Source organism: Celeribacter ethanolicus (genome assembly GCF_001550095.1).
Taxonomy (GTDB): Bacteria; Pseudomonadota; Alphaproteobacteria; order Rhodobacterales; family Rhodobacteraceae; genus Celeribacter; species Celeribacter ethanolicus.
In genome coordinates this window covers 55801-171143 of record NZ_LRUC01000052.1, presented here as the reverse complement: position 1 = coordinate 171143, position 115343 = coordinate 55801, and the positions used below count along the sequence as shown (strand labels likewise).

97 protein-coding genes and 1 tRNA gene (2 of these 98 only partly in view) are annotated in these 115343 nt (G+C 61.5%); 46 read left to right on the top strand and 52 right to left on the bottom strand.

All coding sequences use genetic code 11. The features are described 5' to 3' along the window. The 6 genes from NH195_RS20295 to NH195_RS20270 all read right to left on the bottom strand — a co-directional run. Nucleotides 1-60: the beginning of a formylglycine-generating enzyme family protein gene (locus tag NH195_RS20295; RefSeq protein WP_066705418.1), read on the bottom strand. The gene continues 930 nt to the left of window position 1, outside the view; only the first 60 of its 990 coding nucleotides appear in the window; it begins with the start codon at nt 58-60; the stop codon falls past the left edge of the window. Continuing rightward, complete coding sequence (locus tag NH195_RS20290; RefSeq protein ID WP_066705415.1) at nt 57-1874, bottom strand: hypothetical protein; 1818 nt, start codon at nt 1872-1874, stop codon at nt 57-59. The genes NH195_RS20295 and NH195_RS20290 overlap by 4 nt, the downstream gene beginning before the upstream one ends. After that, nucleotides 1871-2887, bottom strand: coding sequence for a DUF4123 domain-containing protein (locus NH195_RS20285; protein WP_066705413.1), 1017 nt, complete (start codon nt 2885-2887; stop codon nt 1871-1873). The genes NH195_RS20290 and NH195_RS20285 overlap by 4 nt, the downstream gene beginning before the upstream one ends. A gap of 296 nt (nt 2888-3183) precedes the next feature. Further along, complete coding sequence (locus tag NH195_RS20280) at nt 3184-4215, bottom strand: Ldh family oxidoreductase (RefSeq protein WP_066705411.1); 1032 nt, start codon at nt 4213-4215, stop codon at nt 3184-3186. A gap of 407 nt (nt 4216-4622) precedes the next feature. Next, nucleotides 4623-5552 (bottom strand): dihydrodipicolinate synthase family protein, encoded by a 930-nt coding sequence (locus tag NH195_RS20275; protein ID WP_066705408.1) that lies wholly within the window; start codon nt 5550-5552, stop codon nt 4623-4625. A gap of 284 nt (nt 5553-5836) precedes the next feature. Further along, nucleotides 5837-6553: a GntR family transcriptional regulator gene (locus NH195_RS20270; RefSeq protein ID WP_066705406.1), complete on the bottom strand. Its 717-nt coding sequence runs from the start codon at nt 6551-6553 to the stop codon at nt 5837-5839. Between the two features lie 170 nt (nt 6554-6723). Between NH195_RS20270 and NH195_RS20265 the strand changes: the two genes are divergently transcribed. The 10 genes from NH195_RS20265 (at nt 6724) to NH195_RS20220 (ending at nt 20306) form a co-directional block, all read left to right on the top strand. Beyond that, nucleotides 6724-7971, top strand: a complete 1248-nt coding sequence (locus tag NH195_RS20265) for an NAD(P)/FAD-dependent oxidoreductase (protein ID WP_066705404.1) — start codon at nt 6724-6726, stop codon at nt 7969-7971. Then, nucleotides 7968-8981, top strand: a complete 1014-nt coding sequence (locus NH195_RS20260; RefSeq protein WP_066705403.1) for a 4-hydroxyproline epimerase — start codon at nt 7968-7970, stop codon at nt 8979-8981. The genes NH195_RS20265 and NH195_RS20260 overlap by 4 nt, the downstream gene beginning before the upstream one ends. A gap of 48 nt (nt 8982-9029) precedes the next feature. Beyond that, nucleotides 9030-10544, top strand: a complete 1515-nt coding sequence (locus NH195_RS20255; protein WP_066705402.1) for an aldehyde dehydrogenase (NADP(+)) — start codon at nt 9030-9032, stop codon at nt 10542-10544. 197 nt (nt 10545-10741) lie between these two features. After that, the gene (locus tag NH195_RS20250; RefSeq protein ID WP_066705401.1) at nt 10742-12493 is read left to right on the top strand and encodes an ABC transporter substrate-binding protein; all 1752 of its coding nucleotides are present in this window, start codon (nt 10742-10744) and stop codon (nt 12491-12493) included. Between the two features lie 127 nt (nt 12494-12620). Beyond that, nucleotides 12621-14486: a dipeptide ABC transporter ATP-binding protein gene (locus tag NH195_RS20245; RefSeq protein WP_066705399.1), complete on the top strand. Its 1866-nt coding sequence runs from the start codon at nt 12621-12623 to the stop codon at nt 14484-14486. Beyond that, nucleotides 14483-15469 (top strand): ABC transporter permease, encoded by a 987-nt coding sequence (locus tag NH195_RS20240; protein ID WP_066705396.1) that lies wholly within the window; start codon nt 14483-14485, stop codon nt 15467-15469. The genes NH195_RS20245 and NH195_RS20240 overlap by 4 nt, the downstream gene beginning before the upstream one ends. Next, a complete protein-coding gene (locus NH195_RS20235; protein WP_066705394.1) occupies nt 15466-16419 on the top strand; it encodes an ABC transporter permease in 954 nt (317 codons plus the stop codon). The genes NH195_RS20240 and NH195_RS20235 overlap by 4 nt, the downstream gene beginning before the upstream one ends. A 7-nt stretch (nt 16420-16426) precedes the next feature. Beyond that, complete coding sequence (locus NH195_RS20230; protein WP_066705392.1) at nt 16427-17710, top strand: alpha/beta fold hydrolase; 1284 nt, start codon at nt 16427-16429, stop codon at nt 17708-17710. Continuing rightward, nucleotides 17707-19524: an aminopeptidase P family protein gene (locus tag NH195_RS20225; RefSeq protein ID WP_066705390.1), complete on the top strand. Its 1818-nt coding sequence runs from the start codon at nt 17707-17709 to the stop codon at nt 19522-19524. Before NH195_RS20230 ends, NH195_RS20225 begins: the two co-directional genes overlap by 4 nt. A 377-nt stretch (nt 19525-19901) precedes the next feature. Then, complete coding sequence (locus tag NH195_RS20220) at nt 19902-20306, top strand: acyl-CoA thioesterase (protein ID WP_198403470.1); 405 nt, start codon at nt 19902-19904, stop codon at nt 20304-20306. Nucleotides 20307-20316: 10 nt separating this feature from the next. Here the strand turns inward: NH195_RS20220 and NH195_RS20215 are convergent, their stop codons facing one another. From NH195_RS20215 to NH195_RS20170, 10 genes are all read right to left on the bottom strand, one after another. Further along, a complete protein-coding gene (locus NH195_RS20215) occupies nt 20317-22188 on the bottom strand; it encodes an FUSC family protein (RefSeq protein WP_066705387.1) in 1872 nt (623 codons plus the stop codon). Beyond that, on the bottom strand, nt 22185-22646 hold the full coding sequence (locus tag NH195_RS20210; RefSeq protein WP_066705822.1) for a MarR family winged helix-turn-helix transcriptional regulator: 462 nt from the start codon (nt 22644-22646) through the stop codon (nt 22185-22187). Before NH195_RS20210 ends, NH195_RS20215 begins: the two co-directional genes overlap by 4 nt. A 100-nt stretch (nt 22647-22746) precedes the next feature. Next, nucleotides 22747-25380, bottom strand: a complete 2634-nt coding sequence (locus NH195_RS20205) for a Hint domain-containing protein (protein ID WP_066705385.1) — start codon at nt 25378-25380, stop codon at nt 22747-22749. A 280-nt stretch (nt 25381-25660) separates the two neighbouring features. Continuing rightward, a complete protein-coding gene (locus NH195_RS20200; RefSeq protein WP_066705382.1) occupies nt 25661-26599 on the bottom strand; it encodes an AEC family transporter in 939 nt (312 codons plus the stop codon). After that, nucleotides 26599-27399 (bottom strand): MBL fold metallo-hydrolase, encoded by an 801-nt coding sequence (locus NH195_RS20195; protein ID WP_066705380.1) that lies wholly within the window; start codon nt 27397-27399, stop codon nt 26599-26601. The genes NH195_RS20200 and NH195_RS20195 overlap by 1 nt, the downstream gene beginning before the upstream one ends. After that, entirely contained in the window at nt 27396-28184 is a 789-nt protein-coding gene (locus NH195_RS20190; protein ID WP_066705378.1) for a TatD family hydrolase, read from the bottom strand. The genes NH195_RS20195 and NH195_RS20190 overlap by 4 nt, the downstream gene beginning before the upstream one ends. A gap of 45 nt (nt 28185-28229) precedes the next feature. Then, nucleotides 28230-29390: a DNA polymerase III subunit delta' gene (locus NH195_RS20185; RefSeq protein WP_081423839.1), complete on the bottom strand. Its 1161-nt coding sequence runs from the start codon at nt 29388-29390 to the stop codon at nt 28230-28232. Continuing rightward, nucleotides 29387-29998: a dTMP kinase gene (gene tmk / locus NH195_RS20180; protein WP_066705376.1), complete on the bottom strand. Its 612-nt coding sequence runs from the start codon at nt 29996-29998 to the stop codon at nt 29387-29389. Before tmk ends, NH195_RS20185 begins: the two co-directional genes overlap by 4 nt. Before the next feature lie 30 nt (nt 29999-30028). Then, the gene (locus NH195_RS20175) at nt 30029-31198 is read right to left on the bottom strand and encodes a D-alanyl-D-alanine carboxypeptidase family protein (protein WP_066705374.1); all 1170 of its coding nucleotides are present in this window, start codon (nt 31196-31198) and stop codon (nt 30029-30031) included. A gap of 74 nt (nt 31199-31272) precedes the next feature. Continuing rightward, on the bottom strand, nt 31273-32118 hold the full coding sequence (locus tag NH195_RS20170) for an SPOR domain-containing protein (protein WP_066705372.1): 846 nt from the start codon (nt 32116-32118) through the stop codon (nt 31273-31275). A gap of 285 nt (nt 32119-32403) precedes the next feature. On the opposite strand from NH195_RS20170, the gene NH195_RS20165 reads away from it, so the two are divergent. Then, nucleotides 32404-32491: transfer RNA gene (locus NH195_RS20165), tRNA-Ser, on the top strand. Between the two features lie 1082 nt (nt 32492-33573). On the opposite strand, the gene NH195_RS20155 is transcribed toward NH195_RS20165, so the two are convergent. The 5 genes from NH195_RS20155 to NH195_RS20135 are packed head-to-tail and all read right to left on the bottom strand — an operon-like array spanning nt 33574 to nt 36747. Beyond that, entirely contained in the window at nt 33574-33888 is a 315-nt protein-coding gene (locus NH195_RS20155; RefSeq protein ID WP_066705370.1) for a hypothetical protein, read from the bottom strand. Continuing rightward, nucleotides 33885-35378: a DUF3987 domain-containing protein gene (locus tag NH195_RS20150; protein ID WP_066705369.1), complete on the bottom strand. Its 1494-nt coding sequence runs from the start codon at nt 35376-35378 to the stop codon at nt 33885-33887. Before NH195_RS20150 ends, NH195_RS20155 begins: the two co-directional genes overlap by 4 nt. A gap of 2 nt (nt 35379-35380) precedes the next feature. Next, a complete protein-coding gene (locus NH195_RS20145) occupies nt 35381-36265 on the bottom strand; it encodes a DUF7146 domain-containing protein (protein ID WP_066705366.1) in 885 nt (294 codons plus the stop codon). Next, complete coding sequence (locus tag NH195_RS20140; protein ID WP_066705364.1) at nt 36262-36567, bottom strand: hypothetical protein; 306 nt, start codon at nt 36565-36567, stop codon at nt 36262-36264. The genes NH195_RS20145 and NH195_RS20140 overlap by 4 nt, the downstream gene beginning before the upstream one ends. 3 nt (nt 36568-36570) lie before the next feature. Further along, on the bottom strand, nt 36571-36747 hold the full coding sequence (locus tag NH195_RS20135) for a helix-turn-helix transcriptional regulator (RefSeq protein WP_081423838.1): 177 nt from the start codon (nt 36745-36747) through the stop codon (nt 36571-36573). A gap of 757 nt (nt 36748-37504) precedes the next feature. Here NH195_RS20135 and NH195_RS20130 point away from each other — a divergent pair. Beyond that, nucleotides 37505-38005 carry a hypothetical protein gene (locus NH195_RS20130; RefSeq protein ID WP_066705359.1) on the top strand — a complete coding sequence of 167 codons (501 nt, stop codon included), beginning with the start codon at nt 37505-37507 and terminating at the stop codon, nt 38003-38005. Nucleotides 38006-38151: 146 nt separating this feature from the next. Here the strand turns inward: NH195_RS20130 and NH195_RS20125 are convergent, their stop codons facing one another. The 4 genes from NH195_RS20125 to NH195_RS20115 all read right to left on the bottom strand — a co-directional run bounded on the left by NH195_RS20125 (nt 38152) and on the right by NH195_RS20115 (nt 40904). After that, nucleotides 38152-38643, bottom strand: a complete 492-nt coding sequence (locus tag NH195_RS20125; protein WP_066705356.1) for a hypothetical protein — start codon at nt 38641-38643, stop codon at nt 38152-38154. After that, nucleotides 38643-39044, bottom strand: coding sequence for a helix-turn-helix domain-containing protein (locus tag NH195_RS20120; RefSeq protein WP_066705352.1), 402 nt, complete (start codon nt 39042-39044; stop codon nt 38643-38645). The genes NH195_RS20125 and NH195_RS20120 overlap by 1 nt, the downstream gene beginning before the upstream one ends. A 2-nt stretch (nt 39045-39046) precedes the next feature. Continuing rightward, nucleotides 39047-39481 (bottom strand): hypothetical protein, encoded by a 435-nt coding sequence (locus tag NH195_RS21385; RefSeq protein WP_155846113.1) that lies wholly within the window; start codon nt 39479-39481, stop codon nt 39047-39049. Nucleotides 39482-39698: 217 nt separating this feature from the next. Beyond that, nucleotides 39699-40904 (bottom strand): tyrosine-type recombinase/integrase, encoded by a 1206-nt coding sequence (locus NH195_RS20115; RefSeq protein ID WP_066705349.1) that lies wholly within the window; start codon nt 40902-40904, stop codon nt 39699-39701. 633 nt (nt 40905-41537) lie between these two features. Here NH195_RS20115 and NH195_RS21490 point away from each other — a divergent pair. Continuing rightward, nucleotides 41538-41912, top strand: a complete 375-nt coding sequence (locus NH195_RS21490) for a hypothetical protein (protein WP_066705347.1) — start codon at nt 41538-41540, stop codon at nt 41910-41912. 241 nt (nt 41913-42153) lie between these two features. Here the strand turns inward: NH195_RS21490 and NH195_RS21380 are convergent, their stop codons facing one another. Then, a complete protein-coding gene (locus NH195_RS21380; protein WP_155846112.1) occupies nt 42154-42318 on the bottom strand; it encodes a hypothetical protein in 165 nt (54 codons plus the stop codon). On the opposite strand from NH195_RS21380, the gene NH195_RS20105 reads away from it, so the two are divergent. The 6 genes from NH195_RS20105 (at nt 42317) to NH195_RS20080 (ending at nt 50962) form a co-directional block, all read left to right on the top strand. After that, entirely contained in the window at nt 42317-44062 is a 1746-nt protein-coding gene (locus NH195_RS20105; RefSeq protein WP_155846111.1) for a hypothetical protein, read from the top strand. The two genes, NH195_RS21380 and NH195_RS20105, sit on opposite strands and share 2 nt — an antisense overlap. A gap of 246 nt (nt 44063-44308) precedes the next feature. Continuing rightward, nucleotides 44309-44983, top strand: a complete 675-nt coding sequence (locus NH195_RS20100; protein ID WP_066705344.1) for a BapA/Bap/LapF family prefix-like domain-containing protein — start codon at nt 44309-44311, stop codon at nt 44981-44983. A 20-nt stretch (nt 44984-45003) separates the two neighbouring features. Then, nucleotides 45004-46269 carry a TolC family protein gene (locus tag NH195_RS20095; RefSeq protein ID WP_066705343.1) on the top strand — a complete coding sequence of 422 codons (1266 nt, stop codon included), beginning with the start codon at nt 45004-45006 and terminating at the stop codon, nt 46267-46269. Between the two features lie 22 nt (nt 46270-46291). Next, nucleotides 46292-48430 (top strand): type I secretion system permease/ATPase, encoded by a 2139-nt coding sequence (locus NH195_RS20090; RefSeq protein ID WP_081423837.1) that lies wholly within the window; start codon nt 46292-46294, stop codon nt 48428-48430. Beyond that, nucleotides 48427-49605, top strand: a complete 1179-nt coding sequence (locus tag NH195_RS20085) for an HlyD family type I secretion periplasmic adaptor subunit (RefSeq protein WP_081423836.1) — start codon at nt 48427-48429, stop codon at nt 49603-49605. The genes NH195_RS20090 and NH195_RS20085 overlap by 4 nt, the downstream gene beginning before the upstream one ends. A gap of 37 nt (nt 49606-49642) precedes the next feature. Continuing rightward, on the top strand, nt 49643-50962 hold the full coding sequence (locus tag NH195_RS20080) for a BamA/TamA family outer membrane protein (protein WP_066705340.1): 1320 nt from the start codon (nt 49643-49645) through the stop codon (nt 50960-50962). On the opposite strand, the gene NH195_RS20075 is transcribed toward NH195_RS20080, so the two are convergent. Continuing rightward, a complete protein-coding gene (locus tag NH195_RS20075; protein ID WP_066705337.1) occupies nt 50959-52194 on the bottom strand; it encodes a glycosyltransferase in 1236 nt (411 codons plus the stop codon). The genes NH195_RS20080 and NH195_RS20075 overlap by 4 nt on opposite strands. A gap of 165 nt (nt 52195-52359) precedes the next feature. Here NH195_RS20075 and NH195_RS20070 point away from each other — a divergent pair, with 165 nt between their 5' ends. Then, nucleotides 52360-52803 carry a hypothetical protein gene (locus NH195_RS20070; protein ID WP_066705335.1) on the top strand — a complete coding sequence of 148 codons (444 nt, stop codon included), beginning with the start codon at nt 52360-52362 and terminating at the stop codon, nt 52801-52803. A gap of 162 nt (nt 52804-52965) precedes the next feature. Here NH195_RS20070 and NH195_RS20065 read toward each other — a convergent pair whose 3' ends face one another. Together NH195_RS20065 and NH195_RS20060 are read right to left on the bottom strand one after the other, a co-directional pair. After that, complete coding sequence (locus NH195_RS20065; protein ID WP_066705333.1) at nt 52966-53604, bottom strand: response regulator transcription factor; 639 nt, start codon at nt 53602-53604, stop codon at nt 52966-52968. A 119-nt stretch (nt 53605-53723) separates the two neighbouring features. Beyond that, a complete protein-coding gene (locus NH195_RS20060; protein ID WP_066705331.1) occupies nt 53724-55787 on the bottom strand; it encodes a hybrid sensor histidine kinase/response regulator in 2064 nt (687 codons plus the stop codon). A gap of 334 nt (nt 55788-56121) precedes the next feature. Here NH195_RS20060 and NH195_RS21375 point away from each other — a divergent pair, with 334 nt between their 5' ends. From NH195_RS21375 to NH195_RS20045, 3 genes are all read left to right on the top strand, one after another. Beyond that, the gene (locus NH195_RS21375) at nt 56122-57984 is read left to right on the top strand and encodes a BapA prefix-like domain-containing protein (protein ID WP_066705328.1); all 1863 of its coding nucleotides are present in this window, start codon (nt 56122-56124) and stop codon (nt 57982-57984) included. A 214-nt stretch (nt 57985-58198) separates the two neighbouring features. Then, complete coding sequence (locus tag NH195_RS21370) at nt 58199-59776, top strand: BapA/Bap/LapF family prefix-like domain-containing protein (RefSeq protein WP_066711271.1); 1578 nt, start codon at nt 58199-58201, stop codon at nt 59774-59776. Nucleotides 59777-60024: 248 nt separating this feature from the next. Then, nucleotides 60025-60240, top strand: coding sequence for a hypothetical protein (locus NH195_RS20045; RefSeq protein WP_066711269.1), 216 nt, complete (start codon nt 60025-60027; stop codon nt 60238-60240). Between the two features lie 218 nt (nt 60241-60458). Here the strand turns inward: NH195_RS20045 and NH195_RS20040 are convergent, their stop codons facing one another. The 5 genes from NH195_RS20040 to cyoA all read right to left on the bottom strand — a co-directional run bounded on the left by NH195_RS20040 (nt 60459) and on the right by cyoA (nt 65314). Next, nucleotides 60459-61166 carry an SURF1 family protein gene (locus tag NH195_RS20040; protein ID WP_066711267.1) on the bottom strand — a complete coding sequence of 236 codons (708 nt, stop codon included), beginning with the start codon at nt 61164-61166 and terminating at the stop codon, nt 60459-60461. 66 nt (nt 61167-61232) lie between these two features. Beyond that, the gene (gene cyoD, locus NH195_RS20035; protein ID WP_066711265.1) at nt 61233-61649 is read right to left on the bottom strand and encodes a cytochrome o ubiquinol oxidase subunit IV; all 417 of its coding nucleotides are present in this window, start codon (nt 61647-61649) and stop codon (nt 61233-61235) included. Continuing rightward, nucleotides 61649-62254 (bottom strand): cytochrome o ubiquinol oxidase subunit III, encoded by a 606-nt coding sequence (gene cyoC, locus NH195_RS20030; RefSeq protein ID WP_066711263.1) that lies wholly within the window; start codon nt 62252-62254, stop codon nt 61649-61651. Before cyoC ends, cyoD begins: the two co-directional genes overlap by 1 nt. Next, nucleotides 62251-64248 (bottom strand): cytochrome o ubiquinol oxidase subunit I, encoded by a 1998-nt coding sequence (gene cyoB, locus NH195_RS20025; protein WP_066711261.1) that lies wholly within the window; start codon nt 64246-64248, stop codon nt 62251-62253. Before cyoB ends, cyoC begins: the two co-directional genes overlap by 4 nt. Further along, entirely contained in the window at nt 64241-65314 is a 1074-nt protein-coding gene (gene cyoA, locus NH195_RS20020) for a ubiquinol oxidase subunit II (protein ID WP_238379817.1), read from the bottom strand. The genes cyoB and cyoA overlap by 8 nt, the downstream gene beginning before the upstream one ends. 404 nt (nt 65315-65718) lie before the next feature. Here cyoA and cyoE point away from each other — a divergent pair, with 404 nt between their 5' ends. Continuing rightward, on the top strand, nt 65719-66675 hold the full coding sequence (cyoE, locus tag NH195_RS20015) for a heme o synthase (RefSeq protein ID WP_081424043.1): 957 nt from the start codon (nt 65719-65721) through the stop codon (nt 66673-66675). Nucleotides 66676-67079: 404 nt separating this feature from the next. Here cyoE and NH195_RS21000 read toward each other — a convergent pair whose 3' ends face one another. Continuing rightward, a complete protein-coding gene (locus tag NH195_RS21000; RefSeq protein ID WP_066711260.1) occupies nt 67080-67268 on the bottom strand; it encodes a hypothetical protein in 189 nt (62 codons plus the stop codon). Between the two features lie 136 nt (nt 67269-67404). Here NH195_RS21000 and NH195_RS20005 point away from each other — a divergent pair, with 136 nt between their 5' ends. The 8 genes from NH195_RS20005 (at nt 67405) to NH195_RS19970 (ending at nt 81384) form a co-directional block, all read left to right on the top strand. Further along, nucleotides 67405-68070 (top strand): NnrU family protein, encoded by a 666-nt coding sequence (locus NH195_RS20005; protein WP_066711258.1) that lies wholly within the window; start codon nt 67405-67407, stop codon nt 68068-68070. Nucleotides 68071-68329: 259 nt separating this feature from the next. After that, complete coding sequence (locus NH195_RS20000) at nt 68330-70720, top strand: glycogen/starch/alpha-glucan phosphorylase (RefSeq protein WP_066711256.1); 2391 nt, start codon at nt 68330-68332, stop codon at nt 70718-70720. Between the two features lie 63 nt (nt 70721-70783). After that, nucleotides 70784-72988: a 1,4-alpha-glucan branching protein GlgB gene (gene glgB, locus NH195_RS19995; protein ID WP_066711254.1), complete on the top strand. Its 2205-nt coding sequence runs from the start codon at nt 70784-70786 to the stop codon at nt 72986-72988. Nucleotides 72989-73047: 59 nt separating this feature from the next. After that, a complete protein-coding gene (gene glgC / locus NH195_RS19990) occupies nt 73048-74310 on the top strand; it encodes a glucose-1-phosphate adenylyltransferase (RefSeq protein WP_066711252.1) in 1263 nt (420 codons plus the stop codon). A 10-nt stretch (nt 74311-74320) separates the two neighbouring features. Continuing rightward, nucleotides 74321-75775: a glycogen synthase GlgA gene (glgA, locus tag NH195_RS19985; protein WP_066711250.1), complete on the top strand. Its 1455-nt coding sequence runs from the start codon at nt 74321-74323 to the stop codon at nt 75773-75775. A 2-nt stretch (nt 75776-75777) separates the two neighbouring features. Further along, nucleotides 75778-77868: a glycogen debranching protein GlgX gene (gene glgX, locus NH195_RS19980; protein WP_066711248.1), complete on the top strand. Its 2091-nt coding sequence runs from the start codon at nt 75778-75780 to the stop codon at nt 77866-77868. Then, on the top strand, nt 77861-79738 hold the full coding sequence (gene malQ, locus NH195_RS19975; protein ID WP_066711246.1) for a 4-alpha-glucanotransferase: 1878 nt from the start codon (nt 77861-77863) through the stop codon (nt 79736-79738). The genes glgX and malQ overlap by 8 nt, the downstream gene beginning before the upstream one ends. 14 nt (nt 79739-79752) lie before the next feature. Next, nucleotides 79753-81384 carry an alpha-D-glucose phosphate-specific phosphoglucomutase gene (locus NH195_RS19970; protein ID WP_066711245.1) on the top strand — a complete coding sequence of 544 codons (1632 nt, stop codon included), beginning with the start codon at nt 79753-79755 and terminating at the stop codon, nt 81382-81384. Between the two features lie 53 nt (nt 81385-81437). On the opposite strand, the gene NH195_RS19965 is transcribed toward NH195_RS19970, so the two are convergent. Further along, complete coding sequence (locus NH195_RS19965) at nt 81438-82727, bottom strand: Nramp family divalent metal transporter (protein WP_066711244.1); 1290 nt, start codon at nt 82725-82727, stop codon at nt 81438-81440. Between the two features lie 186 nt (nt 82728-82913). Between NH195_RS19965 and mntR the strand changes: the two genes are divergently transcribed. Beyond that, nucleotides 82914-83330 (top strand): manganese-binding transcriptional regulator MntR, encoded by a 417-nt coding sequence (gene mntR / locus NH195_RS19960; RefSeq protein WP_066711243.1) that lies wholly within the window; start codon nt 82914-82916, stop codon nt 83328-83330. A gap of 81 nt (nt 83331-83411) precedes the next feature. Here mntR and NH195_RS19955 read toward each other — a convergent pair whose 3' ends face one another. Both NH195_RS19955 and NH195_RS19950 read right to left on the bottom strand, forming a co-directional pair. Then, nucleotides 83412-86519 carry an efflux RND transporter permease subunit gene (locus tag NH195_RS19955; RefSeq protein WP_066711241.1) on the bottom strand — a complete coding sequence of 1036 codons (3108 nt, stop codon included), beginning with the start codon at nt 86517-86519 and terminating at the stop codon, nt 83412-83414. Between the two features lie 21 nt (nt 86520-86540). Then, nucleotides 86541-87707, bottom strand: coding sequence for an efflux RND transporter periplasmic adaptor subunit (locus NH195_RS19950; protein WP_066711238.1), 1167 nt, complete (start codon nt 87705-87707; stop codon nt 86541-86543). A 208-nt stretch (nt 87708-87915) separates the two neighbouring features. On the opposite strand from NH195_RS19950, the gene NH195_RS19945 reads away from it, so the two are divergent. The 3 genes from NH195_RS19945 (at nt 87916) to eutC (ending at nt 90848) form a co-directional block, all read left to right on the top strand. Then, the gene (locus tag NH195_RS19945; RefSeq protein WP_066711232.1) at nt 87916-88611 is read left to right on the top strand and encodes a TetR/AcrR family transcriptional regulator; all 696 of its coding nucleotides are present in this window, start codon (nt 87916-87918) and stop codon (nt 88609-88611) included. Between the two features lie 96 nt (nt 88612-88707). Further along, complete coding sequence (locus NH195_RS19940; protein WP_066711230.1) at nt 88708-90090, top strand: ethanolamine ammonia-lyase subunit EutB; 1383 nt, start codon at nt 88708-88710, stop codon at nt 90088-90090. An 8-nt stretch (nt 90091-90098) separates the two neighbouring features. Beyond that, the gene (gene eutC / locus NH195_RS19935) at nt 90099-90848 is read left to right on the top strand and encodes an ethanolamine ammonia-lyase subunit EutC (protein ID WP_238379815.1); all 750 of its coding nucleotides are present in this window, start codon (nt 90099-90101) and stop codon (nt 90846-90848) included. A 31-nt stretch (nt 90849-90879) separates the two neighbouring features. Here the strand turns inward: eutC and NH195_RS19930 are convergent, their stop codons facing one another. Further along, complete coding sequence (locus tag NH195_RS19930; protein WP_066711226.1) at nt 90880-92253, bottom strand: aminotransferase family protein; 1374 nt, start codon at nt 92251-92253, stop codon at nt 90880-90882. 195 nt (nt 92254-92448) lie between these two features. Between NH195_RS19930 and NH195_RS19925 the strand changes: the two genes are divergently transcribed. Continuing rightward, a complete protein-coding gene (locus NH195_RS19925; protein WP_066711224.1) occupies nt 92449-93939 on the top strand; it encodes an aldehyde dehydrogenase family protein in 1491 nt (496 codons plus the stop codon). Between the two features lie 308 nt (nt 93940-94247). Next, nucleotides 94248-94832, top strand: coding sequence for a hypothetical protein (locus NH195_RS19920; RefSeq protein WP_066711223.1), 585 nt, complete (start codon nt 94248-94250; stop codon nt 94830-94832). Nucleotides 94833-95058: 226 nt separating this feature from the next. On the opposite strand, the gene NH195_RS19915 is transcribed toward NH195_RS19920, so the two are convergent. Then, nucleotides 95059-96543 carry an aminotransferase-like domain-containing protein gene (locus NH195_RS19915; RefSeq protein ID WP_066711221.1) on the bottom strand — a complete coding sequence of 495 codons (1485 nt, stop codon included), beginning with the start codon at nt 96541-96543 and terminating at the stop codon, nt 95059-95061. Between the two features lie 277 nt (nt 96544-96820). Here NH195_RS19915 and NH195_RS19910 point away from each other — a divergent pair, with 277 nt between their 5' ends. The 4 genes from NH195_RS19910 (at nt 96821) to NH195_RS19895 (ending at nt 101230) form a co-directional block, all read left to right on the top strand. Further along, on the top strand, nt 96821-97960 hold the full coding sequence (locus NH195_RS19910) for an extracellular solute-binding protein (protein WP_066711219.1): 1140 nt from the start codon (nt 96821-96823) through the stop codon (nt 97958-97960). Nucleotides 97961-98025: 65 nt separating this feature from the next. Further along, nucleotides 98026-99129: an ABC transporter ATP-binding protein gene (locus NH195_RS19905; RefSeq protein ID WP_066711217.1), complete on the top strand. Its 1104-nt coding sequence runs from the start codon at nt 98026-98028 to the stop codon at nt 99127-99129. Further along, nucleotides 99126-100049 (top strand): ABC transporter permease, encoded by a 924-nt coding sequence (locus NH195_RS19900; protein WP_066711215.1) that lies wholly within the window; start codon nt 99126-99128, stop codon nt 100047-100049. Before NH195_RS19905 ends, NH195_RS19900 begins: the two co-directional genes overlap by 4 nt. Then, nucleotides 100046-101230 carry an ABC transporter permease gene (locus NH195_RS19895; protein ID WP_066711214.1) on the top strand — a complete coding sequence of 395 codons (1185 nt, stop codon included), beginning with the start codon at nt 100046-100048 and terminating at the stop codon, nt 101228-101230. The genes NH195_RS19900 and NH195_RS19895 overlap by 4 nt, the downstream gene beginning before the upstream one ends. Nucleotides 101231-101330: 100 nt before the next feature. Here NH195_RS19895 and NH195_RS19890 read toward each other — a convergent pair whose 3' ends face one another. The 9 genes from NH195_RS19890 to NH195_RS19850 all read right to left on the bottom strand — a co-directional run bounded on the left by NH195_RS19890 (nt 101331) and on the right by NH195_RS19850 (nt 109692). Next, complete coding sequence (locus NH195_RS19890) at nt 101331-102119, bottom strand: creatininase family protein (protein ID WP_066711213.1); 789 nt, start codon at nt 102117-102119, stop codon at nt 101331-101333. After that, on the bottom strand, nt 102116-103042 hold the full coding sequence (locus NH195_RS19885; protein ID WP_066711212.1) for an isopenicillin N synthase family dioxygenase: 927 nt from the start codon (nt 103040-103042) through the stop codon (nt 102116-102118). Before NH195_RS19885 ends, NH195_RS19890 begins: the two co-directional genes overlap by 4 nt. Continuing rightward, nucleotides 103043-103663 (bottom strand): NAD(P)H-dependent oxidoreductase, encoded by a 621-nt coding sequence (locus NH195_RS19880; RefSeq protein ID WP_066711208.1) that lies wholly within the window; start codon nt 103661-103663, stop codon nt 103043-103045. Then, complete coding sequence (locus NH195_RS19875; protein WP_066711206.1) at nt 103663-104253, bottom strand: NAD(P)H-dependent oxidoreductase; 591 nt, start codon at nt 104251-104253, stop codon at nt 103663-103665. The genes NH195_RS19880 and NH195_RS19875 overlap by 1 nt, the downstream gene beginning before the upstream one ends. After that, entirely contained in the window at nt 104250-105656 is a 1407-nt protein-coding gene (locus tag NH195_RS19870; RefSeq protein WP_066711204.1) for an FAD-binding oxidoreductase, read from the bottom strand. The genes NH195_RS19875 and NH195_RS19870 overlap by 4 nt, the downstream gene beginning before the upstream one ends. A 4-nt stretch (nt 105657-105660) precedes the next feature. Continuing rightward, nucleotides 105661-106950 (bottom strand): cytosine deaminase, encoded by a 1290-nt coding sequence (locus NH195_RS19865; RefSeq protein WP_066711202.1) that lies wholly within the window; start codon nt 106948-106950, stop codon nt 105661-105663. Between the two features lie 8 nt (nt 106951-106958). Further along, nucleotides 106959-107813: an ABC transporter permease gene (locus tag NH195_RS19860; RefSeq protein ID WP_066711200.1), complete on the bottom strand. Its 855-nt coding sequence runs from the start codon at nt 107811-107813 to the stop codon at nt 106959-106961. Further along, nucleotides 107810-108589, bottom strand: coding sequence for an ABC transporter ATP-binding protein (locus NH195_RS19855; protein WP_081424042.1), 780 nt, complete (start codon nt 108587-108589; stop codon nt 107810-107812). Before NH195_RS19855 ends, NH195_RS19860 begins: the two co-directional genes overlap by 4 nt. A gap of 95 nt (nt 108590-108684) precedes the next feature. Continuing rightward, nucleotides 108685-109692 carry an ABC transporter substrate-binding protein gene (locus NH195_RS19850; RefSeq protein WP_066711196.1) on the bottom strand — a complete coding sequence of 336 codons (1008 nt, stop codon included), beginning with the start codon at nt 109690-109692 and terminating at the stop codon, nt 108685-108687. 252 nt (nt 109693-109944) lie between these two features. On the opposite strand from NH195_RS19850, the gene NH195_RS19845 reads away from it, so the two are divergent. Next, on the top strand, nt 109945-110340 hold the full coding sequence (locus NH195_RS19845; RefSeq protein ID WP_066711194.1) for a RidA family protein: 396 nt from the start codon (nt 109945-109947) through the stop codon (nt 110338-110340). Between the two features lie 94 nt (nt 110341-110434). On the opposite strand, the gene NH195_RS19840 is transcribed toward NH195_RS19845, so the two are convergent. The 3 genes from NH195_RS19840 to NH195_RS19835 all read right to left on the bottom strand — a co-directional run bounded on the left by NH195_RS19840 (nt 110435) and on the right by NH195_RS19835 (nt 111977). After that, the gene (locus tag NH195_RS19840; protein ID WP_066711192.1) at nt 110435-111064 is read right to left on the bottom strand and encodes a ParA family protein; all 630 of its coding nucleotides are present in this window, start codon (nt 111062-111064) and stop codon (nt 110435-110437) included. Nucleotides 111065-111067: 3 nt separating this feature from the next. Further along, nucleotides 111068-111232, bottom strand: coding sequence for a hypothetical protein (locus tag NH195_RS21620; RefSeq protein ID WP_198403472.1), 165 nt, complete (start codon nt 111230-111232; stop codon nt 111068-111070). A gap of 115 nt (nt 111233-111347) precedes the next feature. Next, nucleotides 111348-111977: a TetR/AcrR family transcriptional regulator gene (locus tag NH195_RS19835; protein WP_066711190.1), complete on the bottom strand. Its 630-nt coding sequence runs from the start codon at nt 111975-111977 to the stop codon at nt 111348-111350. 380 nt (nt 111978-112357) lie between these two features. Here NH195_RS19835 and NH195_RS19830 point away from each other — a divergent pair, with 380 nt between their 5' ends. The 3 genes in view from NH195_RS19830 to NH195_RS19820 are tightly spaced (at most 38 nt apart) and all read left to right on the top strand, a layout consistent with a single transcriptional unit that may run on beyond the window. Further along, complete coding sequence (locus tag NH195_RS19830; RefSeq protein ID WP_155846250.1) at nt 112358-113221, top strand: ABC transporter ATP-binding protein; 864 nt, start codon at nt 112358-112360, stop codon at nt 113219-113221. Between the two features lie 38 nt (nt 113222-113259). Then, nucleotides 113260-114540, top strand: coding sequence for an ABC transporter substrate-binding protein (locus NH195_RS19825; protein WP_081424041.1), 1281 nt, complete (start codon nt 113260-113262; stop codon nt 114538-114540). Beyond that, nucleotides 114537-115343 carry the 5' portion of an ABC transporter permease gene (locus NH195_RS19820; protein WP_066711188.1) on the top strand. It continues 27 nt past the right edge of the window, so only the first 807 of its 834 coding nucleotides appear in the window; the start codon lies at nt 114537-114539; the stop codon falls past the right edge of the window. The genes NH195_RS19825 and NH195_RS19820 overlap by 4 nt, the downstream gene beginning before the upstream one ends.

The window sequence follows — 115343 nt, the reverse complement described above, 5'->3', positions numbered from 1 at the left end:
ACCGGCGGCGAGCAGCACCGTGGCCCCGACAATGAGCAAAACGAGAGACTTGCGTGTCATGCGACATTCCTTACGTGGACAGGTTCACCGGCAATCAGTGTGTTGGTCGGCAAGGAGTTGATCGCCTGCACCAGCGTTTCGAATTTGCGGGCGGAGCCCCCATCGAGCACGGCACGCAGACGGGCATAGCCCGCGGCAGCCGAGGATTTCTTGCCTATCACGGTGATCCGCTCGACGACCTGCGCCCATTCGCGTTGGCTTTGCATCGTGCCGACAACTGTGAGAATTGCAGCTTCCTGATGTTCTTCGAAGGAGAAGAGATAGCGTTCGGAAAGCTTGTAGAGAATGGCGCCCTTGGCCTCCGGCGCCGCAAAGATCAGAGCGGCCGGGCGGGCCTTGACCTTAAGTGCAAAATCTTCTGCGGCATTGGCGCTTCGGATCGGTTCAAGCGCGGCCTCAAGCGCGATGGCCCCTTCGGTGATCAGGGAAATCGTGACCTGAACGAGCGCCTCCCATGCATCCTCGGCGACAAACCGCAGGAAGGCAAAGTCGTTGTCCTTGAGCTGGCAGTAGATGTATTTGATGAATTCCAGAATTTTCGCGAAATTCACCTCACCCAAGAGCCCGCCTTTAGCACCGACGCCGAGCACGGCACGGGCCTCGCAGCGGAACATGAATTTGCTACTCTCTTTATCATAGGTGATCTTGAGCACCCCTTCGAGACCGGCCCCGGCGTTTGCGGCCACGCTCGCCCCCACGGACACGAAGGCTGCCCATTTGGGGCTTTCGACCACTCCGCCTGCTTCGACAAGGCCCGGATTGTACCATTCGAAAGCGCCTTTGACACTGCCACCCGCCTCAAGCCCGGCAAACAGTCCGGCGGCCACTTCCCCTTTGCTGTCGGCGGCGGAGGGTTTGACGAGGACCTTCCCCGCAGGCTCGGTTTTAAATTCAAGACCTGCGGTGGCATAGACCGAAGCTCCCAACATGGCATTTGCGGACACCGTGGCATTGAACCGGAAATAGCCAAAATCGAGACGCGCCTGCGTGCCCGCCTCAGAGGCATCCTGTTCGGACAGCTCAATCAGAGCGTGCCAGCCATCCCTGTCGACGAAATAGCCGTTGAACGTCGCTTTTGCCTCTCCCAGAATGGCGCGCGCTTCGGCATTGCCTTTCAGAGAGTAAGCGCCTTTTTTCGGATCATAGCCCAGCTGCACGCCAAACCCGGCATAGCCACGCATCAGTTGCGCACCAGCGGAAAGATCGAAATGCGCCCCGCTCGCGGAATAGCTCAGGCTGTCGTTGACCGCATCGACCCATTTGAGCCAATTGGCGTCCCAGACGTCGGTGATCGACCCGGAGGCCTTGCCTTTTGCGATCTGTTGTTTGTAGGCGATCCCGTCCGAAAGATCGGATTTGATCTTGTCGCGCACCGAGGTGAAGGCCTGACGCAGCTTGCCGCGATCAAGCTCCGACGTGCCCGCGGCCCCGGTTTGGGCTTGCAGGAGGGATGTGTCGATTTTGTAGCTGCGCCAATGATTGCGCATCTTGTCGGACCGAATCCGGGTCCATTTTTTGCCCCGGATGGAATAGGCCTGCACCAGATGTTTGTCCGGCAGGCGTTCGGTGGGTCTGACATATCCTTTGAGCATATCGGCGAGATGCTCCTGCGCTTCGATGACGGCTTCGGGATCGCCCTCGACCTTGGCCCGATCCAGGGCGCCAAAGGCGGCATCCATATCGCGGATTTCCTGATTGAGCGCTGTCAGCTCCTCACCTGCGTAAAGGAGAACGTTGCTTTCACCGACAGCCGAGTCGCCGCAAGCCAGCACATAAAAAAGTTCGAATTCACCGCATTCAACACAAATACTCATACATTCTCTCCATCGAGAAGCTCAAGGCAACCATATCTATTCGCATAACGTAACAGCAAGGGGCGCGGAGAAAAAACACCGCTTTCCGCATCGGCCCAAAAGGCAGTGCGGGCCTCTTCAGGGAGGGCGCAAAGAAGCCGGTGCGTCTCCAAAAGACGCGGGGCATGATCGAAACCGGCCTGCATCATTCTGGCAAAGACATAATGGGCAAAGGGGCGCGCATCGGGGGCTGAAATGGCTTCGGCTGCAAGGTTTCGGGCACGGGTGTCATTGACGAAAAGCGCCAATGCGATCCGCGCCGGGCGATCAAGGCGGGGTATGGCCGCCCCCTCGGTTCCTGATCGACCGGCTGTCAGAGCGACGAACTCCCACAGGCCCGGTTCGAGCGCCGGGCGGGGATAGACAAGCTGCATCCCGGCCTGAAAGAATTTCGTCACTGCGGCGGGATCGCTGACACATAGAAGCGCATCAAGCATTCCCGGCTCCTGCAGACGAAAATACTGTGCGATCCCAGCTTCGTCCGACAGTTTGGTGTAATGTTTGAGATGACGTTTCATCGCGTCGGGCGGCAGCGCAGAGGTAAGGAAGATCCCGGCACCGAGCATTTTGCGGGGGTCGTCCCTTTCGGGGTCATGTGCAAAACAAGCGCCTGTAAACGCGGCCTCGCGCGTCAGTTCGACAAGCCATGGCGCGCCATCGGCAAGCTGGGGCGCATCCTTCAGATCGTAGAGACAGCTATGTGCAAGATCACTGCTGTCCAGTCGGGCGGGCAGCCCCTGTGAGCGCGCCGCATCCAGAAGGGCATAGACATGCCAGGTCTGGTCGGGATCAGCGGCCGAAGAGAAAAGCGCATCCAGCACATCTTCTATGGGCTGACGCTCCTCAGGCGCTTGCAGGCCGGTCAGAAGCGGCGGAGCTTCCGCCAGAATCCGGTGCGTCACGGTCTCGTTTTCTTCAGGGTGCAAAAGCGCTTGTGCGATTTGCCAAGGCTCAACCGTTTTTGAAAGGGCCATACCGCGCCTCAATTCGTCGTCTGAACAGGAAGGGTCTCGCCCTATCGGGCGGCACCTCGTTTGGGCGATAAAGTCTTCTGTCGTGCCCGGATTTGCAAACGGAAATCTCGGGGGCATTCGAGCGCCGCCGCTTGAGGTCTTCGGTGTGCCGGAGCTGCGGTTCGACGCTCCGCACCACGTCGAACCGCAAAGATTTCTTTCCGGCCTGTGGAACATTTCCGCGGGGAACAGCAAAGGTTGGGGGAGACAGCGGGAGGGGATCGTGTCCCGCGCCTTTCCATCGGATGTAGCCGGGCTTAGAGCGCGGCAAGCCCCTCGGCCTCGAACCGGTCGAGCTGTGCCAGTTCCGCCTCGCTCAGGAAAATACCGTCCCGCAAGGAGGAGACGCGTGCCTTGAACCGCCGTTGCGACGGAAGCCGCGCGCCCTGTCCGGCAATCGCGGTCAAAAGCCGTTCGCCCTCGGCCAGCGGATCGCGGCCGCTGCGCGCGGAGAAGGTCGCGGGATCGAGTGCCAGGATCAGCGCGCCATGGCGGGGCAACAGATGCGTGCCGCCGGAGAACTCAAGCGCCTCCTTGCTCATGAACTCGCCCAGAAGCGCACCGGCGAGCAATTCGACCATGGTGGAAATCGCCGAGCCCTTGTGCCCACCAAAAGGCAACATCGCCCCGGCAAGTGCGGCATCCGGGTCGGTCGTGGGCTTGCCGTCGCGGTCGATGGCCCAGCCTTCGGGGATTGGCGTGCCTGCGCGGCGGTGCAGCTCGATCTCGCCTCTTGCTGCCACCGAAGTAGCGAAGTCGAAGACATAAGGGTGGGGGCCCGGGCGCGGCCAGCCGAAGGCAAAGGGGTTGGTGCCCAGCAAAGGCTCGGTGCCGCCGGTGGGGGCGACCGAGGCGTAGCTCGGGCACATGGACAATGCGGCGAGGCCTTCTTCGGCCAGCGCCTCGACATCGTGCCACAGCGCCGAGAAATGCAGACAATCGCGGATCACCAGAGCGGCAATTCCGGTCTCTTTCGCCCGTGCCACAAGCGTGTCCTTGGCGGCAAAAAACGCTGGATTGGAAAACCCGGCATGGGCATCCACCTCGATCACGGCCTTGCCGCTGTCATGGAGCTCCGGGATGGCATCGGGTTTGACCATGCCTGCCTTGATCACGCGCAGACAGCCTTCGATCCGGTAAATCCCGTGCGATTTGCAATGGTCCCGCTCGCCCGCGACGATCACGTCGGTGACGGCACTGGCATTTTGCGGGGTGAGGCCGCAGGACTGGAAAATCGACTGGACACGTGTGTGCAGGGTTTCAACGGAAATCGGGGCAGGGGTGCTCATCTCATAGTCCTTTGGTCCGCAGGGCGAGGCCTGCTTATGTGGTGATGTCGGTGGCGGTGCAGGCGCGGACACTCCGTGAGACAATGTGCTGTCCGAAACAGGCGCAATCTTCAGACCCGGACCAGCGGCCTGTCGGGCGGTTTTGCTGCTGTTGTCGGGGTCGGCACGCAGGTGCTGCCGTTCCGCTTTCCGCCCGTCACCGGCGCTTTGATCCGTGGCTGTGTCCATGCGCACCGTATTTTTTACCATGTTTTCTCGTTAAAGCATGTATTTGTGTCCGCAACAATGAGAGCAATCCCTGACCGACAAGGGCGGGCACGATACACTCTTGATGACGTGCGCGCTGGCATGGAGAAGGCGGGCCACTCAAAGCGCCCGCCTTTGTCCTTCAGGGCGATGTCAGGCGATCAGGCCCAGGCGTCATACCAGGCGCGGAACAGCGCGTATTGGCTGTCGACATGGGCTTGCTGCGCGGGCGAGAGCATATCGGTTTCGTTGAAATGCAGCTCATATTCCGCATCGCCCGCGAGAACCATGAGGCGCTTGTAGAACAGGACAAGTTCCGGGCCTTCGTCGAAGGTCGACAGCACCATCAGCGCGTCTTCCAGCTCTTTGGCTTTCTTGCGGGCCTCGATGTCGCCGGTGGCGGCTTTCTTGCTCAGCGCGACGAGGTGCAGCACCTCTTTCGGAAGCGCGTTGCCGATGCCGGTGATCGCGCCCGTCGCGCCGCAGTTGATGAAACCATGGCAGACCTGAGTGTCGACGCCGACCATGAGGGTCAGGTCGTCATTGCCCGAGGTGATGGTTTCGGCCGCGTAGGTCAGATCCTTGGCGCCGCCGAATTCCTTGAAGCCGATGAGGTTCGGGTAGGCGGCGTTCAGCTCGAAGAACAAATCGGCGCGGGTGGCGAAGCCGTAATAGGGGCTGTTGTAGATCACCGCCGGGATGTCTTTGGCGGCGTCGAGAATGGCGGCGAAATGCGCCTTTTGGGCCGGAACGGACGCGCCGCGGGACAGGACGCGCGGGATCACCATCAGACCTTTGGCGCCGACTTTTGCGGCATGGGCGGCGTGGGCGACGGCGGATTTCGTGTTCACGGCGCCGGTGCCGACGATGACGGGCACGCCGGCCTCGACGAGGACTTCGACGCCCTTCATGCGCTGCTCGTCGGTCAAAAGCGGCCAGTCGCCCATGGAGCCACAGTAGACCACGGCGGACATGCCCGCTGCGATCAGCTCCTGACCCTTGCGGGCCAGAGCCGCGTAATCGGGCTCGCGCGCCTCTGTGCAGGGGGTCATCAGCGCGGGAATGCAGCCGGTAAAGATTGAGTCGCTCATCTGCGGTCCTTTCAAAATGTTCCTTGCAGAGATGCGGTCATGGGCCGGACCTCCTGCGGTGTCTTGTGATCCGTGGCTGGACGGTCCGACGTATTTCCCGGGTGCGTCCAATCGTGTCGATTTTTGAAATATCATTTGGATTAATAATTGTCGACAAATAAAATTTAAAAATGAAAACCGAAGTGAAAATGATTAAAAAGCAATCGGTTGTTGGTGATATTTGTGCCGGAAATGAAAAAGAGCGGCCCTGAAAGGCCGCTCTCGTAAAGGGGATGTGCTGCCGTTTAGAGCGACAGGGTCGCGTTCGGGCGCGTATCTGCGGAGATATAAGACTGGATCTGCAACACGATCTGGTCCGCATGGATTCGGGCCAGCTCATCCGCGCGGCTCACGTCCCGGGCGACAATGGCGGCAATCATGTCTTCGTGCTCGGTGACATATTGTTGCGGCAGCTTGTCGTTGAAAGAAGAATAATACAGCCGCAAGATGCGTCGGCCTTCGTCCAGCAGCCGGGTGAACAGTTCGATGTAATAGCGATTGCCACCCGCCCTGGCGATGGCGACATGGAAATCGCGATTGCTGGCAATCATCCCGAGCACATCCTGTTCGGCGACGGTCTGGGCAAAGGCGTCCTGAAACGCCTGAATTTCCGCGATATGCTCCGGGCGATGCTTCTGCGCGGCAAGGCGGGTGGTGACGCGGTACATCAGTGTGAGCGCGTCAAAGAAGTCGGCCAAATTCAGAAAGTCGATGTTGGAGACGATCGTGGCGCGGTTGGTCAGCGTGGTAATAAGCCCCTCGGCTGCCAGCCGCACAAGCGCCTCCCGGATCGGCGTGCGCGACAGCGAAAACCGCTCGGACAACTGAACCTCGTCGATCGGGCTGCCGGGGGTGAGTTTCAGCTCGATGATCTCGTTGCGCAGGGTCTCATAGACATGCGTGACCCCCGATCCACGCTTCAGCGGAGGGTGATCGGCTTTTTTTTCTTTGGTTTTTGTCATGAGTTGGATGTCCTCTGCTCAACGTGAAATATGTTTGCATAAACGGGGAATACGGCGCCATACCCTTTTTAAAATTTTTATTGTCGACAAGGCAAATGCAGGGTGTTAGCGTTCCGGCCATGAGATTAGGTCGTGAGATCTGGCCGTGAGATCAGGGAAGGGCTCTCTTCATGAAGGTTTGTGTTATCGGAGCGGGAATCATCGGCGCAAGCGCCGCGCTCGATCTGGTGCGTGACGGTCATGCCGTGACGCTGCTCGACCGTGACGGCGTGGCCGCCGGGGCCTCGCAGGGCAATGCCGGTGCCTTTGCTTTTGCCGATGTGATTCCGCTGGCGACGCCGGGGATCATGAAGAAGGCGCCGAAATGGCTGCTCGACCCGCTCGGGCCGCTCTCCGTGCCGCCCGCCTATGCTTTGACAATCGCTCCCTGGCTCATCCGGTATTGGCGCGCGAGCTGGCGGGACCGCTATGTCGCAGCACTCAAGGCGCAGTCCGACATGATGCGCCTGTCGCAAGAGGCGCTCGATGCGCTGGTGGTCGATTTCAATCTTTCCGATCTTATCCGTCCCGAGGGACAGATGCAGCTCTACGAAGGCGAGGCCGCGTTTCAGGTCAGCCAAAAGGGCTGGGACGAGCGCCGCAAGGCCGGGGTGAAATTCGAATTCCTGACAGGCCCGGAGGCGATTGCCGAGATTCAGCCCGGCATTGATCCGCGCTTTACCCATGCGGGGTTCACGCCCGAGTGGAAGAACGTCACCGATCCGGCGGTCTGGACCCGGCGCATCGCTGAAGAGGCGCAACGGCTGGGCACCACTTTCGCCCGCCGCGATGTCACCCGGATCGAACCGGCAGAGCAGGGGGCTGTCGTGCATTCTGAGGAAGGCGCGGAGCGGTTCGATAAAATTGTCCTGGCCGCAGGGGCCTATGGCAATCCGCTTCTCAAGACCCTCGGCCTCAAGCTGCCGCTCGAAACTGAGCGCGGCTATAACACCACACTGCCTGCCGGCGCGTTCGATCTGAAAACCCATCTGACCTTCTCCGATCATGGCTTCGTCGTCACGAAAATCGGCGAGGGCGTGCGGGTCGGCGGTGCGGTCGAACTGGGCGGGATGACCCTCGCCCCGCGCATGGCCCGCGCCGAGGCGCTTTTGACCAAGGCCAAGCGCTTCCTGCCGACACTCGACACCGAAGGCGGCACACAATGGATGGGGTTCCGCCCCTCCATGCCGGACTCCCTCCCTGTCATCGGCGCACATCCCGACACCTCTTCCGTGGTGTTCGCCTTTGGCCATGGCCACCTGGGTCTCACGCAATCTGCGGGAACCGCCCGGGTGGTCTCTGATCTGATCGCCGGGCGCACACCGTCCCTCGATCTTACCCCGTTCCGTCCCACCAGATTTGCCGGATATCGCGCATGAGCAATCACACCTTCACCTGTATCGACGGCCACACCTGTGGCAACCCCGTGCGTCTTGTGGCGGGGGGCGGTCCGCGTCTCGAAGGCGCGAACATGATCGAAAAGCGCGCGCATTTCCTGCGCGACTTCGACTGGATCCGCACCGGGCTGATGTTCGAGCCGCGCGGGCATGACATGATGTCCGGCTCCATCCTCTACCCGCCGACGCGCGAGGATTGCGATGTCGCCGTGCTGTTCATCGAGACCTCCGGCTGTCTGCCGATGTGCGGGCACGGCACCATCGGCACGGTCACAATGGCGATCGAGAACGGGTTGGTGACGCCGAAAGAGCCGGGCAAGCTCAGGCTCGATACGCCCGCCGGTCCTGTGGCCATCGACTACCGCCAGGAGGGCCGCTTTGTCGAAGAGGTGCGCCTCACCAATGTGCCCGCCTTTCTTTACGCCGAAGGCATGACCGCCGAGATCGACGCGCTTGGCGACGTCACGGTGGATGTGTCTTATGGCGGCAATTTCTACGCCATCGTCGAGCCGCAGGCCTGTTTCAATGATATGGCCGATTTTACGGCGGGCGAGTTGATCGAAATGAGTCGGGCGCTGCGTCGGGCGCTCAATGAGAAATACGATTTCGTGCACCCCGAAAAGCCCGAGATCAACGGGCTGTCGCATATCATGTGGACCGGCAAACCGACGATCGAGGGCGCGACGGCCCGCAACGCCGTGTTCTATGGCGACAAGGCCATCGACCGCTCGCCCTGTGGCACCGGCACCTCGGCGCGCATGGCGCAATGGGCCGCCAAAGGTCGGCTCAACGTGGGTGATGAATTTATCCACGAAAGCATCATCGGCAGCCTGTTCAAGGGCCGCGTCGAAGCCGCCGTCAAAGTCGGTGCCAAGGACAAAGAGCGCGATGCGATCATCCCCTCTATTGGCGGATGGGCGCGCCAGACCGGCTTCAACACCATCTTCATCGACGACCGCGACCCCTATGCCCACGGGTTTACCGTGGTGTGAGGTGTCGTGCGCGGCGTCGGCTGTTCTGAGATTCTGAAAGGATACGACATGACATTCACCCCGCATGGGAAACATTTGATTGCAGGCGCATGGGTTGCGGGCGCGGAGAGCTTTACCTCCACGCCGACGACCGGCGAGGGCCAGAGTTTTTCCAAAGGCACGCCCGCGCTGGTCGACCAGGCCGTGCAGGCCGCAGAGGACGCGTTCTGGACCTATGGCTACACGACGCGCGAAGAGCGCGCGGCGTTTCTCGAAACCATCGCCGCCGAGATCGAAGCCCGCGCCGATCTGATCACGCCCACTGCCATGGCGGAAAGCGGCCTGCCCGAAGCGCGTCTTGTGGGCGAGCGCGAACGCACCACTGGCCAGCTCAAACTTTTTGCCGATCACATTCGCAAAGGCGACTATCTGGACCGCCGCCATGACGAGGCCCTGCCGAATCGCGCGCCTCTGCCGCGTCCCGATCTGCGTCTGATGCAGCGCCCCATCGGGCCGGTCGCGGTGTTCGGCGCGTCGAATTTTCCGCTCGCTTTCTCGGTCGCGGGCGGCGATACGGCCTCTGCCTTGGCGGCGGGGTGTCCTGTCGTTGTGAAGGGCCACGAAGCCCACCCGGCCACCTCCGAGATCGTCGCCGACGCCTTCAAAGCCGCAATTGAAACATACGGCTTGCCTGCGGGCGTCTTCTCAATGGTGCATGGCGGCGCGCACGAGGTCGGCGCGGCTTTGGTCCAGCATCCTCTGATCAATGCCGTGGGCTTCACCGGCTCTCTCGCTGGTGGCCGCGCGCTGTTCGATCTCTGCGCCAAGCGGGTCAACCCGATCCCGTTCTTTGGCGAGCTGGGCTCGGTCAACCCGATGTTCCTCTTGCCCGAGGCGCTCTCGGCGCGCGGTGAGGAACTTGGCAAAGGCTGGGCCGGGTCGCTGGCGATGGGGGCGGGGCAGTTCTGCACCAATCCGGGGATCGTCGTGGTTATCGAAGGTGCCGAAGAAGAGGCCTTTACCAAAGCGGCGCTCGCGGCGCTCACCGCCACCGGGTCACAGGTCATGCTCACCGAGGGCATCGCCAGCGCCTATGTCAAAGGCGGCGCCAAGATCAAAACCCAGCCCGGCGTGCAGGAGCTTTTGACCCAGATGTGCGACCGCCGCGAGGCGAAGCCCTTCCTGTTCAAAGTGAAGGCCGAAGATTGGCTGGCGAATGAGACCCTGTCGGAAGAGGTCTTTGGTCCGCTCGGTCTGATCGTCACCGTGAAGGATGCGGCGCAAATGATCGAGGTGGCGAAATCCTTTGAGGGCCAGCTGACCGCGACCCTGCATATGGACGAGGCCGATATGGCGCTTGCGGGTCAGCTCATGCCCATTCTCGAACGCAAGGCGGGCCGCGTCATGGCAAATGGGTTCCCGACCGGCGTCGAGGTGTGCGACAGCATGGTGCACGGCGGGCCTTACCCGGCCTCGACCAATTTCGGGGCGACCTCCGTGGGGACGATGGCGATTCGTCGCTTTCTGCGTCCGGTTTGCTATCAGAACATCCCGTCTGCCGTTCTGCCGCTGGACCTCGTGTAACCATCACAGCCCGCGCCCTGATCTGTTGTTTTGACAGGTCAGGGCGTTTTTCGTTTCTGCTTATATTTTGCGCATATGTTAAAAAATGCGCATAAAACATTTTTAATCTACATTAAAAATACAAATAGTATTTTATGCTGGATTGCGAGCGATGCTGTTGCTAGCGTGGCTGCATAATGAACAAGCAGGGAAGTCACATGAAACTGATACAGCTCTCGGAGCACGCGTTCCGGAACACAGCGGTCTGCACGGCCATGACGCTTGCACTGGCGGGTGGAGCACTGGCCCAGGATGCGCAAAAGGGCGGCACGCTCAGGATCGTCGGCACAGCCGATCTGGATCACTTCGACCCGACGAGTGGGGCGCTGGTGACCACCAACAATTTCCTGCGTGCGACGCAACGCACGTTGATCAGCTATCACGCCTCCACCGACGAAGAAGAGCGCATTCGCCCCGTCGGCGATCTCGCCACCGAAGTGCCTCAGCCGACGAACGGGGGGCTGACCTACACCTTTCATCTGCGCGAAGGAGCGATGTGGAACACGCCGGGCGGCGCGCGTCAGATCACCTCGACCGATTTCGAGCGCGGCGTGAAACGCATGTGCAATCCGGCGCTGGGGTCCGCGATGCTGACCTATTTCGTGTCGCTGATCGACGGGATGGACACGTTCTGCGACGGCTTCGCCGAGGTGGAACCGACGGTCGAGGCGATGAAGGCCTATATCGAGGAGAACGACATCTCGGGCATCACCCAGCCTGACGATCTGACCGTGGACATCACACTGTCCGAGACCGCGGGCGATTTCATCTACATGGTGTCCCTGCCGACCTCCGCGCCCGCACCGATCGAAGTGCTCGACTATATGCCGGATGGGCCGGAGTATCGCGAAAACTTCATCGCATCCGGGCCTTACACGCCGGTGGATTACGTCCCCGACGCCTCCCTGACACTCGCGCGCAACCCGGCCTGGAGTGCCGAGGCGGATCCGCTGCGCGCCGCCAATGTCGACAATATCGAAATCACCTTCGGCATTCAGCCGGATGCGGCCATTCAACAGCTTCAGGCCGGCGACGCGGATATGGTCTATGACATCACCATCCCGCCCGCGATCCTGTCGCTTCTGACCGCGACGGCGGACGACAAGGTGATGACCATGTCGGCCGGGCGCACCGCGTTTCTGTTCATCAACACCGTGTCCGACAACAATGGCGGCGCCTTGAAGGATCTGCGCGTGCGCCAGGCTCTGAACTACGCCATCGACAAGACGGCTCTGGTGCAGCAGATGGGCGGGCCTGCCATGGCACAACCGCAAAGCGGCATCTTCGGCGCTGGTGTTCTGGGCTATCACGACTTCGATCTCTACCCCTCCGAGGGCGATGCCGGGGATCCCGAGAAGGCGCGCGCGCTTCTGGCCGAGGCGGGCTACCCGGATGGCATCACGCTTAAGATGCCATATCGCAATCAGAACAACCAACCGGAGATCGCCCAGACCATTCAGGCCGCTATGGCGGAGGCGGGGATCACGTTGGAGCTCACTCCGGTGACGGCCTCGGATTACTATTCCAAATTCATGACCAATCCGCGCAACACCGAAGAGGGGGCATGGGACATCGCGCCGGTCGGCTGGGCGCCGGATTGGGTCGGCGGCGCTGCGCGGTCGGTCTTCCAGCCGCAGTTCACCTTTGACGGGCGCCACCAGACCTACAACTACACCGACTACAACAATCCGGAGGCCAATGAGGTCGCCAAACAGGCGATCAACGCCACCACGCCCGAAGAGGCCGCGCGGCTCTGGGCCCAGGTCGACGAGCTGGTCATGGCCGATGCGCCGGTGGTGCCCTACTACTCGGAGCAGGTCGTGCTTTATCGTGGGCCCGCGGTCGAGAACTTCCAACCCTACGCGTTGGGCGGGCAGGGTGATTGGACCAATGTCTGGCTGAAACGCTGACACACTGAGCCATCGCTCTGAACACTGGATTGCAGCCGCTTCCCCTTGGCTGCAATCCGAACCGACTTCCAAATGCACAACAGAGTTCCGTCCGGCCATGGGCCGCGGGACCACAAATGGACCTGAAATGCCCCTGATAGAAGCGCGCAACGTCACCATTCGTATCCCAACCGAAGACGGGGGGATCCATGCCGCCAATTCGGTGTCCTTTTCCGTCGAAGAAGGCGAACTTTTCGGCATTGCGGGCGAGTCCGGGTCGGGCAAAAGCGTCCTGATGCAGGCCATCGCGGGGTTGTTGCCGGGCGCCGAGATCGAGGGCGAAGTGCTGTTCAACGGGCGCGACATGCTGACGATGAGCGAGGCGGAGCGGCGTGCCCTGCGCGGGGCGCAGATCGGCATGATTTTCCAGGACCCGCTCTCAAGCCTGCATCCGTTTTACACCATCGGATCGCAGATCGCCGAAATGATCCATGCCCATGAAAAAGTGGACAAAGCCGAAGCGAGACGGCGCGTGGTCGAGATGCTCGAACGGGTCGGCATTGCGGAGGCGGACAAAAGATACGATGCCTATCCTCACGAATTTTCCGGCGGCATGCGGCAACGCGTGATGATCGCCATGGCGCTGATCCTGCGCCCGCCGCTGATCATCGCCGACGAGCCGACCACCGCGCTCGATGTGACGGTTCAGGCTCAGATCGTCGAACTGCTGGACGAGATGCGTCGCAGTTTCGGCACGACGGTGATCATGATCACCCATGATCTGGGGCTTTTGTCGTCGGTCGCCGATCATGTGATGGTGATGTATGCGGGCACCCGGCTTGAGATCGGCGCGACGGAGGCGCTGTTTGCCATGCCGGCGCATCCCTACACGTTGGGCCTGTTGCGTTCTTCGCCCGCCGCCGACAGCAATGGCAGCCCGTTGATCCCGATTGCCGGCAAGCCGCCAAGCCTCTTGGCGCGACCCCGTGGATGTGTTTTTGCGCCGCGCTGTGCGCAGGCCAGCGACCTGTGCCACACGACGCCCCCGCCGCTGCGCCGCTATAGTGACGCGACTGAGGCGCTGTGCCATTTCACGGCCAGCCTTCCTGAGGATGAGCCTGTGACGGAGCAAACGACCCCGCCTGCCGCATCGCGCACATCCGCGCGCTATGTGGTCGAGGCCTCCGGCCTGTCGCTCACTTACCGCTCAAAAAAGGGCTTTGGCCGGGCAGTGGAGAACCATGTTTTGAAAGGCGTGGACCTGACCGTGCGCAAGGGCGAGACGCTGGGACTGGTGGGCGAATCCGGCTGTGGCAAATCCACGCTCGCCCGCGTTTTGGCCGGTCTTGCGGTGCCGACCGATGGCGAGGTCAAAATTCAGGGCGAACCCATCGCCAGCCTCACCGCCGCACGCTGGCGCGAGATGCGGCGGCGGGTTCAGATGGTGTTCCAGGACCCTTTCGGCTCGCTCAATCCGCGCCGTCGTGTCGGTGCGATCATCAGCGATCCGATGCGCATCCACAACATCGGTACGGCGGCCAGCCGCAAGGCGCGGGTGCAGGAACTCATGGAAACCGTCGGGCTGAACCCCGAACATTTCAATCGCTTCCCCTCGGAGTTTTCCGGTGGCCAACGGCAAAGGATAGGCATCGCCCGTGCGCTGGCTTTGGAACCCGCGCTGATCATCCTCGATGAACCGGTCTCGGCGCTTGATGTCTCGATTCAGGCGCAGATTCTGAACCTCTTGCAGGCGCTTCAGCGCGACCTGGGGCTGACCTATCTGTTCATCAGCCATGATCTCTCGGTGGTGCGCCACATCTGTGACCGGATCGCCGTCATGGACAAGGGCCAGATCGTCGAAAGCTCCACCTCCGAGCAGCTCTTCCGCGCACCCGCACATCCCTTCACCCGCGAACTTTTGGGGGCCACACATCATCCCCCGGCTCTGACTGGAGTGGACACACGCCATCTGATTTCGGAAACGCCCTTTATGACACAGGAGGCCCAGGCATGAGCAACGCCCCCTCTTCGACGTCCTCCTCGGATGCACCTGAGATCGTCCAGCGCGGTGCTTTTGCCCTCACCATGCGGCGCTTGTTGCGCGACCCGGCGACGCTGATCTCCTTCGCCTTTATCGTGCTGCTGAGCCTCTTCGCCATTTTTGCCCCGCTGACCGAGATATGGACCGGCCACAGTGCGATCGAGCAATATCGCGAGACCGGCATGACGCCGATGGGCCTGCCCGTCGGGCCGAACGGGTCTTTTCTTATGGGCACCGATCAGCTTGGTCGCGATGTCTTTGTACGACTGGCTTACGGTGCACGAATTTCCCTTGCCGTGGGTGTTTTGGCCTCGCTCGCTGCGGCGACGATTGGCGTGACCATCGGCATGTGCGCGGGGTTCTTCGGCGGTTGGGTCGATACGGTTCTGGGCCGGATCATGGATCTGGTGATGAGCGTGCCGTTCCTCCTCTGCGCACTGGCGCTGGTGTCGGTCTTCGGCCCGTCTCTGAGCCTGTCAGTCTCGGTCATCGTGTTCTTCAGTTGGACGACCATCGGGCGGGTGATCCGCGCCGAAAGCGCCTCTATTGCCAAGCGTGAATTCATTCAGGCCAGCCGCTCGATGGGGGCGTCGAACCTGTCGATCCTGATCCGCGATGTACTGCCCAATCTGGCGGTGCCGATCATCGTCTACACGACGATGATGATCCCGTCCTCCATCGTGTTCGAAGCGACGCTGTCCTTCCTTGGCCTTGGCATCGTGCCGCCGACGCCGAGCTGGGGCGGGATGTTGGCCGATGCGGGGGCGAATTCGATCTACCTCGTGGCCTGGTGGCTGGTGGTGTTCCCGGGCTTTGCGCTTTTGTTCACGACGCTTGCCTTCAACATTCTGGGTGACGGGTTGCGCGATGCTTTGGACCCGAAAGGGCGCAAGATCGTCCGCCGCCGTAAATCCCGCAAAAACCGCACTACAACTCGCAAGGAGACCGCGCAATGATCGCCTTTCTGACCCGTCGTCTGTCTTTTGGCGTTCTGGTGCTCTTCACGCTCAGCGCCTTCGTCTTCCTGCTGTTCTATGTCGCGCCGGGTGATCCCGCGCGGATGATCGCGGGCGAAAAGGCCACCGCGCAGCAGCTTGCGCAAATCCGCGAAAACCTCGGACTCGACCGCCCCATTCTGGTGCAATACGCGTCGTTTCTGGGCGATGCGCTGCGGGGCGATCTGGGGTTTTCCTATCGCAATCAACAGCCTGTCGTGGATCTGATCGTGCGACGTATTCCTGTGACCGTGTCCCTGGTCTTGGGCGGTGTCGTGGTCTGGCTTGCCATCGGCATTCCCATCGGCATCATGTCGGCGCGGTTTGCCGGCGGGCTGCGCGACCGTTTGGGGCAGGTGTTCATCCTGATCGGGCTGAGTTTCCCGACCTTCGTTTTGGGTATGCTGGCGCTTTACACGCTGTATTTCCTGCCGCGCAAAAATGGCTTCGTGCTGTTCCCGCCCGGCGGCTATGCGCCTTTGCTCGACGATCCGCTGAAATGGGCGTGGCATCTGACCCTGCCGTGGCTGACGCTGGCTCTGGTGACGGCGGCGATCTATGCCCGGTTGACCCGTGGCCAGCTTTTGTCCGTGCTGGGCGAGGATTACATCCGCACCGCCCGCGCCAAGGGGCTGAGCGAGCGTTGTGTGGTCTACAAACACGGCATGCGCGCGACCCTGACCGCTCTGGTCACGCAATTGGGCGCCGATATTGCCGTCATGCTGGGGGGCGTGATCGTCATCGAGCAGGTCTACGGGCTGCAAGGTGTCGGTTCCATGGCTGTCCAGGCGGTGCGCAATCAGGACCGACCGATCATCATCGGCGTCGTCCTTTTGGGCGGGCTGTTCATCGTTATCTCCAACATTCTGGTCGATCTGCTCTATGCGGCACTCGATCCACGCACACGCTGAGGGTTCCATGTCGTCTTTGTCTTATTCCATCCCCGGTCTGGTCCTCACGGATCACAGCCTTGCCGTGCCGCTCGATTGGTCGAAGCCGGAGGGCGAGACCATCACCTTGTTCGCCCGCGAGGTGGTCGATCCGATGCGCAAGCATGACGACCTGCCCTGTCTTCTGTTCCTGCAAGGCGGCCCCGGCGGCAAGTCCAACCGGCCTCAGGACGGCACGCCGCCCTGGCTCGACGTGGCGCTCAAACAGTTTCGGGTGATCCTGATGGATCAGCGTGGCACGGGCCGCTCCTCGCCGGTCGAGGGACGTCATATGGCGGCGTTTGCGACGGCGGAAAAAGGCGCGGATTTCCTCGCCTGTTTTCGTGCCGACAGCATCATTCGCGATGCCGAACACCTGCGCAAAACCCTTTATGGCGGGCGTAAATGGTCCACTTTGGGGCAGAGCTACGGCGGGTTTCTGACGCTCAGCTACCTGTCCTTCGCGCCCGAGGCGCTTGAAGCCTGTTACGTGACCGGCGGCTTGCCCGGTCTCACGGCCAGCGCCGACGATGTCTATGCCCGCACATTCCCGCGCGTGAAGGCCAAGACGGAGACCTTCTACGCCCGCTATCCGCAGGATGTCGAAACCGTTGCCCGCATTGCCGATCTTCTGACGCAAGAGGATGTCCGGCTGCCCGATGGCGACAGGCTGAGCGTGGAGCGGTTCCAGACGCTTGGTATGGATTTCGGCATGGCGCCCTGTTTCGAAAACCTGCATTGGCTGCTGGACGAGGCGTTCACTGCGGACGGTGTCCTCAGCGACACGTTTCTGTTCGAGGTCATGACCCGCACGGGCTTTGCCACCAATCCGCTTTTCGCCGCCTTGCAGGAGACGATCTATGCCCAAAGCGGCAATGTCTCCGACTGGGCGGCGCAGAGGGCGCGGGAGGTGCATCCGGAGTTCGCCACCGACCAGACCCCGCTGATGTTCACCGGCGAAATGATGTTCCCCTGGATGTTTGAGGACATCCGTTGCCTGCGCCCGTTCGCTGCGGCCACGGATGCGCTGGCCCGGCGCCGGTTCGATGCGCCGTTCTACGATCTGGCGCGGCTGCGGGACAATCAGGTGCCGGTGGCGGCGGTCGTCTACTACGACGATATGTATGTCGATGCCGGGCTGTCGCTGGACACGGCGGGTCGGGTTGGCAATCTGCGCGCCTGGGTCACGAATGAATACGAACATGACGGGTTGCGCCGCGATCCGCGCGTGCTTCAACGCCTGTTCGACATGGTGCAAAGGGGCCAGCAATGACACCCGCCGACAAACTCGCCACTCTGCGCGGCTGGATGGCCGATCATGGCCTTTCCGCCTATCTCGTTACCTCCGCCGATGCGCATCAAAGCGAGGATTGCCCGGAGCGCGACCGTTGTCTGGCGTGGCTCAGCGGGTTTTCCGGCTCTCTGGGGCGGGCCTTGATCACAGCGGATCGGGCGATCCTCTTCGTCGATGGCCGCTATCAGGTGCAGGCCACGCGGCAGGTCGATCCCACGCTTTGGCAGATCGCGCATTTGCACGATGCGCCCCCCGAGGCCGCTTTGCGAAGCTTCTCAGAGCCGCTGCGGGTCGGTTACGATCCGATGCTCTGGACCGTGTCGCAGATTGAGGAGATGACGGCGGCGATTGCGCCTGTCGGGCATGATCTCGTTGCGTTGAGCGTCGCCCCCTTCGCCTCGATCTGGTCGGACCGCCCCGCCGCGCCGATGGGGGCGCTGCGGCGGATGCCGGATGAGGTCGCCGGGGAAAGCGGCGCTGAAAAACGCGCGCGTGTGCGGGAGCATTTGCGCGAACAGGGCCTTGCGGCCTGGGTCGTGACGCGTCCCGATGACATCGCCTGGCTGACCAACACACGGGGGCGCGATGTTCCGATGCATCCGGTGCCGCTGTCCGTCGCGATCCTGCCGGTCGATGGTCCGATGATCTGGGCCATTTTCAAAGACAAACTGACAGCCGGTCAGATCGCCCCCGACCCGGATGTCGAGATCACGCCACCCGAGCGGTTTCTTGACCGTCTCGCGCAGATCGCCGAAGGCAATGCGATCGGGCTCGATCCCAATTTCGCGCCGCAGGCGGTCGAAGCGGCGATTCTCAAGGCCGGGGGCACGCCGGTGCGGGGCGACGATCCGATCACGGTTCTGAAGGCCGCGAAGAATGCGGTGGAGCTTGCGGGCTATCGCGCGGCGCATGTCAAAGACGGGGTCGCCTGGACCGGGTTCATGGCGTGGTTGGCCGAGACTGTGCCTGCGCGGTTCGCCACGGGAAATCCGGTGACGGAATGCGAAGCGGCGGATGAAATCCTTCGGCTGCGTCAGCAACAGGACGGGTTTCTGGAGGCCAGTTTCAACTCGATCTCCGCCGCCGGGACGAATGCCGCCATGTGCCATTATGCGCCGAAACGGGCGGAGAATGTGCCGATCACCCCCGAGGCGCTCTATTTGCTCGACAGCGGCGGGCAGTACGTCAACGGCACCACGGACGCCACCCGGACCTTGGCCTTCGGTCCCGTGTCCGAGGATGTCCGGCGGATCGCGACGGCGGTGCTCAAAGGCTTCATCGCCCTGTCCTCTGCACGGTTCCCGGAAGGCAGCTTTCCACATCATCTCGATGCTCTGGCGCGCGCGCCTTTGTGGCAGATGGGCTTGGATTACGACCACGGCACCGGCCATGGCGTGGGGCACAATCTTCTGGTGCACGAACATCCGCACCGCTTCGGCAAACGTGCCAATCCCTATCCGCTCTTGCCCGGTCATATCATGACGATCGAGCCGGGGTATTACCTCGAGGGGCAGTTCGGTCTCAGGATCGAAAATCAGGTCGAAGTGATCGCCGACCCGGAGGTGCCGGGGTTCTGTCGCTTTGCGCCATTGACCATGGCGCCGATCCCGCTCGGGCTGTTCGATATGGCGCTCCTGACGGATCGGGAGCGCGGCTGGCTCGATCAGTATCACGCGCAGGTGCGCATGCGCCTCGCCCCCTTGCTGTCAGGGATCGCGCGGGATTGGATGCTGGCTCAGACCGAGCCTTCTGCCAGGGTGGGTCATTCGCGGGGGCTTCCGCGCAATGAATGACCCAATCCGCAAAGCGGATGTCTCGGCGTGCTCTGGCTTTGGTCATGCCCGGGAAGCTCGCGCGCTGCGACGATGCCGCCATTCGGCGCAAGGCCGGGTGTGCGGCTTGTCCGGTTTGGGGGCGATGTCAGCGGGCGGACCGCGCTCGGATGGACGTCCCAAGCGGATCGGGATTGGTGATCCAGATCGCTTCCGGGCCATCAGAGGCGGCATGTTTTCCGGCAGACGCAAGGTTCTGTTGCGCTGCATCCGGGTTAGCGCATCGTGGCTGGCCAGCTTGCCATGCGATGTGGTGAAAGCGGCTTTGCTTTCCGGATCAAGGGGTTGAGGTCGTCTGTTTGCTGTGCCATCTGGAAGACAGGGGGAGCAGTCAGAGAATGGAAGCCCAGATCATGTCAGATGCACATACACCCGACGGCATGGAGCTCACGCTTCGTACCCTTGCCATGCCAGCCGATACCAATGCCGCCGGGGACATCTTCGGGGGCTGGGTGATGAGCCAGATGGACCTTGCCGCCGCGATCCGCGCCAATGAGCGCTGCAACGGGCGCACGGTGACCATTGCCGCGAATGAAATCGTCTTCAAGCAACCGGTGAAAGTGGGCGATACGCTTTGCGTCTACACCGCCGTCGATCAGGTCGGGCGCAGTTCCATGGTGATCCGCATCGAGGTCTGGGCACGCCGGGCCTATACCGCGCAGCGCGAGCATGTCACCCAGGCCCGCTTCACCATGGTGGCGGTCGATGCGGAAGGCAAACCGCGCCCGGTGGACGCCGTCTGAGGCCGCGCCATCAGGCGTTGGTGAGGGCCGGTTTCAGCGTGTCCAGCCCTTCGAGCGCCTCGCGAAACAGCGCCGCTTCGGGTCCCGGGCGCTGGCTCAGCCGTGTGAGTGCGGTGAGGGCCTGTTGCGGGGCCGGCCCCATTCTGGCCAGTTCCTTGAGCGCCTCGCGCGCGGCGGCGCGATCTTCCGCGCTTTGGGCCGGGTCGGCGGTGATCCGGTGACACCACATTGCCGCATGGCCAAGGTTCAACACCGCCAACCCCGCGTCCAGCGCCGCCAGATGCGCGCGGTTGGACCGTTCCGAGAGGCGCACCAGACGCAGGGTGCGGTGATACAGCCGGGCCTGCCAATGCGATCGCGCCCTGAGCGCTTTCGGATCGGCGGCCAGATCGCGCAGATCATGGATCATCGCCCGCATCACCGTGTCGGTGCGACGTTTGAGATTGGCGGGATAGACGGTAAGATAGGCGACCATCGCGGCAATCGGGGCGGCAACCACGGCCAGCCCCGCGGCGAAAGAGCCGCCAAAGCTGCCGGTGAGCGGCCAATGCGGCTGTGACATCAGCATCAGCACCATGTTGTAATCGAAACTCATCGCCACGGTGCGGCGGTGGCCGACAAAGACCGGGCCGATCAGGATGAAGGGCAGGGCGAGGAGGATCATCTGCGCCTCGCTCTGAGCCAGCGGCCAGACCAGCCAGCGCAGAGCCAGCGCACCGATGACCCCGGCGAGCTGGCCGTAGAACACCCATTTCATCATCTGCGCCGGGTTTTCGAAGGTCGAGAACAGCGAGATCATCACCGACAGCCCGAGCAACATGAACGGGCCGACGCTCCAGCCGGTGAACAGCCAGAGGCCGCCGAACAGGGCGATGGCGCCGAGTGCCCTCAAGCCGGCCTCGCGTGCGCCGACCCAGTCGCGATGAAGCACCACGGGCGGGGCGATCTCGCTCAGGCTGCGGCGTTTGTGCGATTGCGCATGCCAGTCGCCAAGCGCGGTTTCGACGGCGGTGAGTGTCTCGGAGAGGCGGGGGGAGAGGTCCTCGGTCGCGGCGGCCTGCGTGAGGGCGGCACGGGCGGCGGAAATGTCCTGATCGGCCAGTGCCTTGGAGGCCCCTGCGAGGCCTGCGCGGAAGGCGGGAGCCTGCGCGGGGCCGTGTTTCCAGAGCAGAAGCGGCGTGGCGGCGATCAGCAATGCGCGGGTGGCGCGAATGGTCTGGCGCGAACGGATGGACCCGGCGGCATGCGGGTCGAGCCCGTCCTCGACGGTGGCCAGCTCGTTCAGAAGAGCGCGTTTGTCGCTCTCGGTCGGTGTGGCGCTGGCGGCCTTGTCGAGCATATCGGACAGCAGTCGGCGCACCCGCTCGCGCAATTCTCCAGTGGCGGCGGCGGGAGCGAACAGAGACCCGACCAGCGTGGCGACGACCACCCCGGTGAGCACGGTGGCAAGCCGGTCGACGCCGAGGTGCAGCACCTGATCCGGGTGGGCGGCATCCAAGAGCGACACCATCGCCGCCGTGTAGCCGGCCAGCACCGTGCCATAGGCCACGAAGCCGCGTTGAAGATTGCCGATCCAGGTACAGGCGCTGACCCAGAGCGCCAACCCCACGACCAGAAGCGCCGGGTGGATCTGCATCGCCAGCACCAGAAGCACGCCGACGATTGTGCCGCTCACGGAGCCCAGAAGGCGGAACAGGCTTTTCTCCCAAAGCTGGCCACGGGTGGGTTGCGAGGCGGCCCAGACCGTCATCGCAGACCATTGCGGGTGTTCGAGCCCGATCAGCCATGCGAGGACGAAGGCGGCACAGGCGGCAAGCGCGGTGCGGAAGGCAAAGCCCATCCGAACAGTGTCGAAACCGCGGGCGGTCAACCAGGCATTCATGAGGATTTCTGCTCCAGAGTGGCCTCGACACGGGCCGAGATTTTCGCGAACCCGGCGAGCAGGGCGGTCACATCCGCCTCGCTCAAGCCGGTGAGGAGTTCGGCCTCGACCGCGCTCAGGTGCCGCTTGATGCGCTGCACTTCCGTGCGGCCCTGCGGCGTCAGGACGATCAGCCGTGCTCGCCGGTCCTGCGGGTTCACCCGCCGCTCGATCAATCCGCGCTCCGCGAGAATGTCCAGAAGCCGCACCAGCGTCGAAGTGTCGAGGGCGACGCGTTCGGCCAGTTCCGTCTGGCTGATACCGTCGCCATCGGCCTCGAGATGCACGAGCGGCGCCCATGTGGCGTCGGTCAGCCCGGCGCGGGCAATCTCGGCATGGATCACCTTGCGCCAGCGGCGGGAGAGCTGGATGAACTGAAAGCCGAACAGGGTTTTGGGGGAGGAGTCATCTTGCGCCATGATTTGCATGTGCATCAAAATGATTTGGTATTCAAATTAAATGCACGCAAGCCGGGATTGCACAGCATGCAAGCCTCGGCCCCGGGTCATGCCTGTCGGATCACGCCACCAGAAGCTCGGCCTCATGCGCCTTGAGACATTTGCGGGCGGTGTCGCCGTGGCGTGTCGGCATGGAGCGCAGCTCGGGGAAGAGACCGAAAAGCTCGTCCCGTGCCGCATCCGCCACGCCGGTCAGCGAGTGATCGGAGACGTGGAAGCTTTCGGTCGCCGCGCCCTCGGCAAAGATCACTTCGTGGCGGTCGAACATCAGGTGGTAATAGCTCACAAGCCCCCCCGGACGCGCGCGGATGGTGGTGCCGTTGACAAGATGCTTGGCGGCGGAAAACACCTCCGAGGCGCCGAACAGCATTTCGGAACGCCAGCCCTGCAACAACATGCGGTGCTGCGGCGAGACGATGAGATCGGCCTCATTGCCAAGCGCGCCTTTCGTGATCTCGATGGGCGCAAAGCGGCCCATGGCGGGCACGGTGCGCGCGCCGACCCAGCGCAGCGGCTGGATGCCGTTGTCCATGGTGATCACCAGATCGCCGGGTCTGAGATCCTCGACGGGGCGGGCGCCATAGGGCGTGGCGATCCGGGTGCCCCTGGCGAAACAGATGATGGTTTCGATGTTGGAGAAGGTTATGACGGTGCCATCCGTCAGCGTCAGCGTGCCGCTTTCCGGGTCGTTTTCGTCATAGACGATGGAGCCGCGATGGTAGAGGTCTTCGCCCAGAGCCGAGAGGTCGAGCACATCTCCCGTCTCGTCGCCGGTCTCTGAGCCGACGATGGTGATCGCATTGCCGTCGAGTTGGGAGGGGTCGATGACGATGGTGTCGTTGCCCTCGCCACCGGTGACCGTGTCGCTGCCACCCGCGTAGATCGTATCGTCGCCGTCACCGCCGTCGATGATGTCGGCGCCCGCGCCACCATAAAGCGTGTCATTGCCGGTGCCGCCGTCGATGACGTCGTCGCCGTCACCGCCATAGATGGTGTCATCACCTTCTTCGCCATAGAGCCGGTCATCGCCGCCCGCGCCGTCGAGGGTGTCGTTGCCCGCACCGCCGTAGAACACGTTGGTATAGGCGTCCGTTCCGGTGCCCTGACCGTCGAAACCGATCAGCGTGTCGTCGTAATCCGACCCGATGATGCCGTCGACGCCCGAGAGCGTGTCGCCCTCGGCATAGCCGCCCGAGGCCGTGCCATCGGCAAGATTGACGGAGACCGCCGCATCCGAGCCGGAATAGTCGATCATGTCCATCCCGGAGCCGCCGGAGTTGACGTCCGCGCCTTCGCCGCCGATCAGCGTGTCATCGCCTGTGCCGCCCGACAGCATGTCGTCGCCTTCGCCGCCGTCGAGCGTGTCGTTGCCGTCTTCGCCATAAAGCGTGTCATTGCCGGTGCCACCGTTAATCGTGTCATTTCCAGTGCCGCCATAAACCACGTCGTCGCCAAGCCCGGAGGCGACGATGTCGTCGCCGTCACCGGCTTCGACCATATCGTCGTAATCGGTGGTCTGGGCATCGAACTGGACATCGGAAATCCACACGCCCTGGGTGTTCACGCCTTCGTTGTCGTAATCGACGACGATTCTGGACACCGGGCCGGGGATCTCCACGAGAAGCGAGCCGCTGCCATCGGTGCTGGCCGTGGCGGTGATACCGGTCACGGTGTTGCCGTCGACGGTCATGGCGCTGCCACCGGTGAGCGTGACCGTGACTTCGTTGCCGTCGGCGTCATAGGCTGTGATCGTGATCACATCCACGAAACCGCCGGCGGCGTAATCGAGATCGTTGATCCGGAACGAGACGTTATAGACCTCGTCGCTCACCCCGCTGGTGCTGTCGGTGGCGGCGAAATCCATGGTCATGGTCATGGTGTCACTGCCCTGATCGGCGACACCGTCGTTGTTGGCGTCATTGTCGCCAAAGAGGAAGAACGAACTGCCGGAGTCGAAGGTCTCTCCATTCGCCGTGTCGACATAGACGCTGGCGTCGTAGCTCGTGCCCGTCGGGTCATAAGCCGGCCCCCCGGCACCATCGTCAGTGACGGTGAAGGTCATGGTGACGCCGGCATCCGACAGCGTGCCGGAGCCGTTCATGTAATCCTGACCGTTGCCCAGGTTGTCCCAATGCATCGTGCCGGAGGTATAGCTCTCCGTGTCGATCGTATCGCCGTCCGTGTCGCTATAGTTTGTGTCGATCGTATCATTGCCGGAGGTGCCGGAGACGATCCCGTCGGCCAGATCCGCAGTCGACACGTAATCGGCATAGGTGAAGCTCGGTGTCGTGCTGCTTCCGCTCGCGGTCCCCGGATTGCTGCTATAGGCGGTGACCTGATACTGGTGACCGTCGATCAGAGGCTGTTCGGAGAGCGTGTATTTGCCCTGGGCACCACCGCCCTCGACATCGAGCTGGACGATCTGAAAGCTTTCACCCGTGGTCAGGTCGGTGACGGTCCAGACCTGTTCGGCGTCGACATTCACCCCTGTCGAGCTGGTGCTGCCGATGGTGATGTTGCCGGTCGCGGTTTCACGATCGCCCTGAGCGCTGTCGTCGGTCAGGGCGCCATTGCTGTCGCTGATGGTGGCCGTGCCGGTCGGGCCGCCACCGGAATAGGTGAAGGTGGACCCCGTCGTGGTGCCGATGACTCCGGCAGGGTCGAAATCGTAAAGCTCAATATCGTAAACGGCCATGATCCTGCCCTCGTGTGACCAGGTCTGTCGCAGGGAACAGGAGACAGCCCGGGCGTCGGTTTTCTTGGTTAACGATTTGCCCGGGCATTGCGGCGGGATTGCGGCAAGAGCGGGTCGAAGCTGTGAAAACCCCTGCCGGGGCCGGGGCGGCTTTGCTGCGAGACAGGATGGATTTCCTTAAAATGCAACCTGAGACCTTTGCCGCAACGCTCTCCTGGGGGGGCGGGCAGGCAAGGCGGTGCCGGGTTCCCGGGCTTCGGTCGTGTGATACAGGCCCCGCTCAGGGCAGGAGTGCGAGCCAGCACCAGATGGTGAGAATCGACAGCCCGGTGCCGATCAGCACCGAAGAGGCGGCCACACGTTTCGCGACGCCGTACATATTGGCGAAGAGATAGGCGTTCACCCCCGGCGCCATGGCGGCGGTCATTGTGGCGGAGCGCAACGACGGGGTGGGCAGTTCGAAGACGAAATGCCCGAGCCCGTAGGCGATGGCCGGGTGCAGCACCAGAGAGGCGAAGACAGCCCAGACGATGATCCGCATGTCGCCCTCGGGTTTGTAGCGCAACAGCACGCCGCCGAGGCCGAAAAGTGCCGCCGGGATTGCCGCGCGGGTCATCAGTCCGACCGCATCCCAGACGGGGGCGGGCAGGGGGATATGAGCAAGATTGACGATCCAGCCCGCCGTGATGCCAAGGATCAGGGGGTTGCGCAGCACGGAACGCGCGATCTGCCGCATCAGGCCGAAGCCCGACAGGCCCAGCCCCCGCGTTCGCGCGATCTCCATCGCGGCGATACCGATGCCGTAAAGCAGGGGCGAATGGATCGAGATGATCGCGAAATTCCCTGCGAGCGCCGCCTCGCCATAGGCACGTTCGGTGATCGGAATGCCCAACAGAAGTGAATTGGAGAACAGACCGATGAAGCCGATGGCTACGGCATCCGTCAGGTCGCGGTCAAACAGATAGCGCGCGCCCAGAAAACAGAAAAGCCCGCCCGAGAGCGCGCCTGCGTAAAAGGAAATCAGGATCGGCGGGTGAAAATTCTGGCCGAGATCCATCTTGGCAATGCCGGAGAAGAGCAGGAGCGGCACGGCGAAATTCTGGGCGAATTTCATCACGCTGTCGACCAGCTCGTCGCTGACCCAGCCTTGCCGGCGCGCCAGATACCCATAGCCGATGACGAGAAAAACCGGAAGAATGACCTCGATCAGCGCCTGCATCAGAGCGCTCCTGTGATCTCGATCACCATCCCGTCGTAAGCGGGGGTGACGTGATCCGGGGTCTCCTCAGCCACGGTCGCGTAATCAATGTCGATATGCATATTGGTCAACACGCCCTGCCTTGGCGCGGCGCGTTCGATCCACTGAAGCGCCAACTCAAGATGCGCGTGCGACGGGTGCGGCTTGTAGCGCAAAGCGTCGATCACAAACGTGTCGAGCCCTGCCATGAGCGCCCAGGTCGGTTCGTAAATCTCCAACACGTCGGGGATATAGGCGAGATCGCCGACGCGGAACCCTTTGGCGTCGATCTGGCCGTGATTGACCTGCAAGGGCGTCAGCGTCACCGGCCCGCCGGGGCCGTCGATGGTGACCGGTCCGCGAATGGCATGCAAATCCAGAATGGGCGGGTAGTTCGACCCTTCAGGCTGGACAAAGGCATAACCGAACCGGGCGATCAGATCGTTTTCCGTCTCGCTGTCGGCATAGACCTTCACCCGCTCGCGCATGTTGAACACGATCTGGCGCAGGTCATCGAGCCCGTGCATGTGATCGGCGTGGGAGTGGGTGAACACCACCCCGTCGAGCCGCGACACGCCGGCGTTCAATAGCTGTTGGCGCATGTCCGGCCCGGTGTCGATCAACACGCTGGTGGTGCCGTTCGGGCCGTCGCGTTCGATCAGTGCGGAGCAGCGCAGGCGGCGGTTCTTCGGGTTCTGCGGGTCGCAATCGCCCCAGATATTGCCGATCCGCGGCACACCGCCCGAGGAACCACAGCCCAGAATGGTGAAACGTGCGCTCATAATTTGGCTTTCGTGAAGAGGCGTTCGAAATTCGCCTCGGTCAGCGCCGCGAATTCGGCATAGCCCATCTCAAAGGTCTCGGCAGCGCGCGCCGCTGTGTGCGCCGTATAGGCCGGTTCATTGCGTCGACCGCGATGCGGCGGGGGCGCAAGATAGGGGCTGTCGGTCTCGACAAGAATACGGTCGCGCGGCACGGCGCGGAAGATGTCGCGCAGCTCTTTTGAGCGCGGAAAGGCCGTAATGCCCGACATCGAAATGTAAAACCCCCAGTCCATTGCCGCCAGCGCAAACTCTTTCGAGGCGGTGAAGCAATGCAATACGCAAGGATAGGCGCCTTTGCGATATTCTTCGCCGAGAATCTCCATCGCATCTGCATCGGCGTCGCGGGCGTGGATGATCAGCGGCAACTGCGTTTCGCGCGCCGCTTCGATGTGGATGCGCAGGCTTGTCTTCTGAACCTCCGCGCTCTCGGCGGTGTAATGATAATCGAGCCCGGTTTCGCCGATGCCGACGAATTTCGGATGTTCGGCCAGCGCGAGCAACTCGTCCACCGTTGCCATCGGTTCCTCTGCCGCCGACATCGGATGCGTGCCCGCCGCCCAGAACACAGGACCGAAGCGCTCGGAAATCGCGCGCACCTGATCCACCTGCCGCAGCCGCGTGCAGATCGTCACCATGCGATGCACACCTGCGTCGACCGCGCGGCTGACCACCTCGGGGAGTTCGTCGGCGAAATCGGGGAAATCCAGATGGCAGTGACTGTCGGTAATGTGGGGAAGGCTCATCGGGTGGTGCTCTGTTCTGCTCTGGCCCTGCCCAAGATCGCCCTGCTATTCGCGCGCGATGCGGCTGGCCGTGTCGTTGATCTTGAATACCATATCGAGGATCAGCGCCGCAGGGTCAAGGTTGACCGCCTTGGCGTGCTGGGCGCGGGCCGACAATTCCTGTTGCAGAACCGCCCAGTCGCGCGCGGCATAGGTGTCGGGCGACAGCCGCAGCATCAACGCCGCCTCGCCGGGCGCGGCCTCGACGATCGGCGGATGCCCCGCGCCGGTGCGCGCCAGACGGGTGAGGAAACGGTCGATCAGCCCGAGAGTCAACTCATAGCGGTCGCTGTTCGCTGCACCGACACAGGCCTCGGCAAGCTTGAGCGCCTGCGAGCGGTCGAGCCGGGGCAGGGTGGCGAACAGCGCCACGATGTCATGATAGGCCTCAAGCCCGCCCAGATTGGTCAAACGCAATGCCTCCCCCACGGATCCGGCGGACAATTCCGCCAAAGCATCCGAGCGGTCTGCCGCATTCGAGCCCGCCGCGTCAAGGGCGCGACCGAGATCTTCGGGCGAAAGCGGGCCAAGGCGCAACTCGCGGCAGCGCGACCGGATGGTGGGCAAAAGCCGGGAGGGCTGGTGCGAGACCAGCAGCAGAAAGGCGTGTTTCGGCGGTTCTTCGAGGGTTTTCAAAAGCGCGTTGGCGGCCGAGACGTTCATCTCATCGGCGCTGTCGACGATGACGACGCGGCGCCCGCCATCGGTGGCGGACATGTGGAAGAAGGAGTTGAGCTTGCGCACCTCCTCGACGGAAATCACCGTGCCGAAGCGGGATTTCTTGTCGTCCCATTCGCGGCGAATGAGGCACAGACGGGGCTCGGCCAGTTGCGCGGAGCGGCGATAGACCGGGTGCTCATGACCTAGCTCCAGCGTGTCGTGGGCGGGGGGGGCCTCGCCGAACAACTCGCTGCCCTCTTCGATCGGCTGAGCGAGCAGAAACCGCGCGATGCGCCAGGCGAGCGTGGCCTTTCCGACGCCGCGCGGGCCGGTGATCAGCCAGGCGTGGTGCATCCGGTTCGAGTTGAACGCGTCGAGAAAGCTTTCCTCGGCGTGGTTCTGGCCGAACAGCGTGGCGGTCTGGCGCGGATGTGGCGCACCCGGGGCGCAATCCGCCTCCGGGCCCATGTCGATTTCGCCGAGTGCGGAGGGAGATCTCGGGCTCATGCCTTGAGCCTTGCGGTGACAAGTGTCGCGACCTCCGCGGCCACAGGCCCGATGTCGCGCGCTGCGTCGATCACGGTGAAACGCGCGTATTGATCGGCCAGAGCGAGGAAGGCGGCGCGGCATTTCTCCTGAAATTCCAGCCCGAAATCCTCGAAGCGCTCTTCTGAGGTCTGCCGCCCCTTGGCGCGGGACAGGCCGATCTGCGGGTCCATGTCGAACAGGAGCGTCAGATCGGGTTCGACCCCGATCATCTCGTCATGCAGCCGGTTGACCTTGTCCTGCAAATCGCCACGGGTGACGCCCTGGAACACGCGGGTACTGTCCGCAAACCGGTCGCAGATCACCACCTTGCCAGCGGCCAGCGCGGGGCGGATGGTTTTCTCAAGATGATCGCGACGCGCGGCGGTGAACAGCAGGATTTCGGTTTCCGCCGACCAGCGGTCGGGATCGCCTTCGAGTACGAGGGAGCGGATCTCCTCGGCGCCGGGCGATCCGCCCGGTTCGCGGGTGTGGATCACGTCCACGCCGTCCCTGCGCAGGGTTTCGGCCAGAAGCCGGGCTTGCGTCGATTTTCCCGACCCGTCGATGCCCTCGAAGCTGATGAACATGGCACTCCCGTCAGGCTTTTCAGCGGTTGGTCATTCGGACACGGCCAGACCCGTTTGTCCCTCCAGCTTGTCCTTAAGCACCAGAAACGCTGTGCGCAACCTCGGAGCGATGCCGCCACGGGCAATCGAGCGGTCCGCGACCAGCGGAATACGTGCTTCGGGAAGGTCCTCGCGCGGGATCACAAGTTCGGCCAGCGTGTCGCCCTGGGTGATCGGCGCTTCGAACGGACCGGTGTAGACCACCTCGCCTTTCAGCTCTTCGAGCTGGGCGCCGGGCAGCAGGATCGAGACCTCTTCGGGCGCGACGAGACCGACCTCGGTCTGATCGCCCATCCAGACTTTGGCGCGGGCGAATTCATGGCCTTTTTCCGCTACGGTTTTCTCGGCGAACTGGCGAAAGGCCCAGTTGACGATGCGCTCGCCTTCCTGGGCGCGGTCGGCATCGGTCGCCAGCCCGGAGATCACGAAAACGACGCGGCGCGTGCCCTGGGTGGCGGAGCCGACCATACCATAGCCCGCCTCCTCTGTGTGCCCGGTCTTGAGCCCGTCGGCTCCGATCCCGAGTTTCAGAAGCGGGTTGCGGTTGTGGCGGTTCTGCGGCGCGCGGTTGTCATAGGGGAACTCCTGCTCGCCGAAATAGCCGTAATATTCCGGGAATTCGGAGATCAGGCGCACGGCGAGGATGCCGAGGTCCTCGACCGACATGCGCTGGCCGGGGTTGGGCCAGCCGGAGGCATTGGCGAAGGTCGAGTTCTCCATGCCGAGCGCCTTGGCGCGTTCGTTCATCAGCCGCGCGAAATTGTCCTCGGTGCCCGCAAGCCCTTCGGCCACGGTGACACAGGCGTCATTGCCGGACAGCACGACGATGCCCTGAATGAGTTCCTCGACGGTCGGTCGGTCGGTCTCGTTGAGGAACATGGTCGAACCGCCCATGTTCTTGGCCCGGGTCGAGACGGAAAACCGGGTGTCGAGCGTCACACGCCCGTCGCGCAGGGCTTCGAACAGCATGTTGATCGTCATCAGCTTCGACATGGACGCGGGCGGCAGCGGCGTTTGTGCATCCTTTTCCATCAGCACCGTCTGCGTGGTCAGGTCATAGACCCAGACGGCCCGCGCCGCACTTTCAAAGGCGTTGGCGGGCAGGGCAAGGCCCAGCAAGGTGAACAGGAAGGCGAAGCGGAGGGCAAGAAGGCGCAGCATGGAAACGGGCAGGTCCTTATTCGTGCAGATGGTTCGGGCGATTCATGTGAAAAGGGGGCTGTGCGCCCCCTTTCTTAATGCGTGACGGCATAGGCGTCCGTGAAGCCCGCCTTTTTCACTTTTTCGAGAAGCGCTTTGCGCTCGGCACTCGATCCGGCGGGGCCGACGATGACGCGCCAGAAGGATTTGCCGTTCGAGGTGCCGGGTTTGACCATGGCGACGATGCCCTGCGAGCCGAGCATGTCGACCGTGCGCTTGGCATTGGCCTCGACCGAGAAGATGCCGATCTGGAGGAAGGGTTTGTCGAGCGCGGAAGCGGCTTTCGGCGCGGCGGGAGCGGCCGGTTTCGCCGCCGGGGTTGCCTGCGCGGCGGGGGCGTCCATCGCATCAAGCGCGGCGGCGGCATCGGCAATCGGATCGTCGAGCGGCGCTGCGGCGATGGTTTCGGTCTCCGCAATGGTCGCGACGGTTTCGGGCTCCTGCGCCACTTCCTCGCGGCGCAGCGCCGTGACGTTGAGTTCGACCGGCGATCCGGCCAGCATGCCGAGCGCTTCGGCGGCGTCCGACGACACCTGAATGCCCGGCCCGGGGGCCGTGGCTTCGCGTTTGAACAGCGCGCCGATGACGAATTTTCCATTGGTCTCGTTGCGGATGATCACACGTTCGGGGTCGGTCACGTCGGAATGCGCGACCCAGACCCCGCCGAGCGAGGGACGTCCGTCCCAGAGTCCCTTGTCGGTTACCTGGAACACATCCGGCGCCTCGACGTCACGCTCCACCAGCTTGGTCGACGTCGCCGTGCTGCCGCTTTGCGGTTTCTTGAAGCTGTCGAGAAAGGATTGTCCGTCCTGACATGCGCCGAGCGCGAGCGTGGCGGTCAGGAGAAGCGCGAGACGCTGTCCGGTCCCTGTCTGTCGCATGATCTTGCCCCTTCGTCGTGCCTTTTGGTGCGGCACGGATTTTATATGTGGTTTATTGGTCTGCTCATGGTTGCACCAAGGCGGAAGGGGCACATGGGCGAACCCGTTGGACACACCTTCCCCGGCGTCTTGCGGGCAGTCTAGCGTTTCGGTCGGAAACAGGAAAGCCCCGCGTGTGCCAGACGGCGAAAAACGGCAAATGCCGGGGCGTGGTCTGTCACATCCCGGGTTTCAGAATCGTAACAAGGGCGCTAAGGCTCTGCGGATCGCAACACATGCGCTCACGGAGGAGTGGCAGAGTGGTCGAATGCACCGGTCTTGAAAACCGGCGATGTGCAAGCATCCGTGGGTTCGAATCCCACCTCCTCCGCCACATATTTCCATTAACTCATTGTATTTGAGCAATTTTTCACGACTTCGCGAAATTTGTTCCCCCTTTTGATCCCCTTTTTGGATTCCATGCCTGAGTTTGGGTTTCTCAAAAACAACGCGCCGACCACGGGGTTTCGTGACGGCGCGTTGGGTGTTTTGGTTTTGACCTGAGATATTGAAAGACTGCCGATCTAGGAGAAAGCCGACATTCATCTGCTGATCTACCAACGATCACTATGCGGACGAAACTGCCGTTTGCAGCAATCGCTCGATATGTGCCGCATATGCGGGAGGTTTTGCTCGAAGGGCGGGAAACCGGACATTCGCTGCAGATGCATTCCACGAAATGCCACGGCATTTGGGAGCACGCGCTCGGATATCAAATTACCAATCCACATTTTGGACAGTTATTGTTTTGAATTTCACACGTAAAAAGCGTGCACGGGACCTTTCTTGGTGGCAAAGTGACCCTGAATATTGTTCGTGAGGTGCTGGATTGGTCAAAATCACAGGACGCGCATCTGGTGTTGTTCTATGTCAGCTCCGGGGAACATATCGCAAAGGCAGATCGGTTCTTTCGGAAGCTGGGAGCTGTCGGGTTGGGAGGGAATTATGGGTTTCAGCTTTGAAAGGGGTTTGATTTTATGAGGAAAATAATGAAGCCTTTCCGACAATTGGTTAAATGGTATATTAGGCAATATGACAGGCTACCATTCTTAGCTTCTCCAGTCGGCTTATTCTTAACCCTCTACGTTCAGGCTATGGCATTTCTGCTCTTAGATGAGGTGAGCCAGTACTTGGGGTGGGACATAAGCTTTGTGCTCATCCTCTCATTCCCTGTTTGGGGATTTTCGGCAGCAGCTTTTCTTATAACTTTTTTCCTAGCGAATGAGTGGTTGCTTACGAGTTTGCGCTTGGGGCGAATTACAGGATGCGAACATCGACCAGCGCGCGCGTTCATAATTAAATTTTTCAAATTGGACTTAACCAGAAATGGGGAGTAGCTCAGTCGCCGCACAATGAGCGTGTCGTTTCCACAAAATTGACGCTCATGCGCTGCGCAGCATCCGGTAATATGGGCTCTTAGTTCGCTTTCGCCGCACTCTCCACCAATGTCTGCATGTCAAACAGTGACAACCCGAGTCGCCTTGCCGCCTCGCTTTCTGCTCGCTCCCGGCTCATCCCGGCGTCAAATTGTAGGATTGCGGCGCCTTCTTCCCAGAGGTCGAATTGATCAGAGGGGGCAAGCCTTACCCCCTCTGACAAAACCGACTTAACTGACAAAACCTCCCCCGGAACGCCCGGACCGGCAGCCCGCCCGGACTTGAGTTTTGTCGGTTTTGTCAGTTTTGTCATCGCCCCCGGACCCTGCCGGGCGGCATCGAGCCAGACGCTCATGGCAGTCCTGCCAAGAGCGCCGGATTGACCGCGAAGAGCCGTGTGGGGCGACCTCCGTTGGGATTGGGCGGCGGTGCAATCGGGCGGATCGCGTCCCCGTCCTCCAGCACCGTCAGCGCCGCGTTGAGCTGTGCTACGGAGTTGAGGCCGGACAAATCAAGGCGCAGAGCCTCCCGGCTTGTAAAGCGCGGCCAGCCCCGCGCCCGGATCGCATCGAGCAAACGCCGCGCGCCGCGTTCGGCTTTCGAAGTCGCCGCATCCGCATAGGCCCGCCGTGCCATCGGCAGGGCGTAAAACTCAATGAAATGCGCCGCCCGTCCCAAAGCATTATGGCTGATCTCTTGCGGCTCCGGCTCATCGCTCATAGCCCAATCGAGATAGGACAGGATCAGCGACAGGCGCACCGCGAGACCGGACATCTTGCCAATGAAAGACAAGAGCAGCCCCTCCGCATCGCGCTCCCACGCCCGCACCGAGAGGCGGAAGGCGTCGAGCACATCCCGCGCCGGATCGGAGAAGGGCATGACCCAAGGCCGCTCCCTGTCGTTTTCGTCGCGATACATCGAGAGGCCGTAGAGACGCCGAAGGGCCATGGCGCAGCGTTCCGCCCCGGCCTGTGTGCGTGGTCTGCGCAGCGGCACCGGATCGGGCCAGATCGGGATGAACCGCGCCAGCAACCCGTCATCATCGCTCCGCAGCAGCAGGGACTTGAGCCGGTCCGGCTGAATGCCCCCGGTGACGGCGATGGACAGCCGGTCGATATGCACCGGCTCCCGCCCCATCCGTTCGACCGAATAGGCCCGCCCGCCATAGGCTTCCAACCAGAAAGGCCGGTCAGAGCCACCGCCGGAATAGCGCGTCATACCCTGTAACCACCCTGCCAGCTCATCGCGCGCCAGCAAGGTGCCACGCGGCTGTTTCGAGACGATCACCGCCAACCGTTCCACAGTTCCGTCTGCAATCGAAAAGCGCGGAAGGAATGGTTCAGGTTCGATACGTAGCGTATCGGGGCGCTCCGGTGGCTCGCTCCCGTCTTTCAGCGCGGCCTTTGCCGCCTCTTTCCACGCGCTTTCCGCCAGCTTGGCAATCTCGGCTTTCTCGCGCCACTCCGCCAGATCGCCTTCCATGGCCTGTCGCTTCTCGCGCTCAACTTCCTTGATCAGTCCCAGCACCGCGTCGAGGCCGGGCGATTTGTTCGAAGACGGCGACCCAATCGCCATGGTCCAGAGGATCGGCGGCTCTTGCCAGCCCTCCCATGGTGCAGCCCAACGGGTGTTGCCGATGGCCGAACCGACCGTGGCGAGCAGACCCGCCACGACATAATCCGGCGGGGCAGATTTGGCCTCTGCCGCCCGACTGATCCAATCGGCCCAGAGCGGCCCGAACACATCTGTGAGAGGCAATTCCGGCGCGGGCAAGGTCGTGCCCTGCGTGAGACGTGGTGAGGGTACGGGCCAGTCGCCGAGGAACGGGGTTTCTTGCGGCAGCATGTTCACAGCGCCCCCTCCCGTTCCCGCAGCACGTCATTCCAGTCTTTCCCTTCGGGGGCCGTCATGAGCGAGACCTGCCAGCCCATGTCCGAGGCCCGCCGGGCCAGTTGCTCCGCCGCCGCGCGTCCGGCAGGATCACCATCCCCGGCAATGGTTAGCAGGCCCGGTTGTTGCGGCAGGCGCAGGGAGATCATCCCGGACGCGCTTAAAGCGGCCCAGATCGACGGGCGATCTTTAATTAGGCCCGAGGCGAGGGAAAGAGCGGTTTCGATCCCTTCCGCGACCACCAAACGCCCGTAGCCCCTAATTAGGCGCGCAGCTCCGCCCTTGGTGCGCCCGAGCATGGCCTTGGCGGGCGTGACGGGGGCCTTACCGCTCCCATCGGTACGTAGGTAAGTGCGATGCACCGCAAACCCGGTCCCGCCCGATACGTAGCTCATAAGGGCTGGCAGCCGCTTGGCGCTCGGGTGCCAGCAATTCTCTACGTAGCGTAGCGTATCAGGTAGCGCGCAACTGATCCCGCGCCTACGTAGGTAGGTCTCCGCTACGCTACGGTAGATAGGTTGCGCGACCTCCCAAAGCCGCCGTGCCTGTTCCGAACGCTTACGGTGCTCCGCCTCCGCCTTGGCCCGCCGCGCCGCGTCTCGTTCGGGATCGATGGCCGGATTGCCCTGCAACGTGCTCCGATCCATACCGCCCACCTCAAGCGCCGCGCGAATGTCCGCGTAAGAGCATCCCGCGTGGCATTTGAGCAAAATGCGTCCGTCATTTCCTAATGCGATACTGAGACTTGGCCTGCGATCTTCATGTGAAGGGCAAAGTGCCATACCGTAATGGCCGTGCCAGCGCCCGCCGAGCTGACGGGTCAGGTTCTCCGCGCGGCTCATTCTTTGGTCTCCCGATTCATTCCCTCGGGAAGTGCGTCCAATTCCGGCCAATTCGCGCCCGTAGACCTGTGTTGGAGCGCGCGCAGCGCCTCGCGGGTGACGAAGTACCCGACCGTCTTCCAGCGCGCCCGAGCACAGGGTTTTTCGCGGGTGCATTTTTGAAACAGCCACTGCACCCCATCGCGACAGATCGCGACCCGGTAGCGGCCATGTGTGACAATGACGCAGCGATAGTTCGCGGCGGTTTCGCAATGGCCCTGATTGGCCGAGACATTGCCGGGCGTCGGGCTTGATCCCTCCATCGCTTACACCTCCCGGCTTGCAAGCCAGCGGCGCAAATCCGCCTCGCGCCACCCGACCGCTCGGCGTCCCAGCCGCACCGGCTTCGGGAAAAGCCCCTCGGCCATCATCGCGTAAATCGTCGAGCGGGACAGGCCCACCATATGTTCGACCTCGGGTCGTCTCAGAACACGGCTTTCCATTTTGGACAAACCTCCTCTGTTCCGCGCCAAGAGCTTTGACGCGGTCATGTTTCTGGCGATATGAGGGAGTGGGTCTTGCTGAGTCCCAACTCGTCGGGACCGATGTTAGCGCATCGGTTCCGACACAAGCCGCCTACCACCGGGAAGCGCCTCGCAAGGCCGAAATAAGCGCAAGACGGGGGCAGAATTCAAATGAAATCGACTTATGAACTCAGGCTTAAAGTACGTAAGTCAATATAGACGACATGCGCCCCAGAGGCGAAAATAAATACAATTTATCAATATGATAATCCTGTTTCGAGATTTCAAATTTGCCAATCAAGGGTATATAAGCGCGCCCTTCGTTATTTACCTATTCGGATAGTCATAGTTTCAAAACCCCTGCTTTTGAGAGCCATTGAGATTGCAAACCGTTAATAAGCTTATGAACCGATAAATACCCAGCTTATTTACTCCAAGCTGACGATTTCAGACGGCGTTTTCGGACAAATCAGATCGAAAACGGGTGCCGAAGCCGCCAAAACCTCGAATCAAAAAATACCCATTTTCAGAATGCGCGAACCTTTCGATGAGAGCTGTGGCTCCATTTCACAAAGGAATTCAGCAAATGTCCGATTTCTTCGTCTGCACAGATCAAAACATTTCTGCACTTTTCCACGCGTTTCTTTGACTATCATTGCACCTCAGAATTTGGGCGATATAGTTTCACGGCATTGGAGGAGCCTCATTGCTTAGATCAGTATTCAGAGGCCTTATTGTGGTGCAAACCGCTTTAGTTGCAGCGCCAATTTTCGCCGACCCGCTCTGGGAACCAAATGACTTTGATGGGGTCTATGTGCGGCTAAATGACGACGCAACCAACGGTTGCTGGACCAACATTCGCGAGACGAAAAAGTACGCAGAAGACCAACTGGCACTCGCAGGATTCAACGTAATAGACGAGCCCGAATTTAAAGCAGAACTTCCGCACGCTCCGCACCCTTTACTCCGCGAAAATATCGCAGAATACAACCTACACGTACGAGCCTCCCGCGAAGACAGTGGTGTTTGTATTGGCTACTTGAACTCGACATTTCGCGGCGCGATTGCTCCGGGCTACGACCAGAGCAAGCTCATCGTTGGGCAAATAGGATTTCCATATGTCTGGACGGTGTGGGACTCAAAAAACCTGAACGAATACATGTTCGATCAGGTGAAAGATACGATTGAGGCATGGATCAAGCTTGGGATCGACCTGGACATTTCAAAAACCAATTAGATTCTCGGCAGGAGAAAGTGAACATAAATCGTGCAGAAGCCATCCCGCGCTCCACGAAGCTCGCTCAAATGTCGAGTCCGATCCGACACTAAAAAACCGGCGCGATAGCGGCGCCGGTCACAACACATGGCAAATGCAGTATTCCTTCAGTCAACTCGCTCATTGAGAGACGGCAAAGGCGGCATCATAATGCCCGTTTCCGCAGTATGATGACTAAAGAGTGCCCGAAAGTAGGGGTAGGTCGCAAAGCGAACGACCTTATTGAAAAAGACAGCGACGTGATCACCATCCTTTCCTTCAAGCCCCTCATAAGTAACCAAATAGTTTGTCGATAGTTTGAGCACTTTCTTCCGGCCATACTTAATAGAAGCAGTCCAGCTATACTGCCCTATCGCGACACCTTCCTCTTCGATAAAGTCGAGAGCTTTGCATACACCAGAAAAATCATGAGCCATGTTACCAAGGTCTTCGAGTACACGGAAAATTTCTGGTTTCACGGAATACTCAGACCCGATCAGCCTGATTTCGGACAGTATCGCCGAAACGGAGATGTCAGCATAAACTTCATAGTCGAATTCGAACTTTTCGCTATGTGGTTTAACCTCGCTAGTTTCAGCTTTTGGGATTACACCAGCCATCACGCAGCTACTCTTTCGACCTTCGCATTGTGATTGGTCGGCGCTTGCTCTTTCCATACGGACGAATTTCCACGCGCCACATAAAGCCTGAACTCTTGGACACGTCGAGTGTTCACCGGGCGTCGAATGTCTTGTTTCGAGATCAACTCAAACTCTTCCCCCAGCGCTTCCTGAATGCGAGCAATCGTCTTCAGAGTCAGGTTTGCACCTTTCGTCGAGAAGATCTGTGAAACTCGCGCCGGCGTCATCCCCAAACGCTCAGCCAGTTGTTTGTTCGTAACGCCGTTGCGGTTCATTGCTTTCTGAAGCGCGACCTGAACCGAGAAAACGAGTGCCTCAATCGCGAACGCTTCTTTTTCGCCGTCATTTTGAGGGCCAAACAGCTCTTTATTGATCGCCATCTCTATTCTCCAAAATTGCGTGCTACTCGTTTTAGCACCTCTTGATCTGCCCTATTTTTTTTCTTGATTACGGCTTCTGGGCATTCAAATTGTCTGGGCGGGCCATCATTCCAACACCCGTACACGCGGAGTTGATACGACTTTCCAACATATATCATCACATTCTTGCTCTTTTGTCCTCCGGTCGGAAAACGACCTTCGGCCTTAAACTGTTCTTCATTCAGGTCTTCAGGACCTTGCTCACACAGGTGTTCGAAAATATTCCCAATACGTCCCCGATCTTTTGGCGGCGCCTTCTTGAGGATTTTGATCGCTTTTTTCGAAAGCCATACCTCACAATAGGCTCCTTCAGCGACTTTTTCGTACCCATCTTTCAAAGCAACCTGCCTGAATTTTGTTAAGCTATAACTAAACCGCTCGCGCGCACTGTCAACCAACTAGTGCTGACAGCAAAAGAACACCAAATATGTGTGCAGAAAAGACATAACTTATGCGCAGTATCCTTGCAGCAAGAATCTCATAACACACCAAGATCAACTCTCCTGCCGCTGAATTCATCCGGCGCGCGCTCCTGAAAAGCCCTAGCGTGTGGATCTCTCGAATGAAATCCTTGGAAGCTAGGCTGTGTCGTTGAGGCCAAGCCTCCTGCTCCTCCTACCCACCCACAAACCCCACCCACTTCTCCAAAAGCCCCCGTCTCTGCTCCACCATATCCGTGCGCCGGTACGCCCTTTCCACCTCGCTTCCAACAGTATGCGCCAGCGCCAACTCGGCTTGAATGTGATCAACGCCATTCTCTGCCGCCCAATCGCGGAAGGTGGAGCGCAGGCCATGCGGGACGGCTGGGCGGTTGGAGCGAGGGTCTAGGAAGCGTTTGCTGCCGGTTTCCTGTGCTTTCTCGTCAATCCGTCGCATGACCGCAGACAGGGACATATCCGAGAGTGGACCGTTGCGGGTCGAAAAGAACACATGGTCACAGCCCTTCACCCGGGGCACCGCCTTGAGTAGGCTCACCGCCGTATCGGGAAGCGGCACACGATGTTCGCGCCCGGCTTTCATCCGCTCTGCCGGAATGACCCACAGACGGTTGTCCAAATCCACCTCGTTCCAGACCATCCCGCGCACCTCGCCCGAACGCGCGAGCGTCAGGCACAGGAAGCGCAGCGCCATGACACTCATTCCGTCCCGCGCCAACAGCGCCTGCCAGAATTCGGGCATATCCGCGACACGCACCGCCGCATGGTGGCGCTTGCTGGCGACCTTGCCGGGCTTGGGCAGCAATTCCGAGAGATTGCCTTTCCAGATCGCCGGGTTTGCATCGGTGCGGAACCCCGACACGCTCGCCCATGACAGGACCGCTTCCATGCGTTGCCGCAGCCGGGTCGCGGTTTCGGTTTTCGTCGTCCAGATCGGCTCAAGCACCCGCAGCACGTCATGCACGGTCAGGCTATCGACCGGCAGCGCCCCGATGATCGGCACGGCATACGTGTCCAGCGTAGACCGCCATTGCTTTTGGTGTTTCTCGTTCCGAAGCTCCCGCACCTTCACGTCAATGTAGCGATCCACAGCATCCGCGAAACTCAGCCGGGCGCGTGTCTTGCGGCGTTCCTCAATCGGGTCCAGCCCGTCGATCACCATGCGCTTATTCTCAATCGCCTTGTCACGCGCCATGGCGAGGGTCACAACCGGGAAAGACCCGAGACCGGTCTCCCTGACCTTCCCGCGCACAGTGAGGCGCTGAATCCAGTTTTTCCGACCATCCGGTTTGACCCGCAGACGCAGCCCCATGCCGCCCATATCCGAATAGCTCCCCGGCGCTTGAATATTTCGCACGAAGGTCGCCGTGAGTTTCTTACCCATCCCGTTTCCCATAAAAAACTATACTATGTTCCCTCTTTTGTTCCCCCTTTTAAAACGGGAAATAGCAGGAATCCACAAGAATTAGTCGGAACGCGAAAATCGACTAATACGTTGTTATATTAGGAACAAAATGCAAATTTCAGGAATACCCCAGAATCTACGATGGGCGACACCTCCTCCGCCATCTCATTTTTCACATCATGCAAAAACAATGACTTAAGCGATTTTTGTGCACAAATTTGTGCTACAAATTGTGAAACGTCGTCGACTGTCTCTTACGGCGCCTCAATCGCTCCCATCTATGCGGATTTGAGAGGAGGGGCGGCGTGACCGGCGCCAAGACATTGACCCTGAAATACGATGGGCTCAGACAGAGCAAATCCTAGGGAGCAGAAGGTCACTGAGCCGCGGAAAAGTCTCCTTGAGGTACTTCGGCACGATCAACAAGTGGACTTGGACACGCGCTCTGAATCTTGCCGACGAGCTTCACAGCGTGGCTGAAAGGACCGGTCCACTGTCCATGTTGAAGGAAGTTCGGATTCGTCTGACAGCGCAAAATTATGAATTGCTTGAATATATACTTTAGTTGTAACATTTACTTTAGTTTATATCTTGCTGAGGCGGTGATCTTCGATGGCCTGGTTGAAGAGCGGTCTTTCCTCCCGGGATGATAGGGGGGCTGAGGGCCATGATGTTCTTGTGAAAGCGAAAATCCTTTACGGATGTATGGCGATAGGTCTTGTGATCCCGGTTTTCGCAATTGCCGGGGTGATATCGGCCTATTGGTCTCAAAGAGAAAATTCGATATCGGATGCCCATTTTCTCTATATTATTCGAACATTCTGGATTGGGGCGGCCTTGTTCGGACTCGTTGCGCTGGGGGCTTTCGGGGGCGCGCGATTTTACGTTGTGGCGGGCGCAATGGTCTGGGTGGTAACTCGTATCGTCGTGGGGTTTGTGGCGGCATGTTTGGGGCGATACCCATCGGGTGCTGTCGCATTTGCATGATAAAGATGACGTTTTCGGCTCTTCGTCTGTTTTCTCGAAAGGCACTAAGCTTTATGCGCTTGTGGTCTGGATATGCTCTGGTCGAGCATGATGTTGCAAAGGGATAGATTTATACATACTATCGGTGGTAATAGGTCTGCGTTTGCCGCTTTCGGATTCGTTCGTGGTGTGCAATTGCGCGTAGGCCCGGTCTTGTCTTCGTCGTGAGTGCGACAAGATGCGATCACTTAGCATGGAGAGCCTAGAGAGTGGCGAAGGATAAGACTGCGAGCGACGTTGGGGTGCGCAAGGGGGCAGGTGATATCGCCTCCAGTTTCAGCGCATCCATTCCGAGCGCTTCGAGCGTTTCTTCCTCGAATGGTTCCGGGCAAACCGGCTTTTCTGTCGCGGCCAGTGCGATCGGCATGGGCCTGGCTGCGCAGTCCGGCGGGCTTGGGGCTCAGGCGGCCCCTGTCGCGACCGGGGCTGGCGCGTCCAATGCAGTGATCTTTTCCACCGATCAGGGGGGCGTGTCGCCACTGTTCGCCTCTGACGTCACCGTGGAAGACGGTGTTCGTGTCCTGTCCGATTTGAGCGACGGGGCGCTGGTGGCGGGCTTCGAGAGCGACTTGTTCGATGAAGCGAGTCTGGCGGATGTTCTGGATGCGGCGGCAGATGGTGTTGCGCTGTCCGGAGGCGCGATCAAAACGGCCGCCGACATTCCCGTCGCGACCTCTTTGCCGGAAGATGCCAGCGAAGACGGGGTGGCGTCCACCCTGACCGCGGTCACATCCTTGACGCAGACTGCCACGGAAGAGGGTGTCGATCTGCTGGACAGTCTTACGGCGGATGACGGTGTCGTGGGCGGGTTGCTGGACGGCATTGTCGGCGAAGACGGTTTGCTGGACAGTCTGCTGGGCGATGAGGGGTTCATCGACGATCTGCTCGACGCGCTTCTTGGCGAAGATGGTCTTCTCGGCGGTCTCCTGGGCGAGGATGGGTTGCTTGGCGGTCTTGTCGGCGACGAAGGGCTTTTGTCCGGTCTGCTCGGTCAGGATGGCGTTCTGGATTCACTGGTGGGCGAGGGCGGACTGCTGGAAAGCCTTGCCGGAGAAGATGGGCTGCTCGACGCTCTGGTCGAGGTTCTCGTCGGGGACGATGGTCTGTTGGGCGGGCTCTTCGGCGATGACAGCATTCTGGACGATCTGCTCGGAGACGTTCCTCTTGTGGGCGATCTCCTTGGCGATGATGGTCTTTTGACGGGCCTTCTTGATCCGCTGCTTGGTGAAGACGGTGTCGTCGCCGGGTTGGTGGGGGAGGACGGCCTTGTGGCGGGCGTGCTCGATGAAATCGTCGGTGAAGACGGTCTTCTCGACGAGTTGGTCGATGATGTGCCGCTTCTCGATCCGTTGCTTGGCTCGGACGGCCTTGTCGGGACCTTGCTCGGAGAGGATGGGCTGGTCGGAACGCTTTTGGGTGGAAACAGTCTCTTGGGCGGTCTGCTTGGAGGCAGTGAAGACACCGCCGCCGTTGAGGACGAAGTCCTTGCCAGTGAAACGGCCGAGATCGCGAGCCCGGTCGACGAGGCTGTCGAGGCTGTACCCGAGGCCGTGGAAGCTGTTGTCACGGGGGTCGGGGAGGCGGTGGATGCCGTTGGTGACGGCGTTTCCGATCTGGTGGACGGCGATGACGGCTTTCTGGATGGCTTGCTTGGTGGGGGTGCCGTCGAGGGCGATCCGGGAGCGGAGGACCCGCTTCTGGCCGGGCTTCTGGGGGACGACGATCCCTTCGGCCTTGCGCTCGATGACGCAGCCGTGGGGGCAGGGGGTGTCGTTGACGATCTCTTTGCCGGGCTCGCCGGGATTGAAAGCCTTGCAGGGATGCTTGTCGATGGTGGCATCATTGATCCGACAGACACTCACGGTCCGGCTGTGGAATACGACCCGGAGGTTGACGGCCTGTTGAGCGACATCCTTGGGCTCGGCATGGGGGACATTCTCGGTGCGGATAGTGAATTTGGAGCGCTTCTCGATGGGGATGAGGGGGCTGGTGATGGCGGTTCCGACGGCATTCTGGGGGACGCGGTTGTGGAAGAGGCGCTTGGCGCGCTCTTCGGCGATGGCGACAGTTTGCTCTCGGGGCTTGGCGTCGGTGATGAGGGAGACGTTTGAGGGCTCTGAGTTAAACTTACGTATGGGAATATAGTTCGCATAGCTCTTATCGTGTTGCCTTCGGTGGGGTTTTTATGCCACTCTATACAAGGTGTTTGTATTCCATTCTTTAGAATAGTTTTCCTATCCCAAAAGTGGCGGAAAGCTGTTAATAGATGATTCCAAGATATACCTTTTATTTGTGCCGCATGGATGCGGGGTCGAGGATTGGGTGTGGCGTTGAAATTCTGGGGGACGGAGAAATAGATGCCCGTTGAGGTTGTGTTGCGCAGTTATGGCGATGAAGGGGAAGCCCAGCGACAGGTCGCGTCACACCTTTCTCTTGAGGTGCCGCAGCAACTCTTTCTGTCGGTATCCGCACAAGATATTTCCGGATATGAAAAAATCGGCACGGATCTGACGGTCGAATTCGCTTCGGGAGACTCTCTCTACGTCGACGATTTCTTTGTCATGGGCGAGAACGGAGATTACAGCCGTCTGGTCACTCAGGCCGGAGATGTCCTGGTGACCGGACTGATGGCCCCCGAGCCCGAGTTGCAGGCAGGTGCTGATGTCGCAAGCGAAATGTCGGTGTCTGACGCGCCTCAGGCGCCATCGGAGGCGGGCGAGGGGATCGCGCACGAGGGCACCGATCCGCTTTTGCTGGTGGGGGCCGGATTGGCCGGCCTGGCGACATCGAGCGCCGTGGACTTTTTCGACGACAGCTCCTCGCAGGGCGGCAGCCCGAAGAGCGCGGCTGTCGATGCGCTTGCGGCAAGCGAGCTTGAGGAGCGCCTGATGGCGATTGATGCCGATGAGGACGCTGTCGCGCTTGGCGAGGCGGATGTCGAAACATCACCTGAAATCAATGTTTTGTTTGGCAATCTCACGGATGCCGGTTCCGACCTGCTGTCTGATCTGTTCGCGGAAAATACCTTATGAAACGAGATAGCAGTTCCCGGATGTTCCGTTCCTTTCGCTTGCGCATTGCGCTCGGTGTGCTTGCATCGTCGACTGTTCTGTTGATGTCGAGCGCGGGGTCTTTCGCACAGATGTCGCTTCAGGAAGCCACCCTGATCGCGACCGAACAGGACCCGCAAGTGAATGCGCTGCGTCAGCAGGTCAGCCGCAGGACCATCGAGATTCAGGCTGCGCGAGACGCATATTTCCCTTCGATCAGCCTCTCGGCGGAGAGCAGCACGACCGATGGCGATGGGGCGGGCGTTTCGCTCACTGTCACGCAGGTTCTGTTCGACTGGGGGCTGATCCGCAGTGAGATCAAGGCCGCGTCTCATGTCCGGGTTCAGGCGATTTCCGATCTGAAAATGGCGGTCGAGGATCTGACATTCAACCTGGCGGGCTATTTCCTCGATGTCGAGGTGATGGACCGCAAGATCGCGCGCACCCGCGACTACCTGTCTTTTGCGCGCCGGATCGCCAAACAGGCCGAAGATCGGGCCCGCGCAGGTGTGAGCGATGCGGCGGAGGTTGCGCGCGCGCGTCTGGAGATTGTCCGCGCCGAAGATCAGATGGCACAGCTTGTCGCCAACCGTCAGATGGCGCTGTCGCAGCTCGCCTATCTCATCGGGCGCGATCCCGGCGGGGTCGCCGACATTCCCGCGCTCGGTTTCGCGGAGATTTACAAGGACCCCGCGCGACTGAAGACAGCCGTGCGTATTTCCCCTGATTATATTGCCGCCCGCGCTGCGGCGGATGAGGCCGAAGCCGGTGTCGAGACCGCAAAAGCCGCGCGTTTCCCGACGATCTCGCTTCAGGCGCAGGGGCGTGTCGATCTCGATGGTGGCAACAGCCGCACGGCGGTCGGGATTGCGACCAGCATGAATCTGAGTTCGAGCGGTCTGGGGCGGCGCGAAGTTCAGGCGGCGGAACTGGAGCTGGCCGCGGCCCAGTCGACGATGAGCGGGGTCGAGAAGGATCTGACCAATGCCGCGACCACCGCGCTGGTCAGCCTTGAGATGCTGCGTCGGAGCGAAATGTCCCGCGCAGCGCAACTGACGGAATCCCAGCGGGTCCTCGACACCTATGAACAGCAGTTCATCGGCGGTCAGCGCGAATTGATTGATCTGCTGACCACGGGGCGCGATCTCTACGATGCCGAGATTGAACAGATCGACAGTTATGATGAACGCAAACGCACGGAATACGAGACCGCGCGCGACCTTGGTGTGCTGGGGACATTGATCCTGTCGTCATCGGTCGGACAATGAGGGCTGGGAGAGGATTGGACCTTTGAAACAAGAACAATTCATATCAGACCCACTTGCCCTCGGGTTGATCGAGCTATGCCGGGTTCAGGGCGTTTCCACATCTCTGGCGCAACTCACCGACGGTCTGCCGGCGAAGGCCGGGGAGCGTATGAGCCCCGATCTGGCGCCGAGCGCGCTGCGGCGCGCCAATATGAGCTGCCGGATCAGCCGTGAAAGCCTCAGTGCCTTCCCGACACACAGCCTGCCGGTTCTGCTGTTTCTGAAAGAGGGGCACATTGTCGTCCTTGAGGCCCTGTCCGACACCGAGGCCAAGGTCATCCTGCCGGAAGCCGGCGGTGGGCGCGCGATCTGGGATCGGGCGACGCTCGAAGAGCGTTTTGACGGGCGCATCCTGATCTCGAAGCCGCTCGATATCGTGTCCAATCGACTGGACCAGAAGAAGAAGGACGGGCGTCACTGGATTTTCGGCCCGGTGATGGAAAACTGGTGGGTGTACCGCGATGTGATGCTGGCCTCTCTGGCGGCCAATATTCTGGCGATCGCGACGGCGCTGTTTTCCATGCAGGTCTACGACCGGGTGGTGCCGAACAACGCCTTCGACACGCTGTGGATTCTCGCCAGCGGCGTCGGCATCGCCATTGTGCTCGAAGTGGCGCTTCGGATCGTGCGCGCCTCTCTGGTCGACGTGTCCGGGCGTGATCTCGATCTGCGGCTCTCGGCGCAATTGTTCAACAAGGTCGCCAATATGCGTCTGGCGCATCAGCCCGGCTCGTCTGGCGTCTTTGCCAATCAGGTGCGTGATTTCGCGACGGTGCGGGAGTTTTTCACCTCCTCCACCGTGACCGCGATCTGCGATCTGCCTTTCGTGCTGATCTTTGTCGGCATCATCGCCTTCATCGGCGGGCCGATTGCCCTTGTCGTTCTGGCCGGTGTCATCCTGACCGTTCTGCCGGGGATTTTCCTGCAAAAACGTCTGGCGGCAGCCTCGCGCGAAAATACCCGTGAAGGGGCGGCGCTCAACGGACTGTTGCTGGAAACCATCTCGAACCTCGAAACCGTCAAGGCCGCGCGCGCCGAGGGCCGGTTGCAACGCGCCCATGCGCAGTTGACGGCCACCATGGCGACCACCGCCGTGCGCACCCGCGAGATCACCTCGCTGATGACCAACATGGTCAGCGCGGTGCAAAAAGTCGCCTATGCCGGGGTGATCATCACTGGCGTTTATCTGATCAGTGCCGGGGAACTGACCGTTGGCTCGCTCATCGCCTGTACGCTTCTGTCGAGCCGCACCATGTCGCCGATGGGGCAGGTCTCGGGCCTTCTGGCGCGTTGGCAACATGTGCGGGCCGCGATGGAAGGGCTCGACAAGATCATGTCGCTTCCGGTCGAGCGCCCGTCCGACCGCCATTTCGTGCGTGCGCCGAACCTCTCGGGGGCGTTTGCTCTCGAAGAGGTGACCTATCGTCACGATCCCTCCGCGCCGCCGGTGATCTCCATTCCCGCGCTCGAGATCAAGGCCGGGGAGCATGTCGCGCTTCTGGGCGGCAACGGGGCGGGCAAATCGACCCTGCTGCGTCTTCTGTCCGGTCTGACCGATCCGGCCACCGGCAGCGTTCTTCTGGACAATCTCGCGATGAGCCAGATCGACCCGATCGACCGGCGCCGCCAGATCGGCTATCTGCCGCAGAGCGTGGCCCTGTTCCAAGGGACGCTGCGCGACAACCTCCTGCTCGACCACGGCACCCATAGCGATGACGAGCTGCTTGAGGCGCTGGATGCCGTCGGGCTGGGCGAGTTCGTGCGCCGCCATGTGCGCGGGCTCGATTTGCAACTCACCGGCAACAGCAATGTTTCCGGCGGGCAAAGACAGTCGATCGGTCTGGCGCGCATCCTGTTGCAGGACCCGAAGATCGTTCTGCTGGATGAGCCCACCTCCGCCTTCGATCACGTCACCGAAGCCAAGGTGATTGCGCATCTCAAGGAATGGCTGCAAGGGCGCACGACGATCATTTCGACCCATAAACGGGAATTGCTGAGCCTGACCGAGCGGGCGATCGTCCTCAAGGAGGGCCGTGTGGCACGAGATGGCGATCTCTTGAAAATCCTCAATGCCGCCCGTGCGACTTCCGTACAGAAACATCCGGTTAAAGCTGTGACATGAGCACCAGTCATACAGACCTGATCGAAACCAGCTACATTGACGGCAGCTATCGCCGTCAGACGCTGAAAAAGGCCCGGCTTACGATCAAACTGATCGTTCTGTCCATTGCGATTGCGATCGGCTGGGCCGCTTTGGCGCAGGTCAACGAAATCACTCGCGGCGACGGTCGGGTCATTCCGCTGCGCCGGATGCAGACCATTCAGAGCCTCGAAGGCGGTATCCTCGCCGAGCTTCTGGTGCAGGAAGGGGACATCGTCGATGAAGGGCAGGTTCTGGTGCGGCTTGACCCGACGCGTTCCGAGTCCGCCTTTCTTGCCACCCAATCGGAAATCGTCGCCCTGAGTGCCGAAGTGGCGCGTCTGGAGGCGGAGGTGCTGGAACGTCCGGTGCTCGATTTCGGGGACGACCCGAATGAGGCGGAGGCGACCGAATTGCGCCTGTTCGAGGCGCGGCGCACCAAGCTGGAGGCGTCTCTTTCGGCGCTTGAGGCGGAACGGGCGACGATCCGGCAACAGATCGACATCACCAGCCCGCTCACGGCGCAGGGGGCGGTCAGCCGCATCGACCTTTTGCAGCTCGAACAGAAATTCGCGGAGCTGGACGGCAAGATCAACGAGACCCGCAATGTCTATGTGCAGGACGCTTACAAGGATCTGGCACAGCGGCGCGCCAAGCTGATGTCTCTGGAACAGGATCTGGTTCAGAAACGCGATGAATATCAGCGCACGGAACTGCGTTCTCCGGTGGCCGGGCGGGTGAACAATATCGAGGTCACCACGCTGGGCGGCGTGATCAAACCGGGCGAACCGATCATGGAGATCACGCCCACGGACGATCAGCTTCTGATCGAGACCAAGGTTCTGCCACGGGATGTCGCCTTCGTGGCGCCGGGCATGCCCGCGAGCGTGAAGATCACCGCCTATGATTTTTCCACCTATGGCGATTTGCGTGGCACGGTGACGCAAATTTCCGAGGACACGGTGGAAGAAGACACCGCGCAGGGGCCGCAGGATTTCTACCGGGTCATGGTGCGGACAGAACGCAGTTATCTCGAACGCTACGGCGAGCACTACGCCATCCGCCCCGGCATGCTCGCGCAGGTGGACATTGAAAGCGGCAAGCGCTCGGTTCTGAGCTATTTGACCCGTCCTCTGATCAAGGCGCGTCTGCGATAAGCGCCATTCCTGACATCTGACGAAGAGAGTTCCCAACGTGTTGCAGTTCAAACAAGGCCTTCGCTTTGGCCGTCCCGGTTCTTTCGGTGCGCTTGCCACCTGCTGCGCGGTGCTCAGCGGCACCGTGTTGTCCGGCCTGCCGGCCTGGTCGAACGTGGCTCAGGTCGTCGAGGTGCGGGGGGCGGAATTCATTCCCGCCGACGACATTCAGGCCACCTGTGGCGTTGAGGCCGGGGTGGCCTATTCCGCGCTTGAGTTGCGTGCCATCGAGGGCTGTCTGATGTCGACCGGGGTGTTCGAAACTGTGCGCCTTTATACCGAGGCGCAGACGCTGGTGATCGAGGTGCAGGAACTCAACACTCGTCCGGGCAAGATCGAAGCCATGCTGGCTTACGACTCGCAGGACGGGCTTCTGGGGAGCCTCGCTTTCGAGCAGTACAATTTCCTGCCGAAAACCTTCGCGACGCTGAGCCTCGATTACAATGACGAGGTGGAGCGGATTTCCGGTGCGCTCTATCGTGCGGATGCTTTTGACGCTCACACCGATCTGGGGCTGCGCTTCTCGGCGATGCGGCGCGAGTATGACGATGTCAGCTACACGCAGGAGCAAATCCTGGGCGAGGTCTTTGTCGCCTGGACGCCATCGGATGCGCTTCGGATCGAGACCGGGATCGGCTATCGCGACTATCGGCTTTTCGATGTCGAGGCCGGGGCGAGCGCGCTATTGGTTCAGGAGGAGACGGACAGCATTTCCGAGCCTTTCCTGCATATGTCGCTGTCCTACGGTGAGCCGATCTTCGGCGGGCAGGGGGCCTATCGCCTTCGGCTCGACCAGTACCTCTGGAATTACGGTTCCGATGAGCGCCTGTTCGACACCCGGGTTCAGGCCAATGCCACGCTGCCGCTCGCGGACGGGTTGAGCCTTCTGGTCGGGCTGAACGGCGGCAAGGTTCATGGGCTGGACGACAATGACACGCGGGGGATCGACCGCTATTTCCCCGGCGCGAACACCTTTCGCGGCTTTGCGCCGCGCGGGATCGGGCCGCGCGACAGCGGCGATGCCCTAGGCGGCAATCAGTTCTTTGTCGGGTCTCTGGAGCTGCAACAGGAATTCGGCGATGTCTGGAATGCCCCTCTGCGCGGCGGCGTCTTCCTCGACAGCGGGGCGGCCTGGGGGCTGGACAATACCCTGTCGGGAGGCATCGACGACGGTTGGCATCGGCGCACGAGTGTGGGGCTGACCCTGACGCTCGATGTCGGAAACACGCCCGTGTCGCTTTATCTGGCCAAGCCACTGGAACAGGAAGACGGGGACGAGACCCAAGCCTTCGGGTTCAGCATCAGCACCCGTTTCTAACCTGCCGAACGGGCGCGCCGGTTGTCCATCGCGAGGCGGAAGAGCCGCATGTAGCGCGGGGCGACGGCGGCCAGGCTGTAGGCCTGTCGGGCCAATTGGCGCGCCGCGGTGCCATAGCGGTAGCGGCGTGCCGGGTCGTCCATCAGGGCAAGGATTTCCGCGATCCACGCCGCATCGTCATCGGGCAGAAGCCGTCCGTTGACGTCATCCTGAATGAGCTCGGCGGCATAGCCGCGATCCGGGGCGATCACACAGCCGCCCCGTCCGAGGATTTCCACCAGCCCCCAATTCGCCACACCGTATTTGAGCGGATAGAGAAACAGGTCGATCCCGGAGATTTCGCGGACGAACTCATCGTAAGGCAGCTTGCCGGGGAAGCGGATCTTCTCTGCCGCATGAGGGTAGACGCGCAAAAGGTGATCGCGGAACGAGGCCACGGCCCCGTCGTAGTGACGCGCGACCCATTGCGCTTCAAAGCCGTAGGTTGTGGCCTCGGCGTCTCCCAGAGCGATGAACTCGGCCTCGACGCCGCGCGCGACAAGCTGGTCCACGAGGCGCACATAGGTCTCGAAGCCTTTCGCGCTCGACAGATCGCGCGCGGAAAAGCCGATGGTGAAGGGGCGCGGGGCGTCCGCAGGCTCCGGTGTCGGATCGGAGGCGAAATCGAACCCTTCGAGCTGCACTTCGATATTCGACCTCAGGGCCTGCGGGAACATGGATTTGGCGTGATGGCTCGGGCAGATCACCAGATCGCTGCACAGCGCCTGGTGGAAATGCAGCATTTCCATGTTGCGATCCCCGATCCGCTGCGCCTCGTCTGGCGGGTAGGACGGGTCCCAGCCATGCGCACGATAGCTCGGGAATTCGATATAGCTGACAATCGCTGCGTCGATTTCATCGTAAAGGAAATGCGGCGCGCCCCACAGAGAATGTGTGACCACGACGTCGATCTTCTTATGTGTCTCGAAGGTTTTGAGCGCCTTCAGGAGCCCGCGTGAAATACGCGCGGAACGCTCGACCTTTGCCGAATAGTAATAGCTTTGCGGTCCGACGATTTTGCCGTCGGGGGTAAAGCCCAGAATATGCGGCCCGTGGTGCAGATTCTTGTTTCGATACCCCGGTGTGGTCAGGAAATAGCTGTCTGCCAGGCCATTGCTGCGCAGATAATCGCAGAGCCCGCCGAATTGCCCGGGGTAGACGGAGCCGGCGAAGACGATTGTGGGCTTGGTCATGTCTGTTCTCTTTATGTGGCGGCTTCCAGAAAAGCCTGTTGGCAGAAAATATGCCACCCCAAAAGAGAAAAAAGTATACATACTTAAGATATGAACCTAACCTAAAGACATTATTTAGATGCGTGTGATTCGTCCCTGTCACGAACGAGAGAAATGAGATCCGGTATGTACCAGCCCCAGATTGTCATCCCGTCCGTCACCCAAGGCGCGCTTTTTGCGAAGGCGCCGAAAGAACGTCTCATGCTGGTTTTGGCAGACTGGCCGCATCTGCCCTATGAATTGAGCCATCCCGGCACCGGGTGGAAAGCATGCCTTTTACGGTCGCAAGAAGAGAGCAGAGCCCTGACTATGGTGCGCCAATTTGCAGGATGTCTTGAGGCGCTGGTGATTGATGAAGATTTCTTCGGGTCGCCAGAAGACACTGCGGACGTATGTTACCAAATTCGCCGGATGGTGCCCGGCATTCGTATTTTGGCCATCGCAACGGAAATGTGGGTGGATGGTGCCCGGCTTCAGGATCTCGGAGCCAGTGACGACACCCTCCTCAGCCGTTGCCCGATGGGCATACTCGAGACGTTGCAAGCCGATGATGATTCATCTCACCACTGAACAGGTCAGGCCCCCAGCCCGCAAAAGTTCGCCCCTCCGTGAACTTTAAGCCTGATCGTTTCCCCCTCATCGGCTTGCAACGGCCTGTGCCAGAAACAAAATCGTCCGCTGAGGCTCAACCTCCGCGGACGATCCCTGTTAGATCCTTGTCTGGCTGCGGTGTCAGATCAGGTTCATGTCGCGCGCCACAATCACCGCCTGTGTCCGGTTGTTGGCGCCCAGTTTCGAACAGATGGATTTGACGTGCATCTTCACGGTGGCTTCCGCGATGCCCAGAGTTTCGCCGATGTCACGGTTCTGCTTGCCCTCGGACAGAAGATCGAGCACTGCCATTTCGCGGTCGGACAGGGTGGCATTGCCGGTTTCGCGCGATTTGACTCTTTTCTGGTCGATCAGTTCGACGGGAACATAGCGTCCACCGGCGGCCATGAAGCGGATTTCATTGGCCAGGTCTTTCAGAGAGGCCGTCTTGAGGATCACACCGGCGCCGCCCAGAGACAGGATTTCCGAAACGACATGCGAGGAAGGGTTGCTGGTCAGGAGGCCGACGGGTTTGCCCGCGTTGTGTTCCAGAGCTTTCCCCAAGCCGGACACTCCGTTCATGCCGGGCATGTTGAGATCGACAAGCACGAGATCGAAAGCGCCATTGCGGTCGATTTCCGCCACGGCTGCATCGAGATCCGGCGCTGTGTGAGCTTCCATATCCGGCAGGTTTGAGAGGTATTGCTTGAACATCTCAAGGACCATTGCGTGATCGTCGGCAATCAGAATGCGAAGTTTGGTGGGTTCAGATTGTGTCATATCTCTCTGCGATGGGGTTGGGGCGCTGTTGCTGATATTATTTTTTTCACCAGGGGCGTGCGCAAGATCTCCCGGCAGAGAGAGTGCGCCGTGCTTTGTGTCAATGTTCAAAAATGTATTCACCCCTGTGCTTGTGGTCGTGAGCTTATTTCCTCAATCGCCTGAAAAGTCGAGTCCAAAGCGTTTTCAAAGGAAGCAGCCAGTGCGTTAAGATTAGAACGCCTTTCGTCGACGGCAAGTTCCAGGGCCCGCAAGTTTTTTTCTATGGCGGCCAGTCCGGTCAGACCACAGGCCCCCGTTGCCGCATGAAGGCGCCGACCGGTGTCCGCTGTGATGCCGTCTTCCCGAATGCTTTCGAGAATTGCGCGGGCTTCCTCATGCGCCCTGAGCATAAAGGATTTGGTGCCTTCAACCCCGAGTTGATCCGTCAGGTCGTGAACTGTATCCAGAGCCAGAATGCCACATGTGGAGGGCGGGCTGCTCTCCTGTGTCGGGACGGCAGGGGCGCATGTTCCGGTCTGAGATTTCGTGCTTTCGGTGACGTCCTTGAGGGCTTTCAGAAGTAGCTGTGGACGAATGGGCTTGTCGAGAACACGGACAATTCCGGCCTCCTGACAGGCTTTTCGGATGCGCGCGTCGATATGGGCCGTCAGCCCCACAATCGAGCCGGACCACTTTAGGCGACCGCTCCGGAGTTTTTCCCGGATGCGCCGGGCCAGTTCGACGCCGCTCATGAACGGCAGGGTCATGTCGGTGAGAATGAGATCAATGTCTTTCTGACGCTCCTCCTGGGCCAGCAGGGCCAGCGCCTCCATGCCATTGCCCGCAGCGTAGACGGTCGCGCCGCCCTTGCGCAAAATATGCGTGAGCCAGTCACGGCTTGAGGGGCTGTCCTCGACCAGCAGGACGGAGATGCCCCGCAGAAGTGTCGTGGTCGCGCCGGCCTTCTCGGGTTCGGTTTTGAGCCGCGGTTCGGCCCAGTTGAGATCGAAGCTCGCCGTGATCGTCGTGCCGATGATCTCCGCATGTTCGGCGGAATCTTCCGTTGCGTTCCGGTAGCGGTCCCGCACGGTGATGCGCCCTCCCAGTTGATGCAGGGCATGGGCGAGAACATTCAGGCCAGCAGAGGTGCGTTCCGGGGGCGTGCTGGGCGGTTCGCCGGTTTCCTCTTGGCCTTTCAGATCAATGCTTTTCGGGCCGAGCGCGCGACGCAAGCGGAGCTTTTGGTCATCCGGCAGGCCGCCACCCAAATCCTGGACGTCCAGAACGATGCGCCAGCCCGTCTGGGCATCGGGGGCGGGCGTGGCAAAAAGGGCCTCGCAGCGGACCGTGATCTCGACGCGTGGCCCGCCATGTTTGACGGCATTGTCGAAGATGTTCTGACACAGGGCGCGGACGAAACGCACGGGCCCGTTGACCCAGATATCCTCCGCCGGTTCAAATCGCACCCGGATTTCCGTCTGCTTGGTTTTGGCGATCGGAAAGATCATCGCAAGAATGGCGCGGATCTCTTCCATGAGGCAAAAATCTTCGTCCTGCTGCAACCCGCTCGCGCTTTGTTCGCCCCGGATGACCGCAAGCACATTATTGATGTGATCGAGGGCGCGTTCCGCCGAGGCATGGAGCTGCGCACGGGTGGTGCCGATGTCCTGCCGCGGGCTGTCTCCGGTCGTATCGAGGACCGCATCTGCCGTTGCGAGAAGAGATTGGATGGGCGTGCGCAAGTCATGTGCAACCCGTAGCAGGGTCGCGGCGCGTGCCCGGTTCTCAAGCCAGGTGGATTCCTGCTCCGTTTCCGCCAGACGCAACAGAAAGCCGTTCGCCCCGTTGAGCGGAAGGTGCACGAGTTCCCCGGCGTGAGAGGTGGCGTCGACCTTGAGCGAAAGGGCGACACTGCCCGCCCGCAGGGCCTGCTGACACAGCAGAGGCCAGTCGAGTTTGTGCCGCAGGACATCTTCGCTCAGGCCAAGTTGCCTGGCGGCGGCGTTGGCGAGAAGCAGTTTGGCCGTCTCCGACAGCAAAGCCGCGGGCCGGCGGTCGGTTGCGATCATGCGGGCGATGGTCTGAAGAACGGGACGCGTGGCATTTTGTGCCGCGAGCTGGGCCTCGTTCGTGTCCCGGAGTGCAGCGGCGGGTGTTTCCGGGGGTGTCTGGCCTTTGTCCGGCGGGGGGGAATCGGTCACGATGGGCGCCCTCTTCTTGATGTCTCGATCCGTGTGATCTGCGTTGGGGAGCTTGTTCGGGGGATTGGAGAGAAACGCTTTTGGCAAACATTTCGCCGCAATCGTTTCGCAGGGGTGAACAGTCGCATATCTTCTTTAGTATTGGCGCAGAGCCTAGCCCGAAACAAGCTTGTGCCGTGGTTTTGCTACAACATTTTTCTAAGACTTTCTGTATAATATATCCTTACGTATATTGATCGAACTAAAGTATAGTGTATGACCATAGCCAAAGGGGTGTAATGCTCCCCCGTGATCTTTCGGCCGTTTCCGGCCCGAACCACCAGAGGACGTTAAAATGGCCAAAACCGTTGTTAAGGCAAACGCTGCTGTCGATGTGATGATCGGCGCTGAGAAGGGCGACATCAGCCGCTACATCAAATCCGGGGACGATCTCGTCGTCGAACTGAAAGGCGGAGACCGGATTACGGTCAGCGACTTTTATATGCCTGCGGCCGATGGCAGCGCCCACCGGCTGATGCTGGCGGACGGGTCCTTCAGCGGGATCGAAGGAATTTTCGACGGTGAAGAAGAGGCTGTTGGCCTCGGTGCGGGGATCATTCCGGATGATGTCGGTGCCGTTGCGGCCGCGTTCGGCGCCGCACTTTTGGCGGGGGGCGCGAGTCTCGGAGGCGGAAACGATGATGACGATGACGACAATCCGACCGATGAGCCGGGGCCGACGGATGAACCCGGCCCGACGGATGAGCCGGGCCCGACGGACGAACCGGATCCGACGGATACGGCGGAAGCTGGCGTGCTCGATTCCCTGGTCGGAGACGAGGGCCTTCTTGGTGGCTTGACCGGCAACGAGGGCACCCTCGGGGCGATCACCGGCTCCGAAGGGCTTTTGGGCGATCTGATCGGCAACGACGGTCTTCTGAGCGCCATCACCGGCGCCGGTGGCCTGCTCGGTGCTTTGACGGGCAGTGGCCTTCTGGGCGACGGCTCCTCGGTCAGCGACGACCCGCTGTCCAGCGTGACCTCGGTCCTGACGGACAGCAGCGGCCTGCTGGGAGGTCTGCTCGGCTCCACCGGCCTCACCTCCGCGCTGTTGGGCGACACCGGTCTTGTCGGTGGCCTGCTGACCGAAGACGGTCTTGTCGGTGGTCTGCTTGCAGAAGACGGTCTTGTCGGTGGCCTGCTTGACGAAAATGGTCTCGTTGGCGGTCTCTTGGCTCCGAGCGGCCTCGTGGGCGGGCTGCTGTCCGGGATTACCGGCCCCGGCGGTCTTTTGGACGGTCTGCTCGGCGACAACTCCCTGGTGGGAGGCCTGTTGGGCGACGAGGGCCTTGTCGGCGGTCTGCTTGACGGCGTGATCGGTGAGGACGGCCTCGTCGGTGGTCTTCTTGGTGAAGACGGGCTTCTGGGCGGCGTGACCGGTGATGACGGTCTGCTCGGCGGTCTTCTCGGGGGCGAAGATGGTCTGCTTGGCGGGCTGACCGGCGAAGATGGCCTTGTGGGAGGTCTTCTTGGTGGCGATGACGGCCTGCTGGGTGGCCTTCTGGGCGGCGAAGATGGCTTGCTTGGCGGATTGACCGGTGACGATGGCCTTCTCGGTGGGCTCCTTGGTGGCGATGACGGCCTGCTCGGTGGCCTTCTGGGCGGCGAGGATGGCTTGCTTGGCGGATTGACCGGGGATGATGGCCTTCTTGGCGGGCTCCTTGGTGGCGAAGATGGTCTGCTCGGTGGCCTGACCGGTGACGATGGCCTTCTCGGAGGTCTGCTTGGCGGCGAGGACGGGCTTCTGGGCGGTGTTTCCGGCATCGTGGACGGTGTGCTCGAGACCGCAGGTGCCGAAGATGGCCTGTTGGACCCGGTGATTGCCGATGGCGGTCTTCTCGGGGACGTGACCGGGAATTCCGGCCTGCTGGGCGATGTGACGGGCTCCGAAGGATTGCTGGGCGATGTGGTCGGTGACGAGGGTCTGCTTGGCGATGTTACCGGGGCGGACGGGCTTGTGGGTGATCTTCTTGGCGTCGGCCTTCTCGGCGATGGCACCGAAGGCGATGGTCTTCTGGGCGGTCTGACCGATGGCTTGCTTGGGGACGATGGTCTTGTCGGCGGTCTGCTCGGTGGCGAGGATGGCTTGCTTGGCGGTCTGCTCGGGGATGATGGCCTTTTGTCCGGCCTCGATCTCACAGACGATGGGCTGATCTGATCCGCGACCACGCGGTAAACTCAAAGGCTCCGTCGGTGACGGGGCCTTTTTTTATGGCGGAAACCGCCGGACGAAAATGGAAACAATGCGTTCTCTGTCAAAAAGCGCAATTATTCGTTTGACTAGGCCTTTTGGAGGAAAGATATATACTTTAGATGTAACTAATGCTTTTGTTTGGGCGATGGGAGCCCGGCAAGAATGAGGAGACAGACACATGGCCACCAGCTCCATTCAAGCGGGACAGGAAATCGGTATTCACCTTGATGTGCTGCGCGAAGATGTGCTTCGCTACACCCGCAAAGGGGATGATCTGATCATTGATCTGAAGAGCGGGGGGCAGATTCTGGTCAATGATTTCTATACTCCGGCAGAGAATGACTCCCTGCACAGTCTGGTTTTCGCAGACGGGACGGTGATGGGGGCCGAAGGCGCGATCGCTGCGGCCGGGTTGGGGACGGGCATGTCCGATCAGGCGCTGGCCGCGGCGGCATTTGGCGCACTTGGCCTTGGTCTGCTGGCTTCCGGTGGCGGTGGCGGTGGGGATAACCCGACGGACAGCACCGACCCGACGGACAGCACCGACCCGACGGACAGCACCGACCCGACGGACAGCACCGACCCGACGGACAGCACCGACCCGACGGACAGCACCGACCCGACGGACAGCACCGACCCGACGGACAGCACCGACCCGACGGACAGCACCGACCCGACGGACAGCACCGACCCGACGGACAGCACCGACCCGACGGACAGCACCGACCCGACGGACAGCACCGACCCGACGGACAGCACCGACCCGACGGACAGCACCGATCCGACGGACAGCACCGACCCGACGGACAGCACCGATCCGACGGATGGGGCGCAGCAGGGCTTCCTGGATCCGCTGATCGGGGATGAAGGTCTCCTGGGGGATTTGACGGGCAATAACGGTTTGCTGGGCGATATCACGGGGTCCGAAGGACTGCTTGGCGATCTCGTCGGCGCCGACGGGCTGCTCGGCGACCTCGGGACCGCGCTTTTGGGACAACCGATTCTCGGCGATGGCATCGTGAGCGAAGACACGGGACTTCTGGACGGTCTGGTGTCCGATACCGGTTTGCTCGGTGGGCTGACGGGCAACAGCGGCTTGCTTGGCGATGTCACGGGCTCCGAAGGGCTTCTGGGCGATCTGGTCGGCAATAATGGTTTGCTCGGGGATATCACCGGGGCGGATGGGCTTGTGGGCGATTTGATCGGCACCGGCCTGCTCGGCGCAACCGATGAAACCGGCGGCAGCGAAGGTGGGCTTCTGGGCGGGGTCCTGGGGGATGAGGGTCTGCTCGGCGGCCTGACTGGTGACGATGGTTTGCTGGGCGGTCTGCTTGGCGGGACCGACCTGCTTGGCGGCCTGACCGGTGATGACGGCTTGCTGGGCGGTGTGCTCGGAGGGGCGACGGACGGCCTTCTGGGCGGTCTCACCGGCGAAGACGGCCTCGTGGGTGGCCTTCTCGATACCGTGCTTGGCGACGAAGGGCTGGTGGGCGGTCTGCTTGGCGGGACCGATCTGCTTGGCGGCCTGACCGGTGATGACGGCTTGCTGGGCGGTGTGCTCGGAGGGGCGACGGACGGCCTTCTGGGCGGTCTCACCGGCGAAGACGGCCTCGTGGGTGGTCTGCTCGATACCGTGTTGGGCGACGAGGGTCTGGTCGGCGGGCTTCTCGGGGGAGCGACCGATGGGTTGCTGGGAGGCCTGACGGGGGGCGACGATCTTCTTGGCGGGCTTCTCGACAATTCCGGTGAGGCGTAACCACGTTGCCGGACGACCTTCGCAAACAGTAAAATGAGCTTCGGCTCATTTTCCGAACCTCTGTTCTGGACGGCATTCTCTTGCATGTCCGGTCCAGTGCCTTCTGGGGGAGAGCGTGTCGGGGGACTGTGGTCCGTCGCGACGATGACTCTTCCGCAGACCCGAAACCCGGTTCCGGAGTTTGAAGACGCATTCCGACATGTGCTTCGGGACCTCACGCGTGACCCAACCGTGGATGGACGAGCCTCATGAAACAGGTGCAACCGTCAAAATTCGATGAGAATGCCCATACGAGAGGTCTGAGGGCCTTCCAGTATGAGTTGCTGACGGCAGCGTCGGTGGCCGCAGCGGATGGGTTCGAAGGGGTGGCGCGGGCGTTTCTTTGTCTCGCCGAAAGCGCGTCTGCCAAACCAAACTCCGCTTTCGAAGAGACGGTGGATCGCAGACCGAAGAACGCTCCTTGAGGCGGTGCTGATCCGCAGGTGCGGGGGCGGATGGCATCGCAGAAGCGGCGGCTCTTCTGTCCGGGGCGGGACGCGTTCGGATTGCTCTGACCCGCCCTTTCTCTTTTCGTTTGCCATGATCTGAAGGCTGGCCCGCCAGCCGGAGCGACGATGCCGGTAAAAACTCACCGGCCCCGTTTCATGCGCTGTCGCCGTTCCTGTGCCCGTATGAGCACCGCTCAGGACTTGCGGCGCAGCTCGTGGCGCAGGACGAGGGCGGTGCCAAGCGCCACCACGACGGCCAGCGAGAACCACGTCAGCGCATAGCTCAGATGGGCGTTGCGGAAGCTCACCACGGTCTGTCCGCCGCGGGGCCAGCCGGTGGGATCGTTCAGCTCCTGATCGACGAAATAGGGGGCGGTTTGCGTGAAGCCTTTCGCAGCGGCGATCGAGGCGATGTCGCGGCGATACCAGCGGTTGTTTTCAGGATCGTTGTCCTGCGAGAACAGCCAGCCCTTGTCCTCAGTGATCCGCAAAAGCCCGGTGACGGTGGTTTCGCCGTCGACATGGCTGAACTCGCCGGACAGGGCGCGGTCCTGTGGCACCACACCCCGGTTGACCATGACGATGGCGCCATCCGCCAATTGCAGCGGCGTCAGCACCCACATCCCGGGGCCGAAATCCGAAGGTGTATAGATCAGCACCTCGTCCTCGTTGAGAAAGGTGCCGGTGATGGTCACGCGGGTGTATTCGTCTGTCTCGCGGGTGATCGTAGGCCAAAGGTTCGGGCCGGGGGCAGGGACGGGGGCGGCATGGATACGGGCCTCGACCCGCTCGATCAGGTCGAGCTTCCAGTGAAGGCGGTTGACCTGCCAGATGCCGAGGCTTGAGAACCCGGCGATGCCGAGGGCGGCGAGGATCAGAACGAGGAGGAGACGGAGACGCATGGGAGGTCCTTTTCATATGAAACCGGGGCCACGCGGGCCCCGGCAACGTTTTCATGTCAGAAAAGATCAGCCCTGCTGGGACTGAAGGCTCTTCATCTGTTCGAGCTGCTGCTCCATGTCGTGCATCGGCATCATGTTGGTGTTCATGTTGTGCATGACCCAGAGTGAGCCTGCCAGAACGATGAACAGGATGATCACGGCGAGCACGGTCGCCATGAAGGTGCTGCCCTCTTCCGAGGAGGTGTTCAGATGCAGGAAGAACACCAGATGCACGATGATCTGCACGGCGGCAAAGGCCATGATGATGCCGATCAGCGTGGTGCGGCTCATTTCCACCTCGCCCATGACGAGACCGAAGGGCACGATGGTCAGGATCGCGGCCAGCGCGAAACCGATCATCAGTTGCGACATGGTGCCGTGGCCGGAGCCGTGGTCGTCATGCCCGTGATCGTGCCCGTGTGCGGAATGCGTATCGTGACCCATCAGACCAACCTCACCAGATAGACAAAGGAGAAGACACCGATCCACACGAGATCGAGGAAGTGCCAGAACATCGACAGCGCACCGAGGCGACGCATGTTTGCCGTGCCCAGACCGTGCTTCGCGATCTGCACCATCAGGGTGACGAGCCAGATGATCCCGCCCGTCACGTGCAGCCCGTGGGTGCCGACGAGGGCGAAGAAGGACGACAGGAAGGCCGACCGGCTCGGACCCGCGCCGATGTGGATCAGGTGATTGAACTCATAGAGTTCCATCGCGATGAAGCCAGCCCCGAACAGGCCGGTGATCGCCAGCCACATCAGCGTGCCGCTCTGGTCCTTCTTGTCGGCGCGCAGCATGGCGAGACCGAAGGTGATCGAGGAGATCAGCAGAAGCGCGGTTTCGATGGCCACGAAGCCCGCTTCGAACAGATCCTTCGGGCCGGGTCCGCCAGCAAAGCTGCCGCCGAGAACCGCGTAGGTGGCGAAGAGCGAACCGAAAATGATGCAGTCGCTCATCAGGTAGATCCAGAACCCGATGGGGGTGGGGCTCTGGTGGTGAACGTCGTGGTCGACGACGCTCACACTTGCGGGGGCGGAGTGGCTCATGCCGCTGCTCCTTTTGCTTCCGTCGCGCTCACTTCCTCAGCGGGAATGTAGTAGTCGCGTTTGTAGTTGAAGGTGTGGAAAATCCCGAGGCCGATCATGCCGACAAAGGCGAGGATCGCGAGCCACCAGATGTACCAGACCATGGCAAAGCCGAACACCAGCGCCAGACCGGCGATCAGCACACCGAAGGCGGTGCCTTTCGGCATATGGATCGGTTTGTAACCGGTGGTCGGCCAGGTGAAGCCCTGTTGCTTCATCGTCCAGAATGCCTCGCGCCCGGTGATCTGAAGATCGAACGGGAAGTTATACGGCGCGGGCGGGGACTGGGTCGCCCATTCCAGCGTGCGCGCATCCCACGGATCGGTGCCACAGGCGAGCTGTTTGCGATCGCGGATCGAGACGTAGAAGTTGATGAAGGTCGAGACGATGCCCAGAAGGATCAGCACCGCACCGAAGGCCGCGACGATGAAATAGGGCTGCCAGCCCGCATCCGGGTATGTGGCGGTCCGGCGGGTCACACCCATCAGGCCAAGCGCATAGAGCGGCATGAAGGCGACATAGAAACCGGTGAACCAGAACCAGAAGCTGCGGCGACCCCATGTGTCGTTCATGCGGAAGCCGAAGGCTTTCGGCCACCAGTAGGAGACCGCCGCATAGACCGCAAACACCACGCCGCCGATGATCACGTTATGGAAGTGCGCAATCAGGAAGAGCGTGTTGTGAAGCTGGAAGTCGACCGGCGGCACGGCCAGCAGCACACCCGTCATCCCACCGATGGTGAAGGTGATCAGGAAGCCAATGGTCCAGAGCATCGGAACCTCAAGCCGCACGCGGCCCTTGTACATGGTGAAGAGCCAGTTGAAGATCTTCACACCGGTCGGCACGGCGATGATCATCGTGGTGATGCCGAAGAAGGTGTTGACGTTGGCGCCGGAGCCCATGGTGAAGAAGTGGTGCAGCCACACCACGAAGGACAGCACCATGATGCAGGCCGTGGCCCAGACCATCGTCTTGTAGCCGAAGATCGGCTTGCCGGAGAAGGTCGACACGATTTCCGAGAACACGCCGAAGCAGGGGATGATGAGGATATAGACCTCGGGGTGACCCCAGATCCAGATCAGGTTGATATACATCATCGCGTTGCCACCAAAGTCGTTGGTGAAGAAGCGGAAGTCGAAATAGCGGTCGAGCGTCAGCAGCGACAGGGTGGCGGTCAGCACCGGGAAGGCCACGACGATCAGCACGTTGGTGATCAGCGTCGTCCAGGTGAAGATCGGCATGTCCATGAGCTTCATGCCCGGCGCACGCATCTTGAGCACGGTGGCGATCATGTTGATGCCCGAAAGCGTCGTCCCGACCCCTGCGATCTGTAGCGCCCAGAGGTAGTAATCCATCCCCGGTCCGGTACTGTAACTTGCCCCCGACAGAGGCGGGAAGGCCAGCCAGCCGACCCGGGCGAATTCGCCCACGAAGAGCGAGATGTTCACCAGAAGCGCGCCCGACACCGTCATCCAGAACGAGAAGTTGTTCAGGAACGGAAAGGCCACGTCGCGCGCGCCGATCTGCATCGGCATGACATAGTTCATGATCCCGGTGATGAACACCATGGCCACGAAGAAGATCATGATCACGCCGTGAGCGGTGAACACCTGATCGAAGTGGTGCGGCGGCAGATAACCTTCGGCCCCACCTGCGGCCATCGCCTGTTGTGCCCGCATCATCAGCGCATCGGCAAAGCCGCGGATCAGCATGATGAAGCCCAGCACCATATACATGATGCCGATCTTCTTGTGGTCGACCGTCGTCACCCAGTCCCGCCACAGCGGCACCCAGAGTTTGAAATAGGTCATCAGCGCCAGCACGACGAGCCCGCCAAGGGCCACGCCTGCGAAGGTCGCGATGAGGATCGGTTCGTGATAGGGGATCCAGTCGAGCGTCAGACGCCCGAAGATCGGCGAGAAGGTCTCGGCCGGTTGCACGTATCCGTCAGCCATTGTCTTTTTTCTCCGTGCTCAGATAGCCGCTGATGATTTCCGGGCCGCAGATCGCCGCCGGGTCGTTGAAGAAGGCTTCGTGGAAGGCTTCGAGATCCGGGGTCGGCAGTTCCGGCAGTTCAACCGGGTTGCCGAAGCCGTCGATGGTGCGGGCACGGTCGTAGCTGTAGGCATTCGCCGCCGGGATACCCTCGAGGCCACCGCCGCCAAGCTCGTCCTGCATCATCATGTGACCCATGCAGACCTTGCCCTCTTCGACGCACATCTCAACGACGCGGTCGAACAAACCGGCTTCGACGGAGGCGTAGTAGCTCACCGGTTCGTCTATGGTCGGTTTCTCGAGCGCCAGATAGCTGGTGCGGGTTAGCTCACCGCCTTCGGCTTTGGCTTTCTCGATCCAGGCGTTGAAATCTTCATCCGTCATCGAGAGCGTGTCGAAATGCATCTGAGAGAACCCCGGGCCGGAGTAATGCGCGGACCGGCCAAAGAAGGTGCCGGTGTTGTCCGCGATCAGGTGCAGCTTGGTTTCCATGCCAGTCATCGAATAGACCATGCCGCCCAGAGCCGGAATCGACAGGGTGTTCATCACCGTCGAGGAGGTCAGGCGGAAATTGATCGGACGGCCTTCCGGGATCGCCAGCTCGTTGACCGAGGCCACGCCGTATTCCGGGTAGATGAACAGCCATTTCCAGTCGAGCGACACCGCCTGAACCTCGACCGGTTCGCCCGCATTCAGGTGATCGAGCGAGCGGTAGGGGTCGAGCCGGTGGGTGTAGACATAGGTTAGCCACCCCAGCGCGATGATGATCAGGATCGGAATGCCCCAGACCGCGACTTCGATCTTGGTCGAATGTTCGAAGGTCGGATCGTAATCGGACTGGTCACTGCGGTCGGCGCGGTACTTCAGCGGGAAGTACACGGCCATGATCAGCACCGGGACGATCACGATGAGCATCAGCCCCGTCGCGATCAAAAGCAGGTTGCGTTCCTGTCCCGCCACCCAGCCCTGGGGCGACAGAACGTCGTACTGGCAGCCGGAAAGCGCAAATGCGCCGGCCAGTGCCAACAGTATTTTCGTTGATGTGTGCAATGCGTGCGTGCCTCTTGATGAGCTTTTCCGGACACGGCGGCGGGTCGGAAACCCGGAGCCGGGCACGGTTGCGTCATCCGCTAACGCGGCGCTGCGGCATAGTGCTCTGTGTCATTCTGTCGCATGGTCATGAAACTTGGTTTTTCAAGCCGATCCTCACGTATTTGTGACATCGGTCAAAAGATACATATTTAAAATATGTTTATTTGTGCGCTTCTGTTGCACTTTTGGGTGAAATCGAGTCGCTTGCGCGGATTCGCACGCTTTCGTGATGTGTCACAAGAATTTGCTCTCACATCTTGCCCCGCGCCCCGCGGCTGTCCTATGACACGGCAAAACGCATCCCAAGGATGCAGCGCACATATCAAAGGCATCATGAGATGAGGACGCAGACGATCACCGATCCGACGCTCACGCAGGCTATGAGCGACCCCCGACCGGCCCGGCCGGGCGATTACATCGTTCTTCTGAAACCGCGGGTGATGTCGCTAGTGGTGTTCACGGCGCTTGTGGGCCTTCTGGTCGCGCCCGTGCCGATGGACCCGATCCGCGCCGCGCTCTCGATCCTCTGCATCGCGCTGGGCGGTGGCGCCTCTGGCGCGCTCAATATGTGGTGGGATGCCGACATCGACGCCAAGATGCGCCGCACCGCCAATCGTCCGATCCCGGCGGGGCGGGTGGCCCCGCGCGAGGCGCTCGTGCTCGGGCTGGTGCTCTCCGTGCTTTCTGTCGGCGTGCTGTCGCTGGTGGCCAACCCGGTCGCCGGCGCGCTTCTGGGTTTCACCATCTTCTTCTATGTGGTGATCTACTCGGTTCTTCTGAAACGCGCGACGCCGCAGAACATCGTGATCGGCGGCGCCTCCGGTGCGCTGCCGCCGATGATCGGCTGGGCCTGCGCCACGGGCGGCATCTCCGTCGACAGCCTCCTGATGTTCGCGCTGATCTTCATGTGGACGCCGCCGCATTTCTGGGCCCTGGCGCTGTTCGTGAAATCCGATTACGGCCGCGCGGGCGTGCCGATGCTGACCGAAACCCATGGTCGCCCTTCAACCCGCCGCCATATCCTCGGCTATACGCTGGTGCTGATCCCGACCTCTTTGGCGCTGGGTCTCACCTCCATCGGCGGGCCGGTTTATCTGGCTGTGGCGGGCGTGCTGAACCTGCGCTTTCTGATCCGCGCATGGGCGGTGTTCCGCCGCACGGAAGACGAGGCCGAAGCCGACAACCAGCGCGCCGAGCGGCGGTTGTTCCGCCTCTCGCTCAGCTATCTCTTCCTGCATTTCTGTGCCCTTCTACTCGAAGCCCTGCTGCACGCCCAAGGCCTGTCCGGCTGGTAAGCAGTCTTCCTGCGGCCTCAATCGGTTGACGCACGACAGGGTCACTGAGCGCCTTGCCCTTAAGCTCCGCCTCGCGCAGCACCGTCACACGGTCCCGCAAGTGCATGATTTTCGGCATTTTATGGCTGATCAGTACGATGGTCGCGCCCTCCACGCGCAAACGGTGCAGCACGGTGGAAGAGCACCAGCGTGCGCGCCGCCCCAGAGCGCCTTGAGGGTTCCAACCTTCTGACGCGCGCCGACCGGGAGTGTCGAGACCTTTGCCGTGGGGCCGATACCGGCATCAGAACCGCGGGCAGGACCCCTGTGACGGCCCGTGTCACCGCGTCTGCGCCGATGATGCCGACACCGATCCAGTCCGCTCCCATGCAGCCGGAGGCGAGTTTCCAGCGCCCGGGGAGCTTTCAGCCCCCCCCCGCGACGCGCTCGGCCTGCTGCAACGGGTAGAGGCCCCCCGCGTAGACCTGATCGGGGCCGTCGGCATAGATCATCGCCTGTGCGTCGTCGGGCAGGGCGGCGATATAGGTGTTGGCGGAGCCGAAGACCGCGACCCAGGCCGCCGAGCCGTCCACCTCGCCGGTTTTCTCGACCATTTTGAGGAAATGATGCGGGGCACAGGCGTTTCGCGAGTATCTCGGCGCGCCCGATACGCACCTCCTCAATCGTCTTTCCGGCTGAGGCCGTTCTCTGCTAGGGCTGGTGCGACCGATATGTGCAAGAGGAGCGGGAATGCAGGGTTGGAGCGGTTTCATCGCGGCATTCGTCGTGTTCTTCCTGTCACACGCGTTGCCGGTGCGCCCACCGGTGAAGCCTTGGCTGGCGGCACGGCTGGGCGCGCGCGGCTTCACATGGCTCTATTCGGCCCTCTCCGTGGCGGTGCTCATCTGGCTGATCGTTGCCGCCGGACGGGCCCCTTTCGTGCCGCTCTGGCCCACGCCGGAGGGGCTGCGTCACATCGCTCTGACGGCGATGCTCGGGGTTTGCCTGATCCTCGCTCTTGCCTTGGGGCGGCCCAATCCCTTTTCCTTCGGCGGCCTGCACGATGACCGTTTCGATCCGGCGCATCCGGGGATCCTGCGGTGGATGCGTCATCCGCTGCTTGTCGCACTCGCGCTCTGGGCGGAGGTGCATGTCCTCGTGAACGGCGATCTGGCGCATGTGATCCTGTTCGGTGCGTTTGCGGCGTTTGCAACCCTCGGCGGGCGGATGATCACCCGGCGCAAACGGCGTGAAATGGGCGCGCTCCATGACCGTCTCAGGGCCGAAACCCGGACCGCGCCGTACCGGCTCGCCCCGTCCTCCGGCACCGCGCTGCGTCTCGTCGCGGGGCTGCTCCTTTACGGCGTTCTGATCGCGCTTCACGGTCCGGTGATCGGCATCAACCCGCTGCCGTGAGCCGGCGGCAAACGCCCGGCCTCCACAAAACTGTCACGCTTGCGTTCTAGGAAGGGGGAGAGTGTCGGGGCATCACACTCATGAGAGGAAATTGCGTAAAACTCTGGCATGTTTAGCGCGTTTCACGATAGGGGTGCTGCAGCGCAGCCAAAAACGGGAACTGTGCCTTGCCACGGGAATTAATAGAGTTTTAGCTAACTATAAACGATTGTTCCTCTGTCTGAGTTCGAAACCCTCTTTAACTTGCATAAGGTGACACATGGCGCGAAAAGCCCGCACATCCTCCGAGTTCCGCGATGCCCTTCTCAAGCATCTCACCTACACGATGGGGAAAGACCCGGAGCATGCGCAGTTTTTCGACTGGCGTATGGCGCTCTCGCACGCGATCCGCGACCGGATGGTCGATCATTGGGTGGATTCGACGCGCAAGACCTATGAGCAGGACGGTAAACGGGTTTACTATCTCTCGATGGAATTCCTGATCGGGCGCTTGCTTGAGGACGGCATCGTAAACCTCGAAATGGTCGAAGAGGTCGAGGACGCGCTGGATCATTTCGGCATGGACATGCGCACCATCCTGAACGACGAACCGGACGCGGCGCTGGGCAATGGCGGTCTCGGCCGTCTCGCCGCCTGTTTCCTCGACAGCCTCTCGACCATCGGCTGCCCCGCCATGGGCTATGGCATCCGCTACGAGAACGGGCTGTTCAAGCAGAGCTTCGTCGATGGCCGTCAGGTGGAGAGCCCGGAAACCTGGTTGCAGGAACCGCATCCTTGGGAGTTCGAGCGCCCGGAAGTGCGCTTTACCCTGGGCTTTGGCGGCGATGTGATTTACGAGAACGGCAAGACGCTCTGGCGGCCCGCCGAGCTCATTCAGGCCGAGGCTTTCGATACGCCGATCATCGGCTGGAAGGGCAAATGGGCCAACACGCTCCGGCTTTGGGCCGGGCGCGCGGTTGATCCGTTCGATCTCGGCCTGTTCAACGCGGGCGATTTCGCCGCCGCCGCCGAGCACGAGGCACTGGCACGGACGATCTCCCGCGTGCTTTACCCCGAGGACAGCAACGAGGCGGGCAAGGAGCTGCGTCTCAAGCAGGAGTTCTTCTTCTCCGCCGCCTCGATCCGCGACATCCTGCGCCGCTTCGACAGCCAGCACGACGACATTCGCCTGCTGCCGAAAAAGGTCGCGATCCAGCTCAACGACACTCACCCGGCCATCGCCGGCCCCGAGCTTCTGCGCATTCTGCATGACGAGCGCGGCCTGTCCTTCGAGGACGCGCTTGAGATCGTGCATGGCTGCATGAACTACACCAACCACACGCTTTTGCCGGAGGCTCTGGAGCGCTGGGACGAACGCCTGTTCGGTCGCTTGCTGCCGCGGCACCTGCAAATCATCGACCGCATCGACGACGCGCATTTCAAGGCCCACCCGCAGCGCACGCTCTCGGCGCGCTCGGACGGACAGGTCAAGATGGGCGAGCTGTCCTTCATCGTTGCCAATCGTGTGAACGGCGTCTCCGCGCTGCACACCGATCTGATGAAACAGACCGTGTTCAAGGAGCTGCACGCGCTGCACCCGGACCGCATCGTCAACGAGACCAATGGTGTGACGCCACGCCGCTGGCTGCACAATTGCAACCCGGGCCTGTCGCGGCTGATCACCGACACGATCGGCGATGGCTGGGTCGACGATCTCGAACAGCTCGAAAAGCTGGAATCTTCGATCAGGGACAAGGCCTGGATCGAACGCTTCGAAGGCGTCAAAGCCGCCAACAAGCAGGCGCTGGTCAGCTATGTTGCCCAGACCCATGGCGTCAAACTCAACCCGGCGGCGATGTTCGACATCCAGATCAAGCGGATGCATGAATACAAACGCCAGCACCTCAACATCCTCGAGGCCATCGCCCATTGGCAGGAGATCAAGGACAACCCCAACGGCGACTGGACGCCGCGGGTCAAGATCTTTGCAGGCAAGGCGGCACAGGGCTACCATTTCGCCAAGGACATCATCCGGCTGATCAACGACGTGGCCAAGCTGGTGAACGCCGATCACGCGACGCGCGATTATCTTCAGGTGATCTTCCTGCCGAACTACAACGTGACGCTGGCCGAACGGCTGATCCCGGCCGCCGATCTGTCGGAACAGATTTCGACGGCGGGCAAGGAGGCCTCCGGCACCGGCAACATGAAATTCGCGCTGAACGGCGCGCTCACCGTCGGGACGCTCGACGGCGCCAATGTGGAAATTCGCGAGCGCGTCGGCGACGACAATTTCTTCCTCTTCGGCATGCTCGCCGATGAGGTTATGCAGCGCCGGATGATGCATGACCACGCGCAACAGGCGATCGCCGCCGACCCGCGTCTGGCACGCGCGCTCAACGCGCTGCGCGACGGCACGTTCAGCCCGGAAGATCCGGGGCGCTATACCCATATCGCCGATAATTTGACCTGGTCCGATTATTTTCTGGTCTGTTCCGATTTCACCGACTACTGGCGCGCCCAGCGGGAGGTCGATGCGGCCTACAGAAACCCGGACAAATGGGCCGAAATGGCGGCTTTGAACGTGGCGCGGTCGGGGTGGTTCTCCTCTGACCGCACAATTCGCGGCTACATGTGCGATATTTGGGGAGCTGAGAGCCTTCTTGCCTAAAAATCAAAGAGTTGATCAGGCCTGAGAATCTCCTAAGCTCCCCCTAACCAAAGGAAATCGCATATGTCCCCGCTGATTGAGAACGACTTCGCAGACCCCAAAGTGCTGACCCAGATCTGCGAGGGACGCCATGATGATCCTTTCTCCATTCTCGGCCCGCACAAGATCGGTCGCGTGCGCCATGTCACCGTCTACGATCCCGGTGCGGAGGCGATGGCAGCGCTCTCCGGCGGCAAACGCTATCCGCTCGCGCGGGTCGAGGGGTTCAAGGGGCTGTTCCACGGCAAGGTCACGGGCACGAAACCCTATCTGCTCGAAGGCAAATCCGGCAAGGAAGTCTGGAAGGTCGACGATGCCTACCGCTTCGGGCCGGTTCTGGGCGAGATCGACGAATACCTCTTGGGCGAGGGCACGCACCACCACATCTGGAAGGCGCTCGGCGCTCATGTGATGGAGCACGAGGGCACCATGGGCACGCATTTCGCGGTCTGGGCGCCCAATGCCCGCCGTGTCTCTCTGGTCGGGGACTTCAACGCCTGGGACGGGCGGCGCCATGTCATGCGCCGTCGCGGCGCCACCGGCGTCTGGGAGATTTTCATGCCGCTCCTCGGCGAGGGCACACCCTATAAATTCGAGGTGATGGGCGCTTATGGCGACATCCGGCTCAAGGCCGACCCGGTCGGCTTCGGTTCGCAACACCCGCCGGAAACCGCCTCCGTGGTGCGCGACATTTCCGGCTATGGCTGGTCCGACAAGGCCTGGATCGAAACCCGGCAGAAATTGCAGGGCCGCGATCAGCCGATCTCGATCTACGAAGTCCAGCTAGGCTCCTGGCGGCACAAGGAGGCTGCCGACGGTGGTTCCCGCCCGATTTCCTACAAGGAAGCCGCCGTCGAGCTGGTGGATTACGTCAAGCATATGGGCTTCACCCATATCGAGTTGATGCCGATTTCCGAATATCCGTTCGACGGCTCCTGGGGCTATCAGCCGGTCGGCATGTTCGCGCCGACCATCCGCTTCGGTCCGCCGCACGAATTCCGCGATCTGGTGAACGCCGCGCACAAGGCGGGGCTGGGCGTGTTGCTCGACTGGGTGCCGGGGCATTTTCCGACCGACAGCCATGGGCTCGCGCATTTCGACGGCACGGCACTCTATGAGCACGCCGATCCGCGCGAAGGGTTCCATCAGGACTGGAACACGCTGATCTACAATTACGGTCGCACCGAGGTCGCCAACTTCCTGACCTCCAACGCGCTCTACTGGCTCGAGGAATACCATGTCGACGGGCTGCGTGTCGATGCCGTGGCCTCGATGATCTACCGCGACTATTCGCGCGCCGAGGGGCAGTGGATCCCCAATTCCCAGGGCGGGCGGGAGAATTTCGAAGCGATCTCCATGTTGCAGACCATGAACACGCTCGCCTATGGCGAAGTGCCCGGCGTGATGACCGTGGCGGAGGAAAGCACCGCCTATGCGGGTGTCTCCGCCCCGGTCGACAGCGGCGGTCTGGGCTTTGGCTTCAAGTGGAACATGGGCTGGATGAACGACACGCTGGACTACATGTCCCGCGAGCCGATCCATCGCAAATACCACCACCACCAGATGACCTTTGGCATCCATTATGCCTTCTCGGAGAATTTCATCCTGCCGATCAGCCATGACGAGGTGGTGCACGGCAAACAGTCCATGCTGTCGAAGATGCCCGGCAACGAATGGGAGAAATTCGCCAACCTGCGCGCCTATTACGGCTTCATGTGGGGGCATCCCGGCAAGAAACTTCTGTTCATGGGGCAGGAATTCGCCCAGTGGCAGGAATGGAACCACGAGAAGGAAATCGACTGGGCCTGTCTCGTGTACAATATGCACGAAGGCGTTCAGCACCTGGTGCGCGATCTCAACACGCTCTACCGCGACACCCCCGCGCTCTACGCCAAGGATTGCGAGGACGGCGGCTTCCAGTGGATCGAGGCCAACGATGCCGAGGCCTCCGTCTATGCCTGGGTGCGCCGCGGCCAGCCGGGCGATCCCGAAGTGGTCGTGGTCTGCAACTTCACGCCGGTGGAGCGTATGGAGTACAAGCTTGGCTTCCCGTCGGAAGGCAGGTGGATCGAAGCGTTGAACAGTGACGCGGAATGTTATGGCGGCGGTGGTCGCGGCAACATGGGCTCCGCTCTCGCCAGGGCGGACGCCTGGCAGGGGCAGCCCGCAGCCGCCGTGATCACCCTGCCTCCGCTTTCGACCATGATTTTTGTTAAAGACGACGCGTGAACGCCGAGGCGGTCCGCCCGCGGGCAGGACTGCCCGAAAACGCACCAGAGAGGACAGACATGCCAAATTCGAGAAACAGGCTGGCACCGCGCACCATGGCGTTCGTGTTGGCTGGCGGCCGCGGATCGCGGCTCAAGGAATTGACCAATGATCGGGTGAAGCCTGCCGTCTATTTCGGCGGCAAGAACCGGATCGTCGATTTCGCCCTCTCGAATGCGCTCAATTCCGGCATCCGCAAGATGGCGATCGCGACCCAGTACAAGGCGCATTCGCTCATTCGCCACATCCAGCGCGGCTGGACCTTCTTTAGGGCCGAGCGCAACGAATTCCTCGACATCCTGCCCGCCTCGCAACGCTACGAGGAAAGCACCTGGTATCGCGGCACCGCCGATGCCGTGGCGCAAAACATCGACATCATCGACAGCTACAATGTCGATTACATCCTGATCCTTGCCGGCGATCACATCTACAAGATGGATTACGAGGTGATGATCCGTCAGCACGTCGACACCAATGCCGACGTGACCATCGGCTGTCTGACCGTGGACCGCAAGGAAGCCTCGGCCTTTGGGGTCATGGGCGTCGATGCGACCGACCGGATCACCTCTTTCCTCGAGAAACCCGTCGATCCGCCCGCCATTCCCGGCGAGCCGAGCAAGTCTCTGGCCTCGATGGGCATCTATGTGTTCAACTGGAAATTCCTGCGCGAACGCCTTCTGGAGGACATGGAAGACCCGAACTCGTCGCACGATTTCGGCAACGATCTGATCCCCGAGCTGGTGAAAAAGGGCAAGGCCCAGGCGCACCGCTTCACCGACAGTTGCGTGCGTCCGGAAGGCGCCGAAGCCTATTGGCGCGACGTAGGGACCATCGACGCCTACTGGAAGGCCAATATCGACCTCACCGATTTCACCCCGGAGCTCGATCTCTGGGATCGCGAATGGCCGATCTGGACCTATTCCGAACTGACGCCGCCCGCGAAGTTCATCCACGACCGCCCCGACCGTCGCGGCTCCGCCGTGAGTTCCATGGTCTCCGGCGGCTGCATCATCTCCGGCACGGAGATCCGCGAGAGCCTGCTGTTCACCCATGTGCGCACCAATTCCTATTCCTCGCTCGAACGCGCGGTGGTGCTGCCTTATGCCAATATCGCCCGTCATTGCCAGCTCAAGAACGTGGTGATCGACCGCGGCGTGCAGGTGCCCGAGGGGCTTGTCGTCGGCGAGGACCCGGAAGTCGATGCCAAGTGGTTCCGCGTCTCGCCCGGCGGCGTGACGCTGATCACCCAGGAGATGCTCGACCGCAGAGCGCAAGGTTTGTGAGGAACATCCGATGATCAAGGTTCTGTCGGTCACGTCTGAATGTGTGCCATTGATCAAGACCGGGGGGCTCGCCGATGTGGCGGGCTCCCTGCCGTCTGCACTGGCCTCCCACGGGGTCGAGATGCGCACGCTTCTGCCCGGCTATCGCCAGGTGCTCGCCGCCCAGCCCGAGGCCGAGACCGTGTTCGAGGTCTGGGACCTGTTCGGGGGCTTCGCTCGCATCCGCCGCGGCACGCTGGGCGAGGGCAAACACGCCACGCCGCTTTATATCCTCGATGCGCCGCATCTCTACGATCGCGACGGCAAGCCCTATAACGGCCCCGACGGCCATGACTGGTGGGACAACCCCCAGCGCTTCGCCGCCCTGTCGCTGGCCGCCGCGATGATCGCGGCGCATGGCATCGAACAGTGGTTCCCCGATGCCTTGCATCTCCATGACTGGCAGGCGGGGCTGACCCCGGTCTACCTGCGTGAGCTGGGCGCGGCCGAACGGGTCAAGACCCTGATGACCATTCATAACATCGCCTTTCAGGGCTGCTATGGTGCCGACATGGTCTACACCCTCGGCCTGCCGCCGCAGGGCTTTACCGCAAGCGGGTTCGAATACTGGGGGCAGGTCTCGACGCTCAAGGCGGGCATCATGGCCGCGACCAAGGTTTCGACCGTTTCCCCGACCTATGCGCGCGAGCTGATGGACGGGTCTTTCGGCATGGGGATGGAGGGCGTGCTTGCCGCCCGAGGGGCCGATTTCACCGGGATCCTCAACGGCATCGACCTCGATCTCTGGAAACCGTCGTACAAATCGCCCAAGGGCAAGGAAAAGTTCAAAGCCGCGCTGCGCGAAGAGCTTGGCCTGCCCGAAAGCGACGGGCCTTTGTGTGTGGTGATCTCGCGGCTGACCGGGCAGAAGGGCTTCGATCTCCTGCTCGACGCGCTGCCGACGCTGATCGAGCGGGGCGGGCAACTGGCGCTTCTGGGCTCCGGCGAGGGCTATTTCGAAAGCGCCTTCCGCGATGCCGCGCTGAAATACGCCGGTGTGTCCGTGCGGATCGGCTATGACGAGGCCTTCGCCCGCCGTCTGATCGAGGGTGGCGACGCCATCCTCGTGCCCTCGCGTTTCGAACCCTGCGGTTTGACCCAGCTTTACGGGTTGCGCTTTGGCACGCTGCCGCTGGTGTCGCTGACCGGCGGTCTTGCCGACACGGTCATTCAGGCCAACCCTGCGGCGCTCTCTGCCGGTGTGGCGACCGGGCTGCAATTCACGCCGATCACAACCGAGGCGCTCGAAGTGGCGATCCACCGCATGTGCGATCTCTATGCCAAGCCGAAGGTCTGGCATCAGATGATGAAAAACGCCATGGCGCAGCCGGTGGGGTGGGACACCTCCGCCGAAGCCTATGCCGATCTCTTCCGGGAGATGGTCGGTGAGGGGACAGACCCCGAAGCGGATGAGACGGACGCGTAACCATGAGCTCGATGACGATCCTTGGCGGTCATGCCGCGCCCCTCGGGGCCACCTTCGATGGCGAAGGCGTCAATTTTGCCGTGTTCTCCGAACATGCCCGCCGGATCACGCTCTGTCTCTTTTCGCCCGACGGGCGGACCGAAACCCACCGCATCGACCTGCCGGAGCGCGACGGCGATGTCTGGCACGGCTATGTCCCGGGCCTGCGCCCCGGCCAGATGTACGGGCTGCGCGCCGATGGTCCCTATGCGCCCCACGAAGGCCACCGGTTCAACTACAACAAACTGCTTCTCGACCCCTACGCCAAGCGTCTGACGCGCCATCCTGAATGGCACGACGCGCTGATGGGCTATCGGGTCGGGCATGCCGATGTCGACCTGTCCTTCGACCGCCGCGACAGTGCACGCTACATGCCGCGCTGCGTGGTCGAGGATGTGCTTTTTGCCTGGGGGCGGGACAAGGCGCCGCGACGCCCGACCTCGCAGTCGGTGATCTACGAGGCCCATGTCAAAGGCATGACCCAGCTCCACCCCGATGTGCAGCACAAGGGAAAATTCCTCGGCCTCGCCTCCGATGCGGTGCTCGATCACCTCGTCAAGCTCGGCATTACCGCGATCGAGCTTTTGCCGGTGCAGGCCTTTCTCAACGACCGCTTCCTCATCGAGAAGGGGCTGGTGAATTACTGGGGCTATCAGACCCTCGGGTTTTTCGCCCCCGATCCGCGTTACCTTGCCCACGACCAGATCGCCGAGTTCCAGCATATGGTCGCACGTCTGCATTCGGCGGGGATCGAGGTCATCATGGATGTGGTCTACAACCACTCCTGCGAGGGCAACGAACTTGGCCCGACGCTGTCGTTCCGTGGCCTCGACAATCGCAGCTATTACCGTCTGGCCGACGATCCGCGCTATTACATCAATGACACCGGCACCGGCAACACGCTCAATATCGACCACCCGATGGTGCTGCGCATGGTGCTCGACAGCCTGCGGTACTGGGTCGAGGAGATGCATGTCGACGGCTTCCGCTTCGATCTCTGCACCACGCTTGGCCGCACGCCCACCGGCTTTGATCGCGGCGCGTCCTTCTTCGATGCGATCCGGCAGGACCCGGTTCTGACCCGTGTGAAGCTCATTGCAGAGCCTTGGGACATCGGTCCCGGCGGCTACCGGGTGGGGGGCTTTCCGCCGCCCTTCCTGGAGTGGAACGACAAGTTCCGCGATGGTGTCCGGCGCTTCTGGCGCGGCGATGCGGGCCACGTGGCCGTGCTCGCCGACCGCATCACCGGCTCTGCCTTGCAATTCGACCATTCGGGCCGTCCCGCCACCACCTCGGTCAATTTCGTCACCGCCCATGACGGTTTCACGCTCATGGACGTGGTCAGCTACACCCAGAAGCACAATGAGGCCAATGGCGAGGGCAATCGCGATGGCCACAACGACAACGCCTCCGACAACATGGGCGTCGAAGGGCCGACGGACGATCCGAAAATCCTCGCGGCACGGGCGCAGCGGCGGCGCAACCTGCTGGCCACGGTGTTGTTCTCGCAGGGCACGCCGATGATCCTGGCGGGCGACGAGCTGGGCAACACGCAATGGGGTAACAACAATGCCTATTGTCAGGACAACGAGATCGGCTGGCTCGACTGGTCGGATTACGACGCGGATTTTCTCGATTTCGTGCGCCGTCTGATCGCGTTCCGGCGGGAACACCCGATCCTGCGGCAGAAACGCTTCCTGCATGCCCGCGAACGCATCGTCGACGGTCTCGAAGACCTGTTCTGGTGGCGTGCCGACGGGCGTCCGATGCGCGACGAGGACTGGGGCGCGCCCGAACTCAAGACGCTCTGCGCCGAAATGCGCATCGCCTCGGGCACGCCGATCTATGCGCAGCGCGAGGAGGCGCTGTTCCTGGTGTTCAACCGTGGTCCCGATGTCGAGGTCAAGCTGCCGGAAGCCCCGGACGGGCGGCGCTGGCGGCTCTGGATCGACACCGGACGGCCGGAAATCGACGGCAAGGTGATGACCTTGCCCACTGTGTTCGCGGGATGCGAGACGACGCTGATGCTTGAGCTGGAGGCCTATAATGACTGACCCGAGGCTCGAACTGGCCTATGCCCGTGGCATCTACGCCGAATATTACGACCAGATGGGCGTGCATCATGTGACCTCGGTGGAGACTGCCGTCGCCCTTCTGGCCGCGATGGGCATCGAGGCTGCGACCGAGGTCGAGGCGCGCGTGCATCTCGAAGAGGGCGACGGGGTTCTGCCCTGGGATGTGGTCTGCGAAGCGGGGACCAAGCCCTGTGTCGACATTGGCGATGCGTCCTGGGAACTGATCTTCGAAACCGGCGAAATGCTCGAAGGGCAGGGGGCCGATGCGCTGCCGGAGTTGCCATTGGGCATTCACAAGCTGATCGCCGCATTCCCCGACCGGGCGCAGCGGATCACGCTTCTGGCCGCCCCTGCGACCATTCCGCTGCCGCCGCGCGGCTGGGGCATGACCGTGCCGCTCTATGCGCTCTCCGATAAGGGCATCGGCTCTTACGGCGATCTTATGCCCGTGGTCCAAAGCCTCGGTGCGAAGGGCGCGGGCTTTGTCGGCATGAACCCGGTGCATGCCGGCTTCCCCACCGATCCGGGACTGTTCTCGCCCTATACGCCGTCGCATCGCCGCCGCCTCAACGCGCTCTACCTCGCCACCGACACCGGACGGAGCGGCACGCTGATCGACTATGTCAAAGCCGGTCCGACCCGGCTCAAGAACCTGCGCAAGGTCTTCGACAAAACCACCCCGGCCCCGGCCTTTCTGGCCTATGTCGCCGCAGAAGGTCCGGCGCTCGAAACCTTCGCCCTGCATCAGGCGCTTTCCGAGATCCACGGGCCGTTCTGGTGCCATTGGCCCGCCGAGTATCAGGATCCCGAAAGCGAAGCCTGCGTGGCGGCGCGCGCCGAACTGAAAGAAGAAATCCTGTTCTGGTCTTGGCTGCAATGGCAGGCCGAGGAAGCCCTGAGCGAATTGCAGGACGAGGCGAAAGCCTCCGGCATGGCGCATGGCATCTATCTCGATCTCGCGGTCGGCACCCACCCGCATGGCGCCGAAACCTGGGAGGATCGCGAGGTCTTCGCCTTGGGCGCTTCCCTTGGCGCGCCGCCCGATGCGTTTGCCGCCGAGGGGCAGAACTGGGGCCTCGCGCCGTTCAATCCGATCACGCTTCGGGACCGAGCCTATGCGCCTCTGGCGGACACTTTCGCGCGTCAGCTCCGGGTCTCCGGCATGCTGCGGATCGACCATATTCTCGGGTTCGAACGTACCTTCTGGGTGCCGCAGGACGCGCCCGGTTCCTATGTCGCCATGCCGCGGGACGCCATGCTGGCCGTCGCCCGGATCGAGGCGGCGCGGGCCGGAAACGGCGCGGGCGGGGTCATCGTCGGCGAGGACCTCGGCAATATCCCCGACGGGTTGCGCGAGGCTCTGAGTGCCTCGGGCGTGTTGGGCTGCCGTGTTGCCATGTTCGAACGCTGGACCTGGGACAACCCGGAATTCAAACCGGCGGAGGCCTATGACGAAGCCGCTGTCGCGTCATTCTCGACCCATGACCTGCCGACCTGGCTCGGCTGGCGGCAAGGCGCGGAGATCACCGCGCGGCGCAAAGCGGGCGGGATCGACGCCGCGCAGGAGGCGGAAAGCCTTGCGCATCGCACCCGCGAAGTGGCGGCGATCGACCGGGTTATGCCCGGCACGGATCAGGACGCGCTGCACGACTTTCTCGCACGCACGCCCTCGCGTCTTGTCGCGGTGCAAGCCGAGGTGATTCTTGATATGGTGGAACAGCAGAACCTGCCGGGCACCACGAGCGAATATCCCAACTGGCGCATTCGCCTGCCGGGAGGGGGAGAGGCGCTGGCCTCCCATGAGAAACTTGAGCGCGTGGCCGAGATCATGCGCCGCAACGACCGTTGAAAGAGGAAGACACCATGACCCGCACTGTGGTTGCCACGACCCCGATCGAAGGCCAGAAGCCCGGGACCTCCGGCCTGCGCAAGAAAACTCCGGTTTTCATGCAACCGCATTATCTGGAGAATTTCGTCCAGTCGATTTTCAACGCCACCGGTGGTGCGGAGGGTAAGACCTATGTGCTGGGTGGTGACGGGCGCTATTTCAACGACCGTGCCGCACAGGTGATCCTGCGCATGGCCGCCGCCAACGGGGCGAAAAAGGTCATCGTCGGCGTGAATGCCCTGCTGTCGACCCCTGCCGCCTCGAACCTCATCCGCAAACGCAAGACTGATGGCGGCATCATCATGTCCGCCTCGCACAATCCCGGCGGTCCGACCGAAGATTTCGGCGTCAAGTTCAACAGCGACAATGGCGGTCCCGCGCCCGAGGGCATCACCGACAAGATTTTCGCCGAGACCCGGAGCCTCAGCGAATATGTCATCTGCGAGAGCCACGATCTCGATCTCTCCGCGCCGGGCATGACGACGCTCTACGGCATGGAGATCGAGGTGGTCGATCCGGTTGTCGATTACCATCTGATGATGGAAGAGATTTTCGATTTCGAAGCGATCCGCACGCTTTTCGCCTCCGGCTTCACCCTGCGCTTCGATGCCATGCATGCCGTCACCGGCCCCTATGCCAAGGCGATCCTCGAAGGCTCGCTTGGCGCGCCCGAAGGCTCCGTGGTCAATGCCGTGCCCTCGCCGGATTTCGGCGGTGGTCATCCGGACCCGAACCCGATCTGGGCCAAGCCGCTGATGGATCTGATGTTCTCCGGCGACGCCCCGGATTTCGGCGCGGCCTCCGACGGCGACGGCGACCGCAATATGATCGTGGGCCGCAACGCCTATGTGACCCCCTCCGACAGCCTCGCCGTGCTGGCCGCCAACGCCACTTTGGTGCCGGGCTACAAGGGCGGGCTTAAGGGCGTGGCGCGCTCCATGCCGACCTCGCGGGCGCTCGACCGGGTGGCGGAGGCACTTGGCATCGGCTGTTATGAGACGCCGACCGGCTGGAAATTCTTCGGCAACCTCCTGGATGCGGGCCGTGCGACGCTGTGCGGTGAGGAAAGTGCCGGTACCGGTTCCGATCACGTGCGCGAGAAAGACGGGCTCTGGGCCGTGCTGTTCTGGCTCAACGTGCTCGCCGTGCGACAGCAGAGCGTGGCGGAGATCATGGCCGATCACTGGGCCAAATACGGTCGCAACTACTATTCGCGTCACGATTTCGAAGCAGTCGACAGCGATGCGGCCCACGGGTTGATGCAGGCCCTGCGCACCCGTCTGCCGAACCTGCCGGGCCGTGAGGTCGAGGGTATGACCATCGAGGCGGCGGATGAGTTCGCCTATGACGATCCGGTCGACGGGTCGCGCTCCGAAGGGCAGGGCATTCGCATCCTGTTCAAATGCGGTGGGCGGATCGTGTTCCGGCTCTCCGGCACCGGCACCGAGGGCGCGACGCTTCGGGTCTATCTCGAAAAGGTCGAAACCAACGCGGCGGCTCTTCAGGACAATCCGCAGAACGCGCTCTCGGGTATTGCCGCCGCCGCCGACAGCCTCGCGGAAATCCGGGCCCGCACAGGGCGGAATGCCCCGGATGTCATCACCTGAGACGGTTTGACCGAGATGAGAAAGGCCGGGGATTGCCCCGGCCTTTTTGCGTTTCACCCCTCGAGAAACGGGATGGGCACACCGAAAGCCCCGGCCAGAAGGATGAAATTGAGGCTCAGGACGGCGATGGCGCCGAGGATCGCCAGCATGCGGATCAGTGGTGAGACGGTGAACACCCCCATGATGTCGCGGCGGGCGACGAACACGATCAGCGCGATCATCGGCACCGGCAGGGCGATGGAGAGGATCACCTGTGACACGACGAGCGCCTGTGTCGCGTTCACGCCCAGGGCGACGACAACAAAGGCCGGAACCATGGTGATCAGGCGGCGCAGCCAGATCGGGATACGGATGTGCAGAAAGCCCTGCATGATCATCTGCCCGGCCATGGTGCCGACGACGGAGGACGACACCCCCGAGGCGATGAGAGAGGTCAGAAAGATCGCCGCCGCCGCGCCGCCCAGCAAGGGCGTGAGCGTGTGATAGGCGGTCTCGATCTCGGAGACTTCGGAATGGCCCTGGTGAAAGGCGCTCGCCGCCATCATCACCATCGCCATGTTGACCATCCCCGCCACCGCCAGCGCCAGAACCACCTCGGTGTTGGAAAAGCGCACCAACTTGCGCCGGTCGCTGTCGTCGCGCGGCGCTGCGCGGGACTGGGTGAGGCCCGAGTGCAGGTAGATCGCATGCGGCATGACCGTCGCGCCGATGATGCCGACGGCAATGGTCAGGGCGGCATGATCGGGCAGGGCGGGGCTGACGAGGCCAAGCCCGGTGGCCTGCCAGTCAATCGGGGCGATCAGAATTTCGGCGAGGTAACACAGGCCGATCACCCCCACCATCGCGCCGATGATCAGCTCCATCGGGCGAAACCCGCGGCCCTCGAACAAGAGGATGCCATAGGTCACGATGGCGGTGATCGCCATGCCGACAATGAGCGGCAGATTGAACAGAAGCGACAGGCCGATGGCCCCGCCCAGGAACTCCGCGAGGTCCGTGGCCATGGCGGCAATCTCGCTGACCACCCACATGATCAGAACCACGGGTTTGGAAAAATTGTCGCGCGACAGTTCGGCGAGGTTCTTGCCGGTGACGATGCCGAGCCGGGCGGAGAGTGCCTGGAACAGCATGGCGATCAGGTTGGCGAGCAGCACGACCCATAGAAGCGTATAGCCATAACCCGCCCCGGCCTGAATGTTCGTGGCGTAATTGCCCGGGTCCATATAGGCCACAGAGGCGATGATCGCGGGGCCTGCGAACAACAGCCGTGCGCGCAACCCGTGACGCTCGCCCCGAAGGACGGCGGCAATGCCTGTGCGGGTGTTTCCGGAAAGATCGTGCATGATGTCGGGTCCTGTTCTGGCGGTCCTGGTCCGGTCGCGCATTGCGACTCGGGGATGTTCTTTTCTCGACTTATAGCCATTGCTATATTTCTTGCAAAACACAATTTTATGTGCAGGTATATTTATGTGTGCGGACTGGTGCTTCGGACCGGGTCTGGCTATATCTTCGGCAAAGAGGAGGCGCCCATGACCGAGATCGACGGACAGGTTCCCGAACGCTTCGCCCGTGCGCGCGAGGCGCAATCGGTGGCGCTTCTGGAAGATTATGTGGAAATGATCGGCGATCTGATCTCCGAGCTGGGCGAAGCGCGGGTTGCCGACATCGCCGAGCGCATGGGGGTCGCGCAACCCACGGCGACCAAGGCGATCTCACGGCTCAAACGCGAAGGCCTGGCCACCGCACGGCCCTATCGCGGCGTGTTCCTGACCGAAGAGGGCGCCGATCTCGCCGACCGGGTGCGGGCGCGTCATCGCACGGTGGTCGAGCTTCTGGTCGCGGTGGGCGTGCCCGAAGAGGTTGCCGAGCTCGATGCCGAGGGGATCGAGCACCATGTCTGCGACGAGACGCTGGCTGCCTTCGAAGCCTTTCTCAAAAGCAGGTGAGCCCCAGAAGACGCAAGCGGGTGGCAAGAAAAAAGGCCGGGCAGAGTGCCCGGCCTTTCGGTTGTGTCTGTCGCGCTTCCGTCAGGCGGCTTTCTTCTTGCTGCCGAAGACCTTGCGCACGATGACGAAGAACAGCGGCACGAAGAGAATGCCCAGCACGGTGCCGGTGATCGTCCCGCCGAGAACGGCGGCGCCCACGGCCCGACGACCGCCCGCACCCGCGCCGGAGGAGAGCACCAGCGGCACAACACCCAGCGAGAAGGCCATGGAGGTCATCACGATCGGGCGGAAACGCTGTTTCGCCGCCGTCAGCACGGCCTCGAACAGATCCTTGCCGGCATCCACCTGCTCGCGGGCGAACTCGACGATCAGAATGGCGTTCTTGCCGGTCAGACCGATCACGGTCAGAAGGCCGACCTGGAAGAACACGCCGTTGTCGAAGCCGAAATGCCAGGCGGTGAACAGCGTGCCGAGAATCCCCACGGGCATGGCGAGCATGACGGAGAAGGGAATTGCCCAGCTTTCGTAAAGTGCTGCGAGACAGAAGAAGATCGCCGCCAGCGACAGCATGTAGAGCATCGGTGCCTGAGACCCGGAGTCCTTTTCCTCAAGCGACAGACCGGTCCAGGCCACCGAATAGCCGCCGGGGATCTGGCTGACGAGATTCTCGATTTCCGCCATCGCCTCGCCGGTCGATACACCCGGAGCCGGAGAACCCTGGATCTGCATCGAGGGTGTGCCGTTGTAGCGGTTCAGACCCTGCGGACCGTTGACCCAGCGTTCGGTGGTGAAGTTCGAGAACGGCACCAGCTCGCCAGAGGAGTTGCGCACCCGCCATTTCTGAAGGTCCTCCGGGGTGGCCCGGCTGTCGGCATCGCCCTGGACATAGACGCGCTTGGTGCGGCCATTGTCGTTGAAGTCGTTGACATAGGATCCGGCCATGGCGATCGACAGCGTGTCGCCGACGTCGCCCGGATCAATGCCCATGGCCCCCGCCGCGCGCCAGTCGATGTCGAGCTTGAACTGCGTCGCATCCTCGAGGCCGGAGGGCCGCACGGAGGCGATCAGCGGGCTTTGCCCGGCCATGCCCAACAACATGTTGCGCGCTTCCAGGAGCTGTTCGTGGGTCTGACCGCCCTGCGCCTGCAGGTAGAAGTCGAACCCCGAGACGTTGCCAAGCTCGATCACCGCGGGCGGCACGATCGGGAAGGCCATGGCTTCCTGAATGCCCATGAAGGCGGGGAAAGCCCGTCCCGCGATGGCCTGCACCGATTGTCCCGGCTCGGTGCGCTCTTCCCAGTCCTTCATGCGGATAAAGGCCAGACCGTTGTTCTGCCCCTGACCGGAGAAGGAGAAGCCCGCGATGCTGAACACCGCTTCGACATTCTCGCTTTCGGCGGTCAGGAAGTAGTCCTTGATCTGGGCGTTGGCCGCGAGCGTGTTCTCGGCAGTGGAGCCCGAGGGGCCCTGCACCAGCGCCATCATGATGCCCTGATCCTCATCCGGAAGGAATCCGGTCGGGGTTTGCATGAACAGCCAGGCGATGCCCGCCCCCATGCCGCCATAGATCACGAGCATGCGCAGCGGACGCCGGATCATGTAGCCCACGGTCGAGCCATAGCCGCCGGAGAGCTTGTCGAAGGCGGTGTTGAACCAGCCGAACGGTCCGCGTTTGGCGTGATGGGCGTCCTTGCCGCGCAGGATTGTGGCGCAAAGCGCCGGTGTCAGCGTCAGAGCCACCACCACGGAGAGGAGCATGGCCGAGACGATGGTGATCGAGAACTGGCGATAGATCACGCCCGTGGAACCCCCGAAGAAGGCCATCGGGATGAACACCGCCGAGAGCACGAGGGCGATGCCCACGAGCGCGCCGGTGATCTGGTCCATCGACTTGCGTGTGGCCTCGCGGGGGCTGAGCCCTTCCTCTTCCATGATCCGTTCGACGTTTTCCACCACCACGATGGCGTCATCGACGAGAAGACCGATGGCGAGCACCATGGCCAGCATGGTGAGCACGTTGATCGTGAAGCCGAAGACCGCAAGGATCGCGAAAGTGCCGAGGATCACGACCGGCACGGCCAGCGTCGGAATGAGCGTGGCGCGGATGTTCTGGAGGAACAGAAGCATCACGAAGAACACCAGGACGATGGCCTCCATCAGGGTCTTCTGCACCTCGTGGATCGAGATTTCGATGAAGGGGGTGGTGTCATAGGGGATGACATAGGTCATGCCCTCGGGGAAGTATTGCGCATACTCGTCGATCATCGCGCGTACCCGTTTCGAGGTGTCGAGCGCGTTGGCGCCCGGCGCGAGCTGGATCGCCATACCCGAGGCGGGCTGGCTGTTATATTGCGAGATCGTGGAGTAGTTTTCCGCCCCGACTTCGACCCGGGCGACATCGTCCAGAAGCACGAGCCCGCCGTCTGATTCCGACCGCAGGATGATGTTGCGGAAATCGTCCGGCGTCTGAAGCAGCGATTGCGCGGAGATCGTGGCGGTAAAGGCCTGTCCCTCCGGCGAGGGCAGCGACCCGAAGGAGCCTGCCGAGATCTGGGCGTTATAGCCCGAGACGGCCCCGACCACATCCGACGGTGTCATGTCGAACGCCGCAAGTTTCGACGGGTCGAGCCAGATCCGCATGGCGTATTTCGCGCCGAACACCTGGGTGCCACCGACCCCTTCGATCCGGCTGAAGGCGTCCACCATATTGGTGTTGAGATAGTCGGCGAGGTCGGCCTGATCCATGCTGCCGTCCTCGGAGATCACCCCCAGAACCATCAGGAAGCCAGCGGAGCTTTTCTGTACCGTCACCCCCTGGCGCTGCACCGCATCGGGCAGCAGCGCCGTGGCCTGGGACAGTTTGTTCTGTACCTGAACCTGGGCGATGTCCGGGTCCGTGCCGGTCGCAAAGGTCAGCGTGATCGTGGCAGATCCCGCCGAGGTCGAGCTTGAGGACATATAGCGCATGCCGTCGAGCCCGGTCATCTGCTGTTCGATGATCTGGGTCACGGTGTTGGCCACTGTCTCGGCGGATGCGCCGGGATATGTCGTGCGGATCGACACCGAGGGCGGTGCGATCTGCGGATATTGCGCCACCGGGAGCGTGAAGACCGACAACAGGCCGACCCCCATGATCAGGATGGAAATCACCCAGGCAAAGACCGGGCGGTCGATGAAAAAACGAGCCATATTCTCAGGTCCTTATGCCGGTCATTCGCTGGGCTGGGCGTCTTGGGCGGCGGGCGCCTCGGCCCCCTGTTCCTGCGGTGCCACTGTCGCACCGGCTGCGGTCTTTTGCAGACCCGCGACGATCACCCGTTCGCCTTCTGCAACCCCGCCGGTCACGATCCAGTTGTTGCCTTGGTCGCTCACCACGTCGAGCACGCGGCTTTCCACCACATTCTCGCCATTCACCACCAAGGCCATCGGACGCCCGCGCCGGTCCCGCGTCACCGCTTCCTGCGGCACGAGCACCGCGCCGGGGACCACGCCCTGCGGCATCTCGACCTGGACATACATGCCCGGCAGAAGGAAATGATCCGGGTTCGGGAAGGACAGCCGCAGTACGATCGTGCCGGTGTCCTCGTTCACATAGGGTTCGGCGGCGGACAATTCGCCTTTGTACTCATAGGAGCTGCCATCGGCGAGCGTCAGCGACACGGTCTGGCCGAGCGTCTCGGAAAATTCCGCACCGTTGCCCATCCGCCGCCAGCGCAGCATTTCGGAGGCCGCCTGCGTCACGTCGACATAGACCGGGTCGAGGGCCCGGATCGTGGTCAGCGCGGTCGATTGCCCGGAGGTCACAAGCGCCCCCTGGCTCACCGCGCTCAGCCCCACGGCGCCGGAAATCGGTGCGCGGATCTGGGTCCGCTCAAGGTCGATCTCCGCCGAAAGGAGATTGGCCTCCGCCACTTTCACCGCCGCGAGGGCACTGTCGCGCGCGGCAATGGCGCTGTCGAGGTTCTGCTGCGCCACGACGTTGCGGCTTTTCAGTTCCTGCTGGCGTTCGTATTCGATTTCCGCCGATTTCAGCGCCGCTTTCGCCTGTGCAAGGCTCGCCTCCGCCACGGCCTTCACCGCTTCATAGGTCGCCGCGTCGATCTGATAGAGCGGATCGCCCTCGCTGACCGTGCTGCCCTCGTCAAACAGGCGTTTCTGGATGATGCCGCCGACCTGCGGACGGACTTCGGCCTCGGCGGAGGCGGCGACCCGGCCGGGCAGCGGGCTGCTGAGCGTCACGTCTCCCGCATTCAGCGTGACCACGGTCACGGGCGTGGGCGGCGGGGCGTTCTGGGCCAGAACGGGCTGGCCCGCCATCAGGGCAAGGGCGAGCAGGGCGGCGCTCCGGCGGGGCAGGACAGGGCGTGGGCAGGGCATGAAAATCTCCGGCAAAACAAACCCCGGACCGTTTCGGTCGGGGGCGAGGGGTTTTGAGGGGGCGCGAATGCGCGGCGGTCAGGGCATGTTCCGGGTGTTTGTCATCTGTGCATTGGAACATGACTTGAATTTTGATTAAAGAAACCCGATAGTTTTGTAAAGCGCGCCGGATGTGCGCATCTGAGAAGGGAGTTGTGGGCTGTCGCAGGTGTCTAAATATGAGGCAGAGCCGGAGGAGGCCGCCGCGCAGGAGACCGGAGTCCGCAAGCGCGGGCGGCCGGTGCAGATGGATTTCGAGGCGCGTGAGACGGTGATCCTCGACGCCACCCACGCGCTGATGATGGAGCGTGGCTTCGATCACGTGACCATGTCGGCCATCGCCCGGCGCGCAGGCATGTCGAAACGCACGCTCTATGCGCATTTCGACAGTCAGGAAGTTTTGCTGGGCCGCGTCATCGCCCGCATCAGCGCCTCGATTTTCCAGCCCCTGCCCGAAGAGGATCAGGACAGGCCGTTTTCCGAGCGGCTCGATCTGCTTTTGACCTTCAACAAACCGCCCGGATCGGACCGGCACAAATTGGAATTCCTGCGCACCATGGTGGCGCGGGCGCAGACCTATCCGGCGCTGGCGCGTGGGTTGGTGCATGAGGGGCGCGGGCGGTTGACCGGCTATGTGCGCGACGAAATCATGCGCGAAATCACGGCGGGGCGCCTGTCGCTTGCCCCGGATCAGGCGGCGCTGTCGGCCGATCTCATTGTCAGCATGGCTTTCGGCGATCCTCTTGTGCGCCTGCTCGATCCCGAGTTCGCCGAACCGACGCCCGAGCTTTTGGCGGAGCGGCGCGCTCTGGCGGTCCGGCTTTTCCTGACGGGCTGTGCCGTAAAAATGGGCGATGACGCCTGAATTTGCAGGCCCGCCCCGGCTGCGGTTGCGCGTGCTCTCGAACCCTCCGGCTTTCGTCGCTAGGATTTTGGGACGAGACAGCAACGGGACGAACGCATGCCGATCTATCGCACCACCCTTGGCGGCGAGGTGTTTCGCTTTTCCAACCTCGCGGAGGTGATGGCCAAGGCCACGCCCGCGCGCTCGGGCGATGCTCTGGCCGGGCTGATCGCGACAAGCGATGTCGAACGCGTCGCGGCGCAGATGGTTCTGGCCGATCTGCCTCTGAAAACCTTCCTCGAAGAGTTGCTGGTTCCTTATGAAGAAGACGAGGTCACGCGTCTGATCGTCGACACACATGACGCGGCGGCTTTTGCGCCCGTCTCGCATATGTCCGTCGGTCAGTTTCGCGACTGGCTTCTGTCCGACGCCGCCACACCCGCCGCTTTGACGGCGCTTGCTCCCGGTCTCATGCCGGAAATGGCCGCCGCCGTGTCGAAGATCATGCGCAACCGCGACCTGATCGCCGTCGCCCGCAAGATCACCGTGGTCACGGCCTTCCGCTCCACTCTGGGCCTTGAGGGCCGCATCGGGTCGCGGCTTCAGCCCAACCACCCGCAGGACGATCTGAAAGGCATCGTTGCCTCCACCCTCGACGGCCTGTCCTATGCGGTGGGCGATGCGGTGATCGGGATCAACCCGGCAACCGACAACATCCCGACCGCCATGACGTTGATCTCCATGCTCGACGATCTGCGTGGCCGTTACGACATTCCGACGCAAAGCTGCGTGCTGACCCATGTCACCAATTCGATCGAGATTATCAATCGCGGCGCGCCCCTCGATCTGGTGTTCCAATCCGTCGCGGGCACCGAGGCGGCGAATGAGGGGTTTGGCGTGACGCTCTCGATGCTCAAGGAGGCCCATGAGGCGGCGCTTTCGCTGAACCGCGGCACGATGGGGCAGAACGTCATGTATTTCGAAACCGGGCAGGGGTCTGCACTCTCCGCCGACGCCCATCACGGCATCGACCAGCAAACCGTCGAGGCCCGCGCCTATGCCGTCTGCCGCGCCTTCGATCCGCTGATCGTCAACACGGTGGTGGGCTTTATCGGGCCGGAATATCTTTACGACGGCAAAGAGATCATCCGCGCCGGTCTTGAGGATGTGTTCTGCGGCAAACTCCTTGGCCTGCCGATGGGCTGTGACGTGTGTTACACCAACCATGCCGAGGCCGATCAGAACGACATGGACGTTTTGATGACGCTTCTCGCCAATGCCCGCGCACAATTCCTGATCGGGGTGCCGGGGGCGGATGACATCATGCTCAACTATCAAAGCCTCTCGTTCCACGACATCGCGTACCTGCGCAATTCGCTGGGCCTCAAAGCCGCGCCGGAGTTCGAGGCTTGGCTCACCGCCATGGGGCTTGTGTCCGAAACCGGCCATCTGCTGCAAAGCGATCTTGGCGCGGCACGGCTTTTGGAGGCGGCGCAATGACGGATGTGATGAAAGATCCATGGGCCAAACTGCGCGCCGCCACCCCCGCCCGCATCGGTCTTGGCCGCAACGGGGCGGGGCTTCCGACCGGCGCCAATCTTGAGTTCCAGTTCGCCCATGCCCGCGCCCGCGACGCGGTGCATTCCGGCCTCGACGTGGACGCTTTGGAGGCCGAGCTGTCGCCTTTCGAGGTCATCCGCGTCACCTCCGCCGCTCCCGACCGCGCCAGCTACCTGCGCCGTCCGGACCTTGGCCGCAAACTCTGGGCGGGTGAGGCGGACAAGCTCAACGCCCGCACGCCCTGCGACGTCGCCTTCGTTATCGCCGACGGCCTGTCCTCCGCCGCCGTCCAATCCCATGCTGCCGCCGTGGTTCACGCGGCAAGCGCCAAACTCGAAGGCCTCACCCTCGGTCCCGTCGTCGTCGCCACCCAAGCCCGCGTCGCCATCGGCGACGAGATCGGCGCAGCGCTCGGTGCGAGGCTCGTGGTCCTCTTGGTCGGCGAGCGTCCCGGCCTGACGGTGGCCGACAGCCTCGGCGCGTACCTGACCTATGGCCCGCGACCGGGCCTCAAGGACAGCGCCCGCAACTGTCTCTCGAACATCCACGGCAAGGGTGGCATGTCCTATGATCAGGCCGCGACGAAAATCGCATGGCTCACCCGCGAGGCCCTCAAGCGTGGTCTGACCGGCACCGGCCTCAAAGAAGAAAGCGGGGTGCTAGATCAAGAAAACGCCCCGCACATCGGCGAGGCGTAATCTTTAGATTTCAATACGGTGAGGGGTGATCTTACATCGCCGCTGCAACCGTGGTCAGGGCGTTGTCGACAGCGGTCAGGATCTCGTCGATGTCGTCCGCTTTCGAGATCAGCGCCGGGGAGAAGCACAGCGTGTTGTTGAACCCCGGCAGCGAGCGCATGGTCGCGCCGATGATCACGCCCTGCTTGTCGCACTCGGCCACGACGGCCTGAACCAGCTTCTCGGAGAGCGGTTCCTTCGTCTCGCGATCCGCCACAAGCTCCGCGCCGCAGAACAGGCCAAGACCACGCGTGTTGCCAATGAGCTCATGCTTGTCCTCAAGCGCGGCCAACCCGTCCAGAAGACGCTTGCCCATCACCTTGGTGTTGTCCAGAAGGCCCTCTTCCTCGATGATCGCCACGTTCTCCAGCGCCGCCGCCGGGCCGCCGGTGCAGCCGCCAAAGGTGGAAATGTCGCGGAAGTGGTTGAGCGGGTCCTCGGGCTTGTCCTTGAACATGTCGAACACCCGGTCGGACGCCAGCATCACCGCAATCGCCGCATAGCCGGAGGCCACGCCTTTTGCGGTGGTCACGAAATCCGGCTCGATGCCGTAGTTCTGATAGCCGAACCACTCGCCCGTGCGCCCCATGCCACACACGACTTCGTCGATGTGCAAGAGGATGTCGTATTTGCGGCAAATCTCCTGAATTTTCTCCCAGTAGCCTTTCGGCGGGGTGATTACACCACCGCCCGCCGTCACCGGTTCAAGGCAGAGCGCACCCACGGTATCGGGGCCTTCGCGCAGGATCACCTCTTCGATGGCCTCTGCAGCGCGTTCGCCGTAATTCTCGACATCCCACTGTTTGCGGTACTCAAGGCAATGCGGCACCTCGACGAAATCCGGCACGAAGGGGCCGTAATGCGCGGCGCGCTGTTGCTGGCCGCAGGCCGAGAGCGTGGCGATCGTCGTGCCATGGTAATCGCGGTCGCGATAGAGGATTTTCGACTTCTTGCCGCCATAGCGCTGCGCCGAAATCTGACGCACCATTTTGAAAGCCTTTTCATTGGCTTCCGAGCCGGAGTTGCAGTAATACATCCGCGACAGACCCGGCGTTTTCGCGGTCAGAACCTCGGCGAATTTCGCCGCCGGAATGGACCCCGCGGAGCCCGCGAAATAGTTCATCTTGATCAGCTGATCGCGCACCGCATTGGCGATGCGCTCGCGGCCATAGCCGACGTTCACCGTCCAGACGCCGCCCGAGACCGCATCGAGAAACTCGCGGCCGTTCTGGTCCCAAACCCGCATGCCTTTGCCTTCAACGATGATCCGGGGATCGCGCGTTTCCAAAAGCTGGTGCTGGAACATGTGGTGCCAGACATGGGCGCGGTCGGCCTCGATGATGGCGGAAAGATCATTGTCGTGCATGGCGGGAGACTCCGTAATTCTGGACCTGAGTAAATCACCGCTTGCAGGCGGGGCCTATAGGGCCAGAGCTTTAGATTTATCGGGCCAGTCATTTTTTATATCAAATGGTCAAAATGTGGGCGCAGATTTTCTGGACTCATTGTTTTGAAATGCTGGTATCTTTGCCGGGCTGGATTTTCGCGCAATGCAAGAGGCATGAGTCAGATCGCATGCCAATTTCCCGACCCGCAGGCCGTCATCGCGGCTTATCACACTCTCAACCTCGTGGGCGGTGCCCGTGTGCCGACCGCCGCCGGTCTCGACGTGCTGAACCCGGCCACCGGGGCGCTTTTGGGCACCGCCGCCGCTTCCGGCCCGGTCGAAACCGACGCGGCCGTGCAGGCGGCGAAAGCGGCGGGGGCGGCCTGGGCCGCGATCCCGGCCCGCGAGCGCGGCAAACGCGTCGCCGCCGCAGGGCGCGCGCTTTTGGAAAATTTCGAACTGGTGGCTCAGGTCTTGGCCCGCGAGACCGGCAAAGCGATCCGCACCGAGTGCAGGGGCGAGGTGAAGACCGCCGCCGACATCCTTGAATTCTATGGCGGATTGGGCTCGGAACTCAAAGGCGAAACCATCCCCTATAGCCCGCGCATGTTGACCATGACCACCCGCGAACCTCTGGGGGTGGTCGCCGCCATCGTGCCGTGGAACGTGCCGCTGGTCCTTATGATGCTCAAAATCGCCCCCGCTTTGGTCGCGGGCAACACGGTCGTCGTCAAGGCCTCCGAGGACGCGCCCTTCGCCACCTATCTCGCCGCCGAGATCGTCATGGAGCACCTGCCCGCAGGCGTCTTGAACGTGATCAACGGCGACGGCCCGAATTGCGGCGCAGCGCTCACCGCGCACCCGGATGTGGCGAAAATCACCTTCACCGGCTCCGAGGAAGTCGGCGAAATCGTCTACAAAGCCGGGGCCGAACGCATCGTGCCGGTCTCTCTTGAACTCGGCGGCAAAAGCCCGATGATCGTCTGCGCCGACGCCAAACTCGAAAAGGCCGTCCCCGGTGCGATCGCCGGCATGCGCTTCACCCGTCAGGGCCAAAGCTGCACCGCGTCTTCGCGCATCTATGTCCACGAAAGCCTTTATGACGCCTTCCTCGACGCCATCGTCGCCGATCTGAACGCGCTCAAAATCGGCGATCCCTTGGACGAGACGACCGACATCGGCACGATCATCAACGCAAAACAGGCCAAGGTGGTCTCCGATTACGTCGCCAAGGCCGAAGCGACAGCGGGGGCCAAAGTTGTCCGTTGCGGCCAGATGCCCGCAGATGCCGCGCTCTCGCCCGATCTCTTCGCCATGCCCACGCTTTTGCTCGACCTGCCCGAAGATCACCCCTGCCTGCGCGACGAAATCTTTGGCCCGGTCGCCGCGATCCAGAAATGGTCCGACTACGAGGACGTGATCGCCAAGGCCAACGACAGCCGCTATGGCCTCGCCGCCTCGGTCTGGACCGAAGACCTCTCCACCGCGCTCGACGCCACCTCGCGCCTCAACGCGGGCTATGTGCAGGTGAACCAAAACCTCACGATCCAGCCCAACGTCTCCTACGGCGGGTTCGGGCGCTCAGGGCTTGGCAAAGAGGCGTCTCTTGAGGCCATGCTCGCGCATTTCACCCGTTCGAAGACGATTGTGATCGCGATGGACTGAGAGGGGCACATTGGGCGACATGAGCAGACAGCGGCGGAAGTCGGCTTTGAGTCCAAAATTCCCTATGCTGCGAGCTTTTTGAACATCCGCTGTGAAAGACTATTCTAAAATGTTCGATGAACATGAAAGCGGCTTGCCAAGCGGATGCAAAAAACAATCGTGCCGACCGATTTAACGCTGCCGGTCAGAAAACTCGTCTTGTTACCGCTCGCTTGAGATGGAAGCCAACGCTTGTTTTTTCGACATTAAGTGGCATTCTTCTGGGGGAGACAGGAGCGTGAACACACGGCTCGTCGGGAGAATGCAAGATGGTTAGAAAAGTACACCCACCGCTCGAGATGCCGCACGGTGATTGGGGAGCGGGCTCAAGTGGCGGAACACCGGTCGAGTACTACATGCTGTTGTCGTTCAGCATCTTTGCGAACTCAGAAAGCGCTACCGGAGCGGCCATATTGAGGTCGCTTTCAGCGCTAGAGCAAAGACATTCGGATCGTGTGCTCGTTCACTATCCAATGCCAACAAAAGAAGACGATTATCGCAGGAACTTACTTGCGAAGATCCAGAGCGATTTTTCAGAAAGACTTCAGAAATCACTGGCGTTTGTTTTGATTTGCGGCAAGCCTTTTGAGCGTTTTCACGGCGATGTGCATAGCTTCGCAATAGTCAACTTTGATGACTACTTTGGCGAAGAGGGCAACCTTAACGAGATCCAACTGTCCAAAGATCTAGCTGAGCTTTCTGAGCTTATTCGAACGAAGGCTAGTGTCGTCAGTTACGTGCAAGAGGCGTCGGCCAAGAAGTCCAGTTGGGTGGACGCACTCGAACTAAAGCCAGGCGTCTGGGGCATAAGATTCGATCTACGGAAGTACGCGAAATTGAAAAAAAAGACGTAGGCCAGAAGCCTGCGACGGACGTTGTCTATGTATTCGATTTTCCTACAGCAGCCATTCGCGCTGCTGTAGCAAACGTACGCTTCGTCCCGCAGAGCAGTCCTTCCTCCTTCCCTTAGATCACAACTCCGCGTTTCAGGGGGAACCGTCGATACCACGGCCTGCCGGGGCCGGCATCATGCCCGACAAAAGTCCGACATATGTCCGACGCTTTGCCGACAGGGAAAATTCAGCTTTCGGGGCAGTTCCGTACTGTCTCGATCGCCGCTTTCAACTCCGCAATCCCCGGCGCAATCTTCGCCAAATCAATCGCCCCGAAGCCAAGCCGCAGCCGGTTGCGCGGGGCATCCGCGCGCAGGTAATGCGGCGTGCCGTCCTCGACCAGCACCCCGCGCGCTTCGGCCTCCGCCTTGACCGCACCCGCGTCCGTGCCCTCCGGCAGGGCCAGCCAGACGCCCGAGCCGCCGGTGGTCATCGTCAGATCGCAATCGGGCAGTTGCCGGTCGATTTCTCGCAGCATTTCCCGCCATTTATCGGCCATGCCGCGCCGATGTCGCCGGATATGGGCGTCATAATGGCCCTCTGAGAGAAACAGAGCCATAGCCCGTTGTGCCAGTGCCGAAGGGTGACGATACATCAAACGGCGGAGCACCCGTATCTCGCGGATCACCTCCGGATCGGCGGCGATAAAGCCCAGACGAATGCCGGGAAACAGCGGTTTGGTGAGCGATCCGACATGGATCACACGACCCGTGCCATCGAGCGCCTTGAGCGTTGGATGCTGCGCGCCGACGAAGTTCAGTTCATGTTCGTAATCGTCTTCGAGAATGAGGAAATCATGGGTCGAGGCGGCCTCCAAAAGCGCCAGCCGTCGCTCCATCGGCATAGTGATGTTGGTCGGGCTCTGATGGCCGGGGGTGACGTAGACAAGGTCTGCTCCCGCGAGATTGTCACCGGGTTTCAAGCCCTTGCGGTCCACGGGCGAGGGGATGACGGTGGCCCCTTGGGCCGCGAAGATATTGCGGGCATCGACATAGCCGGGGTCCTCGACATGGATCACGCGCCCGGGTGCCAGAAACAGGTTGGCGACCATCCAGATCGCATTCTGCGCGCCCACGGTGATCAGCAATTCGTCGGGACCGGCGCGAAAGCCGCGCTGCGGCAGGACGCGACGGGAGATTTGTTCGAGCAAAAGCGGATCGTCGCTGTCGAACAGATCGTCGGCCCATGTGCCGACATGGCGCGTGGTGCCCGCCCGGCGCAGACAATCGCGCCAGCGGGCGACGGAAATCTCGTCGCGCCCGACCTGACCGTAGATGAACGGGTAGGGAAAGCGCCGCCAGTCGGCGCGTTTGGCGATGTTGAGCTGTTCCGTGAAACGCCGGGGCAGGAACCGGTCGAAATCGGCGCGTGTCCCTGTGCCGATCTGGCGCCTTGGCGGGGCGACATTGAGTTTCTCGCGCACGAAATTCTCGTCGATGAAATAGCCACGCCGGGGTTTGGCCGTGATGAACCCGTCCTGATGCAGCCGCTCATAGACGATGGAGATCGTGTTGCGCGAGACCTTCAGCGTTTTGGCGAATGCGCGGGACGACGGCAGCGGATCGACCGGCGAAAGCGCGCCATCGAGGATCGCCTGAATGAGACGTTCCTGAATCTGGTGCTGGAGCGAGGCGCTCTGATCGAAGGGCTGTTCGAAATAACGGTCGAGCATGGGGCCTCTCATGGGGTCCGGGTGCGGTGGGTCGGGTGCGGTTCCGATCCTGCCTTGAGGCGGGCAAAGGGTGGGCGCAAGCGCCACTCTATTGTGCAGCACGAAAGGCGACAGGAGGAAAGCACTTCTGGCACTATAATTTGCCACTTCTGGCTCTAAATTGAGCAAAAGACCGGCCCCTAGGCTTTTGCATGTGCGGTGCCGGACCCGGTCCGACCGCCCGCAACAACCAGAGAACAAGACACCGACAGCAACGAATACGTTCACGGGGAGTGACATGACGAAGATCAAAACCACCGGTGGCCTCAAGCGCCGCTCGTTCCTGAAAGGCTCCGCAACCCTCATGGGCGGCCTCGCGGCGCCCGCCCTCGTGAGCCGCGCGGCGCTGGCCTCTTCCGGCGAAATCAACGTGATGATGTGGTCCGACTATTTGCCGGAAAGCTTCGTGACGGCGTTTGAGGGCTCGACCGGCATCAAGCTGAATTTCACCGGCATCGGCTCCAACGAGGAGATCATCAACAAACTCAAAGCCACCGGCGGCGAAGGGTTCGACATCGTCTCTCCGACCGTGAACCGCAACCTTTTGTGGGCGGAACTGGGCCTTTTGCAGCCCTTCGATATGACGAAAATCGCCATTGAAAAGGTCAACCCGGCGATGGCTCTGGGCGAAAAACACTGGAATTTCGGCGGTGAAGGCACGTTTTGGGTGCCGCATATCTGGGGCACGGAAGGGGTCGCGTGGCGCACCGATATGTTCACGCCGGCGGGCGAATTCCCATCCTACTACGACATCTGGGACGATACCAACGCGGGCAAAACCATGGGGCGCGGTCACTCGATGCTTTTGGGGCTGGGGCTTGGCATGGAACGCCTTGGCATGATGGAACCCGGCTCGATGTGGGCGGCTTATGAAACGCCCGAAAAAATGACCGAAGTCTGGACCATGCTGGTCGAGCACGCGATTGAAAAGAAAGGCAATATCAAGCTGATCTGGAACGACGCCGACACCCAAAAGAACGGTCTTTTGAACGAGGGCGTCATCGTCGGTCAGACATGGGACGGCCCGCCGATCGCGCTGAAAAACGAAGGCGAGCCGGTGATGTACCGTGCGCCGGTCGAGGGAGCGATGGCTTGGGTCGATGGCATGGCGATGCCGACGGGGGCGACCAACATCGAACAGGCCTATGCCTTTATCGAGGCCTGCTACAACCCGGAATGGGCCGGTGAGGCGATCAAGACCCACGGCTATAACTCGCCGGTTCTGGGCGCGGACGCCTTCGGTGGTGAGATTTATGCCAAGAACTTTGCCGACGCCTATCCGGGCGAGGCCTTGGCGAACCTCAACGCCTGGCCCGCGGAGGCGCCGTGGTATTCGGAAATGCGCACCGAATTCACCAATAAATTCCTCTCCGCCTAATTTCGATCAGGCCCCGCCGTCGCACGCGCGGGGCCTTTTCACGTTCAATTCATAAGAGAGGCAACATGCCCGACCAGACCCCGGACCGCTCCGTTCTCCTCGATCACGTTTCCATCCGCTTTGGCAATTTCACCGCCGTCGATAACGCCAATCTGAAAATCAATTCCGGCGAATTTTTCTCCTTTCTCGGGCCGTCTGGCTGCGGCAAGACCACGATGCTGCGCTGTATCTCCGGCTTTTCCGAGCCGACCGAGGGCAAGGTGTTAATTGGCGGCAAGGATATGGCCGGTGTCGGCCCGAACAAACGCCCGACCGCGTTGATTTTCCAACATTTGGCGTTGTTTCCGCTGATGACGGTGGCGGAGAATATCGCCTTTCCTCTGGAGGTGCGGGGGGTGTCCAAGAAAGAGCGGCGTAAAAAGGCGGACGAGCTTTTGGAGATGATCGCCCTGCCGGGGATCGGTGACAAGAAACCGGGAGAACTGTCGGGTGGTCAGAAACAGCGCGTGGCGATTGCCCGCGCGCTGGCCGTTGAGCCGGATATTCTGTTGCTCGACGAACCTCTCTCCGCGCTCGATCTCAAGCTGCGCCAACACATGCGGACGGAGCTGCGCGCGATCCAGAAACAGGTTGGCGTGACCTTTATCTACATCACCCACGATCAGGGCGAGGCGTTGACCATGTCCGACCGCGTGGCCGTGATGAGCCGTGGCGTGATCGAACAAGTGGGCGAACCGGATCGCATCTACAATCGTCCACGTTCCGCTTTCGTGGCGTCTTTCGTCGGTGAAAACAATGCATTGCAAGGCGTCATTAAGGGGCAGTCGGGCGACTTGGCAGCCCTTGAGACCCCGATGGGCACCTTTGAAGCGCGTGTCGGTGGCGGGCGTAAATACAAAGCGGGTGACGCGGCGCTCTTGTTTGTGCGGCCCGAACAGCTCATCCCCGGTGCGACAGAGAACGCCTTTCACGCCACGCTCACGCGGCAGGAATTCGAGGGAGCCGCCAACCATGTCTTCGCCAAGGCCGGAGACAGTGAATTGCGCATCTCCATGGTCAATGCGGGGCTGGCGGGCAGCCTGCCGGGGCAGGGCGAAAGCCTCTCTCTGGGCTTTGCTCCGATGAATGGCACCATCCTTCCGGTCGGACATATGGCGAGTGACTCATGAAACAGTTGAAACTCGCCTACACCAGCTTGCTCGCCAAACACGGCATGGGCGCGGCGCTCTTCGTCGCCATTTCCGTGACGCTCTGGGTCGTCGTGTTCATCACCCTGCCGCAGCTTTCGATGCTGGATTATTCCTTCCGCTTCAACCTGCCCGCCGATCAGATCGGCACCGAGGCGGATCACTACACGCTGGAGCAATATCACAGCTTTTTCTTCAACTCGGACGGATCCTTCAACGCGCTCGACATCACGATCCTGATCCGGACCCTGATTGCGGCGCTGATCGTGACGATGATCGATGTGCTGATCTGCTATCCCATCGCCTATATCCTCGCCCATGGCGCCAAAGGTGTCGCCGCGCGGCTCATGGTGATCGGGCTGATCATCCCCTATTGGATCAACGAGATTCTGCGCGCCTTTGCCTTTCGCGTGCTGTTCGGGTCGACGGGTGTCGTGAACACCTGGGGCATGCAAATGGGGCTTTGGGACGCGCCGGTGGATTTTATCCGCGCCGATGTGGCGCTCTATTGTGGCCTTGCCTACGCCTATATCCTGTTGATGGTCTTCCCGATGTACAACGCCATCGAGGCGCTGGATCACACCCAAGTCGAAGCCGCCCGTGACATGGGCGCGCCTCTCTGGCGGGTGCATTGGCGGGTGGTTTTGCCGATGGCGAAACCCGGCATTGTCTCAGGGGCGACCATGGTCTTTATGTTGACCGCAGGTGCGCTGGCCGCGCCGCAGATTTTGGGCGGGCCTTCGTCTCTGTGGTTCACGCAGCTCATCTATCAGTGGTTCAACGAGTCCTCGAACTGGCCCAGAGGCTCGGCCTATGCCGTGGTGCTTTTGGTGACCTGTATCAGCTTTGTTTTGCTGATGATGCGGGTGTTCAAGGTCTCTGTCGGGGAGATTGGCAAATGAACAGGCACACGCTTTTCGGCGGCGCCTATGCGCTTGCCTTCTTCGCTTTCCTCTTCGGCCCGCTGGTTATCATGGCGACCACCGCTTTCAACTCCTCGCGCTTTCCGCGTGTGGCGCCATGGGAATGTTTCACCACAGGCTGGTTCGGCGAGTTGTTCGGCAATGCCCGCCTGATGGAAGGTTTGATGAACTCCGTGATCATCGGGGTGGGTGTCGTGGCCTTGGCCGTGCCCATCGGGCTGGCGGGGGCTTTGGCTTTGTCCGAACTGCCGGCAAAGCTACGCTCGATGCTCTACACGGTCTTGATCTTGCCGATCCTGATCCCCGGCGTTGTGCTTGGGATTTCGACCATCGTGCTCTGGGGACAGATCACGCGCGGCACGGGCGCGGGGTTCTTGTATAACGGCTATTTCCTGACCATCGTGGGCCAGATCACCTTTGTCTCCGCCTATGCCATGTTGGTCTTTATCGCGCGACTGCAACGGTTTGACGCGACCCAGACCGAAGCGGCGCTGGATTTGGGCGCCACGCCCGGTCAGGCGTTTCGCAAAATTCTCTTGCCCTTCATGGCGCCGGCCATCGGCTCGGCGGCGTTCATCACGCTCTTGGCCTCCTTCGAGAACTACAACACCACGGTGTTTACGGTTCTCTCGGAGAGCACCTTCACCACGGCGCTCGCGTCGAAAGTGCGCCACGGCACCGATCCGTCCTTGTCGGCGCTGGCGGTGATCATCATCACGCTGACGCTGGTCGGCGCGCTCACAAACGAGGCCTATCAGCGTCGCAAAGAGGCCGAAGCCGGAGGCCGCGCCTCGCGCTCGCCGCTTTATGCCAATCCGGTGACCCGCGCGCTGACCCATCCCGGTATCGTGTTTGCGATCCTCGTGACGGTGATCGGCGGGATAACTTACGCGGGCTCGCAATATGACAGCTCGGTCTGTGAGGCCGCCGTGTTGCAGGAGAAACTGGATCGTCAGGAAGAGCTGCGCGCCGAACAACGGGAGAGGATCGAAGCGCAGGAAGCGGAGCAGGGCGTGACCGTGCCGAAACCCGACAGCGCCTTTGGTGGGGCCTTCGGGGGTGTTGGGACACCTGCCGCACCCGCGGCTCCGAAGCCCGAAAGTCCGTCGGCTTTTGGTGGGGCGTTTGGCGGGATCACGGCGCCTGAGGTGGATGAATAGGAAAGGGGGCCAAATGGCCCCCTTCTTTTCACGCGGAACAAGACCGAAGGCCGCCGCGTGATCACCTGACCGTCCGGAGGGCAGGTGATCACAGGGCTCCTCACTCCGGGATCGTCCGCGCATAGCCCTCCGTCGACAAATCGCGCAACTCCTTGAGCATCTCAACAAAGCCCGCCACCTGATGCGCACAGGTCGCGGCCCCTTTTTCAGCCGTCGCCAGATGCGCCTCGCCCACCGTGCCTTTCGGGTTCAAATCCTTCGAGACCCACGCGAGGTTCACCGGACCAATCGGAGAAATCGGCGCGGTCTCCGCCGTCGAACGGAAATCCTCGGCCATCTCCATATCCACCAAAGCGGGCTTGAAATGCAGCATCAGGGAAGTCTCAAGATCGCCGCCATGGATGCCAAAATTGCTCTCTTGCGTGCTATACATGCCCTCGGGTTTGCCAAAATTGCCCCATTGGCATTTCACGACCATCATGCCCGCCTGCACGCGCAATTCACGCCCCAGAATGGAGATCAGGTCCAGGTTCCCGCCATGGGAATTGACGATCACCATTTTCTTGAGACCGGCGCGCGCCACGGAAAGCCCGATCTCGGTCCAGGCATCAAGCGCAGTCTTGGCAGTGTATGTCAGTGTGCCCTTGGCGTGGATATGTTCGTTCGATTTGCCGACCGCCTGCACCGGCAGGATGAGGATGTCGAGGTCCTCGGGGCAGGTGGCGCGCAGTTCCGCCAGCATGCCCTCGTTGATGTAGGTGTCGACGCCCACGGGCAGATGCGGCCCATGCTGTTCCACGGCGGCTGTGGGCAGGATGACGATGGTTTTCTCGGGGTCAAAGGTGGCGAATTCCGTGGTGCGGAACTCGGCCCAGTCAAAGCGTCTCATGTGATGTCCTTAGGTGTGTATGTCGCGTCGAGCCGCGCGCGCAGATAATCGGCGCCGGTGACGGCGGGGTATTTGGCCTCGCCCGTGCCCGGCAGGGCGGCAATCACGCTGTCGGGGTTCGGGTCGAGGAAAAAGGCGATGGAGCGGCGGGCGGTTTTCGGCGGCAACACCCGGTGCGGGGTCGAGACGTAAATGTCATTCGACCAACGCATCAGGCAATCGCCGATGTTGACCACATAGGCGCCCGGCACATGCGGCACGTCGATCCAGTCGCCGCCGCGCGGTTTGACTTGCAGGCCGCCGACACCGTCGGTCATGAGCATCGTGACAGAGCCGTAATCCGTATGCGCGCCTGCACCGATGCCGTCTCCGTCGGGCGCTGCCGGGTAGGAGAGGACACGGAGCGTCGCCATAGGTTCGGTGAAATGCGGCGGGAAGTAGCCTTCGGGCAGGTTCAAATCCATCTCGAAGGCCCGGTGCAACGCGACCGAGAGGTGCAGCACGGCGTCATAATAGTCGAGCATGGTATCGCGAAAGCCCGGCACGTCAGGCCAGACATTCACGCCGCGAAACGGTTCGCCAGCCAGCACACGCGGATCGTCAGAGGGCAGGTCGAAACCGACGTTGAAGGCCTCTTTGCGGTCCATCTGACCGGATTTTTCGTCCAAGGCCTCCGAGCCCTGACAGGCCCAGCCGCGGTTGTGCGGGTTGCCCCTGATGTCGATTTTCGCTTTTTCCGCCATGGGCAGCGCGAAGAAGGCGTCCCCCTTGGCGAAGACATCTTTGACCAAATCCTCGGGAATGCCGTGGTTTGAGACAAGGAAAAACCCCGTGTCGCGGCAGGCCTTCCCGAGGTCTTGCACAAAGCCATCGACGTCTGAACCGGTGGCAAAGCGGCTCCAATCGAGAACAGGTATCTCCATTTATCCCTCCTTCGGCGCAGGCGCCGCGATCAGTTTGTCGAGCCGTTTTTGCACCCGTGTCAGGTGTTTCGCACGGCTTTCCGGTGTCGAACTGTCCATCAGGAAATGCGCTGCAAAGGCGGTCTTGCACCGCTTGGCCAAGATCACCCGCAGCCCGCGCATCAAGGTGCGTTTGCCGGGGGCGCCGACAAAGAAGGTCAGCCAACGCGAGGCACCGCAGGTGGTGAAAACGCCCAGTTTGGTGATGTGGGTCAGGCCGGGTTTGATGTCATCGCCTTCCTTTTGCGGCATGATGAAGGCCACGCCCGAGACCATGGTGCGGTCGAGCCAGCCCTTGAGCATCGCGGGCAGGCCGTACCACCAGGTCGGATAGACGAAGATCAGGCTGTCGCACCACTCAAGGTCCGTGCAGTCTCGTTCCACGAGGGTACGGTTCTCCGGTACATTTTCGTAGATTTCATGCTCATGGGCGGACATGACCGGATCGAAACCCTCGGCATAGAGATCGCGCAGGCGATACTCGACGCCTGCGGCCTCAAGGCGCGCGACCACGAGGTCGCGAATGCCTCGGTTAAACGAGGTCTCGCGCGGGTGACAATAGACGACGAGAGCGCGTTGCATCACATCGCCTCCATCTCGCGCCGCACCCGTTCCAGATGCGCTTTGAGCTTGGGTTCCTCGTTGCGGTTCATGTCATAGCAAGCGATGTATTTCTTCTTCGGCATGCCACAGGCATACCACACCGGCCGTGTGACGCATTTGCGGGGCGGGTCGCCGTTCATCATCGCGCGCAACCGCGTGCCGCCATAGGTGGTGCAGGCGTAGAGCTTTTTGATGTTGGTGAGACCCGGACGGACCTTGCCATCCTTGAGCTTAAACGACACGCCCGGAAGGAAAATCCGGTCGAGAAAGCCTTTGAGGATCGCCGGATAGCCGAAATTCCACACCGGGAAGACCATGACCAGCGCGTCGGTGGCCTGTAGCCGTTCGACGTAGGCGCGCACCGGTTCGATATTGGCGGGCTCGTCGTGATAGCCGCGACGGTCCTCCGTCGTAAGCACCGGTTGAAACCCCTCGACGTTGAGATCGCAATCGTCGACCTCCCAGCCGGATTTTTTGAGCGTCTCCACGACCACCTCATGCACCGCCGCGTTGAAGCTTTCCGGGCAGGGGTGGGCGTAGAGGACGAGAACGCGTCCTTTGGAACTCATTCCGTCACCTCAGGTTTCGGCGTGATCTTGGCGTAGGAATACATATCGGCGTAGTCGAAATCCGGCTCGTCCCAGGCGATCATCTTGCCGGGGTTCAAAAGACCCTTCGGGTCCGCCTCGCGTTTGAAGTCGAGCTGGCGTTTGTCCGTGGACTGACGGCCGCCTTCCTCCAAAGTGTAGCGATGCGGGTTGAAGATCATGCAGTCCATCGCCTCATGTTTGGCAACCAAGTCATCGAGCTGCGCCTTGTCTTTCGGGAAGACAATCGGAAGCCCCGCAAAAGACAGCCCTGCGCCCTCGCGCATGACTTCAAGGTGCATGTAGAGATCGTCCTTGAAGGTCTCATAGGCCTTCATGATCTTTTCGATGTCATCGCCGTAGCGGACCTGAAGATAGGTCAGGTCTTTCTCGAACTTCAGCGCGCGCAGCGTGGTGTGGTTCCAGCCATATTCATAGACCGGACCGGGGTGGCGATCCCATTGCACATCATCGGAGCGGTAGATCACCTCCGCCCCCTCATAGCGGTCCAGAAGCGTCTGGAAGCCCGCCATGGAGTGCGGCGCGACCATCAGGCCGCAGAGGTGGTCACTCTCGGTGACATGGGCCTTCACACGCTGGAAATATTTATGCGCGATGGGGGCAGCGTAGACCGAGGCGAGCTTGATCAGAATGCCGGGTTCTGCGGTCAAGGCGCCCGCGAATTCGGTCGCCATGCGGAAGGTGTCAAACCGCACGAACATTTCGACCCACTCATAGGCGGGGGCGAGCGGCATTTCGATCTCGGTGATGATACCGTTGGTGCCATAGGCGTGGGACACGCGGTGCAGCTCTTCGCCGGTGAACTCCAGCGCGCGGGGCTCGGCTTCCATGGTGATCACCCGCAGGCGGTCGATGTTGCCGAGATCACGCAGAGCGCCCCAATTGGCCGATCCGACCCCGCCGGAGCCGCCCGCGATGAAGCCGCCCAAAGAGGCCTGCGAATAGGTCGAGGGGAACATGCGCAGCTCCTGACCCGATTTTTCTTTCAACTCGGCGTCCATCTCCTTGATGATGATGCCGGGTTCGGCGACGACATAGCCCGCGCCGATCTCCTTGATCTTGTTCATCTTTGTCAGATGCATGACACAGCCGCCCGCGAGCGGCATGGCCTGCCCGTAGTTGCCGGTGCCGCCGCCGCGACAGGTGACGGGGACGTCATGGGTGTAGCAGGTCTTGAGCACCTCGATCACCTCGGCCTCGGAGGTCGGGTTGACCACGAAATCGGCCTGCAAATGGTCCATCTCGGCCTTCAAAACTGGCGAGTACCAAAAGAAGTCGCGCGATTTGTTGCGGACGGTGGCGGGGTTTTCTTCGATGTCCAGATGGGACAGGGCGGCCATGGCCGCAGCGGAATTGGTGTTCATGATATTAGCTCACGATGTCATCGAGTTCAGAGTAAGACGGCAGGGTGCGGTCGATGGGATCACCGTCGCGCAAAACCACCCTGTCGGATTGCGGCCGGGCGAAAAGCTCGGTCCAGCCGCGTGCGTTGCAAATGACCAGATCGGCAGGCGCGCCCTCCGTCAGGCTCGGGGCGTCAAAACCACAGGCCTGCGCCGGATTGGTCAAAAAGGCGTTCACCCAAGGCACATCCGTGTGGTCGAGATGGCAAATCCGCGTCGCCTCGCGCATCACCTCGATCATGTCGAGATCGCCATAGGCGTAGAACGGATCGCGGGTGTTGTCCGAGGCGAAGGAGACATTGACCCCCGCCGCGTTCAACTCATGCGCCATGGTGACACCGCGCCAACGTGGCGTGCGGCCCTTGTAGCGGTCTTGCAGATACATGTTGCACATCGGCAGGGAAACGACGTTGAGACCGGCCTTGGCGACGAGCGCGATGATCTCGTCCGCCACTTCGTCCGGCATCACCGAAATGGAACAGCAATGGCCCACCGTGACGCGATTTTTAAAGCCAAGCTCGATCACCGTCTCCGCAATGGTGCGCAGGGTGTCAGAGGTCGGATCGTCGGTCTCGTCGACATGGAAATCGACGTCGAGATCATACATCACCGCGAAGTGGAAGAAATCCAACAGACGCTCTTTCAGATCCGGCACCGGATAGGTGACAGAGCCCAAGATTTGCCCGGCGTCGGCAACGATTTTCGCAATGGCCGGGAAGTCGCCCTGATCCTTGAAAATCTTATCGACCGCGACGAGGCAGGACGCCTGTAGCTCGATCTTTCCGGCCCATTTGTCCTGCATCCGTTTGACCACGCCAAAGGACGAAGACGCCAGCGCGTCCAGGCTGTCGATATGGGTGCGGATTGCCTTGGTGCCATGGGCATAGGCGCAGCGCAGCGCGAAATCCATCCGCGCTTCGACATCCGCCGCCGTCCAATTTGCATGATCGGCGTGAACGGTTTCCAAGGCCCCCATAAAGCTGCCATCGGGGTTCGAGGCGCGGGGCCAGATGTGGCCCTTGTCGAGATGCGTGTGCATGTCGACGAAGGCCGGAAAGACCATCGCGCCTTTCATGTCGATCTGTGGCGTGTCGATTGTAGTTTCGGCCGGTTGCCCAGCGTCCGTTTTTACAATCTTGCCGTCTTGAAGGGTGAGGTCTGTGAGAATGAGGTCCCCGGATTGGCCTATGAGGCTGGCCGGGACCGTGACATTTCGAAGTGTCTTCGCGCCGCTGGGCAGAACGCAAAAGCTCATATAAGTCCTTATGACTCCCGTTTGATTGCACTTTCGTGCCATTTGTGCAGCAATGCATGAGAGAGCAAAGAGGCTGCGGTGAAGATCACGACACCTGTCGCCGCGATCAGAAGAAGCGCCGCGAACATGCGCGGAATGTTGAGCCGGTAACCGGCCTCAAGAATGCGAAACGCCAGCCCCGATCCGATGCCGCCGGTGCCCGCGACATATTCGGCCACAACGGCGCCGATCAGGGACAGGCCACCCGCGATGCGAAGCCCGCCCAAGAAATAGGGCAGAGCGGTCGGCAGTTGCAAATAGCGCAGCCGTTGCCAGCGCGTGGCGCCGTAGATTTTATAGAGATCGCGCAGGTTATGATCGGTCGAATTGAGGCCCAGCGTGGTGTTGGAAAGGATCGGGAAGAAGGCCACGATCCAGGCACAGAGCAAAAGCGCCGCCAGCCGGTTGTCGACATAGATGAAGATCAGGGGCGCGATGGACACCACCGGCGTCACCTGAAGGATCACCGCGAAGGGGTAAAACGACATCTCGAAATAGCGCGACTGGGTGAAGAGGATCGCCAGACCCACGCCGCCAATCACCGCCACGGCGAGGGCCGCCAGCGTGATCTTGAGCGTTACCAAAAGCGCCGAGGACAGCATGCCCCAGTCCTGAACTAAGGTCTTGAGCACAAGCCCCGGTCCCGGCAGGATATAGTGCGGGATTTCGTTCCACACCACCAGACGATCCCAGAGGAAAATCGCCAGTGCGATCACCACCACGGGCAGAACCCATTTGGCGATCTTCTCGCGTTTTTGCGCGCGGGCGTAACGAAGTTCTTCCTCGTCCACAACAAGCGCGGTGTTCATATCGGTTGTGCTCATGCCGAGGCCCTCGCGCCATGTTCGTTCATCGCCGCATGAAGCGCATCGGAGGCTTTGCGGCACAGCTCGGCATAATCTGCCGAAGTGCGGAATTCCTCGGTGCGCGGGTAGGGCGCATCGACCGTGACTTCGGAGGACACCCGTCCGGGGCGTGCCGCCATGACGACGATCCGGTCGGAAAGAAAGACGCTCTCAAACACCGAGTGGGTGACGAAAATCACCGTGCATTTGAGCTTTTCGCGCAGCTCAAGCAGGTCGTTGTTCAACTTGTGGCGGGTGATTTCGTCCAAGGCCGCGAAAGGTTCGTCCATCAGGATCAGCCGCGGCTCGGTCACCAGAGAGCGCGCGATGGAAACCCGCATTTTCATGCCGCCCGAGAGCTCGCGCGGATAGGCGCGCTGGAATTTTTCCAGCCCCACCATCTTGAGCGCCCACATGATCTCGTCCTGCACGTCGCGGAGCGATTTGCCCCGAAGCCGGAACGGCAGCCAGACGTTTTCTTCGACGGTCGCCCAGGGCATCAGGGTGGGTTCCTGGAACACCACGCCAAGATCGCCGGTCTTCATGCCGCCGTCCCAGGCGATATGGCCCGAGGTCGGGCGCATCAACCCGGAAATCAGCCGCAGGGCCGTGGATTTGCCGCAGCCCGAGGGGCCCAGGAGCGAGATGAAATCGCCCTGATTGACGGTCAGGTTCATATCCTTGAGCGCCACCACATTGCCGTTGAAAACCTTGTCCACATTGGACATGTCCAAAAGCTTTGCGCGCTGGCCCATGGGGGGGATGGAGGTGGGAGGGGTCATGTGCGTTGTCTCGGAGTAAAGCGCGCGGGGCCGGAAAATGCCGCCCCCGCGTGTCCTTCGGGCGGGCCTTATTTCAGGTCCATGCCAACTTTCTGGTTGGTGAAGTCCAGCGTGTAGGCGGAGGAATAATCCAGGCCGGCCTCGATCACGCCTGCGTCGACCATCTTGCCGTAGAAATCCGCGATCTTCTCGTCGGTCATCGCGCCGATGCCGAGTTCAAGCGCATCGCCGCTGTCGACGATGCCCTCGGATTTCATCTTCTCGATGGCGAAATCAATCTTGTCCTGCGTCATGTCGGGGTTGTCCGCCATGATCATCTCGTTCGCCGCCGAGTTGTCGTTGTAGAGGTAGTTGTACCAGCCGATCGCGGAGCCATCGACAAAACATTTCACCGCCTCGGGGGCTTCGTCGATGGTCTTCTGCATCGTCTCGATGGTGGTTGCATAGGTCGAGTAACCGGCGTCGGCGATCAGGAAGACGTCGGGGGTGAAGCCGCCCTCTTTCTCGATCACATAGGGCTCGGAGGACAGGAAACCCTGCATCGCCATGTTCTCATCGGCCAGGAACGGCGCCGGGTTGAACGTATAGGGCTGGCGCTGCTCGGCGGTGAAACCGTAGGCGGCGATCATCCACTGGTAGTAGGAGGCGAAGCCGTTGTCACCGATCAGCAGTGTCAGGTTCTTCAGGTCCTCGAAGGTCTTCGCCTTGCCCGGATGCGCGATGATCACCTGCGGGTGTTTCTGGAAGGTGGCGGCCACGGCCACGACCGGGATGCCTTCCTTGGCGGCGTTGAACGCCTGAAGAAGATCGCCGCCCATGTGGAACTGGATCTTGCCCGCCATCATCAGGGCACGGTTGTTGACCTGCGGGCCGCCCGGCTGGATCGTGACGTCGAGGCCGCAGGCGGCATAGGTGCCATCGGCCACCGCCTGATAGTACCCGCCGTGCTCGGCCTGGGCGAGCCAGTTGGTGCCGAAGGACACCGGCGTCAGATCGGCAGCCAGTGCGCCAGTGAGGGCCGCGGTGGATGTGGTCGCGGCAAGGGCAAGCCCCGCGAGAACGCGATTCAAGGTCATGTAAACTCTCCGTGGGTGAAATTCCGCAGACCACGTTAGCGAGATCATCAGGGGGGACGCACAGGGGGGAGTTGCGGGAAATTGCATACAATCTTCAGATGCCCAATTAGAGGGCGGAAATCTGGCCGCGTGGTCAAAATTAACGCAGGTGTCGGCAATATCGGATGCGACATTGTACACAATGGACGCGCATCCCGCCGTGAAATGGCATGGAGAAGGCGACAAACGAATCTCGACACGAAGGTCTCCACCATGAACACGCCGCTCACGCCCAGCTCCATCGCCGCTCCGTTCGGGGCCTATAGCCACGGGGTCATGGGGCCTTCCGGCGGGCGGGTCATCGTGACCTCGGGTCAGCTTGGGCTCGCTCCGGACGGAACCTGCGCGGCGGGCGTCAAGGCACAGGCGGAACAGTGTTTCGCCAATATCGACGCCATTCTGGCCGAGGCGGGGGCGGGGCGCGATGCGGTGATCCGGATCAGCGCCTTTGTGACCAGGCGCGAGGATTTCCCGACCTATATGGCGGTGCGCGATGCCTGGCTTGCGGAGGTGGCGGTCAAACCGGCCTCGACCCTGATCATCGTCACCGGATTCACCCGCGCGGAATTCGAGGTCGAGGTCGAAGTGACCGCCGTGACGCAGGGTTGATTGCGCCGGGGATTCCCTTCCCATTTGCCTGTTTTTTCTGCGTTCTTCGGGTCTGGTTCGGGAGAACTGCTTGGGAGAACTCGCCGAACCCGGTTCAGATCTTTACGCCAAGGCGTTTGAGCACCGGCTGCCACTGGGCTTTCATCGGAGCGAATTTCGCCTGGCTTTGATCGAAGATCGACAGGCCCTCGCGGGCGAGGTCGATATAGGCGGCGCGTTCGGAGATCATCGTCACGAGTTCCTGCCCGTTGGCTTCGAGAAACTCCTTCAGGAGCCGTCCGTCCTTGCGCCGCGGGTCGATACGTGAGCCTATGGGCAGGATATCGACCTTTTCCTTGCGGATGCGCTTGAGTTCGCGCAGGGATTTGAGAAACCCCTTCACCGCCAGTTCGTCGAACATCGAGGCCATGACCGGCGTCACCATCACGTCCGCGTCCTGCAAAAGCGCTTTTGCCGCCGCGCTCTCAAGTCCTGCGCCGCTGTCGATCACCAGCCAGTCGGTTTTCTTCGGCGCCGAGGGGCGTGCCGCGCCGGACCAGTCCAGCACCGGGATATGCGCCGCATAGGCCGAGCGTCGTTTGCCCCACATCCGTGCGGATTGCTGCGGATCGGCATCGGCGATCGTGACCCGTTTGCCGGAGGCGCGCAGCGCGGCGGCCAGGGTGATCGCTGTCATCGTCTTGCCGGATCCACCCTTGCTGTTGGCAACGAGAAGCGTTTTCACGGCTTACGACCCTTTCTTGGAATTTTTCTTCAAAAACTTGCGGATATGGTCGCGCAATTCGCGCGAGGCGGAGGTGTCCATTTCCTCGCAAAGCGTCACGAATGCGTCGCGGTCCTCCTTGGGCAGGCGGATGATCAGCGAACTGTCCTTCTTGTTTTTCGGTGCCATGTTCCCCTCTCGACCATCCCGCGTTCCTGCCTATACGATGTATATACAGTCTCAGAGCGGGGTCAAGGGCGCGGAAAGGAATTTTCGGACGGATTGTCCGCCGGGCGGGCAGGGGTCAAGCGCCCAGAACCGCATCGAGATGGCATTCGGCCATGTTCCGGGCCGTGCGGGCAAAGCTCGGATCACGGGTGTGTTGGGCGGCGACGATGGCGCCATCGAGCAACACGGCGAAAGAGCGCGCGGTTTCGGTCACATCGGGGACTTTGAGCTCGATCGCCTGTGCCTTGAGCCAGGTCAGGATGTGCTCCTTGTGCTTTTCGGCGGCCTTGCGCACCGCGTCGTTGCCGGTGTCGAACTCCGCCACAGCGTTGATGAAGGGGCAGCCGTAGAAGCCGGGGTCCGCAAACCACTCTTCGAGCACGTCGAACACGGCGAGCATGCGCGTGCGGGCGGGGCCCTGTGTTTCGGCCAGCCGCCCGAAGAACCAGCCGCGCCATGTGGTGCCCTCGGCTTCCAGGACGGCGGCGATCAACTCTTCTTTCGATTTGAAGTGGTGATAGAGCGTGGCCTTCGCGGTGCCGGCACGGGACAGGATCGTGTCGATGCCAGTGGCCGCGAACCCATGGTTGCAGAACAAATGCGAAGCGGCGGTCATGATCCTGTCGCGCGCGGTCTTCGGCTCCGTTGCGGCAAAGCTCCAGCCGGAGGTTTGCTGGTGGCAAAACTCTTGAGGGCTGTCATCCATCTGGCAATCTCCTGCACTCTGAAACGCGAGACATCCGGCGGGGCGGAGAATCGCTCTGCCGTGAAATGTGTCACCTGCCTCTCATATATACCGCAAAAAAAAAGACAGGTCTGTCTTGTTCTGTTGGCGAATTTCTCGGCTGCGATATTCTTGCATATGTGAAGGCAGAGAGCGGAGAGATGGCGGGAAATCACCCGGATTTCGCCTGGATACGGGCAGTCTACCTCAATTTTTGCCGAATAAATGAACAGGAAAATAAGAGTCATCTTTTCTCGCATTCGGGCGTTGACGACCGGGTCTTCTTTCCGTCTCGATAATACAGAACGGTTTGTATGGTTCGTGCAAACAACCCGGAGTGAGAAGAGATGGCCGTGACCAGAATGAAAGATCAGACCCCTTCCCAGCCGTCCGAAGGACAGGTGCAGGAGCCGGCGCATCCGCGTGTGCTGATCGGTGCGCATGTGGCCGTCAAAGGGCTGAGCCACAGTTATCGCAAGGCCGATGGTCATGTGCTTGAGGACATGGATTTCGAAATTCATCAGGGCGAGGTCGTGGCCCTTCTGGGGCGGTCCGGCTGTGGCAAGTCCACACTGCTGCACATGCTCGCGGGGCTCACGCATCCCTCCGAGGGGCAGGTGGTGATCAATGGCAATGTGGTCGAACATCCCTCGCCCAAATGGGTGATGATGTTTCAGGCGCCGTCGCTTTACCCGTGGATGACCGTGGCGCAGAACGCAGGCCTTGGCCTGAAATTCACTCGCCGGGGCTATGAGATCGCCAAACGCGTGCCGGAAGTGCTCGATCTGGTCGATCTGGGGGCCTTCGCCAACCGCAATGCGCAGGAGCTTTCCGGCGGCCAGCAACAGCGTGTGGCTTTGGCCCGCTCTCTGGCGCCGCGCCCGGAGATGCTTTTGCTCGACGAACCCTTCTCCGCGCTCGATGCCTTCACCCGCCGCTCGCTTCAGCAGGATGTGCGCAAGATCGCCAAGGACCTCGGCCTGACGCTTGTGATCGTGACCCATGACGTGGGCGAGGCGGTGCGCATGGCGGATCGGGTGCTGGTGCTCAAGGCCAATCCGGGACGGATCGCCGAGGACACGCAGATCGCGCTCACCGAGGAAGAGCGCGGTGGCGGGACCGATGCCTTTGCTCGCGAACACGCCCGCCTCATGGGGATTTATGCCGAGGTCGCCGAGATGGGAAATGCGCCCACCGAGAACGATTTCACCCGCCTTTCCGAATAATCCGAACAAGACCAACCGAACATCAACAGGGACCTGACATGACTGACGACCACAAGACAGCTTGCGGCCACGGCCATCACGATCTCCACGGCGCTTGCTGTGGCGGCAACACCGATTTCGACCCGGGCCGTCGTTCGACGCTCGATCTTCTGGCAAAAGGCGGTCTGGCGGCTCTTTTGGGCGGCATACCGGCGATGTTGCCGCGCATGGCGCAGGCGCAGGACGACGATGTATTGCGCATCGGCTATCTGCCGATCACCGACGCCACGCCGCTTCTGGTCGCCCATGCCAAGGGCTATTTCGAGGAAGAGGGTATCAAGGCCGAGCAACCGACCCTGATGCGCGGCTGGTCGCCACTGATCGAGGGCTTTGCCTCCGGCAAGTTCAACCTCGTACACTTCCTGAAACCGATCCCGGTCTGGATGCGCTACAACAACAATTTCCCGGTCAAGATCATGTCCTGGGCGCATACCAACGGCTCCGCTCTGGTGGTCGGTCGTCACACGGACATCGCAGATTTCGCGGGTCTGGGCGGCAAACAGGTCGCGGTGCCGTTCTGGTACTCGATGCACAATATCGTGCTGCAATACGCGCTGCGCGCCAACGGGATCAAAGCCGTGATCAAGCCGCAGGGGGAGCCGATCGCCGCTGACGAATGCAACCTTCAGGTGCTGCCGCCGCCCGAAATGCCCCCCGCGCTCGCGGCCAAGAAAATCGACGCTTATATCGTCGCCGAACCGTTCAACGCGCTTGGCGAATTGAAAGCCGGCGCGCGGATGCTGCGCTTTACCGGCGACATCTGGAAAAACCACCCGTGCTGCGTGGTCTGCATGCATGAAGAAGCGACCACCGCGAAACCGGAATGGACCCAGGGCGTGATGAACGCCGTGGTGCGCGCCTCGATCTATGCCTCTCAGAACAAAGAGGAAGTGGCGGAGCTTCTGTCAAAAGACGGGGCAGGGTATCTGCCAGCGCCAGCGCCCGTGGTGAAACGCGCCATGACGCTTTACGAGAACAACCCGGATTACATCGCCTCGGAGGCGATCAAGCACCAGGGTGAGTTCCACAATGGCCGGATCGACTTCCAGCCCTGGCCGTACCCGTCGGCGACCAAGCTCATCGTCGAGGCGATGAACGAGACGGTTGTGTCGGGGGAGACGACCTTCCTCGAAGGGCTCGATCCGCAGTTCGTGGCCGACGATCTGGTCAATTACGATTACGTCAAAGCCGCGCTCGAAAAATACCCGGAGTGGAAGAACGACCCCTCGGTCGCCACCGGCGGTGATCCCTACACCCGTGAGGAGATCTTCGAGCTATGAGCGATGTGACCCAGCTTTCAGGGCAAATGGCCCGGACAGGTTTCTCCCTGCCGAAGCTGGGCCGCTTCCGCGGCCTTGTGAACGGGGCGCTCGGCATTGGCCTGTTGCTGGTGCTGTGGTGGATCGGCGGGTGGATCGTCGAGACCAGCGACGATCTTTTCGCCTTCGCCGATTTCGCTCCGGTCCCGACGCTTTCCCGTCTCTGGGAAATGCTGATGGACGGCGAGGTCGTGGCGATGTCGGGGCCCTCGCTGATGAGGGTGGGGCTAGGCTTGTTCTACGCCATCGTCATCGGCGTGCCTGTCGGGATCATGATCGGGCGGATGAAGCGCCTCAACGAGGTCGCCAACGTCCCGTTCCAGTTCCTGCGGATGATCTCGCCGCTATCCTGGATGCCGATTGCGGTCATGGCCTTTGCCACTTGGGACGGGGCGATCATTTTCCTGATCGGTATGGCCGCCGTTTGGCCGATCCTCTTCTCCACCGCAGGAGGTGTGCGTCGGATTGATCCCGCATGGCTCAAGGTGGCGCGCAATCTGGGGGCAAACCCGCTCCATATGCTGTTCTCGGTCATTCTTCCGGCCATTGCCGTCGATGTTCTCTCGGGCATTCGCCTCGCGCTCGGGGTGGCCTGGGTGGTGCTGGTGCCCGCTGAATATCTCGGCGTCACCTCCGGGCTTGGCTACGCGATCAACGATGCGCGGGACACGCTCGAATATGACCGGCTGGCCGCCACGGTGGTGGTGATCGGGGTGATCGGTTTCGCCCTTGATGCCCTCGCAGGCCAGCTCATCAGGAAATTC

Coding starts and splice junctions, on each gene's coding strand:
- NH195_RS20290 (WP_066705415.1), bottom strand. CDS start 1,874: ATGAGTATTTGTGTTGAATGCGGTGAATTCGAACTTTTTTATGTGCTG.
- NH195_RS20285 (WP_066705413.1), bottom strand. CDS start 2,887: ATGGCCCTTTCAAAAACGGTTGAGCCTTGGCAAATCGCACAAGCGCTT.
- NH195_RS20280 (WP_066705411.1), bottom strand. CDS start 4,215: ATGAGCACCCCTGCCCCGATTTCCGTTGAAACCCTGCACACACGTGTC.
- NH195_RS20275 (WP_066705408.1), bottom strand. CDS start 5,552: ATGAGCGACTCAATCTTTACCGGCTGCATTCCCGCGCTGATGACCCCC.
- NH195_RS20270 (WP_066705406.1), bottom strand. CDS start 6,553: ATGACAAAAACCAAAGAAAAAAAAGCCGATCACCCTCCGCTGAAGCGT.
- NH195_RS20265 (WP_066705404.1), top strand. CDS start 6,724: ATGAAGGTTTGTGTTATCGGAGCGGGAATCATCGGCGCAAGCGCCGCG.
- NH195_RS20260 (WP_066705403.1), top strand. CDS start 7,968: ATGAGCAATCACACCTTCACCTGTATCGACGGCCACACCTGTGGCAAC.
- NH195_RS20255 (WP_066705402.1), top strand. CDS start 9,030: ATGACATTCACCCCGCATGGGAAACATTTGATTGCAGGCGCATGGGTT.
- NH195_RS20250 (WP_066705401.1), top strand. CDS start 10,742: ATGAAACTGATACAGCTCTCGGAGCACGCGTTCCGGAACACAGCGGTC.
- NH195_RS20245 (WP_066705399.1), top strand. CDS start 12,621: ATGCCCCTGATAGAAGCGCGCAACGTCACCATTCGTATCCCAACCGAA.
- NH195_RS20240 (WP_066705396.1), top strand. CDS start 14,483: ATGAGCAACGCCCCCTCTTCGACGTCCTCCTCGGATGCACCTGAGATC.
- NH195_RS20235 (WP_066705394.1), top strand. CDS start 15,466: ATGATCGCCTTTCTGACCCGTCGTCTGTCTTTTGGCGTTCTGGTGCTC.
- NH195_RS20230 (WP_066705392.1), top strand. CDS start 16,427: ATGTCGTCTTTGTCTTATTCCATCCCCGGTCTGGTCCTCACGGATCAC.
- NH195_RS20225 (WP_066705390.1), top strand. CDS start 17,707: ATGACACCCGCCGACAAACTCGCCACTCTGCGCGGCTGGATGGCCGAT.
- NH195_RS20220 (WP_198403470.1), top strand. CDS start 19,902: ATGGAAGCCCAGATCATGTCAGATGCACATACACCCGACGGCATGGAG.
- NH195_RS20215 (WP_066705387.1), bottom strand. CDS start 22,188: ATGAATGCCTGGTTGACCGCCCGCGGTTTCGACACTGTTCGGATGGGC.
- NH195_RS20210 (WP_066705822.1), bottom strand. CDS start 22,646: ATGGCGCAAGATGACTCCTCCCCCAAAACCCTGTTCGGCTTTCAGTTC.
- NH195_RS20205 (WP_066705385.1), bottom strand. CDS start 25,380: ATGGCCGTTTACGATATTGAGCTTTACGATTTCGACCCTGCCGGAGTC.
- NH195_RS20200 (WP_066705382.1), bottom strand. CDS start 26,599: ATGCAGGCGCTGATCGAGGTCATTCTTCCGGTTTTTCTCGTCATCGGC.
- NH195_RS20195 (WP_066705380.1), bottom strand. CDS start 27,399: ATGAGCGCACGTTTCACCATTCTGGGCTGTGGTTCCTCGGGCGGTGTG.
- NH195_RS20190 (WP_066705378.1), bottom strand. CDS start 28,184: ATGAGCCTTCCCCACATTACCGACAGTCACTGCCATCTGGATTTCCCC.
- NH195_RS20185 (WP_081423839.1), bottom strand. CDS start 29,390: ATGAGCCCGAGATCTCCCTCCGCACTCGGCGAAATCGACATGGGCCCG.
- tmk (WP_066705376.1), bottom strand. CDS start 29,998: ATGTTCATCAGCTTCGAGGGCATCGACGGGTCGGGAAAATCGACGCAA.
- NH195_RS20175 (WP_066705374.1), bottom strand. CDS start 31,198: ATGCTGCGCCTTCTTGCCCTCCGCTTCGCCTTCCTGTTCACCTTGCTG.
- NH195_RS20170 (WP_066705372.1), bottom strand. CDS start 32,118: ATGCGACAGACAGGGACCGGACAGCGTCTCGCGCTTCTCCTGACCGCC.
- NH195_RS20155 (WP_066705370.1), bottom strand. CDS start 33,888: ATGAGCGTCTGGCTCGATGCCGCCCGGCAGGGTCCGGGGGCGATGACA.
- NH195_RS20150 (WP_066705369.1), bottom strand. CDS start 35,378: ATGCTGCCGCAAGAAACCCCGTTCCTCGGCGACTGGCCCGTACCCTCA.
- NH195_RS20145 (WP_066705366.1), bottom strand. CDS start 36,265: ATGAGCCGCGCGGAGAACCTGACCCGTCAGCTCGGCGGGCGCTGGCAC.
- NH195_RS20140 (WP_066705364.1), bottom strand. CDS start 36,567: ATGGAGGGATCAAGCCCGACGCCCGGCAATGTCTCGGCCAATCAGGGC.
- NH195_RS20135 (WP_081423838.1), bottom strand. CDS start 36,747: ATGGAAAGCCGTGTTCTGAGACGACCCGAGGTCGAACATATGGTGGGC.
- NH195_RS20125 (WP_066705356.1), bottom strand. CDS start 38,643: ATGGCTGGTGTAATCCCAAAAGCTGAAACTAGCGAGGTTAAACCACAT.
- NH195_RS20120 (WP_066705352.1), bottom strand. CDS start 39,044: ATGGCGATCAATAAAGAGCTGTTTGGCCCTCAAAATGACGGCGAAAAA.
- NH195_RS20115 (WP_066705349.1), bottom strand. CDS start 40,904: ATGGGTAAGAAACTCACGGCGACCTTCGTGCGAAATATTCAAGCGCCG.
- NH195_RS21490 (WP_066705347.1), top strand. CDS start 41,538: ATGGCCTGGTTGAAGAGCGGTCTTTCCTCCCGGGATGATAGGGGGGCT.
- NH195_RS20105 (WP_155846111.1), top strand. CDS start 42,317: ATGGGCCTGGCTGCGCAGTCCGGCGGGCTTGGGGCTCAGGCGGCCCCT.
- NH195_RS21380 (WP_155846112.1), bottom strand. CDS start 42,318: ATGCCGATCGCACTGGCCGCGACAGAAAAGCCGGTTTGCCCGGAACCA.
- NH195_RS20100 (WP_066705344.1), top strand. CDS start 44,309: ATGCCCGTTGAGGTTGTGTTGCGCAGTTATGGCGATGAAGGGGAAGCC.
- NH195_RS20095 (WP_066705343.1), top strand. CDS start 45,004: ATGTTCCGTTCCTTTCGCTTGCGCATTGCGCTCGGTGTGCTTGCATCG.
- NH195_RS20085 (WP_081423836.1), top strand. CDS start 48,427: ATGAGCACCAGTCATACAGACCTGATCGAAACCAGCTACATTGACGGC.
- NH195_RS20075 (WP_066705337.1), bottom strand. CDS start 52,194: ATGACCAAGCCCACAATCGTCTTCGCCGGCTCCGTCTACCCCGGGCAA.
- NH195_RS20070 (WP_066705335.1), top strand. CDS start 52,360: ATGTACCAGCCCCAGATTGTCATCCCGTCCGTCACCCAAGGCGCGCTT.
- NH195_RS20065 (WP_066705333.1), bottom strand. CDS start 53,604: ATGACACAATCTGAACCCACCAAACTTCGCATTCTGATTGCCGACGAT.
- NH195_RS21375 (WP_066705328.1), top strand. CDS start 56,122: ATGGCCAAAACCGTTGTTAAGGCAAACGCTGCTGTCGATGTGATGATC.
- NH195_RS21370 (WP_066711271.1), top strand. CDS start 58,199: ATGGCCACCAGCTCCATTCAAGCGGGACAGGAAATCGGTATTCACCTT.
- NH195_RS20045 (WP_066711269.1), top strand. CDS start 60,025: ATGAAACAGGTGCAACCGTCAAAATTCGATGAGAATGCCCATACGAGA.
- NH195_RS20040 (WP_066711267.1), bottom strand. CDS start 61,166: ATGCGTCTCCGTCTCCTCCTCGTTCTGATCCTCGCCGCCCTCGGCATC.
- cyoD (WP_066711265.1), bottom strand. CDS start 61,649: ATGGGTCACGATACGCATTCCGCACACGGGCACGATCACGGGCATGAC.
- cyoC (WP_066711263.1), bottom strand. CDS start 62,254: ATGAGCCACTCCGCCCCCGCAAGTGTGAGCGTCGTCGACCACGACGTT.
- cyoB (WP_066711261.1), bottom strand. CDS start 64,248: ATGGCTGACGGATACGTGCAACCGGCCGAGACCTTCTCGCCGATCTTC.
- cyoE (WP_081424043.1), top strand. CDS start 65,719: ATGAGGACGCAGACGATCACCGATCCGACGCTCACGCAGGCTATGAGC.
- NH195_RS21000 (WP_066711260.1), bottom strand. CDS start 67,268: ATGGTCGAGAAAACCGGCGAGGTGGACGGCTCGGCGGCCTGGGTCGCG.
- NH195_RS20005 (WP_066711258.1), top strand. CDS start 67,405: ATGCAGGGTTGGAGCGGTTTCATCGCGGCATTCGTCGTGTTCTTCCTG.
- NH195_RS20000 (WP_066711256.1), top strand. CDS start 68,330: ATGGCGCGAAAAGCCCGCACATCCTCCGAGTTCCGCGATGCCCTTCTC.
- glgB (WP_066711254.1), top strand. CDS start 70,784: ATGTCCCCGCTGATTGAGAACGACTTCGCAGACCCCAAAGTGCTGACC.
- glgC (WP_066711252.1), top strand. CDS start 73,048: ATGCCAAATTCGAGAAACAGGCTGGCACCGCGCACCATGGCGTTCGTG.
- glgA (WP_066711250.1), top strand. CDS start 74,321: ATGATCAAGGTTCTGTCGGTCACGTCTGAATGTGTGCCATTGATCAAG.
- glgX (WP_066711248.1), top strand. CDS start 75,778: ATGAGCTCGATGACGATCCTTGGCGGTCATGCCGCGCCCCTCGGGGCC.
- malQ (WP_066711246.1), top strand. CDS start 77,861: ATGACTGACCCGAGGCTCGAACTGGCCTATGCCCGTGGCATCTACGCC.
- NH195_RS19970 (WP_066711245.1), top strand. CDS start 79,753: ATGACCCGCACTGTGGTTGCCACGACCCCGATCGAAGGCCAGAAGCCC.
- NH195_RS19965 (WP_066711244.1), bottom strand. CDS start 82,727: ATGCACGATCTTTCCGGAAACACCCGCACAGGCATTGCCGCCGTCCTT.
- mntR (WP_066711243.1), top strand. CDS start 82,914: ATGACCGAGATCGACGGACAGGTTCCCGAACGCTTCGCCCGTGCGCGC.
- NH195_RS19955 (WP_066711241.1), bottom strand. CDS start 86,519: ATGGCTCGTTTTTTCATCGACCGCCCGGTCTTTGCCTGGGTGATTTCC.
- NH195_RS19950 (WP_066711238.1), bottom strand. CDS start 87,707: ATGCCCTGCCCACGCCCTGTCCTGCCCCGCCGGAGCGCCGCCCTGCTC.
- NH195_RS19940 (WP_066711230.1), top strand. CDS start 88,708: ATGCCGATCTATCGCACCACCCTTGGCGGCGAGGTGTTTCGCTTTTCC.
- eutC (WP_238379815.1), top strand. CDS start 90,099: ATGAAAGATCCATGGGCCAAACTGCGCGCCGCCACCCCCGCCCGCATC.
- NH195_RS19930 (WP_066711226.1), bottom strand. CDS start 92,253: ATGCACGACAATGATCTTTCCGCCATCATCGAGGCCGACCGCGCCCAT.
- NH195_RS19925 (WP_066711224.1), top strand. CDS start 92,449: ATGAGTCAGATCGCATGCCAATTTCCCGACCCGCAGGCCGTCATCGCG.
- NH195_RS19920 (WP_066711223.1), top strand. CDS start 94,248: ATGGTTAGAAAAGTACACCCACCGCTCGAGATGCCGCACGGTGATTGG.
- NH195_RS19915 (WP_066711221.1), bottom strand. CDS start 96,543: ATGCTCGACCGTTATTTCGAACAGCCCTTCGATCAGAGCGCCTCGCTC.
- NH195_RS19910 (WP_066711219.1), top strand. CDS start 96,821: ATGACGAAGATCAAAACCACCGGTGGCCTCAAGCGCCGCTCGTTCCTG.
- NH195_RS19905 (WP_066711217.1), top strand. CDS start 98,026: ATGCCCGACCAGACCCCGGACCGCTCCGTTCTCCTCGATCACGTTTCC.
- NH195_RS19900 (WP_066711215.1), top strand. CDS start 99,126: ATGAAACAGTTGAAACTCGCCTACACCAGCTTGCTCGCCAAACACGGC.
- NH195_RS19895 (WP_066711214.1), top strand. CDS start 100,046: ATGAACAGGCACACGCTTTTCGGCGGCGCCTATGCGCTTGCCTTCTTC.
- NH195_RS19890 (WP_066711213.1), bottom strand. CDS start 102,119: ATGAGACGCTTTGACTGGGCCGAGTTCCGCACCACGGAATTCGCCACC.
- NH195_RS19885 (WP_066711212.1), bottom strand. CDS start 103,042: ATGGAGATACCTGTTCTCGATTGGAGCCGCTTTGCCACCGGTTCAGAC.
- NH195_RS19880 (WP_066711208.1), bottom strand. CDS start 103,663: ATGCAACGCGCTCTCGTCGTCTATTGTCACCCGCGCGAGACCTCGTTT.
- NH195_RS19875 (WP_066711206.1), bottom strand. CDS start 104,253: ATGAGTTCCAAAGGACGCGTTCTCGTCCTCTACGCCCACCCCTGCCCG.
- NH195_RS19870 (WP_066711204.1), bottom strand. CDS start 105,656: ATGAACACCAATTCCGCTGCGGCCATGGCCGCCCTGTCCCATCTGGAC.
- NH195_RS19865 (WP_066711202.1), bottom strand. CDS start 106,950: ATGAGCTTTTGCGTTCTGCCCAGCGGCGCGAAGACACTTCGAAATGTC.
- NH195_RS19860 (WP_066711200.1), bottom strand. CDS start 107,813: ATGAGCACAACCGATATGAACACCGCGCTTGTTGTGGACGAGGAAGAA.
- NH195_RS19855 (WP_081424042.1), bottom strand. CDS start 108,589: ATGGGCCAGCGCGCAAAGCTTTTGGACATGTCCAATGTGGACAAGGTT.
- NH195_RS19850 (WP_066711196.1), bottom strand. CDS start 109,692: ATGACCTTGAATCGCGTTCTCGCGGGGCTTGCCCTTGCCGCGACCACA.
- NH195_RS19845 (WP_066711194.1), top strand. CDS start 109,945: ATGAACACGCCGCTCACGCCCAGCTCCATCGCCGCTCCGTTCGGGGCC.
- NH195_RS21620 (WP_198403472.1), bottom strand. CDS start 111,232: ATGGCACCGAAAAACAAGAAGGACAGTTCGCTGATCATCCGCCTGCCC.
- NH195_RS19835 (WP_066711190.1), bottom strand. CDS start 111,977: ATGGATGACAGCCCTCAAGAGTTTTGCCACCAGCAAACCTCCGGCTGG.
- NH195_RS19830 (WP_155846250.1), top strand. CDS start 112,358: ATGAAAGATCAGACCCCTTCCCAGCCGTCCGAAGGACAGGTGCAGGAG.
- NH195_RS19825 (WP_081424041.1), top strand. CDS start 113,260: ATGACTGACGACCACAAGACAGCTTGCGGCCACGGCCATCACGATCTC.